At 66.3% G+C, this 108,147-nt stretch carries 125 protein-coding genes, 2 tRNA genes and 2 pseudogenes (2 of these 129 only partly in view); 52 read left to right on the plus strand and 77 right to left on the minus strand.

Annotated features, from left to right (window positions below; genetic code table 11):
* On the minus strand, nt 1-247 hold the 5' portion of the coding sequence (locus CLD20_RS07985; protein ID WP_224406089.1) for a bifunctional diguanylate cyclase/phosphodiesterase. The gene continues 2,276 nt to the left of window position 1, outside the view; only the first 247 of its 2,523 coding nucleotides appear in the window; it begins with the start codon at nt 245-247; its stop codon lies beyond the left edge, outside the window.
* A gap of 258 nt (nt 248-505) precedes the next feature.
* Between CLD20_RS07985 and CLD20_RS07990 the strand changes: the two genes are divergently transcribed.
* From CLD20_RS07990 to arsC, 4 genes are read left to right on the plus strand one after another with little or no spacing between them, the layout of a single operon-like run.
* Entirely contained in the window at nt 506-865 is a 360-nt protein-coding gene (locus tag CLD20_RS07990) for a helix-turn-helix transcriptional regulator (RefSeq protein ID WP_224406090.1), read from the plus strand.
* Between the two features lie 33 nt (nt 866-898).
* A complete protein-coding gene (locus tag CLD20_RS07995; RefSeq protein WP_224406091.1) occupies nt 899-1,411 on the plus strand; it encodes an arsenate reductase ArsC in 513 nt (170 codons plus the stop codon).
* A gap of 5 nt (nt 1,412-1,416) precedes the next feature.
* A complete protein-coding gene (gene arsB, locus CLD20_RS08000; protein ID WP_224406092.1) occupies nt 1,417-2,523 on the plus strand; it encodes an ACR3 family arsenite efflux transporter in 1,107 nt (368 codons plus the stop codon).
* Nucleotides 2,523-2,945 (plus strand): arsenate reductase (glutaredoxin), encoded by a 423-nt coding sequence (gene arsC / locus CLD20_RS08005; RefSeq protein WP_224406093.1) that lies wholly within the window; start codon nt 2,523-2,525, stop codon nt 2,943-2,945. The genes arsB and arsC overlap by 1 nt, the downstream gene beginning before the upstream one ends.
* A 236-nt stretch (nt 2,946-3,181) precedes the next feature.
* Here arsC and CLD20_RS08010 read toward each other — a convergent pair.
* Nucleotides 3,182-3,255: transfer RNA gene (locus CLD20_RS08010), tRNA-Gln, on the minus strand.
* Nucleotides 3,256-3,436: 181 nt separating this feature from the next.
* Here CLD20_RS08010 and CLD20_RS08015 point away from each other — a divergent pair.
* Together CLD20_RS08015 and CLD20_RS08020 are read left to right on the plus strand one after the other, a co-directional pair.
* Nucleotides 3,437-3,513, plus strand: a tRNA-Pro gene (locus CLD20_RS08015).
* 331 nt (nt 3,514-3,844) lie between these two features.
* On the plus strand, nt 3,845-5,167 hold the full coding sequence (locus tag CLD20_RS08020; RefSeq protein WP_224406094.1) for a diguanylate cyclase: 1,323 nt from the start codon (nt 3,845-3,847) through the stop codon (nt 5,165-5,167).
* Nucleotides 5,168-5,226: 59 nt separating this feature from the next.
* Here CLD20_RS08020 and CLD20_RS08025 read toward each other — a convergent pair whose 3' ends face one another.
* Nucleotides 5,227-5,478 carry a hypothetical protein gene (locus tag CLD20_RS08025; RefSeq protein WP_224406095.1) on the minus strand — a complete coding sequence of 84 codons (252 nt, stop codon included), beginning with the start codon at nt 5,476-5,478 and terminating at the stop codon, nt 5,227-5,229.
* 178 nt (nt 5,479-5,656) lie between these two features.
* Here CLD20_RS08025 and CLD20_RS08030 point away from each other — a divergent pair, with 178 nt between their 5' ends.
* Nucleotides 5,657-5,887, plus strand: a complete 231-nt coding sequence (locus CLD20_RS08030; protein WP_224406096.1) for a hypothetical protein — start codon at nt 5,657-5,659, stop codon at nt 5,885-5,887.
* 294 nt (nt 5,888-6,181) lie between these two features.
* Nucleotides 6,182-6,688, plus strand: coding sequence for a thermonuclease family protein (locus CLD20_RS08035; RefSeq protein ID WP_224406097.1), 507 nt, complete (start codon nt 6,182-6,184; stop codon nt 6,686-6,688).
* 9 nt (nt 6,689-6,697) lie between these two features.
* Here CLD20_RS08035 and CLD20_RS08040 read toward each other — a convergent pair whose 3' ends face one another.
* The 23 genes from CLD20_RS08040 to CLD20_RS08150 form a co-directional block, all read right to left on the minus strand.
* Complete coding sequence (locus CLD20_RS08040) at nt 6,698-7,060, minus strand: hypothetical protein (protein WP_224406098.1); 363 nt, start codon at nt 7,058-7,060, stop codon at nt 6,698-6,700.
* A gap of 46 nt (nt 7,061-7,106) precedes the next feature.
* A complete protein-coding gene (locus CLD20_RS08045; protein WP_224406099.1) occupies nt 7,107-7,343 on the minus strand; it encodes a hypothetical protein in 237 nt (78 codons plus the stop codon).
* 11 nt (nt 7,344-7,354) lie between these two features.
* A complete protein-coding gene (locus CLD20_RS08050; protein ID WP_224406100.1) occupies nt 7,355-7,978 on the minus strand; it encodes a hypothetical protein in 624 nt (207 codons plus the stop codon).
* 38 nt (nt 7,979-8,016) lie between these two features.
* Nucleotides 8,017-9,945: a hypothetical protein gene (locus CLD20_RS08055; RefSeq protein WP_224406101.1), complete on the minus strand. Its 1,929-nt coding sequence runs from the start codon at nt 9,943-9,945 to the stop codon at nt 8,017-8,019.
* An 86-nt stretch (nt 9,946-10,031) separates the two neighbouring features.
* Nucleotides 10,032-10,409 (minus strand): hypothetical protein, encoded by a 378-nt coding sequence (locus CLD20_RS08060; protein WP_224406102.1) that lies wholly within the window; start codon nt 10,407-10,409, stop codon nt 10,032-10,034.
* Nucleotides 10,409-10,750 (minus strand): hypothetical protein, encoded by a 342-nt coding sequence (locus tag CLD20_RS08065; RefSeq protein ID WP_224406103.1) that lies wholly within the window; start codon nt 10,748-10,750, stop codon nt 10,409-10,411. The genes CLD20_RS08060 and CLD20_RS08065 overlap by 1 nt, the downstream gene beginning before the upstream one ends.
* The gene (locus CLD20_RS08070; protein WP_224406104.1) at nt 10,747-11,028 is read right to left on the minus strand and encodes a hypothetical protein; all 282 of its coding nucleotides are present in this window, start codon (nt 11,026-11,028) and stop codon (nt 10,747-10,749) included. Before CLD20_RS08070 ends, CLD20_RS08065 begins: the two co-directional genes overlap by 4 nt.
* Nucleotides 11,006-11,395: a hypothetical protein gene (locus tag CLD20_RS08075; RefSeq protein WP_224406105.1), complete on the minus strand. Its 390-nt coding sequence runs from the start codon at nt 11,393-11,395 to the stop codon at nt 11,006-11,008. The genes CLD20_RS08070 and CLD20_RS08075 overlap by 23 nt, the downstream gene beginning before the upstream one ends.
* Nucleotides 11,392-11,877: a lysozyme gene (locus CLD20_RS08080; protein ID WP_224406106.1), complete on the minus strand. Its 486-nt coding sequence runs from the start codon at nt 11,875-11,877 to the stop codon at nt 11,392-11,394. Before CLD20_RS08080 ends, CLD20_RS08075 begins: the two co-directional genes overlap by 4 nt.
* Before the next feature lies 1 nt (nt 11,878).
* Nucleotides 11,879-12,094 carry a hypothetical protein gene (locus CLD20_RS08085; protein ID WP_224406107.1) on the minus strand — a complete coding sequence of 72 codons (216 nt, stop codon included), beginning with the start codon at nt 12,092-12,094 and terminating at the stop codon, nt 11,879-11,881.
* 112 nt (nt 12,095-12,206) lie between these two features.
* A complete protein-coding gene (locus CLD20_RS08090) occupies nt 12,207-12,812 on the minus strand; it encodes a hypothetical protein (protein WP_224406108.1) in 606 nt (201 codons plus the stop codon).
* A 44-nt stretch (nt 12,813-12,856) separates the two neighbouring features.
* Nucleotides 12,857-13,804 carry a hypothetical protein gene (locus CLD20_RS08095; protein ID WP_224406109.1) on the minus strand — a complete coding sequence of 316 codons (948 nt, stop codon included), beginning with the start codon at nt 13,802-13,804 and terminating at the stop codon, nt 12,857-12,859.
* 31 nt (nt 13,805-13,835) lie between these two features.
* The gene (locus CLD20_RS08100; RefSeq protein ID WP_224406110.1) at nt 13,836-14,357 is read right to left on the minus strand and encodes a hypothetical protein; all 522 of its coding nucleotides are present in this window, start codon (nt 14,355-14,357) and stop codon (nt 13,836-13,838) included.
* Nucleotides 14,354-15,109, minus strand: a complete 756-nt coding sequence (locus CLD20_RS08105; protein ID WP_224406111.1) for a hypothetical protein — start codon at nt 15,107-15,109, stop codon at nt 14,354-14,356. The genes CLD20_RS08100 and CLD20_RS08105 overlap by 4 nt, the downstream gene beginning before the upstream one ends.
* Before the next feature lie 10 nt (nt 15,110-15,119).
* Nucleotides 15,120-16,091 carry a hypothetical protein gene (locus CLD20_RS08110; protein ID WP_224406112.1) on the minus strand — a complete coding sequence of 324 codons (972 nt, stop codon included), beginning with the start codon at nt 16,089-16,091 and terminating at the stop codon, nt 15,120-15,122.
* 21 nt (nt 16,092-16,112) lie between these two features.
* Nucleotides 16,113-16,961 (minus strand): putative phage tail protein, encoded by an 849-nt coding sequence (locus CLD20_RS08115; protein WP_224406113.1) that lies wholly within the window; start codon nt 16,959-16,961, stop codon nt 16,113-16,115.
* Nucleotide 16,962: 1 nt separating this feature from the next.
* Nucleotides 16,963-18,054, minus strand: coding sequence for a baseplate J/gp47 family protein (locus CLD20_RS08120; protein WP_224406114.1), 1,092 nt, complete (start codon nt 18,052-18,054; stop codon nt 16,963-16,965).
* Entirely contained in the window at nt 18,051-18,572 is a 522-nt protein-coding gene (locus CLD20_RS08125) for a phage GP46 family protein (protein ID WP_224406115.1), read from the minus strand. The genes CLD20_RS08120 and CLD20_RS08125 overlap by 4 nt, the downstream gene beginning before the upstream one ends.
* Nucleotides 18,569-19,057, minus strand: a complete 489-nt coding sequence (locus CLD20_RS08130; protein WP_224406116.1) for a phage baseplate assembly protein — start codon at nt 19,055-19,057, stop codon at nt 18,569-18,571. The genes CLD20_RS08125 and CLD20_RS08130 overlap by 4 nt, the downstream gene beginning before the upstream one ends.
* Before the next feature lie 19 nt (nt 19,058-19,076).
* Nucleotides 19,077-20,132 carry a hypothetical protein gene (locus CLD20_RS08135; RefSeq protein ID WP_224406117.1) on the minus strand — a complete coding sequence of 352 codons (1,056 nt, stop codon included), beginning with the start codon at nt 20,130-20,132 and terminating at the stop codon, nt 19,077-19,079.
* Nucleotides 20,133-20,136: 4 nt separating this feature from the next.
* Complete coding sequence (locus tag CLD20_RS08140; RefSeq protein ID WP_224406118.1) at nt 20,137-20,718, minus strand: hypothetical protein; 582 nt, start codon at nt 20,716-20,718, stop codon at nt 20,137-20,139.
* 1 nt (nt 20,719) lies between these two features.
* On the minus strand, nt 20,720-21,181 hold the full coding sequence (locus tag CLD20_RS08145) for a DNA circularization N-terminal domain-containing protein (protein WP_224406119.1): 462 nt from the start codon (nt 21,179-21,181) through the stop codon (nt 20,720-20,722).
* A complete protein-coding gene (locus tag CLD20_RS08150; RefSeq protein ID WP_224406120.1) occupies nt 21,182-23,275 on the minus strand; it encodes a phage tail tape measure protein in 2,094 nt (697 codons plus the stop codon).
* A 42-nt stretch (nt 23,276-23,317) separates the two neighbouring features.
* On the opposite strand from CLD20_RS08150, the gene CLD20_RS08155 reads away from it, so the two are divergent.
* Nucleotides 23,318-23,758: a hypothetical protein gene (locus tag CLD20_RS08155; protein ID WP_224406121.1), complete on the plus strand. Its 441-nt coding sequence runs from the start codon at nt 23,318-23,320 to the stop codon at nt 23,756-23,758.
* A gap of 76 nt (nt 23,759-23,834) precedes the next feature.
* On the opposite strand, the gene CLD20_RS08160 is transcribed toward CLD20_RS08155, so the two are convergent.
* The 20 genes from CLD20_RS08160 to CLD20_RS08255 form a co-directional block, all read right to left on the minus strand.
* Nucleotides 23,835-24,191 carry a hypothetical protein gene (locus tag CLD20_RS08160; RefSeq protein ID WP_224406122.1) on the minus strand — a complete coding sequence of 119 codons (357 nt, stop codon included), beginning with the start codon at nt 24,189-24,191 and terminating at the stop codon, nt 23,835-23,837.
* A gap of 3 nt (nt 24,192-24,194) precedes the next feature.
* A complete protein-coding gene (locus tag CLD20_RS08165) occupies nt 24,195-24,554 on the minus strand; it encodes a phage tail tube protein (protein WP_224406123.1) in 360 nt (119 codons plus the stop codon).
* A gap of 61 nt (nt 24,555-24,615) precedes the next feature.
* Nucleotides 24,616-26,136 carry a phage tail sheath subtilisin-like domain-containing protein gene (locus CLD20_RS08170; protein ID WP_224406124.1) on the minus strand — a complete coding sequence of 507 codons (1,521 nt, stop codon included), beginning with the start codon at nt 26,134-26,136 and terminating at the stop codon, nt 24,616-24,618.
* Between the two features lies 1 nt (nt 26,137).
* Nucleotides 26,138-26,443 carry a hypothetical protein gene (locus CLD20_RS08175; RefSeq protein ID WP_224406125.1) on the minus strand — a complete coding sequence of 102 codons (306 nt, stop codon included), beginning with the start codon at nt 26,441-26,443 and terminating at the stop codon, nt 26,138-26,140.
* A gap of 11 nt (nt 26,444-26,454) precedes the next feature.
* The gene (locus CLD20_RS08180) at nt 26,455-27,198 is read right to left on the minus strand and encodes a hypothetical protein (protein WP_224406126.1); all 744 of its coding nucleotides are present in this window, start codon (nt 27,196-27,198) and stop codon (nt 26,455-26,457) included.
* 12 nt (nt 27,199-27,210) lie between these two features.
* Complete coding sequence (locus CLD20_RS08185; RefSeq protein ID WP_224406127.1) at nt 27,211-27,591, minus strand: hypothetical protein; 381 nt, start codon at nt 27,589-27,591, stop codon at nt 27,211-27,213.
* Nucleotides 27,588-27,908, minus strand: a complete 321-nt coding sequence (locus CLD20_RS08190; protein ID WP_224406128.1) for a hypothetical protein — start codon at nt 27,906-27,908, stop codon at nt 27,588-27,590. The genes CLD20_RS08185 and CLD20_RS08190 overlap by 4 nt, the downstream gene beginning before the upstream one ends.
* A gap of 56 nt (nt 27,909-27,964) precedes the next feature.
* A complete protein-coding gene (locus CLD20_RS08195) occupies nt 27,965-28,975 on the minus strand; it encodes a major capsid protein (protein WP_224406129.1) in 1,011 nt (336 codons plus the stop codon).
* 65 nt (nt 28,976-29,040) lie between these two features.
* The gene (locus CLD20_RS08200) at nt 29,041-29,421 is read right to left on the minus strand and encodes a head decoration protein (protein ID WP_224406130.1); all 381 of its coding nucleotides are present in this window, start codon (nt 29,419-29,421) and stop codon (nt 29,041-29,043) included.
* A 16-nt stretch (nt 29,422-29,437) separates the two neighbouring features.
* Complete coding sequence (locus CLD20_RS08205) at nt 29,438-30,469, minus strand: head maturation protease, ClpP-related (RefSeq protein WP_224406131.1); 1,032 nt, start codon at nt 30,467-30,469, stop codon at nt 29,438-29,440.
* Nucleotides 30,470-30,482: 13 nt separating this feature from the next.
* Entirely contained in the window at nt 30,483-30,734 is a 252-nt protein-coding gene (locus CLD20_RS08210; RefSeq protein WP_224406132.1) for a hypothetical protein, read from the minus strand.
* 10 nt (nt 30,735-30,744) lie between these two features.
* Nucleotides 30,745-31,554, minus strand: a complete 810-nt coding sequence (locus CLD20_RS08215) for a hypothetical protein (protein ID WP_224406133.1) — start codon at nt 31,552-31,554, stop codon at nt 30,745-30,747.
* A complete protein-coding gene (locus CLD20_RS08220; protein WP_224406134.1) occupies nt 31,551-31,952 on the minus strand; it encodes a hypothetical protein in 402 nt (133 codons plus the stop codon). Before CLD20_RS08220 ends, CLD20_RS08215 begins: the two co-directional genes overlap by 4 nt.
* Nucleotides 31,953-32,082: 130 nt before the next feature.
* Complete coding sequence (locus tag CLD20_RS08225; RefSeq protein ID WP_224406135.1) at nt 32,083-33,720, minus strand: phage portal protein; 1,638 nt, start codon at nt 33,718-33,720, stop codon at nt 32,083-32,085.
* Nucleotides 33,699-35,657: a terminase gpA endonuclease subunit gene (locus CLD20_RS08230; protein WP_224406136.1), complete on the minus strand. Its 1,959-nt coding sequence runs from the start codon at nt 35,655-35,657 to the stop codon at nt 33,699-33,701. Before CLD20_RS08230 ends, CLD20_RS08225 begins: the two co-directional genes overlap by 22 nt.
* Nucleotides 35,654-36,244, minus strand: a complete 591-nt coding sequence (locus CLD20_RS08235; RefSeq protein WP_224406137.1) for a hypothetical protein — start codon at nt 36,242-36,244, stop codon at nt 35,654-35,656. Before CLD20_RS08235 ends, CLD20_RS08230 begins: the two co-directional genes overlap by 4 nt.
* Nucleotides 36,245-36,443: 199 nt before the next feature.
* Complete coding sequence (locus CLD20_RS08240) at nt 36,444-37,001, minus strand: phage tail protein (protein WP_224406138.1); 558 nt, start codon at nt 36,999-37,001, stop codon at nt 36,444-36,446.
* Between the two features lie 138 nt (nt 37,002-37,139).
* Nucleotides 37,140-38,057 carry a hypothetical protein gene (locus tag CLD20_RS08245; protein WP_224406139.1) on the minus strand — a complete coding sequence of 306 codons (918 nt, stop codon included), beginning with the start codon at nt 38,055-38,057 and terminating at the stop codon, nt 37,140-37,142.
* Entirely contained in the window at nt 38,054-38,332 is a 279-nt protein-coding gene (locus tag CLD20_RS08250) for a hypothetical protein (protein WP_224406140.1), read from the minus strand. Before CLD20_RS08250 ends, CLD20_RS08245 begins: the two co-directional genes overlap by 4 nt.
* Nucleotides 38,333-38,382: 50 nt before the next feature.
* Nucleotides 38,383-39,543: a helix-turn-helix domain-containing protein gene (locus tag CLD20_RS08255; protein WP_224406141.1), complete on the minus strand. Its 1,161-nt coding sequence runs from the start codon at nt 39,541-39,543 to the stop codon at nt 38,383-38,385.
* A 53-nt stretch (nt 39,544-39,596) separates the two neighbouring features.
* Between CLD20_RS08255 and CLD20_RS08260 the strand changes: the two genes are divergently transcribed.
* A complete protein-coding gene (locus CLD20_RS08260; protein WP_224406142.1) occupies nt 39,597-40,310 on the plus strand; it encodes a hypothetical protein in 714 nt (237 codons plus the stop codon).
* 5 nt (nt 40,311-40,315) lie between these two features.
* Here the strand turns inward: CLD20_RS08260 and CLD20_RS08265 are convergent, their stop codons facing one another.
* From CLD20_RS08265 to CLD20_RS08350, 18 genes and pseudogenes are all read right to left on the minus strand, one after another.
* Entirely contained in the window at nt 40,316-40,660 is a 345-nt protein-coding gene (locus CLD20_RS08265; protein ID WP_224406143.1) for a hypothetical protein, read from the minus strand.
* Nucleotides 40,657-42,225, minus strand: coding sequence for a DNA cytosine methyltransferase (locus tag CLD20_RS08270; RefSeq protein ID WP_224406144.1), 1,569 nt, complete (start codon nt 42,223-42,225; stop codon nt 40,657-40,659). The genes CLD20_RS08265 and CLD20_RS08270 overlap by 4 nt, the downstream gene beginning before the upstream one ends.
* Nucleotides 42,213-42,446, minus strand: coding sequence for a hypothetical protein (locus tag CLD20_RS08275; RefSeq protein ID WP_224406145.1), 234 nt, complete (start codon nt 42,444-42,446; stop codon nt 42,213-42,215). Before CLD20_RS08275 ends, CLD20_RS08270 begins: the two co-directional genes overlap by 13 nt.
* A complete protein-coding gene (locus CLD20_RS08280) occupies nt 42,437-43,189 on the minus strand; it encodes a phage N-6-adenine-methyltransferase (RefSeq protein WP_224406146.1) in 753 nt (250 codons plus the stop codon). Before CLD20_RS08280 ends, CLD20_RS08275 begins: the two co-directional genes overlap by 10 nt.
* Complete coding sequence (locus CLD20_RS08285) at nt 43,186-44,742, minus strand: MT-A70 family methyltransferase (protein WP_224406147.1); 1,557 nt, start codon at nt 44,740-44,742, stop codon at nt 43,186-43,188. Before CLD20_RS08285 ends, CLD20_RS08280 begins: the two co-directional genes overlap by 4 nt.
* Nucleotides 44,739-45,443 (minus strand): hypothetical protein, encoded by a 705-nt coding sequence (locus CLD20_RS08290; RefSeq protein WP_224406148.1) that lies wholly within the window; start codon nt 45,441-45,443, stop codon nt 44,739-44,741. Before CLD20_RS08290 ends, CLD20_RS08285 begins: the two co-directional genes overlap by 4 nt.
* A 125-nt stretch (nt 45,444-45,568) precedes the next feature.
* Nucleotides 45,569-45,835 (minus strand): annotated as a pseudogene (locus CLD20_RS08295) (DUF2312 domain-containing protein); the annotation flags it as partial.
* Nucleotides 45,832-46,080, minus strand: a complete 249-nt coding sequence (locus CLD20_RS08300) for a hydrogenase maturation nickel metallochaperone HypA (RefSeq protein ID WP_224406149.1) — start codon at nt 46,078-46,080, stop codon at nt 45,832-45,834. The pseudogene CLD20_RS08295 and the gene CLD20_RS08300, both read right to left, overlap by 4 nt.
* On the minus strand, nt 46,077-46,631 hold the full coding sequence (locus CLD20_RS08305) for a hypothetical protein (RefSeq protein WP_224406150.1): 555 nt from the start codon (nt 46,629-46,631) through the stop codon (nt 46,077-46,079). The genes CLD20_RS08300 and CLD20_RS08305 overlap by 4 nt, the downstream gene beginning before the upstream one ends.
* Nucleotides 46,632-46,634: 3 nt before the next feature.
* Complete coding sequence (locus tag CLD20_RS08310) at nt 46,635-47,288, minus strand: hypothetical protein (RefSeq protein WP_224406151.1); 654 nt, start codon at nt 47,286-47,288, stop codon at nt 46,635-46,637.
* A complete protein-coding gene (locus CLD20_RS08315; protein ID WP_224406152.1) occupies nt 47,288-47,695 on the minus strand; it encodes a DUF4326 domain-containing protein in 408 nt (135 codons plus the stop codon). Before CLD20_RS08315 ends, CLD20_RS08310 begins: the two co-directional genes overlap by 1 nt.
* Nucleotides 47,692-48,054, minus strand: a complete 363-nt coding sequence (locus CLD20_RS08320) for a hypothetical protein (RefSeq protein ID WP_224406153.1) — start codon at nt 48,052-48,054, stop codon at nt 47,692-47,694. The genes CLD20_RS08315 and CLD20_RS08320 overlap by 4 nt, the downstream gene beginning before the upstream one ends.
* On the minus strand, nt 48,051-48,359 hold the full coding sequence (locus tag CLD20_RS08325; RefSeq protein WP_224406154.1) for a hypothetical protein: 309 nt from the start codon (nt 48,357-48,359) through the stop codon (nt 48,051-48,053). Before CLD20_RS08325 ends, CLD20_RS08320 begins: the two co-directional genes overlap by 4 nt.
* Nucleotides 48,356-48,763, minus strand: coding sequence for a hypothetical protein (locus CLD20_RS08330; protein ID WP_224406155.1), 408 nt, complete (start codon nt 48,761-48,763; stop codon nt 48,356-48,358). Before CLD20_RS08330 ends, CLD20_RS08325 begins: the two co-directional genes overlap by 4 nt.
* A gap of 106 nt (nt 48,764-48,869) precedes the next feature.
* The gene (locus CLD20_RS08335; RefSeq protein WP_224406156.1) at nt 48,870-49,217 is read right to left on the minus strand and encodes a hypothetical protein; all 348 of its coding nucleotides are present in this window, start codon (nt 49,215-49,217) and stop codon (nt 48,870-48,872) included.
* Nucleotides 49,218-49,227: 10 nt separating this feature from the next.
* Nucleotides 49,228-49,641, minus strand: coding sequence for a hypothetical protein (locus CLD20_RS08340; RefSeq protein ID WP_224406157.1), 414 nt, complete (start codon nt 49,639-49,641; stop codon nt 49,228-49,230).
* A 448-nt stretch (nt 49,642-50,089) separates the two neighbouring features.
* Nucleotides 50,090-50,578, minus strand: a complete 489-nt coding sequence (locus CLD20_RS08345) for a phage regulatory CII family protein (protein ID WP_224406158.1) — start codon at nt 50,576-50,578, stop codon at nt 50,090-50,092.
* Nucleotides 50,575-51,018 (minus strand): hypothetical protein, encoded by a 444-nt coding sequence (locus tag CLD20_RS08350; RefSeq protein ID WP_224406159.1) that lies wholly within the window; start codon nt 51,016-51,018, stop codon nt 50,575-50,577. The genes CLD20_RS08345 and CLD20_RS08350 overlap by 4 nt, the downstream gene beginning before the upstream one ends.
* A gap of 141 nt (nt 51,019-51,159) precedes the next feature.
* Here CLD20_RS08350 and CLD20_RS08355 point away from each other — a divergent pair, with 141 nt between their 5' ends.
* Entirely contained in the window at nt 51,160-51,834 is a 675-nt protein-coding gene (locus CLD20_RS08355) for a S24 family peptidase (RefSeq protein ID WP_224406160.1), read from the plus strand.
* Between the two features lie 7 nt (nt 51,835-51,841).
* On the opposite strand, the gene CLD20_RS08360 is transcribed toward CLD20_RS08355, so the two are convergent.
* A complete protein-coding gene (locus CLD20_RS08360; RefSeq protein WP_224406161.1) occupies nt 51,842-52,453 on the minus strand; it encodes a hypothetical protein in 612 nt (203 codons plus the stop codon).
* Between the two features lie 364 nt (nt 52,454-52,817).
* Here CLD20_RS08360 and CLD20_RS08365 point away from each other — a divergent pair, with 364 nt between their 5' ends.
* The 4 genes from CLD20_RS08365 to CLD20_RS08375 all read left to right on the plus strand — a co-directional run bounded on the left by CLD20_RS08365 (nt 52,818) and on the right by CLD20_RS08375 (nt 55,130).
* Nucleotides 52,818-53,165 (plus strand): hypothetical protein, encoded by a 348-nt coding sequence (locus CLD20_RS08365; protein ID WP_224406162.1) that lies wholly within the window; start codon nt 52,818-52,820, stop codon nt 53,163-53,165.
* Nucleotides 53,162-53,287 (plus strand): hypothetical protein, encoded by a 126-nt coding sequence (locus CLD20_RS20175; RefSeq protein ID WP_255599534.1) that lies wholly within the window; start codon nt 53,162-53,164, stop codon nt 53,285-53,287. Before CLD20_RS08365 ends, CLD20_RS20175 begins: the two co-directional genes overlap by 4 nt.
* Nucleotides 53,288-53,558: 271 nt before the next feature.
* Nucleotides 53,559-53,714, plus strand: a complete 156-nt coding sequence (locus tag CLD20_RS08370; protein WP_224406163.1) for a hypothetical protein — start codon at nt 53,559-53,561, stop codon at nt 53,712-53,714.
* 198 nt (nt 53,715-53,912) lie between these two features.
* Nucleotides 53,913-55,130: a site-specific integrase gene (locus tag CLD20_RS08375; protein WP_224406164.1), complete on the plus strand. Its 1,218-nt coding sequence runs from the start codon at nt 53,913-53,915 to the stop codon at nt 55,128-55,130.
* Nucleotides 55,131-55,435: 305 nt separating this feature from the next.
* Here CLD20_RS08375 and CLD20_RS08380 read toward each other — a convergent pair whose 3' ends face one another.
* Nucleotides 55,436-56,764, minus strand: a complete 1,329-nt coding sequence (locus CLD20_RS08380) for a UDP-glucose/GDP-mannose dehydrogenase family protein (protein WP_224406165.1) — start codon at nt 56,762-56,764, stop codon at nt 55,436-55,438.
* Nucleotides 56,765-57,383: 619 nt separating this feature from the next.
* Between CLD20_RS08380 and CLD20_RS08385 the strand changes: the two genes are divergently transcribed.
* Nucleotides 57,384-58,829: an exopolysaccharide biosynthesis polyprenyl glycosylphosphotransferase gene (locus tag CLD20_RS08385; RefSeq protein WP_224406166.1), complete on the plus strand. Its 1,446-nt coding sequence runs from the start codon at nt 57,384-57,386 to the stop codon at nt 58,827-58,829.
* A 137-nt stretch (nt 58,830-58,966) separates the two neighbouring features.
* Nucleotides 58,967-59,644, plus strand: coding sequence for a metallophosphoesterase (locus tag CLD20_RS08390; protein WP_224406167.1), 678 nt, complete (start codon nt 58,967-58,969; stop codon nt 59,642-59,644).
* On the opposite strand, the gene CLD20_RS08395 is transcribed toward CLD20_RS08390, so the two are convergent.
* Nucleotides 59,638-61,128 (minus strand): O-antigen ligase, encoded by a 1,491-nt coding sequence (locus tag CLD20_RS08395; RefSeq protein WP_224406168.1) that lies wholly within the window; start codon nt 61,126-61,128, stop codon nt 59,638-59,640. The two genes, CLD20_RS08390 and CLD20_RS08395, sit on opposite strands and share 7 nt — an antisense overlap.
* Before the next feature lie 515 nt (nt 61,129-61,643).
* Between CLD20_RS08395 and CLD20_RS08400 the strand changes: the two genes are divergently transcribed.
* The 8 genes from CLD20_RS08400 to CLD20_RS08440 all read left to right on the plus strand — a co-directional run bounded on the left by CLD20_RS08400 (nt 61,644) and on the right by CLD20_RS08440 (nt 69,780).
* Nucleotides 61,644-63,929 (plus strand): GNVR domain-containing protein, encoded by a 2,286-nt coding sequence (locus tag CLD20_RS08400; RefSeq protein WP_224406169.1) that lies wholly within the window; start codon nt 61,644-61,646, stop codon nt 63,927-63,929.
* 4 nt (nt 63,930-63,933) lie between these two features.
* Nucleotides 63,934-64,170, plus strand: a complete 237-nt coding sequence (locus CLD20_RS08405; protein ID WP_224406170.1) for a hypothetical protein — start codon at nt 63,934-63,936, stop codon at nt 64,168-64,170.
* Nucleotides 64,171-64,174: 4 nt separating this feature from the next.
* Complete coding sequence (locus tag CLD20_RS08410; protein WP_224406171.1) at nt 64,175-64,498, plus strand: hypothetical protein; 324 nt, start codon at nt 64,175-64,177, stop codon at nt 64,496-64,498.
* Between the two features lie 11 nt (nt 64,499-64,509).
* Nucleotides 64,510-65,769 (plus strand): hypothetical protein, encoded by a 1,260-nt coding sequence (locus CLD20_RS08415; protein WP_224406172.1) that lies wholly within the window; start codon nt 64,510-64,512, stop codon nt 65,767-65,769.
* 47 nt (nt 65,770-65,816) lie between these two features.
* Nucleotides 65,817-66,968 (plus strand): glycosyltransferase, encoded by a 1,152-nt coding sequence (locus CLD20_RS20325; RefSeq protein WP_304504356.1) that lies wholly within the window; start codon nt 65,817-65,819, stop codon nt 66,966-66,968.
* Nucleotides 66,943-67,839: a sulfotransferase gene (locus CLD20_RS08430; RefSeq protein ID WP_224406173.1), complete on the plus strand. Its 897-nt coding sequence runs from the start codon at nt 66,943-66,945 to the stop codon at nt 67,837-67,839. Before CLD20_RS20325 ends, CLD20_RS08430 begins: the two co-directional genes overlap by 26 nt.
* A 214-nt stretch (nt 67,840-68,053) precedes the next feature.
* On the plus strand, nt 68,054-68,275 hold the full coding sequence (locus tag CLD20_RS08435) for a hypothetical protein (protein ID WP_224406174.1): 222 nt from the start codon (nt 68,054-68,056) through the stop codon (nt 68,273-68,275).
* A gap of 179 nt (nt 68,276-68,454) precedes the next feature.
* Nucleotides 68,455-69,780 carry an O-antigen ligase gene (locus CLD20_RS08440; protein ID WP_224406175.1) on the plus strand — a complete coding sequence of 442 codons (1,326 nt, stop codon included), beginning with the start codon at nt 68,455-68,457 and terminating at the stop codon, nt 69,778-69,780.
* A 91-nt stretch (nt 69,781-69,871) separates the two neighbouring features.
* Here CLD20_RS08440 and CLD20_RS08445 read toward each other — a convergent pair whose 3' ends face one another.
* Complete coding sequence (locus CLD20_RS08445) at nt 69,872-71,041, minus strand: glycosyltransferase (protein WP_224406176.1); 1,170 nt, start codon at nt 71,039-71,041, stop codon at nt 69,872-69,874.
* A gap of 326 nt (nt 71,042-71,367) precedes the next feature.
* On the opposite strand from CLD20_RS08445, the gene CLD20_RS08450 reads away from it, so the two are divergent.
* From CLD20_RS08450 to CLD20_RS08485, 8 genes are all read left to right on the plus strand, one after another.
* On the plus strand, nt 71,368-72,468 hold the full coding sequence (locus CLD20_RS08450) for a glycosyltransferase family 4 protein (RefSeq protein ID WP_224406177.1): 1,101 nt from the start codon (nt 71,368-71,370) through the stop codon (nt 72,466-72,468).
* A gap of 206 nt (nt 72,469-72,674) precedes the next feature.
* Nucleotides 72,675-73,778 carry a glycosyltransferase family 4 protein gene (locus tag CLD20_RS08455; RefSeq protein WP_224406178.1) on the plus strand — a complete coding sequence of 368 codons (1,104 nt, stop codon included), beginning with the start codon at nt 72,675-72,677 and terminating at the stop codon, nt 73,776-73,778.
* Between the two features lie 309 nt (nt 73,779-74,087).
* Nucleotides 74,088-75,677 (plus strand): FAD-dependent oxidoreductase, encoded by a 1,590-nt coding sequence (locus CLD20_RS08460; RefSeq protein WP_224406179.1) that lies wholly within the window; start codon nt 74,088-74,090, stop codon nt 75,675-75,677.
* A 200-nt stretch (nt 75,678-75,877) separates the two neighbouring features.
* Nucleotides 75,878-76,783, plus strand: a complete 906-nt coding sequence (cysD, locus tag CLD20_RS08465) for a sulfate adenylyltransferase subunit CysD (RefSeq protein WP_224406180.1) — start codon at nt 75,878-75,880, stop codon at nt 76,781-76,783.
* Entirely contained in the window at nt 76,783-78,699 is a 1,917-nt protein-coding gene (gene cysN, locus CLD20_RS08470; protein ID WP_224406181.1) for a sulfate adenylyltransferase subunit CysN, read from the plus strand. The genes cysD and cysN overlap by 1 nt, the downstream gene beginning before the upstream one ends.
* Nucleotides 78,700-78,939: 240 nt before the next feature.
* Complete coding sequence (locus CLD20_RS08475; RefSeq protein WP_224406182.1) at nt 78,940-79,755, plus strand: hypothetical protein; 816 nt, start codon at nt 78,940-78,942, stop codon at nt 79,753-79,755.
* A gap of 135 nt (nt 79,756-79,890) precedes the next feature.
* On the plus strand, nt 79,891-80,619 hold the full coding sequence (locus CLD20_RS08480; protein ID WP_224406183.1) for a hypothetical protein: 729 nt from the start codon (nt 79,891-79,893) through the stop codon (nt 80,617-80,619).
* Nucleotides 80,620-80,788: 169 nt separating this feature from the next.
* Nucleotides 80,789-82,261 carry a lipopolysaccharide biosynthesis protein gene (locus CLD20_RS08485; protein WP_224406184.1) on the plus strand — a complete coding sequence of 491 codons (1,473 nt, stop codon included), beginning with the start codon at nt 80,789-80,791 and terminating at the stop codon, nt 82,259-82,261.
* A 243-nt stretch (nt 82,262-82,504) separates the two neighbouring features.
* On the opposite strand, the gene CLD20_RS08490 is transcribed toward CLD20_RS08485, so the two are convergent.
* Both CLD20_RS08490 and CLD20_RS08495 read right to left on the minus strand, forming a co-directional pair.
* Complete coding sequence (locus CLD20_RS08490; protein WP_224406185.1) at nt 82,505-82,792, minus strand: hypothetical protein; 288 nt, start codon at nt 82,790-82,792, stop codon at nt 82,505-82,507.
* Between the two features lie 162 nt (nt 82,793-82,954).
* Nucleotides 82,955-83,620, minus strand: coding sequence for a transglutaminase-like cysteine peptidase (locus tag CLD20_RS08495; protein WP_224406186.1), 666 nt, complete (start codon nt 83,618-83,620; stop codon nt 82,955-82,957).
* 179 nt (nt 83,621-83,799) lie between these two features.
* On the opposite strand from CLD20_RS08495, the gene CLD20_RS08500 reads away from it, so the two are divergent.
* The 4 genes from CLD20_RS08500 (at nt 83,800) to CLD20_RS08515 (ending at nt 88,780) form a co-directional block, all read left to right on the plus strand.
* On the plus strand, nt 83,800-84,750 hold the full coding sequence (locus CLD20_RS08500; protein WP_224406187.1) for a sulfotransferase domain-containing protein: 951 nt from the start codon (nt 83,800-83,802) through the stop codon (nt 84,748-84,750).
* A 341-nt stretch (nt 84,751-85,091) separates the two neighbouring features.
* Entirely contained in the window at nt 85,092-86,306 is a 1,215-nt protein-coding gene (locus tag CLD20_RS08505; RefSeq protein ID WP_224406188.1) for a polysaccharide biosynthesis/export family protein, read from the plus strand.
* 286 nt (nt 86,307-86,592) lie between these two features.
* Nucleotides 86,593-87,660: a polysaccharide deacetylase family protein gene (locus CLD20_RS08510; RefSeq protein WP_224406189.1), complete on the plus strand. Its 1,068-nt coding sequence runs from the start codon at nt 86,593-86,595 to the stop codon at nt 87,658-87,660.
* Nucleotides 87,661-88,180: 520 nt separating this feature from the next.
* A complete protein-coding gene (locus CLD20_RS08515; RefSeq protein WP_224406190.1) occupies nt 88,181-88,780 on the plus strand; it encodes an exopolysaccharide biosynthesis protein in 600 nt (199 codons plus the stop codon).
* Here CLD20_RS08515 and CLD20_RS08520 read toward each other — a convergent pair.
* On the minus strand, nt 88,753-89,523 hold the full coding sequence (locus tag CLD20_RS08520; protein ID WP_224406191.1) for a phosphatase PAP2 family protein: 771 nt from the start codon (nt 89,521-89,523) through the stop codon (nt 88,753-88,755). The genes CLD20_RS08515 and CLD20_RS08520 overlap by 28 nt on opposite strands.
* Before the next feature lie 204 nt (nt 89,524-89,727).
* Here CLD20_RS08520 and CLD20_RS08525 point away from each other — a divergent pair, with 204 nt between their 5' ends.
* From CLD20_RS08525 to CLD20_RS08545, 5 genes and pseudogenes are all read left to right on the plus strand, one after another.
* Nucleotides 89,728-91,332, plus strand: coding sequence for an ABC transporter substrate-binding protein (locus tag CLD20_RS08525; protein WP_224406192.1), 1,605 nt, complete (start codon nt 89,728-89,730; stop codon nt 91,330-91,332).
* Between the two features lie 178 nt (nt 91,333-91,510).
* A complete protein-coding gene (locus CLD20_RS08530; protein ID WP_224406193.1) occupies nt 91,511-92,518 on the plus strand; it encodes an ABC transporter permease subunit in 1,008 nt (335 codons plus the stop codon).
* Nucleotides 92,519-92,615: 97 nt separating this feature from the next.
* A complete protein-coding gene (locus tag CLD20_RS08535) occupies nt 92,616-93,470 on the plus strand; it encodes an ABC transporter permease subunit (protein ID WP_224406415.1) in 855 nt (284 codons plus the stop codon).
* A 113-nt stretch (nt 93,471-93,583) separates the two neighbouring features.
* Nucleotides 93,584-94,558, plus strand: a complete 975-nt coding sequence (locus CLD20_RS08540; protein WP_224406194.1) for an ABC transporter ATP-binding protein — start codon at nt 93,584-93,586, stop codon at nt 94,556-94,558.
* A pseudogene (locus tag CLD20_RS08545) lies at nt 94,555-95,502 on the plus strand (dipeptide ABC transporter ATP-binding protein); the annotation flags it as partial. The gene CLD20_RS08540 and the pseudogene CLD20_RS08545, both read left to right, overlap by 4 nt.
* Nucleotides 95,503-95,646: 144 nt before the next feature.
* Here CLD20_RS08545 and CLD20_RS08550 read toward each other — a convergent pair.
* Together CLD20_RS08550 and CLD20_RS08555 are read right to left on the minus strand one after the other, a co-directional pair.
* Nucleotides 95,647-96,471, minus strand: coding sequence for a DUF1499 domain-containing protein (locus CLD20_RS08550; RefSeq protein ID WP_224406195.1), 825 nt, complete (start codon nt 96,469-96,471; stop codon nt 95,647-95,649).
* A gap of 7 nt (nt 96,472-96,478) precedes the next feature.
* Nucleotides 96,479-98,107: a long-chain-fatty-acid--CoA ligase gene (locus CLD20_RS08555; RefSeq protein ID WP_224406196.1), complete on the minus strand. Its 1,629-nt coding sequence runs from the start codon at nt 98,105-98,107 to the stop codon at nt 96,479-96,481.
* A gap of 155 nt (nt 98,108-98,262) precedes the next feature.
* Between CLD20_RS08555 and CLD20_RS08560 the strand changes: the two genes are divergently transcribed.
* Nucleotides 98,263-98,703 (plus strand): hypothetical protein, encoded by a 441-nt coding sequence (locus CLD20_RS08560; protein WP_224406197.1) that lies wholly within the window; start codon nt 98,263-98,265, stop codon nt 98,701-98,703.
* Nucleotides 98,704-98,796: 93 nt separating this feature from the next.
* Nucleotides 98,797-98,949 (plus strand): hypothetical protein, encoded by a 153-nt coding sequence (locus CLD20_RS08565; RefSeq protein ID WP_224406198.1) that lies wholly within the window; start codon nt 98,797-98,799, stop codon nt 98,947-98,949.
* A 9-nt stretch (nt 98,950-98,958) separates the two neighbouring features.
* Here CLD20_RS08565 and CLD20_RS08570 read toward each other — a convergent pair whose 3' ends face one another.
* A complete protein-coding gene (locus CLD20_RS08570; RefSeq protein WP_224406416.1) occupies nt 98,959-100,065 on the minus strand; it encodes a pyridoxal phosphate-dependent aminotransferase in 1,107 nt (368 codons plus the stop codon).
* A gap of 177 nt (nt 100,066-100,242) precedes the next feature.
* Between CLD20_RS08570 and CLD20_RS08575 the strand changes: the two genes are divergently transcribed.
* The 8 genes from CLD20_RS08575 (at nt 100,243) to CLD20_RS08610 (ending at nt 105,986) form a co-directional block, all read left to right on the plus strand.
* Nucleotides 100,243-101,673, plus strand: a complete 1,431-nt coding sequence (locus CLD20_RS08575) for a M48 family metalloprotease (RefSeq protein WP_224406199.1) — start codon at nt 100,243-100,245, stop codon at nt 101,671-101,673.
* 35 nt (nt 101,674-101,708) lie between these two features.
* The gene (locus CLD20_RS08580; protein ID WP_224406200.1) at nt 101,709-102,524 is read left to right on the plus strand and encodes a DsbA family protein; all 816 of its coding nucleotides are present in this window, start codon (nt 101,709-101,711) and stop codon (nt 102,522-102,524) included.
* A 61-nt stretch (nt 102,525-102,585) separates the two neighbouring features.
* Nucleotides 102,586-102,963, plus strand: coding sequence for an NADH:ubiquinone oxidoreductase subunit NDUFA12 (locus CLD20_RS08585; RefSeq protein ID WP_224406201.1), 378 nt, complete (start codon nt 102,586-102,588; stop codon nt 102,961-102,963).
* Between the two features lie 126 nt (nt 102,964-103,089).
* A complete protein-coding gene (locus tag CLD20_RS08590) occupies nt 103,090-103,548 on the plus strand; it encodes a DUF2155 domain-containing protein (protein WP_224406202.1) in 459 nt (152 codons plus the stop codon).
* A 139-nt stretch (nt 103,549-103,687) separates the two neighbouring features.
* Entirely contained in the window at nt 103,688-104,212 is a 525-nt protein-coding gene (locus CLD20_RS08595; RefSeq protein WP_224406203.1) for a GbsR/MarR family transcriptional regulator, read from the plus strand.
* Nucleotides 104,213-104,244: 32 nt separating this feature from the next.
* Nucleotides 104,245-104,634, plus strand: coding sequence for a hypothetical protein (locus tag CLD20_RS08600; protein WP_224406204.1), 390 nt, complete (start codon nt 104,245-104,247; stop codon nt 104,632-104,634).
* Nucleotides 104,635-104,640: 6 nt separating this feature from the next.
* Complete coding sequence (locus tag CLD20_RS08605) at nt 104,641-105,516, plus strand: NAD(P)H-binding protein (RefSeq protein WP_224406205.1); 876 nt, start codon at nt 104,641-104,643, stop codon at nt 105,514-105,516.
* A complete protein-coding gene (locus CLD20_RS08610; protein ID WP_224406206.1) occupies nt 105,516-105,986 on the plus strand; it encodes a DUF2269 domain-containing protein in 471 nt (156 codons plus the stop codon). The genes CLD20_RS08605 and CLD20_RS08610 overlap by 1 nt, the downstream gene beginning before the upstream one ends.
* 4 nt (nt 105,987-105,990) lie before the next feature.
* On the opposite strand, the gene aat is transcribed toward CLD20_RS08610, so the two are convergent.
* The 3 genes in view from aat to accB are tightly spaced (at most 17 nt apart) and all read right to left on the minus strand, a layout consistent with a single transcriptional unit that may run on beyond the window.
* Nucleotides 105,991-106,620: a leucyl/phenylalanyl-tRNA--protein transferase gene (gene aat / locus CLD20_RS08615; RefSeq protein WP_224406207.1), complete on the minus strand. Its 630-nt coding sequence runs from the start codon at nt 106,618-106,620 to the stop codon at nt 105,991-105,993.
* A gap of 6 nt (nt 106,621-106,626) precedes the next feature.
* A complete protein-coding gene (gene accC, locus CLD20_RS08620) occupies nt 106,627-107,988 on the minus strand; it encodes an acetyl-CoA carboxylase biotin carboxylase subunit (RefSeq protein ID WP_224406208.1) in 1,362 nt (453 codons plus the stop codon).
* Between the two features lie 17 nt (nt 107,989-108,005).
* A protein-coding gene (gene accB / locus CLD20_RS08625) for an acetyl-CoA carboxylase biotin carboxyl carrier protein (protein WP_224406209.1) crosses the window boundary here: on the minus strand, nt 108,006-108,147 show its 3' end. 332 nt of this gene lie beyond the right edge of the window; 142 of the gene's 474 nt are visible here — the last part of the coding sequence; the start codon falls outside the window, past its right edge — the gene reads right to left on this strand; its stop codon occupies nt 108,006-108,008.

A 108,147-nucleotide genomic window follows, 5' to 3' on the forward strand; every position in this document is an offset into this window, starting at 1 on the left:
CGATATCGGCCCATTCGGCGAAGACCCGGCCGATGCGCAGCAGCGCGAGGCGGTCCTCTTCATCGCGAAAGGCGAGGGCCTTGGTTTCGATCAGATGGCCGAGATGGCCCAGCGCCACATTCTCGTAGGAAGGCAGCGTTCCATCCGGCCGGATCTCGGAACGCCAGCGCCTGAGAAACTGGTGAACCGGGTTATCGAGCCGCAGACCGGCGCCCGCAACGGAAGGCTCTACAAGGGATCCGGACATTTCTTGCCTAGAATTTTTCCAATATACTGATAATTTGCTTGATCAAAACATCTCAAGCCCCTTCGATAGTTGATCTAGCAGGAATTTATCAACAAAACGTATGTAATCGTTGCAATAAAACTGTCACAATACGATCTCAGGTTGATTTCTACCGGAGCGCTATTCCTGCCTGCAGGAGCAGGCCGGACAGGCCGCCTCTTCCCCCTCTCTAGAGCAGCGGGCCTTGCATCGTTTCCATAATTCCAGTATTCCCGAAATATGGAAACGAACAATGCCCTCGAAGCCCTATCCGCGCTCGCCCACGATACCCGGCTGACGGTCTTCCGCTCGCTTGTCACGGCGGGATCCGAGGGGCTCCCGGCCGGAGAGATCGCCGCGCGGCTCGGCGTCCTGCCCAACACGCTCTCGGCCCATCTCGCACAGCTCTCACGCGGCGGGCTGGTGAAGGCGACGCGCGAAGGGCGCTCGATCCGCTACCGGGCCGATTATGGGGGTATCGAGGCCCTCATCGGCTTTCTCATCCGCGATTGCTGCGGCGAACGCCCCGAGGTCTGCGCTCCGCTCGCGGCGCTGGCGCAGGAATGCGCCGCCTGCGCGGCGGACAACGCGCCCGCCTGAGGCCCCTAAAAATTCCTGGAACAGGAGGAAAAGATGGAAGCGCCCTACAACGTTCTCTTTCTCTGCACCGGCAATTCGGCCCGCTCGCTCCTCGCCGAGGCGATCCTGAACAGGGAAGGCGCAGGAAAATTCCGCGCCTATTCGGCCGGCTCGCATCCCAAGGGCGCGCCGCATCCCTACACCATCGATCTCCTCAAATCGCTCGGCTACGACACCGCCTTCGCCCGCTCCAAGGACTGGGCGGAATTCGCCACGCCGGGCGCGCCGCATCTCGATTTCGTCTTCACCGTCTGCGACGCCGCCGCGGCCGAGCCCTGCCCGGTCTGGCCGGGCCAACCGGTGACGGCGCATTGGGGCGTTCCCGACCCCGCCGCCGCGGACGGCAAGGAGAGCGAAAGGCGGCTCGCCTTCGCCGAGGCCTACCGCATGCTCTTCAACCGCATCTCGGTCTTCACCAGCCTGCCGATCGCCTCGCTCGGCCGCCTCGCCCTGCAAGAACGCGTCGCCGAGATCGGCACGCTTACCCCCAAACCCGAAACCGCCTGAGCCCCATGTCAATCTTCGAACGCTATCTCACCCTCTGGGTGGCGCTGTGCATCGTGGCCGGGATCGCCCTCGGCCACTTCTTTCCCTCTCTCTTCCACGCCGTCGGCGCGATGGAGATCGCCAAGGTCAACCTGCCCGTCGCGATCCTCATCTGGGCGATGATCATTCCGATGCTCGTGAAGATCGACTTCCAGGCATTGAAGGAGGTGACGCAGCACTGGCGCGGCATCGGCGTCACGCTCCTCGTCAACTGGGCGGTCAAGCCGTTCTCCATGGCTCTCCTGGCCTGGCTCTTCATCGGCTGGCTGTTTCGCCCCTACCTGCCGGCGGAGCAGATCGACAGCTACATCGCCGGCCTCATCCTGCTCGCCGCCGCGCCCTGCACGGCGATGGTCTTCGTCTGGAGCAACCTGACGAAGGGAGAGCCGCATTTCACGCTGAGCCAGGTGGCACTCAACGACGTCATCATGATCGTCGCCTTCGCCCCGATCGTCGGGCTCCTGCTCGGGCTCTCGGCAATCATCGTGCCGTGGGAGACGCTCATCCTTTCGGTCGTCCTCTACATCGTCGTGCCGGTGGTGCTGGCGCAGATGCTCCGGCGTCAGGTGCTCGCTTCCGGCGGGCAGGCGGCGCTCGCCGGGCTTCTCGCCCGGCTGCAGCCGCTCTCGCTCGTGGCTCTTCTCGCCACGCTCGTCCTCCTCTTCGCCTTCCAGGGCGAGCAGATCCTGGCGCAGCCGGCGATCATCGCCTTCCTCGCCGTGCCGATCCTCATCCAGGTCTATTTCAATTCCGGCCTCGCCTATCTCCTCAACCGGGCGAGCGGCGAAGCGCATTGCGTCGCCGGGCCCTCGGCGCTGATCGGGGCAAGCAACTTCTTCGAGCTCGCCGTCGCGGCCGCCATCAGCCTCTTCGGCTTCACATCCGGCGCGGCGCTTGCCACCGTCGTCGGCGTCCTCATTGAAGTGCCGGTGATGCTGTCGGTGGTGAAAATCGTCAATTCGAGCAAGCGCTGGTACGAGGCCGGGCCGGCGGTACGGCGACGGGCCGTGCGCGAAGCCGCAGGCGCGACGGCCGGAAGCGAGGGCGCCATGCGCGAGGGAGCGGCGAGCTGATGGACGTTGTCATCCACCACAACCCGGAGTGCGGGACCTCGCGCAACGTTCTTTCCATCATCGAGGCGGCGGGCTACCGGCCGACCGTGATCGAATACCTGAAGGAAGGCTGGACGCGGCCGCAGCTCCTCGCCCTCTTCGCCGCCGCCGGCATTTCTCCGCGCGAGGCTCTGCGGACGACGAAATCGCCCGCCGAGGAGCTCGGACTTCTCGATCCGGCGGTGTCGGACGAGGCGCTTCTTGAAGCGATGCTGGAGCATCCGGTGCTGGTGAACCGGCCGATCGTCTGCACCAGCAAAGGCGTCAGGCTGTGCCGCCCGAGCGAGGTCGTTCTCGATCTTCTGGAGAAGATGCCGCCGGGCCCGCTCGCCAAGGAAGACGGCACGCTCGTCCTTGACGCAGAGGGGCGGCGCGTCGGCTGAGGCGCCTTGCGCCCTCCCCTACCCCCGGCCCCCCGGTCCATCAGATAGGCGGCCCGCAGATGCTCCTGGTTGGTCGCCAGAAAGACACGCACGCCACGGCCAGGTAACTCGTCCGATTCGGCAGGGAGCGCTTCGTCCAGGACGAATCGTTCTTGAGCCAGTCAGCGGTGAGGTCGGTTGGGCTGATCGAGGCAGGCCCACGCGGCTGCCGGCGAGACCGGCCGAAGGCCGGAGGATGGCTGGGGCGCCAGGATTCGAACCTGGGATCGCGAGACCAAAACCCGCTGCCTTACCGCTTGGCTACGCCCCATCCGCCCCGGCTAGCGGGGCGCCCAGCGCTATACGGGCTTTGGCCCCGCCGGGCAACATGGAGAGCGCCCTGCCCTGCCGCGAAGCAGCCGGCGCACCGCGGCGTTTCGACCTTCTTTTCAACAGGTCGGATGATGCCTTGATGCGGCGAGGCGGCAAGGCTATAACCCGCCCCGCTTTGGCGGAGTGTAGCGCAGCCTGGTAGCGCACCTCGTTCGGGACGAGGGGGTCGCAGGTTCGAATCCTGCCACTCCGACCAAGCTTTTCAATACCTTGGCGTATCCGCCCCTCCCGAGGCGGAACGCTATGCGGAACGTTTCCGCATTCCGAAAGCGGTTCGGCGAGGTTGCGGCATGCCCACCCACACGCAGCGTGAAGGCGCAGAGGAGATCGCCGGCCGGCTCGGCGGGGCCGACCTGGCGGCCGAGCATGCCGCATGCCGTTCCTCCCCGTTACTGCTCACCGTTGCTGCTCGCCGATGCGCGCGAGATGGCCGAGGGAAGGCCGACCCGAAGGCCACTTAAGGCTTTGTCCACCGCGGCGTATGTATCTTCTGTGATCGGGGCGACTCGCAGAGAGGCGCGGAACAGTTGATCGATCTTCTCAAAACAAAATCGCTGCGTGCCTGGATCACGCTCGGCATGATCGCTGCCTTCGTACCGCTGCTCGTCTCGGCGGGCGCCGGTTACTACCTTTTGCATCGTGGCGTGATCGCGCCCTTTCATCACGTCGCCGCGCAGCAGCGCGGCAAGATTGCGCCGGCGCAACAGCTGCGTCTGCTCATCTGGGAAACCATCCCTTCGGTCGACGAATGGGTGGAGGCCGCCAATCCGGTCAGTCCGCCAACCTACCGGGCCCTCAAGACCCGGATCGAAGAAGGCTTTGCGGCACTCGGCGAGGCGCTGACGGACCAGCCATCCGAACAGGCGCTGCTGGAACGGGCGCTGGACGACTGGGGCGCGGCCGATCGCTACGCAACCGAACTGATCTCACTCGCACGCCCCACCGAGCGCGTTGCCGTCGCGGAGACGCTGCAGCGCTTTCACGGAGCTGCCATTTCGGCCAACGACAGGATGACGGCGGTCTACGAACGCCTTGCAGGCTCGATCGACGACGATCACGATACGGCCCTCCGCTTCTATGAGAGGTCGCTTTGGGTTGCCGGCATCGCCGCCGCTGTCTCGTTGCTGATGATGGCTTTCGGCGTTGTCGTGATCGGCCGCATCCTCTCCAACAGTGTCGACCGCCTCGTAGACGGAGCGATCCGCTTTTCCGAAGGCGAGCGCAATCATCGTATCGAGATCCAGGTGCCGCCGGAGCTTCATCGCGTCGCCGAGGAGTTCAATCACATGATCGGCCGCATCCATGAGTCCGAGGCGGCCCTGTCGGAGATGGCCCGCCGCGATAGCCTGACAGGGCTGTCCAATCGCCGCGCGATGGATGAGGCATTCCGAAGGGCATGGACCGGCATGCGGCGACACGCCGAACCTGCCTGCCTGCTGGCGCTGGACATCGACCATTTCAAGCGCACCAACGACACCTATGGTCACGCGGCCGGCGACGAGGTCCTGCGAAACATCGCCAGGATCATCACGCAGAGCGTGCGCCCTTCCGACAAAGTGTTTCGGGTCGGAGGCGAGGAGTTCCTCGTGCTATTGCCCGGGATCGAGGCTCGACATGCGCGGACGACTGCGGAACGCATTCGAAGCGCGGTCGAGGCGACACCCACCTATTTTGAAGGCAACAGAATTGAGGCGAGGGTGAGCATCGGCCTCACCGAGGCATCGGAGAATTCAGAGCAGAAAGATGTGATGAGAGTAGCAGATGCCGCCCTCTACCGGGCCAAGCGAGAAGGCAGAAATCGCGTCGTCGTCAGTTGCCGCGACGAAACGGCTCAACCGGATGCAGCCTGAGCATCGTGCCGGCGCGGCAGGCGACCCTCGTCGTCGCGGCCGAATCCGGCAACCGGGCTCTATTTCGCCCCCTGACGCGGAAAATCTTCACGAAGGTAGATGCCCCCGATCTCGTCACCGAATATGATGTAACCGTCGACGCAGACGATCCGGCTCGTTGGTCGCCTCTCCTCCGGGAGTTTCTCGCAGACTGTCCGGACGGCATCCGCCAGGGTCATATGCACCGGAGAAGGAGCCTCTGCGGGCTTCGCAGCAGGGGATCGTCCCGGCAGGAGCTGGACCTGATCTTCGTATTTGTCGGACTCGCGCATCTGCTGGCTCTCCTTTCCACCGGCAAGATAGTACCACACGAACCTTTCGGCGAACCACCGTTCGCAGGCCGGAACTGCACCGGCGAAGACGGCAAAGTGACCAGCTGGCCGCCGCTCGGCCCGTGCTTGTCCCAAAATGCGCGAATGACAAGGTGAGGCTTGCGGGAGAGAATGAGGCATGAGGCTCGAATGGCGGCGCACCTGGCCCGACGAGCCGAATCGGCGCGAGGATTTCGTGGCGAGATGCCGGGCCGGCTACTGCCGCGTCTATAGGACGGCGAACGGTCCGCCCGGGCGGCAATGGTACTGGTGCGCCGCAGATACCCGCAATCGCGGATCCGGCCTGGAAGCAAGCGCTGGCGAAGCGGCGGCCAGGGCGGAGGCCGCCCTCCTCGACCAGACGGGCTAGTCCCCCTCCTCGCGGATCTCGATCGAGATCGCCTCGTGAAGCGCCATCCCGATGAGATAGGAGAGAAATGGATAGCCGGCATCAAGTGCCATTTCTCGCAACCGGAAGAGTTCTTCCGCAATCTCTCCAAGACTTTTTGACGGCTCTGGATGAGGATCGTCGGAGCCGTGACACATGAAAAATCCCGATCGGTTCGATCGATCCAGTCTATTGCTAGCCCCGACCCACAACCCCTGATCCATGCGGCCGATCGCCTGCCGCGACTATTCATTCCGCCCCTGGGAGCCTCCGCAGATGATCGACAAAGCTTCGTCCGGCTTTCGATGCACGACGGGGATCGCCGCTTTCGCAGCGCTTTTCCTCGCCCTTTCGGCGATGCCGGGTTGTGGCGCCGAGATGATCCATGGCGCCCCCTCTGCCGCGGCAACCGGGAACGCCGGCAAGATCCTGCCGGTCTGCTCCGGCGCAAACCGCGCCGCCCGCATGGTCACCTGCATCGTCGACGGGGATACGGGATGGGAACGGGGCGTGAAGTGGCGCGCCCTCGGCGTCGACACGCCGGAGATCGGCCATGCCGCATGCGGGAAGGAGCGCCGGCTCGGCGAGAAGGCGCGCGATCGTTTGCGCGCGTTGATGGCCGGCGGCTACGCCATCGAATGGGCCGGGCGACGGGGCCGCCACCTCAGGGAGCTCGCCACGGTGCGGCTGGCCGATGGACGCGACGCCGGCAAGGTGCTTGTCGAGGAGGGCCTGTCGCAGCCCTGGCCGAACCAGGGCAACCCCTGGTGCCCGGCCAGGTGAAGGCCCGCCTTACGCCGACGCCAGCAAAGAAGGCCTGACGATCAGCCTGCCGGCACTCGGTTTCAGCACCTTGCCGGAGGCGAGGACGAGATCGACGTCGAAACGTGAGGTTCCGGCATGGCCGACCGTATCGGCCGGATCGATATCGATCGCGTAGCTGGCATCCTCCGGATCGCCGAGGAGGCGCACGCCAGCGCCCAGAAGCTTGTCGATGAAGACGTCTTCCGCCGGCGAGCTCACCGAGGGCGCGGCGCGGAAGCGGATCGCCGCGCCAGTGAGGTCGACGAGCAAGCCCGAGCTGTCCTTCAGGCCGATCGTTTCCAGCGTCAGGCTGTTGCCCTCGTAGATCGTGATGTCGCTGATCGCGGTCATGCTATGCCCTCATGCCCCGGCCGGGCCGGCCGGGGCGTGTGCGCCCTCAGGCCTTCGCCGCGAACTTGTCCGCGACGAGCCGTTTCCCCTGATCGTCGGCGACGTCGTAGGTCGCTCCGCCTTTCAGCTTGTACTGGCAGGTGACGACCTCGAAACCTCCGAAATCACGGGCGTGCATGCTGAACGGGGCGACCTCGGAGCCGTCTTCGCTTTTCGGGTGCCGCATATCCGCCTTGGCCGAAGCGCGCGCGTCCTCGACAGTCTCTTTCATCCTGATCTTCATGGTCGTTCTCCTTAGCCGGCGTCGGCGGCGGTCAGCGTCACGGTGACGTTGAGCGTGTCGTCGGCCACTACGTCGCGGGCCGATGCGAAGTTGGCGGCGCCGTAGAGGACGGCCGAGGTGCCGGTCGCGGCACCGGCGACAAAAGCGCCCGCTACGGTGGCGGTCCCATTGATTGCGAACACCGCCGCCGATGCGGAGTTATCGACTGACTGACTCGCCACGGTCCCGAGCGTCAGCGCCTTGCGGTCGCCGGCATAGGCAGTGATTTCCGACCAGCCGGCATGGCTCGCCAGCGTGTCGCTGGCGGCGATGGTGCCAGTGCCTTTCAGGCCCACATACCAGGCGGCAGTGTAGCCCGACCCCTTGAAGTACTTGTCGAGAAGGTCGTTCAGGCCTTCGTTGACGACGAGGTTCGGGACGAGCTCGGTCCACTTCACCCGGCCGTCGGGCCCGACGCATTCAAACCGGTAATAGGTCTTCATGCCGAGGCCGAGCCGGACGAAAACGTTGAGGATCGCGGTGACGCCGAAGCGCATCGCGGCGCCCGCCGCGCTCTTCGCCCTGCGGCGGATTGCATTGGCGGCAATGCGCGCGGCAACGAGCGCCCGCGCCACGGCCCGGGTGATCTGGGTCATGTCTTTTTCCCTTTCTGTCTGAAATGCCGATCCCGGTGCTAGTCGGGGCGTCCCTTGAGGCGGACGCGGACCGTCACGGAGCCGGCGAGCGGCACGACGTCGTCGGCCTCGCCGGCTAGTTCGATGACGCGGGTGACACTGCCCGGCAGCGTGATGCGCACGCCGGCGGGCGTGCCGACGACGCCGAGCATGCCGATCGCCGCCTCGACGGCGACCAGAAGGCTTTCTTCGGCCGTCAGGCTCGCCGCCGCCGCCGCGTCGAAAATCGCCTCGATCGCGATCCCTTCCGAAAGGATCGCGGCCGAGCCGGCTTCCAGTCCCACGTTCTGGCCGAGGCCGATCGCGGCGGCGATAACGCGCCGGCCTTCCGTCTCGATGGTCGGCGCAACGTCGAGCGAGATCGCAGCGCCGAGGACAAGGCTTGCCGAGGCCGAGGCGGTAAGCCCCGCCGCCAGCCCCGCCGCCGCGTCGCTCGTCAGCGCCGCTTCCGCCCCGGCCGTGGCCGCAACGCCAATGCCGGCGGCCGCCATGCTGTCGCGGCGCGCGGCGGAGGCGGCGAGCGCGGCGACGCCCATCGCCGCCGTCTCCTCGAAGGTCTGTGCGCCGATCGCTCCGGCGGCGGCCTGCGAAAGGGCGAGCGCGAAGACGGCCGCCTCCTCCGCCGTGACGGCGCTGCCGGCCGAGAAGCCACCGGCCGCGGCGAGCCCCAGCGCATCCCCGAGCGTCAGCCGGCCGGCGGCGGAAAGACCCGCCGTGACGGCGAGCGTTGCCGCCCCCGCAACCTCGGTCTGCGCCGTGGCGGACAGGCCGGAGGCGCCGGCGAGAGACAGCGCCGCGGAAAAGATCGAGCCGCCGGAGGCGAGCATCGCCGCGACGGCGGCGAGCGAGACCTCGCCCGTCATGACGGCCTGCGACACGGCGGAAGAGGCGAGCGAGGCGCCAAAGCGGGCCGTCCCCGCCGCGTCGAGCCGGGTCGCCCCGGCAATGCCGCTCGCCGCGCCGATCCCGGCCGCCAGCGCCAGCACGGAGGCGCCGGAGACGACGAGTCCCGTCGCCGCGCCGAAATCAACAGCCGAAGCGAGATCGAGAGTTCCGTCCCCGATCAAAGCACCCTCGAGGCCGAAGGTGGCCGCCGCGGCCGTGATGCGTTCCGCCGAAATGGTCATGGCCGTATTCGCGCCAAGCGTGGCGACGGCGGGAATCGTCGCGGCTTCGCCCGCCGCAACGCCGAAACCGGAGCCGAAACCGGCCGCCTCGTCATAGGTCGTCCCGCCGGCACTGATCGCGATGCCGGAAAGGGCAAATCCGATGCCGATGAACGGCTTGTTGTAGATGTGATACGAGGCCGCCCAGGTCGCTGCCGTGTCGGCCTGGTTGCCGGTGTCGACGCCGAGCGTGGCGTCGTCGCCCGTCGGAGACGCCGAGCGCACTTTCTGTTCCCAGTTCGCGCCTTCGCCGGGATCCTGGATCCCGCCCATGCCGGCATTGTCGCGGGCCGCGTAGAACGCCACCAGCAGCCGTTCGGCCCCGGTGATGGGGATGGCCGGGACGGTGGTGTTGCTGCCGGTGTCGTCCTCGAGGATGCCGAAGCCCTCGATATAGTCGGAGATCGGCCCGGCCGGCACGTCCTGGAACGCCACGACATAGGCGTAGAGGCCGCGGTCGCCGCCATCGGATGATACGACGCTCGGCATCGACATCGTGGCACCGCGCCGCGCCTCGAAAAGGGTCGCCTTGAAACCGTTGACCCCGGCCTCGACCACGAAGCCTTCGGCGCGAATGCTGAAATCGGCCGCGTCGCCGCCGCTCAGGGAAAGCGTCGGCTCCGGATCCCCGGCCGGGATGTTGTGCGCGGCGAAGATGTAGACGACATCGCCCGACGCCGCGCCGGCCGGATCCGTGGTCGCAAGGCTCGCCGCGGTCGTGGAAAGAAGCCCGGACGCGGAGCGGAAGGACGGCTTGGTCATGGGGCCGTCGACCTATTGCGCCAGCCGCGCCGAAAGGCGGGCGATGATCCGCCGGCGGCACGGCGACACGGGACGATCATCTCGGGCTACTGCTGGCCGCCGTCGCGTTGGCCGACCCGTCCTTCCACCACCCGGTCGACACGCACATGCAGGGCCTTCAGCCCGTCGTCGATCTTCTGGCCAAGATGCCCGAGGGCATCCATCACCTGGCTGGAATGAACCGCGAAGCCGTCCTTGGAGACATACTTCTCCGCCATGTAGAGGCGCAGGTCGGCGAGCTTCTCCTTGTCCATGTCGAGGAGGTCCTTGAGCGCCGAGATGCGGGTGTGACAGGCGGCCGTTTCGGCGCGCAGCTCCCTCTCCGTCTCGCGGAAGCGGCTTGTCAGCCATTTGTAGAAGCCGCCCACCGCGCCGATGATGGCGAGCAGAAAAACCATCAGTTCGACATATCCGATCTCTATCATCAGACCCCCTTTTCGGCGGGATTTATGAGCCGGAAGCGGTCTCCCGATCCGATCATGCAGGCGAGATCCGGCGGCGCGATGGAAAGCATTGTCCAGGAGCCGGTTTTCTCGTTGCGCGTCATCAGCATGGCGCGCCCGTTGCCGAGCGAGCCGGACGCGACGGGCACCTCGCCGAAGCCGGTGAGAAGACCTTCGGTCATTGCCCGGATGGGGCCGCAGGGCGTTACCGTCACCGCCGGATCGACGCTTGCCGCCGGCGCCTTGCCGAGGAGCGCCAGCACGATGAAGATGCCGAGCGCGCCGAGCGTCGTCGCAATGGCGGCTTTCCAGACTTCGCTCATTCGGCTTTTCCTTCCCGGCTCCGTTTGAGTTCGTCGAACCATGCGTCGCAACGCACGATGCGGGCATTGGCGCGCCCCAGCGCCCGGTCGGTCTTCAGAAGGGCGATATCGAGCCGGTCGCCGACGACGACGCCGGAGCGCTCGCGCCGCCCGCAATCGGCGGGATTGTCCGGCAGCGCGGAACCGGCGCGGTAGGCCTCGCCGGCAATCCCCGCCTTTGCCGTGGCGATTGCGGCGCGATCCAGCCGCTTCTGGCTATCGGTTGGGCATCCGCCCAAGAAGATCGTCGTCGACAGTGCAATCGGCGCTGACAGGGCGCGCCAGAAGCTCCTGGATTTCATCGGAAAGGTTCTCCTGCTCGCGCGCCGCTTCGGCGAGCCGTTCCTGAAAGCGGGCGTTGGCGGCGCTCACCTCGGCCGCCCGCGCCTCGGCGGCGACGCGCAGCTTTTCCTGCGCCGCGGCTTCGGCGCGTGCCGCCGCGAGCTCCGCCCCGGCGACGAGCTCCGTCACGGCCCGATCGACCGCCTGGCGCACCGCGCTGGACTTGTCGAAGTGGAGCCACAGCCCGGCGGCGAGGAAGACCCAGACCGGCACGGTGATGCCGAAAGCGAGGATCCGGCCGACGACGGCGAGGGCGCCCGTCACTGCGCCCTCGACCCTTCAAGACAAAGCTCGCGCTCCGCTTTTCGGCGATTGACCAGCCCGCGGATAACGCGCCCGCCGGCCTTGTTCCACAGCAGCAGCGCGTCGCAGGCGCCTTCCAGGTTGCCGGCATTCCAGCGCCGCGCCATGGAGGAGCCGCAGAACGCCCTCTGGCCGATGTTGTAGGCGGCAGAGAGGAACGCCACGTAGCTCTTGTCCGGGATTTGATCCGGGTTCTTCAGGCACCGACGAATGCCGGCCTCGAACTCCACGAGGCCGTCGCCCAGCATGGCGGCGCATTCCTCGTCGGTCGCCGTGTCGCCCATCTCCACGCCGCGCGTCTCGCCGAAGCAGATCGTCGGCACGCCGACGATGTCGCGATAAGCCGTGTTGTGCTTGCCTTCCCAGCCGCCGACGAAGCCGACGGCGAGAATGCCGGCGGCCGTGAGCGTGCCGAGGACGCCTTTTGTCAACCTGCTGGCCATGTCAGACGCTCCTTTGCGCGACGAGGCGGGCGACGAAGGCGCCGGCCGTGACGATGAGGGAGAGGAGGGCGAAGACGCCGGTCGGGAGCGGGAGCCAGCCGTCGACGTAAGGCAGCGCCACTTCAAGGCCGGAAAGCACGCCGGCAAGCACGATGAGCCGCACGCTCCAGGCGTGCTTCAGCACCGTTCGCCAGTTCCAGACGAGGCGAAAACGCATGCAATTCTCCATGAAAAAGCCCGCCGTCCCGGTGGCGGGAGGCAGGCTGCGGGATCGCCCCGGCCAGGGCGATAAGGGCCTTTTCGGGTGCTAGCTGAATCCTAGACCGGGGCTACTCGATCGGCATTTCGCGCCACTGGAAGTCCACGATCCACCACACGGTCGGCCACTGCTGCGTGCTGGGATCCGCGGTCACCGCCAGGAGCCCGTAGCCCGGCGGAAGAATGACAGGCGCGGCGAACTCGAATACCCGGCTCGGCTCGGCCGTCCACATCTCCATGAATGGCGGCGACCGGCCCGGGATCTCCGACCATGGGACAGAGCCCGTTCGAACCTCGCCATGACCCGGCGGAAGATCGACGCGCTTGTTGTGCGCGCCGGCGATCTTTTCTCCGACCCCCGAGGTTGTGATGCGCAGATCCGCGCCCAGCTTCTCGCCGAGCGAGGCATGAATGCACGGTGGCTCCGTCTCCACGTTGCAATGCTGGTTCCAGGCGACGGTCAACCGGTCGACGTAGAGATAGACCTTCGAGCCGGCGGGATTCCACAAATGGACGATCCCGCGTTCTCCCGGTACGGTTCCGCCGACCCCGGAACCGCTGAATGCCCGGCCCTTGATGGCGCTGCCGTCAAGGTGGAGGGTTTGCGCGCCCGCCGAGGCGGCAAGACCGAAAAACATAAAAAGGGCGAGTGCGATCTGCCGCATGGCCGCGATCATGCCAGTTCCGCACTTCAACGTCAGCGCGCGATATCGGCGCACATTCACCCGTCAGGCGCAAAGAATGTCGCCGCACCGATGCGCCATCCCGAGACGTCGGAAGCTGCCATCTCGATGCGCGCGGCGCGTGCGGTCACTGACGGAACTGAAAAGGCGATTTCCGTCTGGCAGCAGCCCATGCTGTCCTGAAACACTTCGCTCGCAACCGTGGTCCAGGTCGCCGCGTCGGGCGAAACCTGCAGCTGCGCCGTCACGATGCGCGGCGGATGGGACCCGGCGAAGGATCGCGCCGGCGGGCTCGTGACGACCGCCCCGCAGATCGCCCGTTCGTTGCCGCCGCCGTAATCGATGCCGATGACCAGATTTGTCGCGTCGGGACCGCTCGCATATGTCGCCGCCAGGCCGTCGAAGGCGTTCGCCGCCGTCGCCTGCGCGATGCCGCCTCCCCCGATGGGCAAGCCCCCGGCGATGATCGATCCGGTCGGGATGGCCGGATTCGCGGCGGGCTCCACCTCTTCCTCGATCCAGTCCAGCGAGGCGATCATTCGGCTGGCCGGCACATCGCCGGACGAGTAGGAGCAGTAGGCGATCCCGTAGCCCTGCGGAATGAGAAACGGCGCCTCCTCCACGCGGCGTCCCTCGACGCCCGCCGTCGGCTGCCAGATCTCCTGCCTCGGCCGGTTCTCCGGGTAGACCGACGGCACATAGTCCGCCCATCGGAGCTCTCCGACGGGATCGGGGCCGTCGAGCTTCTTGTTGGCGGCGTGGTCGGCGAAGATCGGCCCGATCGGACGCCGCGTCACGCGAACGTCGGCTGCGGGCGTTTTCATTCCGGTGATCAGCGCACGGGTCAAAAGAAGGTTGCGCCCGGACCCCCAGGGATTCCACAGCTGACAGCTGCCCGGGGCCGTGACCGCCATGCCGTCCTGGGTGAGGATCTGCCCCCACATCGCCTTTCCGGCCCTGACGGCCTCGACCTGCCACTGGCACATGTCTCGTTCCTTTCGTGTCTGGCCGGGCGCGTCACCCGGGCCAGTATTCGTCCCGCGCGATATCGGCGCGCGAGCCGTCGAAGGTGCCGGCCTTGACCTGATCTTTCAGGGCCCAGGCGGCGGCCAGGATGGCGCCCCGCCATTCGGCCATGGAAAGCAGCGCGGCCGAGATCGTCGCGGCCGAGGACTGGAAGGTCTCGTCGTTCGCGTCGCGCACCGAAAGCAGCGTCTCCCCCTGGCCGTCCGCGATCAGGCGGTCGGCGATATTCTTCAGCCCGAGCCAGTTGATCGCATCGCTGTCGTCCCGGCTGTCGAGCGTGCGGATGCCCGCCGAGCCGCCGAAATTGTGCCTGTATCCGAGGCCGGTGCGCCGCGCGCGTTCGGCGCCCACGTCCTTTGAAGTGGCGGGCGGCGCCGACCATTCCTCGCCGTTCCATTTCTGGCGCCCGTCTGCGGGCGGCGCACCGACCTCCACCGCGCCTTGCGGCGGCGCGGCGCCGTCAAAGCCGCCGAGATAGGCGCCCTCAGCATCGACATAGAAGCGCGTCGTCATGCGAAGGCCCGCACGACCAGCGTCCAGCTGCCGTTGGTCAGGTTCTTGACAAGCCCGAAAGTCTTGTGCGGCAGCTGGAAGACGCTGGTGCCGGAGCCGAAATAGACGCTGACATTGGTGGCGCCCTTGACGAAGACGGCATTGCTGGTCGGATTGTCCGTCGTGCCGGTCGCGGTGCCGCCCGGCGAGAAGATCGGCACGATGTCGCCGACCGAATAGCCGTGCTCGGCGGTGCCGCAGACCAGTTCGGCGACGACGAGTTTGGGCACCGCGCCGAGGCCGTGCGCCAAAGTCAGGGAGCCGCTTGTGGTGATGATCTGCGGCGCGCTGGCATATTCGCTTTTGAACACCCGCGTCGCCCAGGAACCCGCGCCGGTCAGCACCTTCGCCGCATCGCCGCCCCCCGGCGCCGGCACCAGGCCGGGCGCCCCGCCCGAGCCCTCGTCGCCCTCGAAGGCGCCGATTGTTGTCAGCAGCTCGCCGAGATCGGCGAGCGCTATCAGCACCCGCCCGAAATCGGTCGGCGAGCCCACCGCCTCGGCGAGCTCCTGCAGCGCCGTCTGCACGGTCTCCGCGGTGAGCGGCCCTTCGTCCGGATCGAAGGCGATTTCGGCGGCGAGCGCCAGGCCGAGGATCTGCGCGATCGAAAGCGCCTGGCTCGTCCCGCCTTTCATCGCCGGCAAAAGGAAGTCGCGATCGGGGCTCGCGGCCGGGTCGAGGTCGTCGATCCGCACGCCGTAGGCTTCGGGCATGGCAGTTTCCTCAGGCGAGCGCGAGAAGGTCGAGATGGGCCGGCGCGGTCAGCGACTGCGAGACGAGGTCCGTGTCCTCCACCCCGACCGGCACGATGCCGTAGCGGTCGATCCGCGCCGTCACCGTGCCGCTGCCGTCCGTGACGCTGCCGCTCTTTACCAGCACCGGGCCCGACGTGCCGCTGCCGGTGAAGCTGCCGCGCCCGCCGCCGACGGCGCCGACGACGTCCGGCGTGCGCGCCCAGTTCAGCGGCACGCCCGAGAAGACATGCGCGAACGTGCCCTCGCCGGATGTCGTGCGGGTGGAGGTGATCGTCTCCTGGGCGGTCTGGCGAAGTTTCACGAGGTTGGCGACCGGCGTGATGGTCGCCACGTTCGACGCGTCGGTGACGATGCGCGCCAGGAGCGCGCGGTCGTAGGTGCTGTCGAAGGAGGAATCGGTCTCGGCGAGCGCGGACGGGTTGTAGCCGGCGCCCGTCGTATCGTCGAGCGACAGCGCTTCGACGCCGACGCCGAGAGCCAGGTTGAGATGATAGGTCTTGTTCGCCGCCGTGGCGAAGGTGCGCTCGGTCGTCTCGTCGAAAGCCGAGGTCGAGATGTCATAGACACCGCGATGCCGGATCGTGACCGAGGGCGGCACCAGGATCGTCCCGGCCGAGGGCGAGGTGACGTTGATCTTCCCGTCGCTCGAAAGCGTCTGCGGATAGACCAGCATGCGCTGGCGCATCGTGTTGATGAAGGTGTCGAGCTGGCTTTCCCCGCCGTTCGCTGCGGCGATCAAGGCCTCGATCGCCTTGCGCACCTGCTGCAGGTCGCTGTCGGCAGGGGTAAGGCCCGCATGGGTGATCAGATGCACCAGCTCGCGCTGGTGGTGCTCGATCGCCGCGGCGGGGACTTCCGAGCCCTTGATGCCCGCGCTCCGGCTGCCATTGGAATAGGACGCGTCCGGATCGGCCGCCCCGAAGGGCTGCTGGTATTTCATCTTGATCGTCTCCTTGTGGCGTCAGTCGCCTGCAGCGACCGGCGCGAGCAGCGGCTCGCCGTTCTCCGTGACGAAGGGCACGCCGTCTTCCGTCACCAGCGTCATGGCGACTGGCCAGGGCGCATAGGAAAAGACCGGAAAGGTCCATGCCGGCGCGGCCCGCCTGAGCACGCATTCGATCTCGTCCGCGACCCAGTCGAGCAGGCGGTCGACGCCGCATTCGGAGACGCCGCATTCGAACCGCGTCACCGGTACGTCGAAGACGTGCACCACCCATTCCTGCTCCAGCGGGCCGTTCGTCAGCTCCCGGCGGCCCGCCAGGCTGACGCCGACGGAGGATTCGCCGCAGCGGAACGCCTCGGGTTCCTCGATCGCCACGAGGTAACCGAGGCTGTCGGCAAGACAGACGAACTCTTCGGCGGTGATCGGCCCGTCGGAGGCGACCTTGGCCCTCAGATGTCGCCGCCTGTCCGCTTCGCTCTGCTCGTCGGTGATGCACGACTCCGGCAGGCCGAAATCGCGCTCCCATTCGGCGAGGCTTTCGACAAGGCTCGCCGAGCGGGATTCGCGCGTCAGCCCCCAGAGGCGGGCAAAAAGGTCTCGGAACGGCGAGAGCAGCGCCCGCGTCAAGTCTGAATAGACGTCGTCCAGCGGCGGTGCCGCCCCGTCCGGCGTTCCCCAAGCGCCCCCGCGCGGCCAGAGCGCGCGCCCGGCCGGCAGAAGCGCCTCGACCTCGGGATCGGAGAGCGCATCCGCCGGATCGAGGTCGAGATCGGGCGGCCCGCCGTCGCATGTCACCATCACCACCCTGTCGCCCCAGGGCAGCGCGAAGGGCTGCGCGACCTTGTCATTGACGTACCAGATCGACATTTCAGGCCCAGTCGATCGTGCCGAGTACCGGCAGCTCGCCGGACTGGAAGCCGGTCGGCCCGTCCGGGACGACAAGCGTGTGGTTCTCTTCGCCGACGGTCGTCGAGATCGCCTCCGAAAGCCAGGCGCGGGTCAGGAGGAACGGCTCCTCCGGCAGGCCCGGCCGGATCCGCGAATCCGGGCGGGTCGGGTCGAAGAAGTCTTTGAGGGCCGCCGTCACCGCCGCCCGTGCCGCGACGCTGTCGGGCGTCAGCGCGATCGTCAGATCGAGAGGCGTCGCCACCGGCGCGATCGCCACGGCCTTTGCCCGGATCAGGCGTTTTGCGTCGATCGCGCCCTGGACCGCGGCGAGGTCGGCCTCCGTCGGAATGCCGTTCGCCCGGCCCGCAAACAGCACCCAGACGCCGACCCCGCCAATGCCGTTGGTCATCTGGCGCGCCCAGGCCGCCGACACGCCCGACACGGCGAGCGCGGCCTGCTCGTAATCGGAAAGCGCCCCGCCCTTCGGCGGCCGGCGCTTGCGGTCGAGCGCCCGTTTGCGAAGGCTTTCGATGTCCTCGCTGTCGGCACCGCCGCCGAGCCCGCCGGAAGCGACGACGACCTCCGCCGGGAGCGTGGGCCAGAGCGCCGGGTCGGCGAGGGCGAGCACCGCGCCCGCCTCGCGGTTCGTCGTCGCCCCCGTCGCCTCGGCCTTCACGCCTGCCACAAACGCGCCGAGCGCGTCGGCCTGGAACGAGGCCGTCGTCACGTAGCCGATCCCGGCGGAAAGGAACCGAACCCCGGCCGGATAGACCTCGGAGGGCGTCCCGGTGCCGGTGACCGCGCCGCTCGCCGCCGAAGCCGGCTTCAGCGTGACGCCGATCTCGGCCGCGTGCAGCCGCACGATGGCAAGGCTCGTCGCCGTGGAAAGAAAGAGCTGCCTGAAGATCCAGGCGATGCGCTGCTCGTATTCGAAAGCGAGCAGCGCCAGCACCTTTGCCGTCACGTAAAGAACGTTCTGCTTCAGCGTCGCGTCGGTACCCGGCAGGTACTGCCGGAAGGCGCCGCGCACGCTTTGCGAAATCGCCGCCAGCGAGCGGACCGTATAGCTCATCGTCGATCCACCTGGTCCCAGAGCACCGCGAAACGCTGCTGAAAAATGCTTGCCCCTTGCCGCCCGTAGAGCGCGACCTCGAGCGCCAGATAATTGCGCGCCGGATCGGCGCTGGCCGTCACGTCGGTGCGCACGCAGACCCCCTGGTCGATCAAGGTCGCGAGCGCTTCGCGGGCATAGGCCTCGGCCTCCCGTTCGATGCCGTCGTCGAGCGCGCGACGGCGCAGCTGCCACAGCCGCGAGCCGAGAGCCGTCTCGCCGGGCTCCAGATCGAAGCTGTCTCCCGGCCAGCCCTTGTTGACCTCGCCGTCGCGCAGCTCTTCCGGTTCGACCCGGCGGTCGGTCATCAGGCAGATGATCACCGCCGTCTGAATGGCGTTCTCCGCCGTGAGCCCGCCCGGATTGACCGGGTCGGAAAGCGGCGAAACGGCAAGGTCGCCGACGCCCCTTTCGGCATCCCAGACGATGTCCGGGGAAAGCAGCGGCTCCCGCCCGCTTTCGAGCGGCACGATTCTCATTTCACGAAGACCTTTGTGGCAAGGTTGCTGACCTCGACATCGCCTGCCGTGTCGACGGTTCCCTTCGCCGATGCCTCGCGGTTTGCGTCCTCGCCGCCGAGATAGACCTCGCCATCGAGCACGATCTTCGGCGCGACGATCCGCACCTCGGCGGAATGGACGATGCGCAGGCTCTTCGCCACCACCGAGACGATGTTGCCGGCGGCGTCGTAAATCGCCGTGCCGCCTTCGGTCAGATATTCGCCGGACGGACGCAGCTGCGGATTTTCCCCGCCGATGACATAGGCGCTGTCGCGGCTTGCCCTCGATTGCAGCGCCGCGCCGATCCCGCCCTTCACGGGCCAGGAGGCAAAGCCGTGCGGCTCGATCCGGTGCACCCGCTCGAAGAGGTCGCCGGCGAGCCCCTTGCCGTCGACGAACTGCTGGCCGCCGCGATGCGTCACCGTCCCGTCGAGCAGGAAGCGCGTCAGCGAGGCATCCGACATCACTTCGCCCTGCCCGGCATTAATTTACACGGAAAACCGGCTCGGAAGCCGCCGGAGCGCTCCAGGCCGCATTGCTGTCGCCGCGCGGATTTTCCCCGCCGAGCGCGCGCGGATCCTTGCAGGAGATGACCGCCTGCGTGCCCTCCGCCGTCCCGTCCTGCGCAAAGGTCACCGAAGCGATCACCATGTCCCCCGAAATCCCGAGCCAGTCGTCGTCGACCTCCACAAGGAAGTTGCGCTTCCACAGCCGCCCGCCTGCATCCCTCCAGCCGGGCACCGTGATGGTGCAGGAAACGCCGTTGCCGACGCCGCGCTGCGCTTCCCATGCCGCCCGCTTCTTCGCCCGCTCGGAGGTGATCTCGCCTTCATGCACGATGATCAGCGGGCGCGGCCGCGGCAGGCCCGGCGCCTCGGCCTCGCCTTCCGGCGAAAGCACCGGCCCGCTCGTTCCTTCGGCGGCCTGGCCGCGCACCGTTACTTTCGAATGCCGCTTCTCGCCGGAGAGCGTCGCGCTCGCCTGCTTGATGTTGTCGCCGAGGCGCAGCGCCCCGACATGCCTTCCTTCCGGCCGGTCGGCGAGCTTCAGCTTGCCGCGCTCCGTGTCGTGGATCAGCACGCCACGGGCCCTCGCCTCCGTCTCGAGCGTATCGAAAAGCGTCTCGCCGGGCCGCAGCTTGTGGCGGGGCTTCTTCGGCGTCGTAACGGCGCTTTCGACGCCGATGCCGAGCGTGTCGAAGCCTTCGGCGATGCCGGTGATGTCGACGTCTTTCAGAAGGCCCGTCGGGTGCTCGACCGAGCATTCCGTGGCGTCGCAGGTGCGCGAGACGAAGGTCACGGTGTAGATCCGGTCTTCCTCGCCGTGGCTGGCGTTGACGTCGCGCACATAGCCGGTCCCCCAGAGATCGCCCGAGACGGTGATCACCGCTTCCTCGTCCGGCGCGCAGGGAATGCCCGCCCCCGCCCAGGGCACGACGAAAGACGCCTCGCGCACCGCCTCTTCGGCCGATTCCCTGAGCGTGCAGCTTTCATGCGGCAGGATCCGACCCGCCACCTGGAAGGCCACCGTTTCGAGCATGGTGCTATTCGGCGAGTGCTTCGAAGACGACCGGCATGACGAGCGCCGTGCCGATCCGGTTGCGCGCCACGATCTCCTCCGCCCGCGCCGCATCGCCGTAGAGGTCGAAGGCGGCAAGCGTGGAAGGCAGCGAGATGCCGGTCTCCACCCTGACCACCGGCGCGCGCGTCGCCGCGATCGCCGAAATCTGCGTCACCGCCTCGCCGGCGAGCCGCACGAGAAAGGCATGTACCTCCGCCCCGAAGGCAAGGCCGGCGGGCTCGTAAACCCGATCTGCGGCCGAAGACAGCGCGGACCGCGCGGCCTGCGCGTCCTGCCGCGAGGCATAGTCCGCCCGGATCGCCGCAAAGCACCGGATGACAAGCCTCCCGGTCTCTTCGGCGACCGTGCCGGAGGCCAGAAGATCGAGCGCGTCGATCAGCTGAACCGGGTCGTCGGCGGCCTCGCCGAGAATGCGGCAGGCCTCCAGGAAGCCGCCGGCAGCCGTCTCGCTGCCCTCCTCGATCGCCAGCGCCTCGCGCCGGGCAAGCGTGGCGTCGTCGGCGTCGGTGACGAAGCGATCGATCAGGTCAATGAGCCAGTCCACTTCAGAACACCCCGGCGATCGCGCTTGTCACCGCCGAAAGCCCCGCCCGGAAGACGGAGCGCATCGCCGGTACGCCGCCGGCACGAACGGCGCCGGCCGCGCCGGCCACGACGAATTCCAGCCGGTAGCCGATACGCCCGTTCTTATCGAGGCGCCGGTCCCGCTGGCACGAAAGGCAATGCACGCTCGCCGGCCCGTCCATCGGCAGGACGAGCACGGAAGGCCCCTTGGCCTGGCACGCCGCTTCGAGGGCGAGGCCTTCGGCATCCGCGAGATCGTCGGCGACATAGGCCTCGACGCGGAAGGAGGGCTGCAGCAGCCCCAGATCCTCCGTGACGGCCGCCTCGCCGCCGGAGATCTGGTGCACCGCCACGCGGCGGCCGCGATAGGGTCCGTCGCGCTCGACCCAGAACGGCACGCCCCGAAACGAGGCGGGCCACCAGCCCTTCGACCAGTCGCGCATTTATCGCGCCCCTTCGGCGCCGGAGGCTGGCGTGCCGGCATGCGGCATCGTCCGGCCGCGATTGCCGCTCGCCAGCTGGCCGCGCCCCGCCGACAGGCTTCCGAGCCGGCCGGTGACGTATCGCGCCGTCTCGTCGGCGTCGGAGCGCATGCGCGCCAGCGTCGCCTGGAAGGCGGATGCGTCGATGTCGGCCCGCGTCGAGATGGGTTCCTTCAGCCCCTCCAGGAGATCGCTCGCGCGACGGGCCTCGATCTCGAACCGGTCGAGCTCCATCACCGGGCGCACGCTGAATTCGCCGGCGCCGGGCGAAGGCATCGATAGCGCGGCAGGCACCTCCCGCGCGAACATCGTCCGACGCGCGGTATCTTCCATGGCGCGCTGGCGCGAGAGCCGTGTCGCCACCGTCTCCGGCGCGACGGAGGCCGGCAGCGGCGTGGCGACGACGTCGGCCGGTGAGATGGCCGATGTGCTGCGATAGGTCGGCATGTTCGCCGGATTGGCGAATGGCGAAGACGGTACCAGGGCGTTTGGAAGGATGGAACGAAGCATCTCGCGCTTGCGCGCATCCGCGGCTTCCATCTCTTTCGGCGACATGCCGAGATTGATGGTCTTCTCGCCGTATTCCGTGATGCGCGTGCCGCCGGGATCGGCCACCCTCTTGCGCCACTCTTCCAGCTTGCGGATCGCCTCGGCCGTATCGTTGATCGCCTTGGCCAGGTCCTCGGCGAAGCGCACGATCGCGCTGCCGTCGAAGTCGACGTTGAAATCCTGCTCGGCGACGCGCTGAAGAACGCGCAGCACCTCCTCGGCGGCGTATTTCGCCTCGCCGATCTCACCCCAGTCGAGTGAGACGCGGAACGCTTCGCCGGCCGCCTTGAGCTCGCCGACCAGCTCGCCCGCCGCGCCCGTTCCATCGGAAAGCTCCATCATGAGCTCGCCGGCTTTCTCCACCACCGAGGTCAGCGCGGGCAGCACTGCCGTGCCTGCGGCGATTTTGAGTTCTCGCCAGCGATTGGCGAAGACCTGCAGCTGCGAATTGTAATCGTCGAGCTTCATCGCATAGGAGCGGCCGAGCGAACCGGCCCACCGGCTTTCGTCGGCGGCGATGGCCAGATTGCGCTTCACCTCCTCCGATCCGGCGACCAGCCGCATCACCTCGTCGTCGAAGCCCTGACCCAGAAGGCCTTGCAACGCCGCGACACGGCTTCTCTTGTCCATCCTGTCAAGGTTTTCCAGGAACGTCAGCAGCGCCGCATTGGCATCCTCGTCCATCAGCCTGGCGAATTTCTCCGTGTCGCCGACCACCGTCTTGAAGGCGTGCCAGGCCTTGGGGCCGGCGCCTTTCGGGTTGAGCAGCTTGCCCGTCAGCGTGTCCATCGCCCGCGCGGCGACTTCGGCGGGCATCTTGAGATTGAGGAGCGAGGCGCCGAGCGCGGCCGACTGTTCCTTGCTGAGACCGAAAAGCTTCAGCGACGCGCCGGCCCGATCGAGGAAACTGATGATGTCCTTCTCGTCGGCGATGCCGCTGTCGGCGAGCGTGTTGATCAGGTCGAAATACTTTTCCATCTCGTCGCGCGCGACGCCGAGGCCGACGGTAAAGCCCGCCGCCGCATTGCCGACCTCCTCGGCCGACATGTCGAAGGCGTCCGCCGCCTTCGCCGAGAGCGCCGCGAATGCGCGCAGCTCGTCGAGCGGGATGCCGGCGGCGGCGCCGCGCTCGAAGGCGGCGGCGATTTCCTCGATCGACACGGCGAGTTCGCCGGAGGTCGCAAGGTCGAGAACCTCCTTGCGGATATTCGCCATCTCTTCGGCCGTCGCCCCGGCCTTTTTCTGCACGCCGGTCATGGCGCTTTCGAAATTGGCTGCCTCATCGGCCGAGCGCTTCAGCCCGTAGCCGATCGCCGCCGGACCGAGAACGCGCGTCAGCATGCGTCCCGCCCCGACAAGTCCGCTCATCAGGGCGCCGTTGCTCCGGTTGAACCGCGCCGCCCGGCGATCCATCTCCTGCATCTTGCCCCCGACGGAAGCGAGCATCCGGCCCGCACCGGCATCCTTGCCGACGAGCCGGAGTGTCGCTTCGAGAATGCGGTTCATGTTAGAGTAGCTTTCAGATGAAGGTGAAAGGGAAACGGACCGATGCGAATTGCTTTGGCACTGGTTGCATTACTTGGACTTTCGGCGATTTCCGCCAGCGCGGGCATGCGTGAAAACTTCGACGACGCGACCAGAGGCATTGAAACGGCTCTTGGCATCGACGCGGCGCCCGGCATCGCCGGCAACTTCTGCACTGCCGATCTTTGCCAGGCATGGGCCGGCAACATCCAGTACCGCTCTCTCGGCGGCACGCTGGAACTCTTTCCCTCGAATCGCGACCCGGCGGAGGTCTATATGGCCGCCTGCGCCGGCGCCCTCGCCGGGCTCGCACGGATCGATGCAAATCTGGCGGACGGCGCCGTCATACAGTCCTTTGCCAGGGCGTCCGTTGAGCGCCTGGCGAAGATGGAAGTCTCCGGCGTCGAGATGAAAGTGGCGCCGAAGGTCGACGATCGCCTGAGCTGCGAGTTTTGGCGGCGCTAGCGCCGCTTGCGGCGACGCTTCTCGCGTTCGTGCCAGTCGGCCGCCCGGCCGAACCAGCGGTCGATCTCTTCGAAGGTCAGTCGTCCGACGTCTTCCGGTCGCCATCCGAGCCGGAAGACGAGCTCTCCGACCTGCGCATCTGCTCGCGCGCTTGCGTAAAAAAACCGAGCACCGCTTCTTCCAGCGCCATGACGTCGGCGAGCTCATCGATCACGGCAAGCGCGCCGCGGGCGACGGGCGCTTCCACGAGAATGTCGAGATACTTTCGCACCACCACGCGATCGGTCTGCAGCATCTTCGCGGACGCGCCGTAGACCACTTCCTGCGGGCTTCCGATCTCGAAATATTCCTCGAATTTCGGCGCGCGCAGCACGACCCTGGAAAACACCTCGCCATGCGCCGTGTAGGATTTCGACAGCGGAACTTGCTTCACCTCCTAGACCCTCCGATAGGCGTCGGTGACGATCGAAAGCCCGGACACCTCGCCCGTCTTGCGGTTGATCGTCGGTTCGCCCTCGAAGAACGCGTCGGTGAAGAAGTGCGACACGGCGGTGAAGTCCTCGCGGAACGTCGCGTTGAAGCGCAACCGCATGAGGGCTTCCCAGTCCTGCCCGCCATCCTCGAAGGTGCATTCGGCCTTTCTCGGCGTCAACGTGGCCGAGCGCGACACGGACCCGTTCTGGTTGGTGATCGGCTCGTTCGAGGTGCCGGTCGGCATCACCGAGAGCTCGCCGCGCATCGTGATCGCGGTGCCGCCAGAAAGCGTCAGCACCATTTCGCCGCCGAAATCGGCCATGTTCGTTCCTCCTGGAAGAAAAAAGGCCGGCGCCGCCGGCCTTCAGGTTGATTGAAAGCCGTCAGGCGGCCTGGCGGTACTGCACGTAGAGCACGGCGTTCAGCGCGAGAATGTCGAACGGGTTCACCCGGTCGATCGGGGCGAGCACATTGACCCGGTTCGGATTGTCGCCGTCCCGCTGGACGATCAGCCGCCGCGCGAATTCGGGGGCATTTTCCAGCACGCCCTGCCGCGCCATCGCCTCGGCGGAATGGATCATCGTCGCCTTGATGTCGGCGGGCGTAGAAATGGCGCCGAGATTGCCCGGATTGGTGTCGGCGATCGCCTTCTGGCCGTGCTCGTAGGAAAGGTCGGCACGGAAGCGCTTCAGCATGTACATGGCCTGCGCCATCGCCTGGATGTCCCTGAAGACGGTATCGGTCTGCCCGAGCGGGTTGGTCCGGTAGGTCGTGATCAGCTTGTCGATCGTCACCTCGCCCACCGAGTTGACCGACCAGCTGGAGATGCCGGACTTCAGGAAGGTGTTGCGCTGCGCATAGGCCGGCCAGGTCGAGCGGGTGCGCGGCGCCTTGACGCCCTGGACGACGAGGCCGGTATGGTTGCGCGAAACGTTCCCAGTCGAACCGTCGCCGAGCCAGGGCACGGTGCGTGCGAGAAGCGCGGTCGCCCAGGCCCAGACCGGAGAGGGGTTGCCCGCGCTTTCGATCACCGGGACGATCGTCAGGTGCCGGTCATTGAGGGAAAGGCCGAGCGTCGTGAGGTCGCCCGTCGAATCGACCAGCGCCGTCACGATGTGCCCGAAGATCTGCTTCAGATACGACCAGCGCCCGGAAACATCCGACATCAGCGCCGTGTAGCGGCCGATATTCGTCGCGTCGGCGAAGGGCGTGGCGATGAAGTCGAATGGCTCGTCGCCGAGCGCGGCGAGCCCGGTCGAAAGGTCCGGCGAGCCGGTTGCCGTCGTCGTCTGCGTGATCGCCGTCGCCGAGCCGGCGAAGGCGTTGCCGGCGACGTCCGTCGGCACGAATACGTCGATGGAGTTCATCACGAGGCCGGCGTGCCGCGCCGTCAGCGTCACCACTTCGTCGGTCGCCGAAGCCGTGACGGCGAGCGAGGCGCCCGTGAGTTCGTTGTAATAGGCGTTAACCGCCGCCGCGAGGGCCGAGGCGACATCCGTATCGGCGTCGCCGGCGGCGATGACGATCTGGATCGTCTCGCCCTGGATCTCGATCGTGCCGACACCGCCGGCAGCGGGCACGCTGTCGATCGACACCGTCCATGCCGCCGTCGTGCCGGTCGCAGCGACGTTGATCCCCCAGATTTCCTGTGCCGGAGCGTTGGCGCGGGCGATGCGGTACATGTCCGCGAGCATGGAGCCGGCGCCGCAAAGCGCATCGGCCTCGTACTGCGAGTTAATCGGCGTCGGCGTGTTCGCGGCAAGGCTCGCCCCGGAATTCGCATGCCCGATCAGCAGAAGCCGGGAATTGGATTCGAACTGCCCGCCGGACGTAAGCTCGAAGAAAAACCCCGGTGCGACGAGGCCGGCGCCCGGAATGTTCTGGAAAAGGATGCCTTCGGCCATGTCAGCTCTCCTTGCGCCGCGCGCGCGGCTTTCGTGCCTTGGCGCCGGTCGCGCCGGCCGCCTGGTTGGTGCCGCGATCCGTCAGCGCGGGCGGCGTCTGCGTTTCCATGATTTCGCCGGCAAGATCCGGCGCCTCGGCTTCGAAGGCCGGTGCCGTCTCGATATCGCCCTCCCGCGCAAGTCCGGCCCAGAATCCGTCCTCCATGTCGACGGTCTCGCCATCTGCCGAGAACAGCCTTCCGCCGCGATCGGGCATCGGGATTTGCAGACCCGGCCGCGCCAGGCGCATCCGCTCCAGTCTTGGCATCCTTGTCCTCGCTAGTCTGTCTCGACCCGCCCTTGCAGCGCCGCCGCCGGGACGCTCTCCGGCGTCTCGGCCCCGAGCCCGATGTCGATGCCCTCCAGCGGCCCGGCCGCGTCCTGCCCGGCCCATGCCTCGGCAAGCCGGACGCAGATCGGCCGGCCGTAGCTTCCTTCCGGCAGCGTCGCGGCCAGGCTTTTGAGCGGCTCCGGCAGTTCGCCGGGCGTATCGCTCCATCTGTCGTCGGCGATCTGGCAGCTCATCACCATCGTCCGGCGCGCCAGGCGCACGCCGATCTCCGGCATGCGGAACTGGTCGGAGCGCGTCTCCGTGATTTCGCGCAGCAATCCCCGAAAAAGTGCCGGGTCCCGCCGCTTCAAGAGCGCGAAGCGGATCTGCGAGGCGAGAAATTCCAGCCGCGCCGCCGCCGCCTCGTCGGTCGCCGGGTTCGCCACGGCGTCCTCGTCGTCGAAGCGGTCGATGACAGCGACCTCCATCTCGAAGACGAGGTCCGCCGTGATCCATGCCGGATGCGCCGGGGCCGAGGCGCCGCGGCTTTCCCCGCCCATCCGGTCGCAATAGACGCCGACGCAGATCGCGCCGTCGCTCTGCGGATCGAGCTCGCCGAGCGAGACCGACCGGCTGTCGAAATAGTTGTTTCCGGCGATTGTCGGAAACGGGATCTTCCCCTCCACCGCGGCGGTCGGCGCGAGCGTTTCGATCGCCGCAAGCCGCAGCGCCGTCATGGAAAGCGTTGCCATTCTTGAGTGCCCCTAGGCAGCCGCGGCAAGAAGACAGGCGAAACGGTCGGAGCCGTCCTCGTCCGTGTCGACGATGGTGAACCGCTCGCCGCCGAAGCTGACGCGGTCGCCGATCCGGGGCCGCCAGGGCCAGCCCGCGGCAAGTGCCGTCACCACGATCTGTCCGCTGCTATGCGTCAGCCGCGATTCCGGGTCGATCGCCGTATCGGCCGAGAACTGCCAGTCCTTCGGCGCCCGCTCCACGGAGATGTTCGCCGTGAACCTTTCCCGCTCGGTATCCTCGAAGGCCTCGCCGCGGCGGGGCTTCGACACGCCGATGAAGGTCGCCTCGGTTTCGTCAAAGATGTCCGCGACGGCGGCATCGAGCGCCGCCGCCGCTTGTGACCAGGTCACGCCCCCGCCGCGGCCTGCAGGGCCGTCAGGATCTCCGCCTTTGTCATGTCGGAGGTAATTTCGACGCCGCGCTTCTCAGCCTCCGCGACGAGTTCGTCCTTGCGCATCTTGTCGACGGCACCGTTGGCGTGGCTCTTGTCTTCATTCGGCTTTTTCGAGCTGTCGGACGCCTCGACCGCAAGCCGTTCTTCGACGAGATGCTGCCCATACTCCTCGGGCAAAGACACCGTTTCGCCCGTCGCCACCATCTGACCGCTCCGGATCTTCACGACCGATTCCGGCACGATCACGGTGGAGCGCATCTTGTACTTCTTCATCTTTCCCTCCTCGGAGGTCTGCGCCGCCCTCAAACGGCAAGTTGGAAAGGCGGCGATCAGGTGAGCGTCAGGCGACGCAGGACCTCAGGACGGGTGCAGAGGGAGATCGCGTTCATCTGCACCTCCAGATCTCGCCCTTTCCGGTTCGGCTTCGGAGTCTGCTGCACGTAGAACGGCAGGCCGACGGTGTTGACCGTTTCCTCGTAGTCGGCCGGGGCGAAGCGCGTGAGGAAGAGCTCGGGCACGCCGACAGGAACGACGCGAGCTTCATTCGCCGCGATGTACGGCGAGCCAAGATCGGCGGTCGCCGCTGCACCCGTCCGGTAACGCTCCCAGGTCGCCCCTCCGAACTCGAAGATGTCGGGAACCGCCATGCGCAGCTCCACGGCGCCCGCGTGGCTGAGAAGCGTCTCCTTCACGCTCTTGTGCCGCCAGAGCGCCGTGTGGAGGTCGCGACCGGTGAAGACGTGCAACCCGTCATAAGGCTCGTCGAGGGAGTCCTCGATCGAAAACCGGACAGCGTCGAAAACAGTGCCGACATCGGTCGTGTCGACGTCGAGCTCCAGCGAAACGGCTGCGGGCGTGGAAATGCCGAAGCGCGTGTAAAGGTTCTCGACGACCGTGCCGTTCTTCGTGAGAACGATGCCCTTGATGGCGCCGCAACGCTGATGCTCGAGCGTCATTGTGAGGTCCTGCGCATGGCGCGCGGCCTTCTCGACGACCCGGTCCTCTACCGTCTCAAGCACGTCCTCTTCGCCGAAAGCGCGCACGTTCTGCACCTCGTCGGCATAGATGGCGTCATCGCGCTGGTAGTGCGGGACCTTGAAGGGGATGGCCTCACGGTCTTCCCCGCCGACCGTTTCGCCCGGCCCGCCACGCGGGGTCGGCTCGACCAGGGAAAGCTTCCCGTCCTTCATCTCGACGTAGACGGTCGTAGTGGTCACGCCGGATTCGTCGAAAAGTCCGGCGGCGGAGATCTGGCCGGGGCGGTACTTGCGCTTGTTGACCGAGGCGGTCAGGGAGACGAGCGAGAAGGCATCGCCCTCGAAAACGTCCAAGCTGGGCATGTCTCATTTCCTCATGAAAAAGCCCGCCGAAGCGGGCTTGTCTGAATTCTCTGGGTGAACCCGCCTTAGCGGACCTTGATGAGAGCGCCCCGCAGCTGCGTTGCCTTGGCCGCTTTCTTCGTGTTGTCGTCGACGCTCGACTGGTAGAGAAGTTCGTCACCCTTCACTTCGCATGAAGTGTCGACGACAACCGCCTCGGCATCCGCCGACGTCGCGTCGACGCGATAAAGAAGGACGGCGGCTGCGGTCTCGGCGCCCTCCTTCCCGGTGACCTCCGCGTTCGGTGACCAAGCGAACTTGCCGGACGCAGTCACCTCGCCGAGCACCGAGCCGGCTTCGAGGATGCCTTCTCCGCTGAGAACCGTGACGACCTCGCGCGACAGCGAACCGGGCGCTTCCGACAGCAGGAAGCTGATGTTTCGCTTTCCCATCACCTTGTTTTCCATTTCGCCCTCCTAGGCTTCAGTGGGTGCGCCTGGCGGCATAGATCTCGCCAGCATTGATTGTCGCTTTCGGCCGCCCCTGTGAGGAAGCCTCCGGCCGGGCGAGGCCGGCGGCGAGCGAGCGCTGCTCCTCGTAGCTCGCCGCGGGCCGCTTCTCTTCGGCGGCCTTTGGCGCCGCTGCGAGCGTCGCCTTGATCGCGTCGACATCCATCTCCGTTCCCAGGAGATGCTCGGCCAGCGCCTCGCGGCCCTTCGTCTCGTCAAGCGCCAGAACGGCCTTGCGCCGCTCGCGGTCGGCCGCGACGGCCTTCTTCGCCGCTTCGGAAATCGCGGCTTCGGTATCGGCGGCGTTGTCCTCCGCCTTCTGCTTTTCCGACATCGTCGTCTCCTTCTGCTGCCGGGTGGATGCGGACGCGGAGGCGGCCGCCTTGTGCTCGGTCTCGAAAGACCAGTTGCGCTTGCGGGCGAGCGTCTTCAGCCGGTCCGGAGCGTTCGCGTAGGCGCGGTAGTCGAAGGCCGCGACGGCCTTCGCCTTGGCTTTTTCCGCTTCGTCGGCGTAGCCCCGCTCGACAGCCTGGTCGGCCGTCAGCCAGATTTCCGCTTCCATGTCGGCGCGGACGGCGTCCGTCTCGTTCCCCGACCGCTCGGCGTAGATCGAGGCCATCTGCCCGGAATAGGCGGTCAGCATCTCGATCGACTTTTCGTGGTCTGCGATCGTGCCGATCGTGATCGACGCCGGATCGTGGATCATCATCACCGATCCGGCCTTCATGACGATCCGGTCGCCGGCCATCGCGATGATCGAGGCCGAGGAGGCCGCGATGGCGTCGATTTCCATCCTGACCTCGCCCCTGTGCGCGGCGAGCGCGTTGTAGATCGCCAGCCCCTCGTCGACGATGCCGCCGCCGGAGTTGAGGCGCACGGTGATATCGTTTTCACGGCCATGTTCGGCGAGCGCCGCAAGCACCTGGGCGGCGGTAAAGCCGTCGCCCCAGAAGTCGTCGCCGACGAACCCGTAAAGCACGAGTTCGCCGTCCTGCAGGATCGGCATGTCAAAGTCCTTTTCAGATGAAGCTGAAGCGCTTTGCGTAACGGCGGCGCAGGCCGCTCTTGCCCTCGCAGGCACGCCGCGCGATCTCCAGCTCGGCCGTGACGTCGGCGAGGCTCTGGCCGCGGTATTCGATCTCGCGCTCGCCATTGGCGGTGCGATAGCGGATGCGGCCGATCTTCTCGCCGGTCATGATCGCGTCGCGCAGCGCCGACAGCGCCGCCGCCCGGCCGCATGGATCGTCTTCGAGCGTGGGGAGCGCCGCCATCAGGACGCTCTCACGAAAAAGCCGCCTCGGAGGGCGGCCTGGCGGGCTTGGCAATGTAGCGAGATCGTTTCATCCCGAGGGCCGGATCGCCCCGCCAATGCGCTTTGACCCGTTCCAGCTCGCCCCGTCGCCAGCGCAGGAAAGAGCGCACGAAGTGTAGGCACTTGCGCCCGGAGAACCTTGCCTCGATTGCCTCATCGGAGGCCGCCTCGCGCCTGTCGTCCTCGTCGCACCAGAGCGTGATTTCGGTGTAGGCGTGCAGCGGGTACTTGCCGACCATCCCCATCGCCCTGGCGATCTTTCGCTGCAGCCCGGCATGCGGCGTGTGCGTCTTCTGGCCCACGATATGCGGTGTGTTGATGAGGAACAGTTTTCCGATAATATTGGATGAAACCGCTTCGAGAGAAGGCAAGCGATCGCCGGGCTCACTCTGAAAGCGCATCACAAACTCCGAACTATCCCCGCCTACGTCGATGTATTCCGGAATTGAAATACATTCCCGAGAAGCTACCGCAAAGAAGAAACTCGTTCCGTCCCCGGCGTTTTTCGATTCCACCCATTCTTGATCGACACACAAAACTCCCAGATCTCGGCTCAGCTCCAGCCACGTGACCGGCGCCGGCAGAAATACGCGTCCGGAAGCGAGCAGGTCGCCAACCGTCGCTCGAATGTCGTTTGCAGTGAAAAAGCCATCGAGAGCAGAAATATCGAAGCACTTCGCTTCGAGAAGAAAGGAGCTGGAGGCGGCGAGATCGGCGACAACCCGTTTTGCCTTCGGCCGGCACCAGTCGTTCAGCAGGGCTTGGGCGAGCGGGGTCATGCCATGCCTCCAGCACGCTTGCGGCAGAGGCAGCTGTCTCGCACGGCCCTCAACGTGTTGATCGCGTCGATATACCGGGCCAGATCGCGGGCGGCCGAATACGTCATGTCACCGGCGAGCGCTCGACTGAAATGCTCTTGGACCCTCTGGAAGCAATCATTGAAGTCGCCACCGAAGATCGGTGCTTCGGCCCGCGGATAAGGAAAATCCGACAGACTGCAACATTTGCCGTCTTCGTTGCCGCACGGACCTTCGGCAGCTTTTGTGCCTCCGGTCATGCCCTTGGCGGGATCGCCCCGCCAATGCGCTTTGACCCGTTCCAGCTCGCCCCGTCGCCAGCGCAGGAAGGATTGGACGAAATGCATGCCTCTGCTTTTCGCGTGCTTCTCTTCTCTCATCTCTGTCTCCATCGGCGCCCGGCCCGCAAAGCCCGGAGCGCGCAGGGGGTTGTGTTCACAACCGCCGGGGCCGATGGAGCCGTGGCGATTGCGCTCTATCCGCGTTTGCGACCGCGGAATTCTCTTTCGATCAATTGACCTGGCTGGCCGGCGTCCCGCCATCGGGATCGGTCCGCGTGCTGGTCGTCCGCGCCTCGTAAGGCGAGCGCATCCCCTCTTCCTGATATCGGCGGTGCGTGCGCACCCGCATCTCGAAAAGCTCTTCCGGATCGACTCCGCCGGCAGCGCATTCGATCTCGATCGCCGAAGTGCCGTTCTCCAGGCGCTCGCTGGAGGCGCGGGCGCTTTTGTAGTCATCCGCCGAGGGTGCGGGCGGCCCCTGCCACTCGGCCCAGGTGACCGCGCCACGGTTCGCGACGAATGCCTCGTAGCCGCCCTTCAACGGGATGCGGCCGGATCCGATCTCCTCGTCGAGCCAGTTCTCAAAGATCATCTGGTTCAAAGGCGCGGCGATGCGCTCGCGCCGCCGCAGCACCACCGGCCAGATCGATGCCATCTCCATCCGCACGGACGAATAGGTCGCGTCCGAATGGTCCATCGTCAGGCCGCCATAGGTGATGCCGATCGCACGCGCCATGTCGCGCGACAGGCTCGCCGAGAACGGCAGATAGGTGTCGTTCGGGCTGCCGACCTTTTTGAGGTCCAGTTCCTCGCCCGGCGCCAGATGCGAGACCTGCGGCTCGCCGTTGACATGCACCTTCGCTTCGCTCGCCCGCTCCAGCGCCGCGGCGAAATAGGAAGTGAAGCCGTCGATGATCTCCGAGGCGCCCTCCATCTGGCTGTCCTTCAGAACTTCGAGCGCTTCGAATGCGTCCTTGCTCGGCTCCTTGCTGGTCAGGACGATCGCGAAGATGTTCTGCAGGATCGCCTGCTGCAGCGTCGCGTCCTCCAGCACCTCGTGCTGCAGATGTTTGCGAAAGGCCGGGGCCAGCTTCGAGATTCCCCGCACGTCAGTCGCGTCGACCGGATCGAAAAGATGGATCACCACGTGCCGGCCGTCCCGGTCCTTCGCCGGGAAATCGACCTTCCGGGAAATCAGCCCGTTTTTCTCGCTGAAGCGATAGCGCACTGGCCGCCCGTTTGCGTCGTGGAAGACGCCCTGGTAGAGGCCCTCCGTCTCGATCGTGTCCTGCACCAGTTTCGTCGGCGGCACGAGGCAGATCTTGGTGCCGGTCGTGATGCCGTAGCGCTCGCGGGCCGCCTGCGGCAGGTAGTCGAGGACGCCCGTCGTCTCGCCATAGGCCATGTCCCACCGAAGCGAGATGTCGACGAGCTGCGGTACCGTGAACTTGCCGCGAAGGTCGCATTCCCTGGCCTCGTAGGCCCAGTGCTTCCACGCCTGCTTCACGAGCGAGATGAAATCCCGCGTCTCCTTTTCGTCGTAGCCCAAACGCGAAAGACTCGGACGCGGCGACAGGGTCAGACCATCGCCGACGGTATCCCCAATTACCTGCGTGACGGCACCGCTCAAGCGTCCCGAATTGTGCAGGATGTCGAGCGCGATCGCCGCCGAGCGCGGCCAGGCGCGCCGGATCTCGTCGCGGCTTTCACGAAGGACCGCTGGCCGCGAAGCGATGATGCCCGAGCGCGTGTCCTTCAGATAGCTCGCCTGCGGCGCGGTGCGGCCGGTATTGCCCGGCAGGCCCCGCCCTCGCCCGCCGAGCAAGCGGCCGATGATCCCGGGCTTCACTGCGACCGCTTCCGCCATTTGTTCCGCCTTTCCTCGAACGACGACGAGTCACCCGCCGTTTTCGGCGCCTGAGGCTTGGCGGCCAGCTTGACCGCTTCGGGCGCGAAGAGATCCGGATCGGCAAGTTCCGCCGGCACGCCGCGGCTGGCGGCGAGCTGCGCCCACCGCTCCGGCGTCATCCTGGAAAGGCCGAGATACTCGGCCATCGCCATCGCCATGATCCGGCAGTCGAGGAGGTGGTTGTCTTCCCGCAGTGGACGCCATTCCCGCCGTGTGCGGCCGCGGAACTTCACATCGGCCAGATATTCGGCCGTGATCTGCTTGAAGTAGTTCTCGCCGAGGAAGCCGCCGAAGTGGCAGTAGCCGGCCGGATCGACCTCCTGCCCGGCCGCGATTCCCGGCTTGCGAAGGTTCGAGTAAAATTCCGCTTTCAGCGGCCAGGTGCCGATCGGCCAGAGCGAGGCCCCCCGGCGAATGCGTTTGCCCCTGAGATTGATGTCGACACGGCTCGGTGATCCGATCGCCGGATGCGTCCAGCCTGCCATGCCTTTTGTCGCGTAGGCCCGCGCGCGGCTCCGCACGAAGGCGAGCGCCTGGTTCATCCGCTGCCCGTCGCCGGCATCGACCGCGAGGGCGTCGATCTGCCGATCCTGCCCGAACGCATCAAGAAAGCGCTCGTCATAGAGTGCCGCGAGTTGCTGCCACGCTGCCCCGTTCGGATCGGCGGTGTCGCCCTCCAGCCAGCGCGCCGCGACGCACCAGCTCTGCCTGTCGGGTGCGAATGCCACCACCTCCGCCCAGATACCCGAATGCTGCACGTCTGCCCCGCAGACGAGCAGCAGTCCGCGCGGCGGCACGACATTCTCCACCAGATCCCGGTCGCGGCGCTCCATGAGCCGCTCGTGATCCGGCGCGTCGCCACGCATCCGGTAGGCCAGGCCGAGAACCGTGTTGAAGAAGGCTTTGACCTTCCTCTCGTCTCCATGCGCGGTCCACCACCCCTCGGCGATCATGTCCCAGGTCGTGACAAGCGACGTCAGCGCATCGACATGGAAAGACGGGTATAGCCCTTCCGAATTGGCGGCGACGAACCGGCCCTCGCGCACGAGCGCCGCCTTTTCGTGGTGCTCAATGACACCGCCGCAACACTGGGCGACGTAGTGCGCCTGGTAGGGCGGGCGCCGGTTGAACTTCAGGTGCTCGAACTGAAGCCGGATCGACGTGCCGCATTGCGGGCAGTCAACGTGCCAGAATCGCTGGTCGCCTTCCTCGAAAAGCTCGTCGATCTTCGACTCGCCATCTTCGGTCGGCGTCGACAACGCCAGGAGGCGCCATTCCCCGGTCGCGTGATGCGAGGTGAAACGCCCCTTGAGCAGCTCGAACGGGTCGCCCTGCCCGTTGAGGTCGTCCTCCCATTCGTCGATCTCGTCGGCAACGCCGATCTTCAGCGTCTTCTGGCGCAGGTCCGCCGCCGAGTTGGCGTTCAGCAGAAGCAGCGATCCGCCCGGGAACCGCTTGTAGGTGCCGGTCGAGCCCTGCGCCGAGCGCGAGGTCTGCGGCCGTATTTTCTTTTTCAGGACTGGCGTCGCCTCGATCGCCGGGCCCAGCTTTTCCCGGCTGAATTCGTTGATCGCGTCTTGGCCGGGAAGCACGAAGCCGATGCGGCACGGCGCACGATCCGCGTAGGAGAGGCAGAGCGCCATTGCTGCGACGGAGACGCCCGTCTGCGCGCTTTTGCGCACGGCGGCGATGTTGTGCGGGCTGTCGGGGCCCATCGCGTCGATGATCTCCGGCACATAGGGCGTGAGCGACGGGTCCCATTTCGTGCCGGCGCGCGGCCCGTCCGGGACAACGAGCTGTTGCGCCCAGACGGACGGCACCAGGGGTGGGGGCGGCGCAATGATCGCGGCAAGCGTGCCGGCGATGATCGGCAGGGCTTTGGCAAGTCCCTTCACGCCTTCTCCTCTTCATCGTCCGCGCCGTCGCTCTCGGCGGTTGCCATGAGCCGCATCGAACTCGCCACGCTCTCGCGCAGCGAGCGCGCCTTGTCCTTCAGGAGCTTGCGGACCCCGGAGACGCCATTTCGCGAGACGGCCGTCGCCAGGTCGTCCGCGAGAACCGGAAGCTGATCGATCTCGCGCACCATGACCTCTGCGCACTTGGCCATGGATGCTTCGACGTCCTCGATCGCCACCAGGCGCCCAACCCGCTGCTGGTAGTCCAGCTCGGCCGACTTCGCCCGGTACTCCTCGGTAACCGTACGGGCCTTCGTAAGCGCCGCTGAATTGCTTTCCGCGCCAGCGGCTGCCGCCTCGTCCGTCGCCGGTCGCAGCGCACCCTTCGCAACATTGAGCGGCCGCGGCTCGTCGAGGCGAAGCTTGGTCTCGCCCAGCGCGTGATCGGCGACGGCCGGGTCGATGCGCTTCTTGCCGGTGCGTGGGCAGAGCGTCGTCGGGATTCGGCCCGCCTTCACCAGCTTGGAGATCGCCGGCTGGCTGCAGCCGCGATGCGCCGCGTACTGCGTGAAGGTCATCAGATCCATGGGCACCCCGGCCATAACCGGGCATGCCGCGTTTTCATAACCGGCATAACCGCTATAACCTTGATTTTGCGATCGAAAAACTGGCGATATTTCGGGGTCGCCCCGGCCCGCAGTTGGTGAGGGCGGCGGTACGGTCCCTTTTTTCGAGGCCGAGGTCCGACGTGATTTCGGGTTAAGCCTGGCTTGGCATCCAGCGGCGTTAGTGCCCGGCGCGCGCCAGCAGGCGGTCGACCTCGTGCAGGAAGCGCGGCGCGAAGACGTCGCGCATCACATCCTCCAGCACGTCCAGGAATTCATCCGGCGAGGTGAGGATGTCGTTCGCCGGGTTCGGCCCGAACAGCTCGCGGATCGGCAACCGTGCCGAGCCGACGCGCTTGAAGACCCCCCGATGCCCGCTGCCCATCGAGGCGCGGAACGCCCCGCGGATCTGCCCACGTCCGCGGATGGAAACGCCGCGCTTTCCCTGCCGCGCTCCCAGCTCCTCGAGCGGAATCCAGCCGGAGCGCACGAGAATCACCTGCGTCGCGCCACCCGCATTGAAGGCGGCGAAGGAACGCGTCTTTCCCCGCACATGCTTCTGCGGGATGTCGATCCGCTCCGCCGAGCGCCGCACGACCCGGGTCGTCGCCATCGACCTGACGCGCGACATCGCCCGCGAGGCCGCCTTCACCCGCATCTCCGCGGGAAGGCGCGAGATGTGCCGTCCCATCCGGGCAACATCGGAAGTGTCGATCCACGTCGATGCCAGATCGGCCATGCCTCGATCCCCTCCACGAAAAAGCCCGCCCCGTTCCTCTCATGGACCCGGGCGGGCTCTCGCAATTCCACGGTTGGAACCTCTGTCAAGAATAGTCGCAGTGTCAAGGGCCTTGGCGCCCCCGCCGCCCGGCCGCCCTCAGGAGACGCCCGCCCTCCGGCGGCGCGGCGCTGGCTCCCTCGGGCGAAACACCACGGAAGGCGCGGTTTCCGCCGTCCCGCCGGGGGCGAGCGACAGGTCTGGCAGCACCCGGCCGGCGCGGTGGATATCGGCCTCGCCATCCTCCCCGGAAAGCTCCCAGGGCCGTTCCGGCGGCATCTCCCCGCTCACCTCATGGGCGCCGAGCCGACCGGCAACCGATTCGCGCACCGCCTCCAGCATCGCCCGCCAGACGAGCCATTCGGCCCGGTCGCGGATGATGTGTTCCAGCTTCGGCTCCCAGGTGTACTTGCGATAGGCATCCTTCGGCAGCCGCCGCGAGCGCGGGTCCATCTTTGCGATCTCCTCGCGCCACCAGCCCGAGCCCATCGGCCCCTTCACCCAGCGACGGACATAGGCGGGCGGCGCCGAGCCCTTCCAGTTCGAAGGTCGCACCGGCTTGCATTTCGGCGTCTCCACCTGCCAGCCCGGCCGCCGCCCCAGCGAGGCATGGACGCAGACGAGCTCGCCGAGCCGCCACCGGCAGCCGGGAAGCGTCGTATCCTCGCCGGAAGCCGCCTCCCCCACCAGCGCCTCCACCGCCTCGCCCACCTCCGGCGCCATGTCGGAGACGAGCACGGAAGGCGCCTCGTGCAGAACGGGCGTGCCGCCCGAAAGCGCCACCAGCGCCTCTTCGATGAGGAGCGCGTCGGCATGCGGCGCCTCGGCGAGATGAACGGCATAGGCCTGCGGCCGGCCATCCGAAATCATGTGTGCCCCGGTCTCCCCGGCGCGCAGAACCGCGTCCCAGCCGCCTCCAGACCATACCAGCGGCACGCCCGGCCCGAGAAACTCCCGCTTCGGAAGTTCCTCCTGGAAGGTCCATTGCAGCAGCTTTTCGATCGAAAGGCGCTTCATGCGGAGACCTCGGCGGCGCGGGCATCTTTGGCGGCCTCTGCCTCAAGCCATTCCTCCATCTCGCGAGACCACTTGGCATGTGTCTGCTCCGGACGAACGCGATAGCTGTAGAGCGCCCCCGAAGAGTAACTGCCGTAGCACCCCTCTGTCAGGACGCCGCGCTCGACATCGCTCGCCAGCACGTGCAGCGCTCCGGCCAGGTCTTCGCGCGTATCCGCCCCGAGCTTGAGTATCAGCACATGCGCCCGTTCCGGTGCCTTCCTCGTCTCCGCCATCTCTCGTCTCCGCCGCTTTCCGCCTCTCTCCGATCCCCGCGCCCCGGCCCTCACGGCGGCGCCCTCTGCCCGCCCGCCTCAGTGCGCGCCCCGGCATCCCGCCCCTGCGGCGGCCATTCCGCCGGCGCCCAGAACCACGCCCCGCCCGTATCGGGCTTCAGCGGCCTCAGCCCCCTTTCGCCGGCAAGGTGGCGATACCAGGCGCGCCCGGCCTCGCTGTCGCGCTCGATTTTTCGGAAGCGCGCCGCCTCCGCCTCGCCGGGCAGGTCGTCGGCCCGGCGCGTCGTTCCCGAGCCGGTGCGCACGGCCATCTCCACGATGAAGCGCCGCGCCTCGCCGCGCTCCAGGTCGCGGAAGAGCAGGATCCACCAGTCCCGGCTCCAGGCCGGCACGGCGACGAGCGGCGCCTTGCCGTCCTCCTCGCCCTTCAGCCGCTCCCAGCGCTTTTCGGCAAGGTAGGTGCCGATGGCGCAGGTGCGCTGGCGCGCCATGTTGCGGGCAAAGCCGAGATAGGCCGGAACGCCGGCAAAGGCCGCCTTGCGTTCCTCGGCCGAAAGCGCCTGCCAGGCGGCAAAGGCCCGCTTGTGGTCGTCGACGGGCGAAGTCGGCCATCTGGCGAGAAGCGCCTGGAAGGCGGAATCGGATTCCGGCGCGCCCCCGCCCCCGCCCCCGTCTGCAGGCGCAGGTGCATGCGCGCTCGCGCGCTCTCTCTCAATGGAGGGGTCAAGGGAGGGGTCAGGAGGGGTTGGGTGACATATGGAGTCACCCTTATCCGTCGCCGGTGTCACCCTTTGCGTGTCGCCGGTGTCACCCTTTTCGATGTCGCCCTTTTCCAAGGGTGACATGGTGTCACCCTTATTTCCCGCCGCCTCGGGCGCCGTTTGCCCGGCCTCGCCGGCCCCGGACAGGCCCTCCCAGCCCTCGCGCGCCAGGCGGTGCAGCACGTCGAGATCCATCGCGTATTCCGCCGAATCCCCCGGTCCACGCCCTCCGGCGCGCACCTGTCGGATAAGGCCGATTTCCACGAAGGCCTGCAGCACGCGCTGCACCTGCCGCGTCGAGGCCTCGGCCGCAGTCGCGATCGTCGCCACGGCCGGATAGATGCGGCTGCCGTCGTCCTCGGCCGCGTCCACGAGCTTCAGAAGAACGAGCTTGCGGCAATGCGTGCCCATGCGCGCGCGGAACGCGGCCCCGAGCAGATAGGCGCTCATGGCGCGCCTCCCGGCCGTTGCCAAGTATTGGGGTGCCGGGCAAGAGTAGCGGGATGAAAAGCCTGCCTCTCTGGGTGCGATGGCTGCCGGCCACCATTATCTGTGCCGCAATTGTGGTGGGCGTCGCGCGCCTGTTTACCATGCCCCCTCCCGATCTGCCGCCGGCGAGTGGCGAAAGCCCGGCGAGTGCGCTCGACTATTGGGCCGCGCGCTATCAGGGTCTGGCGGGAGGTGTGATGACACTTTGTGCGGCACTGATTGCCGGCAGTTATGTCATCCGGCAGATGCGCCAATCCAACCGGCATCACCGTGAAATGCTGGACACCGCGTGGAAGGGCCGGGAAGACGAGTGGCGTAAGACAGATGGATCTCTCAGATCCTTCGCGCGCGGTTTCGAGCGACTCGCCGGCGAAAGAATTGCCGTGATCGAAAGCAACGGAGAGCTCCCTGACGCTCGCGCACTTCAGGCGATCACATTTCCCTTCCAAGACATCAGCACTACGATCGATCTCCGCGTAGTAGGTTGCTCGGGTTCCGCGGCGGCTGCGGCCAAAGATCTTGCAGACAGTATCAGCGCCTTCAACAAACAGTGCCGGCGTCTTGAAGGGTTCAGGCACAGCGGAGTGCAACCAGACAGCAATAAATTCCGCGAAGAACTTCGAACACTCCAAAACTTTGCCCGGAACATCGGATATGACGCCAAGCGCGTGATCGAAATGGCGGACTACGCACGCCCGACGCCCCCTCCCGGCACCGAACCCGGATGAATCTCTCATTGCCCGCCCCTCCCCGCTTCCATAGCGCAGAGGATTTCCACCAGCGCGCCGAGCGGGCCTTCCGGCGTGCCGGAAGCGTCGCGCGCGAATGTCTCGCGCATCTCGTCGAGCCGCGCGCCGTGCTGCAGGGCGAAGGAAAGCGCGATGGCGCTGTCGTGCAGCACGATGTCCATGTCGGAGCCGGCCTTGCCGCCGGCGGCCGCCACGAACACCTCGCCGACACGCCCGTCCGGATAGAAGCCGATCGTCGCCTCGAAGCGGCGCGGCGGCACGCCGGCGCGCGAAACGGTAAAGGGCAGCCGCTCCGAGGCCCGGCGATCGGGAAGCGCCTCGCGCGTCATGCCGCCACCTCTTCTTCCGCCGCGCCCTCTTTCTTCACGGCCATGTCGGCGCAGTTGGCCGCGACGAGCGCGCCCGCGGGCGGCGGGGGCACGGCGTTGCCGCACATGCGGATCGCCGCGGTTGCGGTCAGCGGACGCTCCTCCGCCCCGCCGCCAGCATCCCGGAAAAGCCCGCGGTCGATGACGTAGGAATCCGGAAAGCCCTGCGCCCGGAAGAGCTCGCGCGGCGTCAGCATGCGCATGCCGATGTCGACGATCTCGTGTTCGGCCCCCTCGATCGTCACGAGGCCGAAGCGCGGCTTGGCGGTCGCGGTGTGGAGCGGCTCCGAAAGCTCCTGGCCGACGGCCGTCCCGAAATATTTAATCAGGAAGGCACGCACCTGGTCTCTGTGCGTCCCGGTCGGGCTTATCGACCTCCTCGCCTCTTGCATGGCGCCGCGAAGCCCGGCGGAGACCATCTCGGCCGTCACCAGCGCCTGGTTCGCGCCGCGCTGGGTGATGGTGGAGACGGGCTCGCCCGCCCCATGGCCGGTCATGCCGCCGTTGTGCTGGGCGAGAAACACCGCGACGACCTGGTTGGCGTCCTTCGCCGACGCGGTCACGGTGTGCAGCGGCGCATCGGCCGCCCGCGAAGCGCCGCCCTGCTGGGCGTAGGAAACGAACGGCGTCACCAGCATGTGGTGGTTGCCGGTGAGGACGGTCGAGACGGGCGCATCGACGCGCCGCGCCGTGTTGTTCGTCATGTTCTTCACGACGAACGGCTCGGCCGCCTCGATCACGTAGCGCTGCACGCCCCGGGCGATGCGCGCCATGGTGTTCTCGGCGAGCGGCCGGTTCACCCGGATCCCCGTCGCCGCATGAAAAGCCTTCGCCTCCTCGCGGCTCATGAAGATCGAGGGGCAAGGCAGCGAGAAGTCGATGATCTCGGCGGCCGTCCGCCAAGGCTTTTTCCGGCCCGCCAGCACCGCCGGGTCGTCCGGCGCGCCGTGCGTCGGCTTCGACCAGCAGATCTTCCGCCCGTCCCGCCGTGCGATCAGGAAGAACCGCTTGCGGATCGTCGGCGCGCCGTGGTCGCAGGCGCGCAGCTCGCGCCACTCGGCCTTGTATCCCGCTGTGCGCAGCCGCTTCAGCCAGTGCTCGAAGGTATGGCCGGCAAGCTCGCGGATCGGCGTGCCGTCCTCGTAGAGCGGCCCCCATGTCCGGAATTCTTCGACGTTCTCCAGGATGATGACCCGCGGGCGCACTTCTTCGGCCCAGCGCACCACCACCCAGGCGAGGTCGCGGATGTTGCGCTCGCGCGGCTTGCCGCCCTTCGCCTTGGAAAAATGCTTGCAGTCGGGCGAGGCCCAGAGGAGGCCGACAGGGCGCCGCCCGACGACATCGAACGGGCAGACCTGCCAGATGTCCTTGGACAGATGCACGCAATCCGGATGGTTGATCGCGTGCATCGCCAGCGCCTCGGCGTCGTGGTTGATGGCGTAGTCGGGCGAGCGCCCCAGCGCCATCTCGATGCCGGTCGAGGCGCCGCCGCCGCCCGCGAAGCTGTCGACGATCAACTCGCGCATGCCGCCCTCCCGGGCATGCCGAACAGAAAGTCCCGCCCGCCACGCCGCGTTTCCTCGGCATGGGCGCAGGCCGGGCAGAGGCCCGGCCATCCGCCGGTCGCGGCCTTCGAAGGCGAAAGAGCCGCCCGCCAGCCGAAAAGGCGGGCAATGCCCGCCATCTCCGCCTCGCTGGCGGCCGCCGCGCCGATCTTCCTGTCGCAGCCGCTGCAGGTCAGGAGCATGGCGTGCCCTCTAGCCGCCAGAGGCCGCGCCCGAGGCGCTCGAAAGGGCCTCTCTGCAATGTCTGGCGGATCTTCGCCCGTGCGTGGCGGTTGCGGCGCGCCGTCGCCGTTCCGGCGAGCGCCCGGTAGAGCGCCTCGATGGTCGCCGGCCCGTCCTGCAGCGCCATCCATTCCGAGACCGCCTCGCGCCACGTCCGACGCCTCAGCAGAGCCGGAACGAACCGCGGCAGCGTGATGGGCGCAAAGCGTCCGGCAAGGCCGCAGCAGGCGAGTAGGTCGGCGTCGTTGCGTCCGTAGGCCGCGAGCACGCTCGCCGCGCCGGCATTAGCCCTGGCGCGCCGTCCATCCGGATGATGAAAATAAAGCCTCCCCTCGAGAAAAAGCGCCGCGTCGGCCCCGCCAAAGACATCGCGCTGGAACCAGGCCGTGTCGGTGCGCGCGAAAACGAGCGCGATTCCCCTGCCCCCGCCCCGGCCATGCGCGGCCATCTTCGCCATCCAGTTACCGATGACGCTGCGCGCATAGGGCGGGTTGAGGAAGACGCGGCCGAACCATTCGCGGGCAAGCCCGTCCCCATCTTCCCCTGGCGCCTCCACGAAGTGATGCGTGGCGGTCGGCCATGGGCGCGGCTCTGGCGCGGCGCAGGGGTCTAGGTCGAACGGACCGAGAGCGGCCAGCACATGCGGCGGTGTCAGCCAGACCTGCGAACCCGGCGGCGTGTTGTGCGGGTGCGCGCAGCTCACTTCGCCACCTCCAGCCGATAGCCGCCGCCGGGCCCCTTCACCGTCACGAGGCCGGCGAGCTCGCCCCGGCCCCGCGCCCGGTAGACCAGCGAGCCGAGCCGTTCGCGCGCCGCCCTGTCCCCGGCGCCGAAAAGCGCCGCCGCAAGCTCCTCCCGCGGCACCGTCTCGCCCGCCCGGGCGGAAAGCAGCGCCACGAGGCGGCCGAGCGGATCGTTCCTTGAAGCGTCAGGGGGCGGCGCCGCAGCCTCCCCACCTTCTCCCCCGGAGGGAGAAGGTGCCGAGCAGAGCGAGGCGGATGAGGGGGAAGCCTCGGCAGGCTGGGTGCTCGCCCTATTCCCTACGCCCTCTTCCGCTTCATTCCCCCAGGCATCCCACCCCTCCCGCGCCGGCCCGCGGCGGTTGAGCTCGATCTTCGCGAGGCTCGGCCAGAGCCGCTCGATCATCTCGGCGACGGCCTCCGGCTTTTCGGAGTGCTCGCCCTTCCTGGAGCGGAAGACGGAGCGCTCCTGCGTGCCCTGTGCCGGCGCCGGCGGGCTGCCGCGCGTGCCGACGAGCAGGATCTCGTGGTCGACGCGGAACCAGTAGCCCATGCCGAGGCCGGACTCCTTCACCCAGACGGCGGAGCTCTTGTAGGCAAAGCCCCATGCGGCCATCACGCCGAGCGCGTCGGCGAGGTGCGGCACCGTCGCCCAGAGGAAGAGGATCGCATCGGCGGCGGCGATGTCGCCCACTGGCCGCGCCGCGATCTCCTCGGTGGGCGAGACCGGATAGTGGTTGCAGGCCGCCTTCTCGAGCCCGAGATCGGACCAGGCCTTCTGCTCCCATTCCGGATCGGCATAGATCACGCCGTAGCGCCTTTCGGGCAGCGCCTCCTGGCGCGCCCCGAGCTCGGCCTCGCGCACCGTGCGCCGCGCCTTCTTCTCGGCCTGCCGCTCGGCCCGCAGATCCTTCGCGACCCGCGCCAGCGCCTTCTTGCCGTCCGGCGCCCTCGCCACCTCGGCGAAAATTTTCGTCTGCTCGGCGAGCGGCAGCCGCGCGATCTGCGCCGCGGCCGAAACGGCGACAGAACCCCGGTCGACCGCGGCGACCAGCTCCGGCGCGCCATTCTGTGCCACCTGCCGGGCGCTCTTCACGCTTCGCTCGGAGACCGAAAGCATCTCCCCCGCTTCGGCGGCGGAAACCTCGTGCAACTCTGCACGAGGTTCGCGGTCCGTCCTCGCTCCCTGCCGCATATTGGCGACCCGCGCCGCCACCATGGCCCGCTGGCTATCGCTCAGATGCCGCCGGTGCAGGTTGTGCGACAACACGAAGGCGAGCGGATCGGCCGGCGCCTTGCCGGCGGCGACGAGGTCGGCATAAAGGACCGTCTCGAACGGCACGCCGGTCTCTTCCGCCAGTTCGTAGCGGTTGCGCCCGTCGAGGATCATTTCCTCGTAAAGAACGATTGCCTTTTGCACGCCGTGCCTGCGGATGTCCTCCTTCAGCTCGGCGCGCGCCCGGCCCTCGATCATCGGAAAGAGGTTCGCCAGCGGGTGGAAGGGGATGGTCGTCATGGCCGCGCCCCTTGTGAAAACAGCTCGACGCCCCGCGCCGGCCCGACCGGCCGCGCCGCGTCCTCGACAATCGCCGCATCCGCCTCGGGAAAGGCGCGCCGGCGAAGCTGGCGGCACACCGCCTGCGCGATCTCGCGCCCGGTCATCTCCCAGACCATTTGCGTGATGAGGACATGCCGCGTCGGGCGCTTGCCGAACGGCACCTGGTGGGCGCTGGCCTCGGCGATCAGTTCGTCGCGCCAGAGCAGGTCGAGGAGGTAGTAGGCTTGCGGCTGCTTCTGCGACCAGCGCGGCAGGTGCCATCGGTATAGCCCGCGAAAGCCCGTGCCATCGTCGGCATCCGGCGGCGCGCACCACAGCTCGTCGTAGCGGTGTCCGCCGGGACTGTGCAGCTCGTCGGGCGCTGCAAAGCGCGGCTGCCCGTTCTTGTAAGGCGTTCGGTCGAAGTGCTTCTCGTGCGCCACGACGACGACGGCATGCGCGGCGCGCGTAAACTGGCGCACCTGCTCGGCGAGCCGGACGAGCGTGTCGCGCTCCGACTTGATCTCGAAGAGCGTCAGCCGGTCACGCTCCACCGCCGCGAGGTCGGCCCGGCAGCCGCCGCAGACCAGCTCGTGCACCACGCGCGCCTTCGGCATCGCGTCGTGCAGGTGGGCCACGACAGCGTCGCGCAGCTCGCGTTCGGCTTCCGAGCCCGCCATCACGCCGTCTCGCTCGCCCGCCGAGCGGGCTTCGCGGTGCCGCGGCGCCATTCGGCAACCGTCTCGCCATGTTCGTTCTTGGCGGAAACTGCGGCCACGCAACCGGGAACGCCTTCGCCCCCCTCCGCCGCATCGCTCTGAAACAGCGGCAGCGTGCCGAGCGCGCCCATGTAGAGGTCGAGCAGCGCCTCCTGCTCCTGCCGCTCGGCCGGGTCGAGCTTGCGCAGCTTCACCACCTGGCGCATGACTTTCGTATCGTAGCCGTGCGCCTTCGCCTCGCCGTAGACATGGCGAATGTCGTCAAAAAGCTCCTTTTTCTCCTCCTCCAGCCGCTCGATCCGTTCGATGAAGGCGCGCAGCTGCCCCGCCGCAACGCCGCCGGCGCCGGTCATGACGTTTCTCCATTTTCGCTGACGGTTTGCGCGATTGCCTCGTCGGCGACGTTGATCTTGTCGCCGCCGCAGTTCGGGCAGCGCGCGCTTTTGGCGGTCCGCACGAAGACAGGGATCGGCATGGGCAGGTAGGCGACGGTCCAGACATGCCCACAGGCCGTGCAAACGCCCCGGAAAGGCTGCCGCTCCTTCGCTTCCGCACGCTCGGCCGCGCCCCCGCCGGTATGGGTTCCAGCCTTGCTCATTGGCGGGTCTCCTCTGCCTCGTCGCCGTCGGTGATGGGCGTTTTCGGCCAGTGGATGCCGTCGGGATGAACGATGGGGAGAACCGGGGCGCCATCGTCTTCGGGATCCTCGCTTAACCTGATCAGCCCGCGGCGGTCCATTTCGGCAAGGAGGTGGTCGGCCCACCACTGAAACATGGAAAAGGCGAGCGCCAGATCGCCATTGCCAAGCGCCTGGTGGCTCTGCCCGAAACGCGCCACGAAAAAACCGGCCCAGGCATCGGCGCTCTCGAAATCGAAAAGGGGCGCGGGTCCGGCCGCTTCTTCGACCAGTTCGTAGGCGATGCACTTTTCAGGCCCGCAATGGCGCGTCTTCGCCAGCGCCTCGCCGAACGCATAGACGCCCGCCTCCTCAACCTTGCCGGTGTAGCCCGCGCTTCCGGCCCTCCAGTAAAGCTTCCACTCGCCCGACCAGATGCGCACGTTCCGCCCGTGAAAGGCGGCAAGCGCCTTCATCTCGCGGCCTGCGCTTTCGGCTCGCTCGATCCCGGTGAGCGTGATGCGTTTCGGCATGGCTCAAGCCCCTCCATTTTCGCTGGAGGGTTGCTCGCCCGTCTCGCTGGAGTCGTCATCGGCGATCAGCGCCGAAAAACGCTTTTCATCGAGAACGATCACGCGGCGTCTATCTTCGAAGTAGCTCACGACAGTCTGGCGAGCATTCCACTCGCGGATGAACGCAACGAGATCGTCGGCGCCGACGATCTGGTCCTCCGCGCCTTCGTGCATCTCATCGGTTGCGGCCTCCAGGATGTAGTCGACATCAAGATGAAGCCGCCGCGCGGTACAGGGGTGGCAGAACGCCGGAACCGGGTCGTCATAGTCGTGACAGGCCTGCAGCATCGCCGCGATATTGGAGGAATAACCCTCTCCCCACTCGCCATGCCCAGCCGCGTTGACCGGCCCGGTGTAGTCTTCGGCGGAGATGACTTTTGCCTTGCGCAGTTGCTTGCGCAGACGACACCGCGGGCAGGCCGTCCACCCGGCGTCCAGTTCCACCCCGCACTCGCACTGCCTGGGCCTGCAGCACTCTTCGGCGTTTCGCCTCTCGTGAGCGTGAGAGGGATCGCCGGCCACCGAGTTGAATTTCGGCACATACAGGCGGCCGCACTTGCCGCACATGTAGAGAACGATCCTGCCGCTGCCTTTTTCGATGATTTCCCGGACGTCCATCACTCCCCTCCATTGGCGATTTCGAGAAGCACGTCGCCATGGCAGGGCTGCCCCTCTGGGCACCAGCAGGCGAGGTCTCTGCCGGCAAGCTCGGCCCGCGCCGCGGCGCGCAGCCAGGCCTGTTCCGGCCTCGCAATCCATGCGCGGAAACCGGCCGCAAGCTGCGCCCGGCGCACCGTGTCGTCGCGTTCGAGACGGCGCGGTCCGCAAAATGTCTCGATCGAGCGAAAGGCGCCTTTGTCGGTTTCGATGCAGGCGACGAGCGGCGCGCCCTCCGGCGAGACGGGCACGCCGCCGTCATCGAGCCGGCAGGGATTGCCCCATCTCGTCGGCCGGCCGACATAGACGGCATCGCCCAGCCGGAATCCCTTCTCGCGCCGCCGCTGGATGCGCCTGGGGGCTGTCATGACCTGCTTTCCCCCTCCGCCGCATCGTCGAGAACCGCGCCGATCAGTCCCTCGGCCGCGATAGTCGCGATCACCCGCTTTGCCAGCCGCGCCGCGCTCACGCCGCGCCTCGCGGCCTCGCTTTCCAGCGCCCCGATCGAGGCGGCATCGGTGATCGTCAGCGTCACCGGCGCACCCTCCCGGCCGGCAAGACGCGGACGGAAGGCGGCGCGCGCATCGCCGAGGCGCCGCGCATAGGCGACGATGCCGCCCACCTGGTCGTGATTGAGAAGCCCGGTCCGCCGGGCGATCTCGCGCCGCGACAGATCGGCGGCGTAAAGGTCGAGCACGCGCTCGCGAACGGCGGTCGGAAAGGTCAAGACAGCCCCTCCCGAAACAGACCCTCTGCGGCATCCTTCGCGGCAAGGCCTTTTTCGCGCGCCAAATCATCCGGCAGCGCGACGGTGATCGTCGCCCGGCTCCATTGCGCTGCAAAGCGCCCTTCCCTCGAACGATGCGCGTTGTCGGCCCGCCAGGCCGTGAGGCGCGCAAGGTTTTCCGTGTCGAACCGGCAGAGCTTTGCCGGCACATGCTCGGCAAAGCCGAGCTTGCCGTTTGCCGAGACCAGAAACGCCCCGCCTTCGGTCTCGTGATGGAAGACGAGCGTGAGATCGACGCGCTTCATCGCTCACGCTCCGAAACCTCTCCCGTCTTTCTGCTTTCGGGGGAGGGAGAGGTCCGCTGCCGCGAAGCGGCGAGGGGTGAGGGGGAAAACGCGGCTCGCACAGAGATGCCGGCGGCCCCCCGCGCATGCTCCATCAAAAGCGCCCGCACGCTTCCGTAGGCATGCCCGACGAGATGGGAGAATTCCTGCTCGAAGGCGGCGGCCTCGGCGAGCGCCAGGAAGGCGCGCCCGAGCGGCCATCCGGGCCGCTCCGATCCGGGCACGCCGGCGACGCGCTGCTTCAGCGCCAGCCTTTCGGCGACCGACCAGCCCTCAGCCTCCATCTCCGCCTGTGTGGCGGTAAAGTATCCGGGCGGCCGGTCGAGGAGTTCCGCCGCCAGCGCGGCCTTTTCGGCGCCGGTCATCGCCCGAACCGCACAAGATGGTAGATCCGCGCGATCACCAGCGCGCATAGCGCCAGCACCGGCAGGCCGAGGACAATGCCGCAGGCCAGAGCGACGAGGAGCGGGCTCACAGCACCCTCCCCTTTGCCCGCAGCATGCGCCGGCGCGCCACGTCCTGCCGCCGCCTCGCCTTGACCAGCCGGCGCGGATCGTCTTCGGCGCTGTCGGCGCCGTCGCTTGCTCGTCCCGGCAAGGAAAGACCGGCCGTCGAAGCGCGCCGGTTGAGGGGGCGCCCATCGCCGAGCCCGAAAATTCGCCCCGCGATCAGGCTGACGGCCAGGGACCGCAACGGATCGAAAAAATACACATGGGGCTCGAGGTCCGCCGCGTGACGGCGCTTCATCGCCCGCTCGGCCTTCGGCACCTTCGGCAAAAGGCTGAAGGACTTGTCCGCGCCTCTGCACATCTCGCCCATCGTCCCCTCCTCACGCATCCCCGGGCAGCGCGACGCGCGCCCGGCCGAAAGAATCCTTCGAAGAATCGCGGTTCGCCGCCTCGGCCATCTCGGCGTGGCGGATGAGGTCGTCGTGGATCCGGTAGAGCGTCTTTGCCCGCTCCGGCGCGCCGCCCTTGGGCAGAAGCCTTCGCGCCGCGTCCCGCGCCTCACGGGAAGTCAGGGCGAACATCCGCCGCGTGCCGGCGAGATAGGCGAGCACGTGCCAGCCGCCCGCCCCGCCCGTTTCGGCCGGAGCGATTGCGCGCGACCAGCCCCGTCCCGTCACCGCATGGCCGGGCGCCTCCAGCGCCGCGGCGACGAAAGCCTTCGCCGCCTCGGCGCCGACGAGAATTTCCCGCGAGCCATGGCTGTCGAAAAAAGTGCCGGAAGGCCGCCGGGCCATCACCCCCGCCCTCCCGAAAAAGGAGCGGGCGCCGGGTCCGCCAGAGAACCGGATGGTTCCGGCTCCCGCTCCAGTTTTGGGGAGGAAACGCCAATGAGAGCCTCACTCGCACCGCACATCCGCGGATGGGCGACCCGCGGAAGGGCCTCGTCTCGCCTTGCGGCGAAATTCTCACGCGCCGGCGGGGCCGGGTTTGTTGCAGGGAAAGCCCCGCCGGCGCGCTCAGGCGTGGCACGGCCCGCACAGGCGCGCGCCACCCCGTCCCGAAGTTCGTCGTCGATCTGCCGGCCCACCGCCTCCGGCAGAAGGGCTTTAAAGGGCACCCGCTTGAACGGCCCGAAGGGAATGTCGGAGACATGATACGAGGTCCGGCGGCCGCCCGAAGGCGCTTCCTCCGGCACCCGCACCCGCCTGCCGTTCCGCCGCATAAAGGCAAGAATCTCCGCGCTCATCCGCCCGCCCCTCCCCTCAGGGCAGCGGCGGCAAGGTTGAGCGCATGCGCCGCGTCGTCGATTTCCTTCAGGCAGCGCCGGCGCTCGCTCTCGGTGATCTCCCCGTCGCGCAGCGCCTCCAGCAGCGCGCCCGTTGCCTCGCTGGTCTCGCGGTTGATGGTGATGAGATGGCCGGTGAGGTCGCTTCCGCCGGCCGAGACGCCGCGCGGGCGAAGCTCGTAGCCGAGGAGCCCGGCGAGCGTTGTCGCCACGATCGGCTTGCCGCAGGCGCGGTCGACGTCGAGCGCCACGTCGAGCGCCAGAAAGCGATCGATGTCGTCGGCAAGCATGGAGCCGGCGCGCGACAGGCCGGACTGGCCGATGCGCGTCGCATACTGCATCTTTTCCGGCCCGCCCGCCTCGTGGACGGCGCGCTGCGAGGCCGCTTTCAGCAGCGCCCGGTCGGCCGTGCTGGAGGGCCGCGCCGGATGGTCGACCCGGCTCATGCCGCACCCCCTTCCGGCCCGGACCCGTTGGAAAACGTGCCGCCCGCCCCCGGCGCGGCCGGTCCGGCCTCCGGTGAAATCGTTTCACGGCATGAAACGCCCGCCGCCATGCCGTGACCCGCCGCTGCCGCTGCGGCAGTCTCGGAGCTGCCAACACATCCGCTGCCGGCGGCGGCGTCAGCTTCGCCTGCTCCGCCTGCCGTCGAACAGCCGGGGGAAAACGCCGAAAGACTGCCGGGCCAGTCGGCACCCTTCGGCCAGTTTTCGCGAAACCATGCGACGGCCCGCTCCCATGTTCGGGTGTGGACGTCGCTGCCCTCCGAAATGCGCGAAAGCGCCTTGCCGTCGTTGAAGAGGATCGTCGACAAACGCGACACCGACAGCCCGGTCACCGCCCGGTAGCCGTCCGAAAGGACAAGAAGTTGCTCTCTGAGTGTCATCTCGCCTGCTCTGCGCCTCCGGCTTCGCGGCCATCGGATTCGGAGCGGGAGAATGCGGGTCATGACCCGCTTTGTCAACGGGTCATAACCCGCATGCGGACTTTATCCGGTGCGGGTAATGTCCCGCACATGGAAGAGACGATGCTTCAGCGGATCGATGAGCGCCTCAGAATTCTCGGCCTGTCGCGGGAGGCGGCCTGCGGCAAAGCGGGGATCCACCGCGACGCGATCCGGGACCTGGAACGCGGCAAGCGCAAGCAGTTCACCGGGAACACCCTGTCAAGGCTCGCCCGCGTGCTGGAGATATCCGAGACCTGGCTTTTGACCGGACAGGATGCGGGCGACAGCGTTCCTGCCTTTTCGCGAGAGGTCCGGCCCTCCGGGATCGGCCTGCCACCCCGTTCGTCCATGCCCGACGACGTGCCGGTCTTCGGCACCGCCGCAGGCGCGCTCGCCGGAGCGTTCACGCTGGAGAAGGTGATTGTCGACTACGTGCGCCGCCCGCCCGCCCTTTTCGGCGCGAGCGACGTCTACGCGGTCTATATCGAAGGCTCCTCCATGGAGCCGGAGCACCGGGCCGGCGATCTGCGTTTCGTGCATCCCCACAGGAAGCCGGCCATCGGCGACACGGTGATCATCCAGACGCAGTATCACGAGAACGGCGGCATCGAGGCCTACATCAAGCACCTGGTGCGGCGCACGGCGGAGCGCATCGACACGGCCCAGCTCAATCCGCCGGCCGGCCTTTCCTTCGAGACGAAATTCGTGAAGGCCGTCCACAAGGTGCTGACGATGAACGACCTTTTCGGCGTCTGAAGGCGCCTCAGGACAAAAGCCGCACCAGGCGCTCGCGGCGCTTGCGCTCGGCCCCTTCCGGCCCGCCCGGCGCGCCGGCTTCCGCCAGCCCGCAGAGCCTTTCGGAGAACTCCAGGAAAAGGCGTCGCTCGCCCGGCGAGCGCGCCATTCGCGCCACGGCGCCCGAAGCGCTGTCGAGCGTCGGCCTTTCACGGGCGATCCAGATGCGCGCCAGGTCCTCGTCGAAGTCCTGCGCCCCCTTGCCGAGAGCGGCCCGCGCCGCAACGTATTCCACCAGAAGACTTTCCTCGCTCGCGGAAAGATCGCGGTCGGCGCGGGCGATCCATAGGAGAGCCCTGAGGCCGGGGCGGGCGCGCATCATCACCGAAGCGTGGTCCGCCCGCTCGTCCAGCTCGCCTTCCACAAAGCGCGAGAAGAAGCGCACCGGATTGCCGATCTCGGCGCCGGAGCGATGCTCCACCATTCTGAGGATTCTGTCGGCGCGGAAGGTTCGCTCCCCGCCGGCCCGGCTGCAATCGGCGACGATGTAGATCTGCCCTTCCTGCCGATAGACGTCTTTCAGGCGGATCGTGCGGGCGCTGCGCTCTCCGGACGAGTTTTCGTAGGAAATGCCGAACACGAGTCCTTCGCTGGCGTGATCCGCCTCCGGCCGCGGTGGCTCGGGTATAGGACCGCGCCCCGGGGACCGGCCGCTTCGCCGTCGGGGTGTCCATTCCCCGTCCTGCCGGGGCACAGCCACCCGCGGTGGCCTTTCGGCCCCGTCCTCACGACGCGCCCACCAAATGACCGCGACGAGAATCCCCACGACGATCAGCCACTCCATTGCCGCCACCAAAGCGAAGTCCCGAGCCCGAACCCAGCCTAGAATGTTGCGGGCCGCCGCGGCAACCTGCGCGCGCACGGCCCGAGCGGGAGGCGACCCGCTTGACGCGGGTTATAACCCGCATTATCGTCCCGCATCCTTTGTTTTGCGGGAGTGAGAAATGTCCGAGCTTTCAGCCGCCCCTCTGGTTGTTCGCATGGCCGATGCCATGCGCGAACGCTTCGCCGCCACCGGCGGCGTCACGCCTGAAGATCTCGCCGGCGCGTTCTCGGCCGAAGAGATCGCCGCCCACGGCGAGGCAGCCGCCGCTCTTGCCAGAAAGGGCTTCGTGCGCCAGGCGGGCGCGCCGGGCCCCTCCCCGGCCCTTGCCGGCCTCATCGCCGAGGTCGATGCGATCGGCCGCTTCACCGGCCACGTCGCCCGCAAGGTCAAGACCCTCGACGCCGGCCTCCGCCGTCTTTCGCAGGAGAGCGCCGCGCTCGCGCCGCATGCGGGGGGCCTGTCATGAGCCGCGCGGTTTTCCTGCGCGTTCTCTGGACGCTTGAGGACCTGCGCGACCTCGTCGCCCTCGCCGGGCTGCTCGGCCTGCTCTTCGCCGTGACCCTCGGCCTTTTCGGCGGGGGCGTGTGATGAGCCTCCGCCGGCTTCGCCTTCAGGGCGACCTCGCCAATCTCCGTTGCCGTGCCGATGGCCCTCCGGGCGCTCTCGAGGCGGTTTTGAGGTTCTGTTCCGCGGCGCTTGCCATCTACGCGCTTGCGACGCTGGTCTACGCCATCGCCTTCCCGGCCGAGTTTTCCGAAATGCTCGGGAGGTGGTGGTGAGGGAGCCGATATTCTCCAGCGAAGCATTCATCCGCCGTGCCCTACATCGACTTTCAGTTCGATGCTCAGGAGCTCGCCGAATGACCGGCGATCAGAGGCCGGAAGAAACGCTTCTTCCGGAATGGGCGCGCTGGAACGGCGAAGGCCCGGCTCCGGCGAAATGGAGAGCCACCAATCCCACGACCGGCGCGGAGACGATCGTCTACCGCTCCTACGCCGACTATTGCATGGACTGACGCCATGACCCGGCCCGAGCCCGACGAGATCGGACCGAACGATCCGATCACGCTTCAGGAGGCCTGCGACCTCGCCTTTCGCGGGCGCGTCAAGGTCTCCACCTTGCGGGCCGAGATCGAGCGCGGCAATCTCGCCGTGGAGCGCATCGGCCGCAAGCTCTTCACCACGCTCGCCGATATCGAGGAGATGCGCGTCAAATGCCGCGACAGGCCAAAGGCATCAGGCTCTGGTACCAGCGCGAGCGCATCGCCCCGGACGGGAGCCTGCGCGAGCGCGGGGTCTGGTGCATCCGCGACGGAAGACGCAAGCACCGCACTGGCTTCGCTCTTGGCGAACGCGCAGAAGCTGAAAAGGCCCTCGCGGACTACATCGTCTCGCGGCGGGAAGTCCCCCGCCACGGCCAGCGTCCTGCCGCTGAAACGCTGATCGTCGACGTCCTCAACCTCTATCTTCTCGACGTCGTTCCGGCCCAGGCACGTCCCGACGAGGCGGCCGGCCGCATCGCCCGTCTCGGCACCTTCTTCGACGGCATGCATCTTTCCGACCTCAACGGCGCGCTCTGCCGCGCCTATGCCGCCGGGCGCGGCGCCCCGGTCGCCGCCCGCCGCGAGCTGGAGGATCTGAGGGCGGCGATCAACCATCACCGCGCCGAAGGGCTGTGCGCGGAGATCGTCTCCGTCGTCCTGCCGCCCCGGCCCGCCTCGCGCGAGCGCTGGCTGACGCGCAGCGAGGCGGCGCGGCTGATCTGGGCCGCATGGAGCTACCGGGAGGTGCAGAAAGGAGCGGAGACCGACAGGCGACCGCTGCGCCATGTGGCGCGCTTCGTGCTCGCCGGCCTCTATACCGGCACGCGCGCCGGGCCGATCCTTGCCGCGAGCTTCACGCCCGTTCCGGCCCGCCCGCTCGTCGACCTCGATCGCGGTGTCTTCTATCGCCGGCCGGCCGCAAGGCGCGAGACGAAGAAGCGCGCCCCGCCCGTCGTCCTGCCGCGCCGTCTTCTCGCCCATCTGAGGCGATGGCGGCGTCTCGGCCAGGCCGGCCCGGTGGAATGGCGCGGCGCACCGACGGCGCGCATCCACAGGGCCTTCGCCCATGCCGCCAGCCTCGCCGGCCTCGGCGAGGACGTCACGCCGCACACGCTGCGGCACACCTGCGCCACCTGGCTCATGCAGGAAGGCGTCGACATGTGGCAGGCCTCGCGCTTCCTCGGCATGTCGATGGAGACGCTGGAGCGCGTCTATGGCCACCACCACCCCGACCACCTGAGGGCCGCGCGCGAGGCGCTCGACCGGCCGGCCAGCCGCCGCGCCGCGAGCCACGCCGCAAATCCACGCGGAACGCATGCGGACAGTTTCAGCGGAACGAAGGCGCAACACGGCGCCTCGGCCGTTCCGAAGATCGTTGATTTTCCCTGACCTTCGGCGACACCGGTTTTCTGTCGTCTCGTTCGGGACGAGGGGGTCGCAGGTTCGAATCCTGCCACTCCGACCAATCCCTCCACGGACCCGCGTGGATCGGTCGGCCGCTGAGCCGAAGCTGGCTGGAGATGGCCGCGCGCTTGATCCTTGCCCCACCGGCGCCCGACGGGCCGCACGGATGGCGGCCAGCCAGAAGACGGCCGCCGGGGCGCGACAGCCGCCATGGGCGGCCCGCAGGCCGCACCACCCATTCATCCTTCGCCGGATTTGCTGAAAGCGCGCCCGTGGCGGGCGCGCTGCGCCTATGCAGCTGCGCCGACCGTCTCGCGCCCGATGGAGAGGTAGGTGAAGCCGGCCTCGCGCATTTCCTTGGCCGTATAGACGTTGCGCATGTCGACCACGATCGGGCTCTTCAGCAGCCCCTTGACGCGGTCGAGATCGAGCGCGCGGAACTCGTTCCATTCGGTGACGATGGCAATCGCATCGGCATCCTGCATAGCCTCGTAGGAGGAAGCCGCCCATTTGACGCCGTCGAAGGCGCTAATCTTGCGGGCCTCGTCCATGCCGGCCGGATCGTAGGCGACGACGGTGGCGCCCGCCTCCTTCAGCCTCCCGACGATGTCGATGGAAGGCGAATCGCGCATGTCGTCGGTCTCGGGCTTGAAGGTGACGCCGAGCAGGGCAATCGCCTTGCCTGAAACCGACCCGCCGCAGGCCTCAATGATGCGGTCCGCCATACGCAGCTTGCGCTGGTCGTTGACCTCCATCACCGCGGTCACGATGCGCGTCGGCGCACCGAACTGCTCGGCCGTACGAACCAGGGCGAGCGTGTCCTTGGGAAAGCAGGAACCCCCGAAGCCGGGGCCGGGATGCAGGAACTTCGATCCGATGCGTCGGTCGAGGCCGATGCCGCGGGCGACATCCTGCACGTCGGCGCCCGTCTTCTCGCAAAGATCGGCCATCTCGTTGATGAAGGAGATCTTCGTGGCGAGGAAGGCGTTCGCCGCATATTTGATGAGCTCCGCCGTACGCCGGCGGGTGAAGAGGATCGGCGTCTCGTTGATGAAGAGCGGACGATAGAGAAGACGCATCACCTCGCGCGCGCGTTCGCTCTGTACGCCGATGACGACGCGGTCGGGCCGCTTGAAGTCCTCGATGGCGGAACCTTCACGCAGGAATTCCGGGTTGGAGGTGACGTCGATTTCCAGCTCGGGCCTTGCCTCGCGCACGATCCGCTCGACTTCGTCGCCGGTGCCAACGGGCACGGTCGATTTCGTCACGACTACCGTATAGGCCCCGACGGAACGGGCGACCTCTTCCGCCGCGGCATAGACATAGGAAAGGTCGGCATGGCCGTCGCCGCGCCGCGAAGGCGTGCCGACGGCGATGAAAACGGCGTCGGCGTCGGCGCAGGCCTCCGTCAGATCGGTCGTGAAGGAAAGGCGCCCCACGGCGACGTTGCCGGCGACAAGAACGTCGAGGCCCGGCTCGTAAATCGGCATCTCGCCCCGCAACAGCCGGTCGATCTTCGAGGCGTCCTTGTCGACGCATACGACTTCATGTCCGAAATCGGCAAAACAGGCCCCGGAAACCAGGCCGACATAGCCCGTCCCGATCATGGCGATCTTCATAATCCATCCCTTTGCTGAGCAGGACGCTTGGGCGCGCGCGGCTGGAAAGGCCCTCTCAATACTTCAGACGAGGACGAAACCGCAAGCTTGGCCCGCTCCACACCAGCCCACCGAGGCGACTGTGGGAGATGCGCAACAGCTGCGGAAAAGATCGCCTGCGAGGAGAGCGGCGAGACGGGGCAGGCAGAAACGAGTTGCCACACTTTCTGATTGCTTTTGACCGGGCTCGGCGACTTTGTCGCACCGCACCATCTACCAGAAAGCGTTTGCTGCGCTGCGATCAAAACGCCCACATCACTCGCGCCAGAATTGAAGTCGACGAATCGCCTTCGCCTCTATTTCTAGTATAATTCAACGGCAAAAGGCGCAACTTTTAAAGGCGATGTAAATAGTGCGGCTATTGGCTCACATTCGACTAAAGACCAAGAACGTCCGTGGCGGAAACCATAGCCAATGCCGTTAACCTTACGGGTTTACGCAGTTCCCCGGGACCCAGCGCCGCCGCTAACCATTCTGCCAATTCCGTTTCTGAAATCGTTCGAATTTGCTTTGCATCGACCGGTAAATTTTGTATTAAGTTCGCCGTGCGGCGTGCAGTAGAACTCTTTAAGGTGTCCCTATGGTTGAATCCAGTCCGAGGGGGCAGGCCGGCGCGCTTCTGGGAACCGGCATCGCTGCGCCGTTCAGCATCCCGTCCGACCTGCTGGCATATGCGCTCTCTCTAGTTGATCTCGTGGTTCTGACCGTCGTCATGGCGGTCGTGCACGTGACCTATCTCAGCGTGGCATTCGACGACGTGCCGTCCTTTATGGACGGCCTTCGGCTCGGCTTTGTCATCGCAGCTGTTTTCGTTGGCACGCAGTACATCCGCGGTGCCTACGACCCCTCCGTGTATATTCGTACAAAATCTCAAGTAAAAGGTGTATTGCTCGCCTGGGCACTCGCATTTCTGGTGCTTGCCTGGTTCGCCTTCCTGATGAAGATCACGGACGACTTCTCGAGAGCCTCGCTGTCGATGAACTTCGTGATCGGGCTGGCGGCCATCGTGAGCGTACGCCTCTCGCTGTCGCAGCTCATTCGCGGCCTGATCGCACGCGGTACGCTCGTCCTGCGCCGCGCCTTCGCTGTCTTTTCCGGCGAGGATGCAAGCCCTGCAACGCTGAAGCGCCTCTCCGACGATGGCATCTGGCTTGCCGGCAGCACGCGCCTCGACCATTCCCCGGAAGGCTCCAACGTCGACCATGTCGTCGCGCGCATCCGGGAGCAGCTTCATCTGGCTCCGTTCGAGGAGGTCTACGTCTTCGCGCAGTGGAACAATCCGGAGATGCTGCGTTCGCTCAGCCTCGCGCTCAGCGCCCTGCCCCTTTCGGTGTTCCTCATCGCGGACAATCACACGCAGCAGATCGTGCGTTCTCGCTCGCTGCGCACAGGTTCGCTCTGCGGCTTCGAGGTCCAGCGCGCACCCCTGACCTCGAGCGAGGTGCTGCAAAAGCGCGTGCTGGACATTGTTCTCGCCTCGGTCGCCCTGATCATGCTTGCGCCGCTTTTGACCATCGTCAGCCTTGCCATCGCGGCAGAGGGCGGAGGGCCCGTGATCTTCCGCCAGCGTCGGCGCGGTCTCGGCGGACGGCTCTTCACCATCCTGAAGTTCCGCAGCATGAGAGTGTGCGAGGATGGCGGCCATATCGAGCAGGCCAAGCGCGGCGATCCGCGAATCACCAAGCTTGGGCGAATACTCCGGCGCACCAGCATCGATGAGCTGCCGCAGCTCATCAATGTGCTCAAGGGCGAGATGTCCATCGTCGGCCCGCGGCCGCACGCGCTGGCACACGATACGCATTACGACGAGTTGATCGAGATCTACCAGTACCGCCACCACCTGCCGCCGGGCCTGACGGGCTGGGCACAGATTCACGGGTTCCGTGGCGAGACTGCAGAGCTGCGACTGATGGAAAAGCGTGTCGAGCATGACCTGTGGTACATTAACCACTGGTCGATCTTCCTCGACATCTGGATCATCATTCGTACCGCGTTCTCCCTGGTTTCGACTAAGAACGCCTATTAAGCAGAGACACCCCGGTGGCGCCGCCGTCATGGCGCCACCATCCTTTGGCATGAGCTGATCAGGTGTTGACCTTGCTTTCTTGGCCTTCAAGGTCCCCTCGGGATGTTCCGATCTATCCACGCCTTCCGGCAGAGCGAATGCTGCTGGCGATCGGCGATATACATGGCAGGGCGGACCTCCTCTCCGATCTGCACGCATGGCTGGACGACTATGTCCATGCGGACGGCGCCTACGACATCACCGAGATCTATCTCGGCGATTACATCGACCGGGGGCTTTATTCGCGCCATGTGATCGACATGCTCATCGAGCGGTCGCGGCAGCGCTCGACGATCTTCCTTCGCGGCAACCACGAAGCGTGCCTGCAGAACTTTCTCGACGGAAAGCTCGCGGTGCGGGATTGGGCGCGCCTCGGAGGGATGGAGACGCTTCACTCCTACGGCCTCAATCCGACCCCCCATCCCTCGCTGAACGACGACTTCGCGCGCACCATGCCCCCCGAGCACCACGCGTTCTTCGCTTCGCTGCGGACGCACTTCGCCGAGGGCGGGTACTTCTTCGTCCATGCCGGCGTCGATCCGAAAAAGCCGCTGGATGAGCAGTCGGAACGCACGATGCTGTGGATCCGCGACGAGTTCCTCAACTATCCCGGCCGGTTCGGAAACGTCGTCGTGCACGGCCACAGCCCGGTGCGCGAGCCTGACTTCCGCCCGAACCGGATCAACGTCGACACCGGGGCCTACGCGACCAACCGGCTCTCCTGCCTGAAGATCGATGAAAACGGTCCTGAGGCTCTCGAATGGGAGGTCTACTGACCCTCCGGATCCGGCCGCAACGGCGCGGCCGACGCTGGAGAGCGGGCGAGTTCGCGGGTCGGAAAGCGCGGTCGATTGCCCCTCTTTCCCTTTGCGCCTGCGGAGGGCGGGCGGACAGGCGGGCGCGCGGTCTCCTGCCTGCGTTCCGCCCCGGAACTCGCGCGTCCTAGTGCGACTGCGGTGCAGGCACCCAGCGCGGCGGAAAAATACGCGGCGAACCCCGGCACCTGCAGCGGAAAATCGATCAGGGAATGGAGCGCGACCAGCGTGGAGACCGCCGCGCCGGCGATCGGCACGTTCCGCATCCGCCGGCGCGAGCGGATCCCGGTGATCAGGATGTGCGTCACGACGACGAAGACGAGGACGAGCGCGAACAGAAAAGGCAGACCGAGCGCCATGTAGCCTTCGAGGTAGGTGCTGTGGGCCGTCTCCCACCTCGCGGCCGGCGCGCAATCCGCAGCCCGGTAGGCGGGAAAGACCACCGGGAAAGTGCCGAGACCCGTGCCGAACCAGACATGGTCGCCGATCGCCCTCACAGTCGAGCGATAGGCACACCAGCGCGCGCTATCGAGGCCGGCAAGCTGGAACCTCAGAAGGGCCCTCCCGGCGACGACGATGCCGGCAATCGCAAGGAGAACCGACAGGCCCAGCATCGCCGCCAGGCGCTTGGCGACCGGCACCTCCTTGCGGCGCAGATACGTCCAGAGCCTGATGGCGGAGAAGACGAAGACGCCGGAGAGGAAAACGGCGATGCCCGCGCGTGACTGGGTCAGCAGGAGTGCCGTCAGGCAGGCACCAGCACCCACAAGCCAGATGCCGGCATAGGCCTGCGCGGAAAGACGAAGGGGCATCCGGACGGGCTCGCCGGGAGGCGGCGGCGGGCGCCACCTTTCGTTCGCCTGGCGAGGGGTGGCAGCCACGGCCGCGCACAGAAGCGCGGCGCAGCCGAAGAACGCAGCGGCCGTATTACGATTGATGAAGGAGCCAGTCAGGCTCTCCGGGTAGGCCACCTTGGGGATCAGGAGAATGTGGCCGGGATCGAACAGGAACTGCGGAATGCCGATCACCGCGAGCACGACGCCCAGGCCGGCGAGAAACTGGACCAGGAAAAAGGCGCTCTCTTCGCGGCGAAAGAGAATGAAGGTCGTCACGAAGACGAGAAGCGGGAGCACGGCGGCAGGTATGGCGTAGAGCGTGCGGCCCGGATCGACGGAGATCGCTCCCGGACCCGGGGGAACGATTCGCGCGGCGGCATCCTCAAGCCCAAGCGCATCCCCCAGACCGAGCGGCAATGTCTGCAACAGCGACCAGCCGATCAGAGCCGCGGCAAGAGCAACGGTGAGCAGAGCAAGGTTGCGCAGCCGGCGGTTCGGAAGCGGCTGCCACACGGCGGACAGTGCGCTGACGAGGAAAAGGCCGGCCATGAGCGAAAAGGTAAGAGGGCGCGTTGCGCCATAAGCCAGCACGCCAGCCACGACGGCCATACAGAATGCAGGCCGCCCCTCATACGGGAAGCCACCGCGCAATCTCGCTTTCATTAGCTCCCTTCGCCCGCCCGCATCCCACCAGACAGCCCGTTATTCCTAAGTGATTCTGCGACAATGCTCGAACCCGAAAGAGCAATCGCCCCGACCCCGCCGAGCGCGCCGCAGCAAGCGAGGCCCGAAACGATCCCCCTTTTCACCTTCTCCGGCAGCTTCCGCCGCGTTCGCAGATAACAGCACGCGACCGGCCCAAGCCCCGCCTCGATCGCGTGCTATCACGCCGCTTCAATCCTTCACGCCAAGCACCTGTGGGGAGTTAACCAAGGGTAAAAATGTCGCTGATGGGAAGTGCATTTTGTTCTTGTTTCAAGTAAGACACAAAGCTGAGCCAGCGCCTTCCAAAGCTGCGGGCCGATCTGCTGAATTCTATTTCCAGGAGGCCTCTGGCCCATGCTTGGTCGTTCACCAAACCCCATCGCGGCCGCTATGGCAGGCACCGTAAGGGAAGGCGTCTGATGCTGAGGCCCATCGGTCCGGACAGGGAAGCGCAGCTTGCCGCGAATGCGGCGGCGACAGCCTCGAACGCAGCGGCAAACGAGAAACTGATCGATGTCGACTGGCTGCTTTCCGCAGCGCGGCGGCAGATGTGGATCGTGGCCGCCTTCACCGTGCTCGGCGCCATCGGGGGACTCGTCTACGCCCTCACGGCCGTGCCGCTCTATTCGGCCCGGATGGAACTCCTGATCGACCCGCGCAAGGTCACCAATCGGGAAGAGGTTCTGCGTCTCGACCAGGTCGGCATGGATACGGCCGCGGTCGAAAACGAAATTCAGATCCTGACCTCCGACAAGATCGTCTCGACGGTCGCCGACGACCTCGACCTTGTCCACGACCCCCGTTTCTCCAACAGCGTCTCCGACCCCCTCACCGGCTTCGTCAAGGGCGCCAAGGACTGGGTGAGGGAGAGATTCGTCGACTGGGGCTGGCTCCCGCACGAGAATTTCAGTCCCGAGGAATCGGACTTCCGCCGCCGCCGGGAGATGATCGAGACCCTGCAGGAGACTTTGGAGGTCCGGCGGGCCGGCCTCAGCTACATGCTCAATGTGAGCTACGAATCCGCCTTTCCGGAAATGTCGGCCGAGATCGTCAACGCCTTCGGCAAGGCCTACCTCTCCGACAAGCTGGAATCCCAGTTCGAGTTCACGCAGCGCGCCAATGACTGGCTCGCTTCGCGCGTCGAAGAGCTGCGCCAGAAGGCGAGCGAGGCCAACGCCAACGTTCAGGACTTCCGCACCAAGAACGGCTTCATCGAGGCCGAGGGGCGGCTGGTCAGCGAGCAGGAGCTGAGCGAGCTCAACAGCCAGCTCGTTCTGGCGAAGGCCGCGACCGCCAGCGCGCGGGCCAAGCACGAGCGCATCCAGAGCATCGTCAATGCAGGAAGCGTCGACGCGGTGGTCTCCGAGGCCCTCGACAACAGGGTCGTCAACGATCTTCGCCTGGCCTACATGGACGCCGCCAAGCGCGAAGGCGAAATTTCCTCGCAGCTCGGAGCCTCGCACCAGCAGGCGATCCGCCTTCGCCGCGAGATGCAGGACTACAAGCGCCTGATCTTCTCCGAGCTCGGCCGCATCGCGGAAAGCTACGAGAGCGACTACCAGGTGGCCAAGTCTCGCGAGAGCGCCCTGGAGGAGAACCTCCAGAAGCTCAAGGGCGTCGCCAGCGGAACGAATTCCCAGCGCGTGCGGCTCGACGAGCTGGAGCGAGAGGCGACGACCTATCAGAACCTCTACAGCACCTTCCTGCAGCGCTATCAGGAAGCGCTGCAGCGCCAGTCCTTCCCGATCGTGGAGGCGCGCATCGTCACGCCGGCCGAGAAGCCGATCTATCCGAGCTATCCGAGCAAGCCCCTCATCCTGGCGATCGGTTTTGCGCTCGGCGGCATGATCGGCGTCGGCGTCGGCGGCATCCGTGAAATGCGCGAGCGCACTTTCCGCACCGGCAACCAGATCGTGGATGACCTCAATCTGGAATATATCGGCAGCGTGCCGATCGTCGATCTGCCGGCCACGACCTCGTCGGGCGGCAAGGCTCCCGCGATCATGCGGTACGTGCTCGATCAACCGCTATCGCCCTTCGCCCAGACCGTGCGAAGCGCAAAGGTGGCCGTCGATCTCACCGTGGAATCGCAGTCCAAGGTCATCGGCATCATCTCGGTGCTGCCGAACGAGGGCAAATCGACGGTGGCGAAGAATTTCGCCTCCTCCCTCGCCTATCTCGGCAACAAGGCCCTTCTGATCGACGGCGACCTGCGCAATCCGGCGCTGTCGCGTCAGATCGCGCCCGACAGCGAGGTCGGCCTGGTGGAAACCCTGCAAGAGGGACGGCTGAGGCGCGACGCGCTCATCTTCGAAGAAGAATCGCGGCTCGCCATCCTGCCGACCGTGCTGCGCCGGCGCACCCCGCACACCGGCATGCTTCTCTCCTCGCCGCCGATGCGCGGTATCCTGGAGGAAGCCCGGTCGCTCTTCGACTATGTGGTCCTGGATCTCCCGCCGCTCGGTCCCGTGGTCGATGCGCGCGCCGCCACGCCGCAGATCGATGCCTTCATCTTCGTCGTGGAATGGGGCCGCACGCCGCGCCAGCTTGTGCGATCGGTGCTCAACAGCAACCCCTTCATCCGTGAGAAATGCCGCGGCGTCATCCTGAACAAGGTCGATATCGGCAAGCGCAAGCTCTACGAGAGCTACGGCTCCGCCGACTATTATCACGGCGAGTATGGGGCCTATTATCAGACTGGATGACGAGATGAGCGCCGGGGTCCCGTCCCGGCGCGTCGCCGCGGCGGGCTCGCCGGCACCGGCGACCTCGATGTCCCACCCGACGAGACGGGAGTTCGGCCTGCTCTGCCTGGCGGCCGGGCTGTTCGCCCTGCCGACCTCCCGCGCAAATGCCCTTGTCGCTCTGGTCGCTTCGCCGCGTGTGACGGCGGACAGCAGCCGGCGCGTCGCCGATATCCTCTCCACCCCGGTGAACGACGAGTGACCCGATGACCGTTCTGCGCAGCGTCGATCTCGGCAGCAAGCCCGACGACGGACAGGGAGACACGTTGCGCATCGCCTTCGAGAAGGTGAATGGCAATTTCGATGCGGTCGTGGAGCTCCTGCTTGAGCGGATGATGGAACATCCGGCGTTCGCTCCCATCCTTCACGACCATGCCGGCTACGTGCCCCGCTTCGTCATGGACCGGGCGCCGGACGTGCCCTCGCCCGTTTTCGGGGCCATCTGGGTCGATGTGCCCCGCAACGAGATCTACCTCGCCACCGGCACGGAAACGGCCGATCAGTGGCGACGAATCGCCTTCGCCGAGTGACGGCCCCGGAAATGCAGCTCATTCGCTACACGCAGGACGGCGCCGGAAAGCAGGACGGCTCCAGCTGGGCGGACGCCAAGCCGCTCCAAAGCGCGCGCGAAGATCTCGCTGCCGAGAACCGCGACGTGACGCTCCTGGTCGGCTTCGATCGCGACCGCGAGCAGCCTGTCTTCTGGTCGAACACGCTTCTGCCGCTGACGCCGCAATCGCAAGGCGCGCGCGCCCTTTCGCTCAAATGCGGCTACATCGGCCCGGCCGACGACGTGCATGCCGTCATCGCTCCGGCGCCGATGCGCTTCTTCACCTATTCCGGCTCCGACTGGCTCAAGCGCGCCTCGCCGGATCTCGGTGGCGGAGAGCCGTTGATCGCTCTCACCCACGCATCGTCCTTCATCCGGCTGGAGGGAATCGTCGCCCAGGGCGCCGGCGCGAGCGGTCTCGTCAATTTCGGCGGAAAGGGCCAGACCTACGAGGACGTCACCATCTGCGGCTTCTCCGTGGAACGGGCCGGCCGCGTCATCGAATGCGACCATGACGTCCGTCTCAAGGGCCTGCTGGTGGAGGATTGCAGCCTCAGGGGCACGACCCGCGGCTTTGCGCGCTTCCGCTGGCTGGAGGATTCCACCCTGCGCTTCCTGTCGATCGACGGAGGCGGGGTCGACGGCGGTGGCGGCAATGTCATCCAGATGATCGCCGTCGAGGCCGGAACCAAACTTCGCTTCGAGGACATCCGGCTGCGCGACGGCATGAGCGGCATCGACGCGATGGAGCGTGGCTCGGCCTACATCCAGGGCGACGGTATCGTCTGCGAGGAAGAGACTTCGGACTGCACGTTCGAGCGCTGCCACGCGGTGGGAATGGGCGACGGCGGCTTCGACATCAAGACAAAGGGCTTCCGGATGGAGGATTGCAGCACCTATCGCTGCCGCTACGGGCTGCGCGTGTGGGCGGACACCGACAACCGCGTGCATCGCTGCAGCTTCCGCAATCCGCGCACCGTTGGCGATCTCGACGGGACCGCGCTTTGGGTCGCCGGCAGCGTCGAGGTGACGGAAAGCTATCTGCAGGCCGGTCCCGGGACTTCCGCGATCCGCCTGCGGGCCAAGAACGGCACTCCGCGCGTGCGCATGAGCGGAGGTGCGATCCAGGTCGACGGGAACGGCTGGTTCATCCAGGGCGAGCCGGGAATTGTCGAATTGAAGGATGTCACCGTCAACGGCTCGTTGCGCAACGAGGTCATACATTTCGACGGTCAGGACCTGCGCCCGTAGGCCAAGGATCAGCCGGCGCAACGATCCCGCGCCCGCCAGGAGAGGCAATGAACAAACAGTCCCGCTCGCAGGCCATCCATTTTTACCTGCCCTGCTTTGCAGGCGGTGGCGCAGAACGGGTTTTCATCCGCCTTGCCAACCATTTCGCCGATCTGGGCCTGCCGGTAGTGTTCGTCGTCAACTTTGCGGGCGGTCCCCTCGCCGGCCTGCTCTCCAACAAGGTCGACCTGATCGACCTCGGCGCTCCACGCGAACGCTACGCCATCCCCAAGCTGGTCAGTTACCTGCGCCGCACGCGACCGCCCGTCCTTCTCAGCGGTATCCTGCACAACAACATCGTCGCCGGACTGTCGACGATGCTCTCACGCGCGCCGACCCGGCTGGTGCTCAGCGAGCGCAACGATGTCTCAAGCGCGTTCGCGGGAAAGTCGGGGCCGGGGCGAGCCGCGCTGAAGGCGGCAACCATCATGGCATATCGCCGGGCCGACGCCCTGACGGCCGTCTCGGCCGGCGTCGCCAGCGACCTTGCGCAGGTAATCGGCAGACCGGCCAACGCGATCCACGTGATCGAGAATCCTTCGCCGGAAGAGCGGGAGATCGGGGCAGCGCGCGAGGCTCCGGTCCCGCACCCCTGGTTCGAGCAGGACGTGCCGGTGATCATCGCCATCGGCCGCCTCCATCCGCAGAAGAACTATCCTCTGCTGCTGGGAGCCCTCCAGCAAGCAAGGCAGACGAGCGGCCGGGACATTCGCCTCATCGTCCTCGGAGATGGCGATGAGGCGCAGGAGCTTTCCGCGCTCGCCGCGCGCCTCGGCCTGTCGGGCTCCGTCGCCTTCACGGGTTTCGTTCTCAACCGGCTCGATTTCCTGGTACGCGCATCGCTCTTCGTGCTGAGCTCGGACTGGGAAGGCTTTCCCAACGTCCTCATCGAGGCGATGGCATGCGGCGTGCCGGTGATCAGCACCGACGCCGACGGCGGGGGGCCGCGCCAGGTTCTGGCCGAGGCGCTGCCCGAAGCCCTGGTGCCGAGGGGCGACCAGGATGCGCTCGCCACCGCCATCATGCGCACGCTCGAGGCTCCGCCGCAGGCGGAGCGCCTGACGGAAGTCGCAAGGCGGTTCTCCATGCCGGAGATCGCGCGAAGATACCTCAAGGTCTTGGAGCAGGAGCCCCATGGACAACCAGACCATACCGGATAGCCAGGCATCCGCTGGCGGAAACGCCGCGGAGACTACGCAGCGCACCCTGCCGAAGTTCATCTTCGTCGGGCCGACGAAGACGGGCACGACCTGGATCGACGCCTATCTGCGCACGCGCTCGGACATCGTCCTGCCGGCGGCGATCAAGGAGACGTTCTACTTCGACAAGCGCTACGACCGCGGTGCCGACTGGTATCGCTCGCTCTTCGAGAAGTCGCCAAACAGGGGCCTTTGCGTCGAGGTGGCCCCTTCCTACTTTGCCAAAAGCGAGGCCTGCGCGCGCATCGCGCGGGACATTCCCGACGTGCAGGTGGTGTGCACGCTCCGCCACCCGCTCGACCGGGCTGTATCGCACTATTTCCACTATCTGCAGCGTGGCGCCCCCGATGTCGGCCTGCCGCAGATGTGCGGGGAATATGCCGACATCCTCGAGGCCGGACATTATCACCGCCACGTCTCCATGTGGCGCGAGGCGCTCGGAACGGAAAACGTCCACGTCCTCTTCTACGACCAGATGGCCTCCGACCCACAGGGCTTCTCGCAAGCCGTATGCGATATCCTCGGCGTGCCGGCCGACCTTCAAGGCGCGGAGATTCCCACCGGGAAGCTGAATTCGGCCGCCGTTCCCCGCTATCCCGCCCTGGCAAAGGCGCGCCATGCGGTGGCGCGCTCGGTGCGCGGCAAGAAGGCCACCGCCCTCCTGAAGCGCCTGTGGGTGGGGCCCCTCAAGACGCTCGTGGAAGGCAAGGCGCCGGATCCGGAGCGGCGCGCGCAGATCCGCCGGGAGGCACTCCAATACCGTCCTCTCTTCCTTGCCGACATCGAAGGCCTGGAGGAGGATCTGGGGGTCGACCTGTCGGCCTGGAAATGAACCGGTCCGGTCCCCGGCCGGCCTTCATCCTTCTTCGGCAACACTTTTTTCACCTTGCCGGCAGGCCGAGGAGAGACAAAGAGGCAGCCGGTGCCATCCTTGACATCCGGTTTTTGGGAAGCCTAGCGTCGATGATGATTCTCATATTCGGTCTTGAACTGAAGTCGGGCGAAGGGTCTCCAGCAGTACCCCACAATGGTGCTTCATGAATCCGATGACGCAGGCTGAGATGGCGATGCCGCTGATGGGCGTCGTGACCTTGGCGATCGCCGTGATCGCCCTCCTTGCGGCCCTTTATGCGGTCTGGCGGGCTGGCCGGGCGACCAGGACGGTGGCGGAGCTCAACCAGGAGGTCCAGTCGCTGCGCAGCGCCAATGAGGCCCAGTTCCATGCCGATCTGGCGGAGCGGGGCCTGAAGGCCGCCAGCGAGAAGTAACGGCGCCTCCGCAAGCCGCCCGGCCCCGCCGGCGAGATGGCGCTGCCGGTGATCGCGACGCACAGAGTTAAGTTCGGGGACGGGACGTTGCCCGGGACCCGCCGGCGACCGCGCCGCAATATGGACAGCGGCAGACGTGCACTGCACAATGAAGGGCGCCTGGTCGCCACGGGAACGCGATGAAGAGTCTGGCCGAGAAGTTATTCGCGATATTTTCGCTCTACTTCTTCATGGGCGGCCTGCACGCCATGCTGACGCCTCGCTCGCTCGACGGCACGGGGCTGGTCGATTCCTCGCCGGCGATCCAGGCGATCGGGCTAGTGGTGGGGGCGCTGCCTTTCGCTCTCCTCGTTCTTCAGCGCGGCGCGGTCGACCGGATCCTGCGGCTCTACTGGCCCATTCTTCTGCCGGTCGGATTTGCGGTGCTGTCGACGATATGGTCCGTCGATCCGGGACTGACGGTCAGGCGCGCCGGCTCGCTGGTGCTGACGACCGCCTTCGCCATGTGGCTCGCCGAGCGCTTTTCGGTGCGCGAGATCGTCAACCTGCTCCTCACCGCCTTCACCGTGCTGTGCGTGCTGAGCTATATCGCCATCATCGTTTTCCCGCATTTCGGCATCCACCAGCCGGGCGACACGGCCAGCGATCACGCCGGGGCCTGGCGCGGCGTCATCGGCTTCAAGAACGATTTCGGGCGGGTGATCGCACTCGGCATCGTCTGTTTCTTCGCGGCGCTGGTCGTGCGGGAGCGGTTTCGCGCCTTCTACTGGGTGATGATCCTGCTCTCCTTCATCCTGGTGCTCGGATCGTCCTCCGCCCAGGCGATCGTGCTTTCCGCGGCACCGGCGCTCGTGCTCATCTTCGCGCGCCTGCTGAGCGGGGTCAGCCCCAAGACGAGGGCCTTTGCACTCGCCGTCGCCGTGCCCTCCGCGATCTGCATCTATTTCTTCGCCGGCCTCGTGGTGAGCGAGGTTCTGCAGATGCTCGGCCGCGACATGACGCTGACCGGGCGGACCGGCATCTGGTATGCGGTGCTGCGCGCCATCGGCGGCCATTTCCTGCTCGGCGGCGGTTTCGGCGCCGGCTGGGCGCTGGTGGCTGACGAGATCCTCCTCGAAAGCACGCGAACATCGGCCGATGCCGTGCCCGGCCACGCGCATAACGGCTATCTCGACAGCCTGGTCGATGTCGGCATTGTCGGCGTTCTCCTGACGCTGGTCGTCATCGTGCCGATCCTGCTGCGTTCGTTCCGCTATCTCGTCCTGCGGCAGCGAGCGGAGATCGGGGCGCTCGGCCTCGGATATGCGGTGTTCTATCTGCTCGGGAACGTGGCTGCTTCGTTCCTGCTCTTGCACAACAGCATCTACTGGGTGTTCGTCGTCTTCCTCTACTGCAAGCTGGCGGTCTCGCCGCAAAGGGTGGCCGCGATGCAAGGCCCGACTACGCCGATCGTCGATCCGACCAGGGTGCGGACGGCCGGCGAGCCCTACAGCTCCGGCCCCTGAGGCTGATTATCGGGAAGAGCGGAATCGGGAAACGGACGGCGCGCCTCAAACGGGCTGGTCGGCCCTCCGGCGAAACGACATGCGCCGCGATCTAGGCCGCCTGGGGCAGCTCCGCCTTGCGGTCGAGCGCCTGCAGGATGATCGAGAGGTAGGAGCCCACAGAGGCCGCCACGCCGAATTCGCCGGCGCGCTGCCTGGACAGCGCGGCGTAGCGCTCGCGGGTCGCCTCGTCGGCCATGTTGCGGATACCCTCCGCAAGCGCTGGCGCATCGTTGACGGGGACGAGGATGCCGTAGCGCTCCATCTCCATATGGGTGACGCGGGGCCGCTCGTAGCCGGCGAGGATGTCGAGGGGGCCCGAATTGCAGTCGGTGGAGACCACCGGACAGCCGAGCGACATGCATTCCACCAGCGAATTCGGAAATCCCTCCGCATTGGAGGAGGAAACGAAGAAGCGCGCAGCCTTCATCGTCGGATAGGGATTGCCCACCCAGCCCGGCATGAGGACGCGCTCGCCGAGGCCGAGCCGTGCGACCTGAGCGGTCAGCGCCTGTCGCTCCGGCCCCTCGCCGAGAATCACCAGCGGCAGATCGATGTCGGCGGCGGCATAGGCTTCGAGCAGCAGCCCGAAATTCTTGTTCGGGACGAGGCGGCCCGCCGCCAGGACATAGTCCTCGGGCAGGGAGACTTCCGCCGCGGCCTCGGCCCTTGCCTCGATATCTGACAGATCGACCGGATTGTGCACGACGGTGATGAGGTCGGCCGGCACGCCGAAGTTCGCCGCCAGATCGTCCTTGATCCCCTGGGCTACAGCAATGACAGCATTGGCCCGGGGATAGGTGACGCGAATGAGCCAGCGCGAAAGCTGTCCGGAAAGGTTCGTCGGCAGATGGCTGCTGGTGTGCACGCGCTCGCTGAGGATGCAGGGAAAGCCGAGCAGCCGGGAAGCGGCGACGTTGGCGCAGTTGGCCCGGTTCAGGAAGCTGACGGCAAGATCCGGGGAGAGCCGGCGCAACAGCCGGATCAACTGGATACCCGATTGCAGCATGCTTCCCCGGCAATCGAGCACATGCTTCTTCACCCAGCCGGGCGTGCGCTGCCTCTCCTCTTCGATATCGAGCAGAACGAGGTGCACGTCGCAGCCGGCAAGCGGCTCGGCGAGATGTTCCAACAGGTTCACCAGCACGCGCTCGGCTCCGCCCCCCGTCAACGAATTGATGACGAACACGATCGTCGGGCGTTCCTTGAAGGAGTAGTTCATGTTCACGTGCCTTGACCACCTCGCCGGCGAACGAACGGACTGGCCGAACGTCGAACCTGGGCGATAGTTACAATTTTCGGAGAATCCTCGCCACCTATCGCGCCCGTCTGCAATCGACTTGCTGGACACATGGTTAAGGCCCAGCGAGCAGAGAAGAGGGAGATACATTCCGCAATGGATGACCGAATAATATAAGCCCTTCTTTTGTTTGGATATTTCAAGCATTCGCAAAGAAAATGCATTGGACACAAAATGAACCGGCCGGTATGTTAAGTTGCCGCGCCCGGTGGTGGCGCGGGCACCATACGGCGCGACCGGAGTAAGGAATGAAGATCTGCGTTATCGGGTTGCGTGGCATTCCGGGCGTCGGGGGCGGCGTAGAGACACATTGCGAGCAATTGCTCCCCCGCCTTCGGCACCGCCGCTCGGAGGACGAATTCGTCGTCGTCGCCCGCCGGCAATACGTCCCCAGCCAGCCCTATCAGTTCGAAGGTCTGCAGGTCGTCCCCCTGCGGCACCTCCATGGCAAATACCTGGAAGCGATCAGCAGCGCCTTCGTCGGTGTCGTCTACGCCGCCTTCGTCGCGCGCGCCAACATGCTGCATATCCATGCGATCGGGCCCGCGCTGTTCGCGCCGGCAGCAAGGCTGCTGGGGCTGAAGGTGATCGTCACCCATCACAGCGAGAACTACGATCATTCGAAGTGGAACCGGCCCGCCCGCTTCGTCCTCAGGATGGGCGAAAGGGCCGCGATGTACTTCGCCGATCGCGTGATCGTCGTCTCGCCCTCGCTCACGCAGAAGCTGATCCAGAACTTCCCGAGCAAGCGCAGCAAGATCACCTTCATCCCGAACGGTGCGAACCATCTGGCTTTTGAGAACTCCGATTCCACCGACGTGCTGGAACGTTTCGACCTCATAGACCGGCCTTTCATCGTGTCCGTCGGGCGCATCGTCCCGGAGAAAGGCTTCCACGACCTCGTCGCCGCCTTCGACCGATCCGGCTGGAACGGCAAACTGGTCATCGTCGGCGGCGCCGACGATGACGATCCCTACTGGCAGAACCTGAAAAGCGCCGCATCCTCGAAGGTCGTCTTCACCGGTTACATGCAGCACGCCGATGTCGCCGTCCTCTTGCGACACGCCTCGCTCTTCGTGTTGCCGTCGCATAACGAGGGACTTTCCATCGCGGCGCTCGAGGCGGTCACGGCCGGCGCATCGGTGCTCCTGAGCGACATCCAGCCGAATGTCGATCTCGGCCTGCCGCCCGAAAACTATTACCCTGTCGGGGACGTGGAAGCACTCGCCCACAAGCTGACCAGCGATCACGAGCAGTATCGCGCGCCGGCCGAGGAGATTCTGGCGCGCTACGACTGGGAGGCAGTTGCCGATGCCACGAGCAAGGTGTACTCGGATGCTCAGGCCTGACGCGCGATGTTGCCGGGTCCCCAGATCATCCGGCCATCGCATCGAGGCTCTCAGCCGCCGCGCTTCGTGGAGAACGACCGTGCCGACAGCCGAGCGCGCCCGCGGTTCAGGCAACGATTTGGCCATATCCCCCCGCTAAAGGAGTTGGAATGCCAACAGCGAACAGGTTGCCGGCAAGCCATCCTTCGGTGGAATCGGAGTAGCTCATGAGAGTATGCGTCTTGGGCTTGCGCGGGCTTCCCGGGGTGTCAGGCGGCGTCGAAACCCATTGCGAGCAACTGTTTCCGCGCCTGAGAAGGCGTCGGCGCGACGATCGCTTCGTCGTTGTGGCACGACAGCAATATGTCGACCCGCATCAACCTTACGAGTTCGAGGGCCTGACAATCGTGCCGCTCCAGCATCTGCGCGGCAAGTACTTCGAGGCGTTCAGCAGCTCGATCGTCGGTCTGTTCTACGCGGCATTCGTCGCCAAAGCGGACGTGGTCCACATCCATGCCATCGGGCCCGCGCTCGTTGCCCCACTCGCCCGCCTGCTCGGGCTCAAGGTCATCGTGACCCACCACGGCACGGATTACAGCCGGGCGAAGTGGAACCGCTTTGCCAAGGCCGTGCTGCGCCTCGGCGAGCGCTGCGCGGTCCATTTCGCCAACCGCGTGATCGTGGTCTCCCCGTCCCTGGCGAAACGGCTGGCGGAAAGCTTTCCCGGGCGAAAAGAGAACATCGTCTTCATTCCGAACGGGGCCAACCATCTCGACCCGGAGTACGCAGACAGCGACGCCATCGTCGACCGCTTCGACCTCGTCGACCGCCCCTTCGTGATTTCGGTCGGCCGCATCGTGCCGGAGAAGGGCTTTCACGATCTCGTCGAGGCCTTCAAGAAGTCTGGCTGGAACGGCCGTCTGGTGATCGTGGGCGGGGCGGAGGAGGACGACCCGTACTGGCAGTCGCTCCGCATGAAGGCCAGCGAAAACGTGATCTTCACCGGCACGCTTGCCCGCAGCGAACTCGCCGTGCTGCTGCGGCGAGCCTCGTTGTTCATCCTGCCTTCCTATCACGAGGGCCTGCCGATCGCCGCGCTCGAGGCGATGGCGGCAGGGGCGCCCGTCCTCCTCAGCGCCATTCAGCCGAACCTCGACCTCGAACTGCCGGCGAGCCACTACTTTCCCGTCGGAAACACCGAGGCGCTTGCCGCGAAGATCACCTCCGACCACCGCGGCTTCTTCCTCGAGGCGGACAAGGTTCTCGCCAACTTCGACTGGAACCGTATCGCCGACGCCACGAGCCAGCTCTACGCCTCCCTCGCCTGCTAGTGACGACGCGCTCCGCGTCCGTCCAATCCGAAGCGATCTGATTGAGCTTGAGAAAGCGGGTTAAGCCTGCCTCAGGGCGGGTATGCCCGCGCGACGAGCATCGCTGGCGAACTCTCCAGTCGAGTTTTACACAGCTTCGTTAGACTACTAATTATGTGCTCGACCTCACCCGCGGTTTTGTGCACGCTCCTGGCGCGGATTTGCCTGCATCCGCGCCCCGTTCCGGGGTTTTGAGAAGCTTCCGGGCTCGCCGCCTCCATGCGAGCGCAGCACCCGGTATTTGCATCTGCAACAACTCCGGGCACCATCATGACGCTGCTTCAGCTGAGTGATATCTCCGATCGCACTGAGGTGAGAGCCTCGGTATGCGTCATCGGGGCCGGACCTGCAGGCGCACTCGCCGCCTACCGGCTCGCCCGCCAGGGCGTATCGGTCCTCCTCCTGGAAAGCGGCAGTCTGAAAGCGGCGGACAGCGACGAGACGCTCAACGAGGTGGAAAGCAGCTCGGGCGAGTACCAAGGCGCCCGACTTGGCCGTCGTCGCGGGCTCGGTGGCACCTCGGCAGAATGGGGCGGACGGCTGATCCCGCTCACGCCGCACGACATGTCGGAGCGGGCCTATATCGACGGGCCGGCCTGGCCGGTCTCATGGGCGCGGCTGCAGCAGTTTTCCGAGGAGATCTGCCAACTCCTCGACGTCGCCGCGCCGAAGGACGTCGCCCACGACAAGACGCTAAAAAAGCACGCCTTCTACGATCAGGACATCGTCCTGCGCCAGCCGGCGATCGTGCCGATGCGGGCGCGCAACATTTTTTCCGCGCTCCACCGGCGCGTGCGGCGCAAGGAGAACCTTCGCACGGTGCTCGATGCGACCGTCACGGGTTTCGTGCTCGACAGAGAGCGTGGCGTGGTCAACGGCGTGCGGGCCAGAAGCCGCACCGGCAGGGAGATGGTCGTCAAGGCCGACCAGTTCGTCCTTGCCGCCGGCGCCCTTGAATCGACGCGTCTTCTCCTCCTTCTGGACCGCCTGGCCGATGGCAGGCCATTCGCCTCGTGCCAGGCGCTCGGACGTTATTTCCAGGACCATCTCGTGGTCGATCTCGGCCAGGTGATCGGCGGCAGGCCGCAACTGGTGCAGCGCCTCGCCGGCCGGCCGGGGATGGGTGGGCTCAGCCGGGCACTGCATCTGGAACTGTCCCCGGAGGTCCAGCAGGCCGAAAAGATCACCAGCGCCTATGTTTCGCTTCACCTCGACGCCAGCGGGCAAGCCGCCGTCTACGATCTGCGCAACCTTCTGCGCGACCTGCAGCAGCCGGGCGGACGCATGCGCCGCTCCGACGCCTTCCTGCTGTCGCGGAGTGCCAGCCTCGTCGCCAGAATGGGGCTGTGGTCGCTCTATCCGCATCGCGCCTTCCTGCCGGAGGGCGTGAAGCTGAAGGCGCAGCTGCGGATCGAGCAGCGCCCGTCGGCCGCCCGGCGGATCTCGCTCTCATCGGCGCATGACCGACTCGGCGTGCCGCGCATCCGGCTTGCGTGGGGGGCGGATGCGCACGATGCGCGCGCCCTCGAAAAGGCCCGAACCCGTTTCCTCTCCGCCTGGGACAGGAGCGGACTTGGCAAATCGTGCCTGATCGCCTGGGAAAGCTACGGCACCGACGCGCCGAACGCGCTCGGCAATCTTGCCAGGGACGTCTACCATCCGTCGGGCACGACCCGCATGGGCGTCAACGGGCACAATTCCGTCGTCGATTCCGACCTGTTCTGTCACCACGTGCCGAATTTGAGCGTGTTGAGCGCTTCCGTCTTTCCGACCGCGGGCAGCGCCAACCCGACGCTGACCTTGCTGCAACTGTGCGCACACGCCTCAGATGCGATCGGCCGACGCGCCACCTCCGCCTAGGCGCGGCCCGGGACGGGCGCGGCGGGGCGATGAGGCTTTCGTCGAATACGGTTAACAGACGATTGCGGCGCCGACAGTAACTTTATTAGGAGAAAGGGGCTGTCTTTTCGAACTTGTCCAAGCTAGCCGGGATTGCCGCCGGCCACGATCGGATCGACATCCGGTCAGGGAGCGGGGCAAATTTACAGGAGTGCAGGTTCTTGTCTGAGCGAGTTTCGCATCTGAAGCGACTGGAGGCGGAATCCATCCGCATCATGCGCGAGGTCGCGTCCGAATTCCGCAATCCGGTCATGCTCTATTCGATCGGCAAGGATTCCTCGGTGATGCTGCACCTGGCGATGAAGGCGTTCTATCCTTCCAAGCCCCCCTTCCCTCTCCTGCATGTCGACACGACCTGGAAGTTTCGCGAGATGATCCAGTTTCGCGACGAGACGGCAAAGAGGCTCGGTCTCGACCTTCTGGTGCATACGAACCAGGACGGGCTGCAGCAGAACATCAACCCGTTCGACCACGGTTCTTCGCACTACACCCATGTGATGAAGACCGAGGCGCTGAAGCAGGCGCTGACCGCCCATGGCTTCGACGCGGCCTTCGGCGGCGCGCGGCGCGACGAAGAGAAATCGCGCGCCAAGGAGCGCATCTTCTCGTTCCGCACCGCCACGCATGCCTGGGACCCGAAGAACCAGCGCCCCGAGCTGTGGAACGTCTACAATACGCGCGTGAAGAAGGGCGAGAGCATTCGCGTCTTCCCGCTGTCGAACTGGACCGAGCTCGATATCTGGCAGTACATCCTCGCCGAGGACATCCCGATCGTGCCCCTCTACTACGCCAAGGAACGGCCGATCGTGGAGCGCGACGGCACGCTGGTGATGGTCGACGACGAGCGCCTGCCGATCCATCCGGGAGAGACGCCGCAGATGCGGCTGGTGCGCTTCCGCACGCTCGGCTGCTACCCGCTGACCGGGGCCATCGAGAGCCCGGCCACGAGCCTTGAAGAGATCGTCGGCGAGATGCTCATCGCCCGGACATCGGAACGCTCCGGCCGCCTGATCGATTCCGACGAGTCGGCCTCCATGGAGAAGAAGAAGCGTGAGGGGTATTTCTGATGGCTGAAGCCGTTCCCGACGTGGCTCTCGTCACGGACTACCTCGCCGAGCAGGAAAACAAGGGGCTGCTCCGCTTCATCACCTGCGGCTCGGTGGACGACGGCAAATCGACCCTGATCGGGCGGCTGCTGTACGATTCCAAGCTGATCTTCGAGGACCAGCTGGCGACGCTGAGCCGCGACAGCCGCAAGCACGGCACCGTCGGCGGCGACGAGATCGACTTCGCGCTTCTCGTCGACGGGCTCGAGGCCGAGCGCGAGCAGGGCATCACCATCGACGTCGCCTACCGCTTCTTCACGACGGAGGCGCGCAAGTTCATCGTCGCCGACACGCCCGGCCACGAACAGTATACGCGCAACATGGCGACGGGCGCCTCCAACGCCGAGCTCGCCATCATCCTCGTCGATGCGCGCCAGGGGGTGCTGCCACAGACGCGGCGCCATTCCTTCATCGTGTCGCTCGTCGGCATCAAGCATGTGATCCTGGCGGTCAACAAGATCGACCTCGTCGACCATTCGCAGGAGGTCTTCGAGCGGATCGTCGCCGATTACCGGTCCTTCGCCGCCTCTTTCGGCTTCGAGACGCTGCAGGCGATCCCGATCTCGGCGCGCTACGGCGACAATGTCATGTCCCGCTCGGAGAAGACCGCCTGGTACAGCGGTCCGACGCTGAAGGAGCAGCTGGAGACCGTCGAGGTCGCTGACGACCTGGAGCAGAAGCCCTTCCGCATGGTCGTGCAGTGGGTCAACCGGCCGAACCTCGACTTCCGCGGCTTCTCAGGCACCCTCGCCTCCGGCTCGGTAAAGCCGGGCGACGACCTCGTCGTGGCGAAATCGGGCCGGACCTCCAAGGTGAAGTCGATCGTGACCTATGACGGCAAGCTGGCGGAAGCCTTCGCGCGCGACGCCGTGACGATCCAGCTCGAGGACGAGATCGACATCTCGCGCGGCGACGTGCTCGCCAAGGCGACGGAGCGTCCCGAAGTCGCCGACCAGTTCCAGGCGCGGCTCATCTGGATGCAGGACGATCACGACCTGCTGCCCGGCCGGCCATATCTGCTCAAATGCGGCGCCAAGACCGTGACGGCCACGGTGACCGAACTCAAGCACAAGATCGACATCAACAATTTCGATCACCTGGCGGCAAAGACCGTGCAGCTGAACGAGGTTGCCGTGATCAATCTCGGCCTGTCGGAGCCGATCGCCTTCGATGCCTACGAGGCGAACCACGAGACCGGCTCCTTCATCCTGATCGACCGGCTGTCGAACCACACGGTCGCGGCCGGGATGATCGACTTCGCCCTGCGCCGCGCCTCGAACGTGCATCTGCAGGCACTCGATGTGCACAAGGCGAGCCGGGCCGCACAGAAGGACCAGAAACCCGCGGTGCTGTGGTTCACGGGCCTTTCGGGCGCCGGCAAGTCGACGATCGCCAACCTCGTGGAGAAGAAGCTCCAGGCGGGAGGCCAGCACACCTATCTGCTGGACGGCGACAATGTCCGGCACGGCCTCAACCGCGACCTCGGCTTCACCGAGGCCGACCGGGTGGAGAACATCCGCCGCGTCGCGGAGACGGCCAAGCTGTTCGTCGATGCCGGCCTAATCGTGCTCGTCTCCTTCATTTCACCGTTCCGGGCCGAGCGACGCCTCGCCCGCGAGCTGGTGGAAGAGGACGAATTCATCGAGATCTACGTCTCGACGCCGCTGGAACTTGCGGAGAAGCGAGATCCGAAGGGGCTATACAAGAAGGCCCGCGAAGGGAAGATCAAGAACTTCACCGGCATCGACAGCCCGTACGAGCCGCCGGAGAATGCCGAGATCGTCGTCTCGACGGCCGAAAAGAGCCCGGACGAACTGGCAGACCAGATCGTCGCGCATCTTTCCGACAGGGGATATCTGAGCGCCCCCAAGGACTGACATTCGAGAGGAGCCGGCTTGCGTTTCACGGAACGAAGCCGGCTCACCTAGACATGTGTGTTCGATTCGAGGCGGATTTCCTCAACGCCGATTCGACGTTGCCATTTCCACTTTGAAGCTATATTGAATCTCATGTTAAGCTTGAGTGCGGATTATGCGTGACTTTCTGGCGCACCGTGCAAGACTTCAAAGTTCAGGGTCGGCAGTGCCCACCCGTCAACGAGTTGGGAGTTCAGAGTGATGTTCAGCGGTAGCGACCGTCTTCGAGTTGCGCTGGTGGCGCTCACCTTCAGCCTGGCCGGTCCGGCCATGGCCCAGGACCAGCCTGCTGCGCCCGACACGTCCGCGGCGCCGGCCCCCAGCCTCGACAATGTGCCTTCGTTCGCGCCTTCCAGCGAAGACGGCGTGGCGCCTGTGGCGAACAACGACCGTCCGGTGGGCGAAGCTCCGACCGGCAGCTGCTTCCAGGAGCCGCTGCGTCTTTCCGACGAAGAGGTCGCCAATTTCCTCGACGATCCGTCGAGCGTGAGCGAGGGCAAGACGGGCTTCGAGCTCACCTCCACCTACCGCAATCTGGCGGGATCTGACGTGCGCGCCATCGACAAGCTCGTCGAGCTCGCCCAGTCGCCGAATGCGGACACCAACCAGATCGCCAGCATCGGCTCGGCCCTCGGACAGGTGGCGCAGATGTGCGTCGTGGATCGCCCGGACATCTCCGAATATGCGCAGTTCGCCGTGGCTTCCGCCGGCGTCGAGCCGCTGACGACAGCCTTCGTCGCCTCCACCGGCGACTTCGCAACGGCCGGCCTCACCGGCGCATTCGGCACCGCCTCTCCGGGCGGCGGCGGCGGCGGCGGCTCGCCCATCGGCGGTTTGGGCGCTTCGGGCTTCGCCAGCAACGGCAACACGAGCGCCCAGGGCGGCGGCGGCGGCTTCTCACCGTCGAGAAACAGCCCGTCCTTCATCGACGACAACAATTCCCGCTCGAGGCAGCAGAGCTCGCTCGTCAGCTCCTTCGTGCCGCCCACGCCTCCGGTCAGCGCGTTCGTTCAGTAAGATCGGGCGTTCTTGGTGAGGTCGGGCACTCGCCCGGCGACGACGCGCACGCGCGCACGCCGCAAGACATCAGGCTTCAGGCCTCGCGCATCGCGATCATTGATCGCGATGCGTTTTTTGCTGGCTGGATGCGTGGTGACCCTTTCGGCCATTCTCGCCTATGGCGCCGAACTTTCCATATCCCAACGCACGCTCGTGCGGGCCGCCGACCAGCTGCAGCGCGGCAAGGTACCCCCCGAGCCGATCCTCGGCGAACTCGATCGTGACGTGGACGCGCCGGCCCTCGTTGCAGAGTGTCGCCCGGAACTCGTCCGCGCGGCACTGGCCTTCAAGCTTCAGCGGGCCGACGCGGCGCTGCGTGAGGTGAGCTCGGGCAGAAGAGACGCGGCGCTCGCCGAGGCCGACGAGGCGCTTCAGGCGGCGCTTACCTGCACACGCTACGACGGTCAGGCATGGCTCAGGCTGGCGGTGGTGGAAAACAGCCGCCACGGGCCCACCGCGCGGGCGATCGAGGCACTCGCCCTCTCGCACCGGACCTCGCCCTACGAGGCATGGATGGCAGAGGCCCGCATTCCCTTTGCCGCGCTCCTGCAATCGGCGGGTATCGAGGCCGTCGAGCCGGTGCTGGCGGAGGACGTGCGTACCCTCATCGAGACTGGCAAAACGGATCCCATCATCGCCACCCTGCGCAAGAGCCCCTCCACCGTGGAGCCCTTCTTCCGCGAGGCGATCGCCGCGACAGAACCGTCACGGCGAGATCGTATCATCCGGGAGATGCGCCAGGCTTCGCTGATCATGGGAACCGCCCCGAGCGAGGAAGACGCGGCGACGCAGCCCGGCGAGGCGAGCGAAAAAACCAAGTGAGACGAAGGTGCTTCGCCGATCGTGCCGTCGGCGATACCTTTTCCCAGCTATGCAGTTCCCATGTTTCCCGGGGTAGCTTTCCGACATGAGCGAAGAAGAATCTGGCGCTGGATCCGGGCAGAAGCCCAAACGCAGCCTGACCGGACAGGCCGTAGGTGGATTTGCCTGGATGTTCTCCGGCGCAGGGGCGGAGTCCGTCCTGAAAATCCTTGTTATCGCGGTCCTCGCCCGCATCCTCACGCCGGCAGAGTTCGGCATCGTCAGCGCCGCCATGGCGATCGTCGCTCTGGCGGAGATCTTCGGCCAGATCGGCGTACCCCCGGCGATCGTCCAGATCCGCGAGCTCACCGAAAGGCACATTCGCGTCGGCTTTACGGTGGCGATCCTGTCGGGTCTTCTGGTGGGCGGCGCGGTCTACTACCTCGCACCCGTCGCGGCGACGATGTTCCAGATTCCGGAGGTCGAACCGGTCGTCGCCGTGCTCGCGCTCGCCTTTCCCATCAAGGCGGTTGCGGTCGTCTCGGAGGCGCTGCTGCGCCGCGAGATGCGCTTTCGCGTCCTGGCGACGCTCACCCTGCTCAGCTACCTCGTCGGCTACTCGCTCGTTTCGGTGGTCCTCGCCCTCCTCGGCTTCGGCGTCTGGTCCCTCGTTGCCGGCGTGCTCGCCCAGTTCGCGCTCATGTCCGCCGGCACGCTCTACTATTCGCCGCACGCCATGCGTCCGCTCTACGACTGGCCGGCGCTGAAGACGTTCGGGCGGTTCGGGTTCGGCATCACCCTGTCGCGCCTGGGCAACTACATCGGCTCGAACATCGACTACGTGATCGTCGGCCGCTTTCTCGGCGTGGAGGCGCTCGGCCTTTATTCGCGCGCCTACCAGATGCTGCTGCAGCCAACCAACCTCATCGGCAAGGCGGGAGAGAACGTTCTCTTCCCCGCCCTCGCCTCGATCCAGACCGACATGGAACGGACGGTGCGCGCCTATTACCGTGCACTGGCGCTCATCGTCGCCATCGCGCTGCCCCTCAGCGCCTATCTGGTCGTGGTCGCACCGCAGGTCATCCACCTCATGCTGGGCTCGCAATGGGACGGCGTCATCCTGCCGTTCCGGATCCTCGTGCTCTTTCTGTGCTTTCGAATGGGCTACAAGGTGACCGTCGCCATCCTGCGGGCACAGGGCGCCGTCTACCGGCTCGCCTTCTGGCAGTGGCTTTACGCCATCAGCATCACCGCCGGCGCGATGATCGGCCAGCTCTTCGGCATCGCCGGCGTCGCAGCAGGCGTCTCTCTCGCCATCATGGCGAGCTTCATCATCGGCCTTCTGGCAACCAGGAAGATTGTGGCGCTGTCCCTCAGCCGCGTCGCCCTCATGCTCGCACGCCATGGCCTCGTCGCCATCGTGGTCGGGGCCGCAGCCTATGGCGGGCTCGCAGCGATCGCCGATTATTCGCTGCCCAGCATCATCGAGATCGGCGTTTCGGGCGTGGCGGCCGGCATCGCCCTTCTGGCGCTTTGGTTCATCGTTCCATCCCTGTTCGGGGACGAAGGAAAGTGGATCCGCAGCATCATCACGCCGGCGATCAGACGACGCCTGCCAACCTGGTTTCCTCTCATTCCGCGCCCGGCGGCAGACGAGAGCTGACCTCCGTCGCGGCTTGCGCCTGAAGCGGGCCGCTCCGGAGGCAGGCCAACGCTGCGCGGGTCAAGGCGAACGTCGGCACGGCGGCGGCAAGTTCCGCTCTCCGGCTCCCTCGCAGGAGACCATGGGCGGGCCTTAAGGACCGCGCCTGCGGATGCAGCTAGGGATTTCTGGAAGCGGGCGCCTTCCGGCCTCAAAGGGCCGTCAACGCCTTAGTCGGGAGGGAGCGTTAGTCGGGAGGGCGCTTCAGCTGGGACGGCGCCTCTGGACGGCCATCTGGGCGGCGGCCGAAGGCCCCTTGTCCTCCGCACAGAGCATGGCCTGTCCGATGAGCGAGAAGCCATAGCCGAACTGGAACGAAACCATCAGCAGAAAGGCCCTGCCGAGCGCCGGAAGCATCGGTTCCGCCAGAATGATCGCGAGTATCGCCGAAGCGACTGGCATGAAGCATGAGAGGAGGAAGACCACCCTCACGTTCACCCAGAACGCTATAACGGCTCCGACGACGAGGAAGAGGAGGCATGCCTGAATCATTGCGCCCACCGACTATCGCTCAGGAACGATCTCCTGACCGACTTAATATGAGTTTAAGATCAAAAAAAGGACGACGGGCAAGTTGATGCAGATTCTCTAGCAGAGCTTGTCCCAACGCTGGACCACACGGACCGGCAGAGCTGCACAAACGATCGGGCGAGCTCACGTGCCTGGTCTGGTCTCGTCGATCCCGGCCGTGGTAATTCGCTGTTTGGGCGTTGCTTTCGCCGTCGCCCAGGTGGCGAACCAGGTGCGCGGATTCTTGCCGGACTGGATCTTCGCCCAACGCAGATCGCTCTGCCACCAGGGCTCTACCCTGTCGCGACGATTATCGAGAACGAGATCACCGAGCGAGGTCCTGACGATCAGAACGGCATGGCCCTGACCGTCCGGCATGCGGGTGACGGCAATGCGCAACGCGGCCGCCGGCCAGCCCAGCTCTATGAGCTTCTCGCGCTTGGCGAGCGCGAAATCCTCGCAGTCGCCACTGGTGCGGGCGATCCGCCACTCATCGATACGATCGTTACGATCATGACGGGGCTCGACCGTGTGATTGATAAAGCGATTGACCGCCTGAAGCGCATAGAGCCTGTCGCCCGTCAGCCGCACAAGCTGCGTCGTGCTGCTCGACAGGCACTTGCTCGGATTGTGCACGCAGAACATGACGTAACCCATAGGGGCGAGCGCCGGGGAACGTTCTCCGATGTAAGGCGCAGGAGAACTGCGGTAGGCCGCAAGTACGGACTGAAGGCCGTTCTCCATTGCTGCTGCTGGTGTAGCCATGCCGACGACAAGCGCCAGGGCGGCGGTCCTCATGATGGGCAACATCTTCTGCTCCGGTATCAACATTCCGCCGGAGGATAGACAAACCGCCTTTTGCCTGGCTTAAGTCCCCGTACCCAGTTTGCCTCAAATCTGAATGGAATACGCTAGTCAATTTTTACTATTTCAAAATGCTCCGGTAGAGTGAGCCGTCAGTAGCTGCCGATCCGGCCTGCGGGCCAGAAGTGACCACAACGTTCTTGCCAAACGTAGGGGGGCTTCGAATGCTGCCGAACGTGCTGTTCATTGGACCGACGAAAAGCGGAACCACCTGGATCCACACCTACCTGCGTGCTCGGGAAGACATCGTTCTTCCTGCCGGGTGCAAGGAGACCTTCTTCTTCGACAAGCTCTATGCGCGCGGGCTGCCATGGTACGAGTCGAACTTCGTGCCGTCCCCGCAAGCAAAGGCATGTATCGAGGTCGCGCCTTCCCTCTTCTCCAAGCCGGAAACACCGCAACGTGTCGCCAAGGACTTGCCGGGCGTGCGCGCTATCGTGACGATGCGCGCTCCCGTCTCGCGCGCGGTCTCGCACTATTTCCATTATCTGAAGGCCGGCGAACCCGATCTCGGCTTCCCCGCGATGGTGGAGCGGCATCCAGCGCTCATTGAATGCGGGCTCTACTACAAGCACGTTCGACGCTGGCAGAAGGCGCTCGGCAACGAGAACGTCGCCTTCGTTTCCTACGACCAGCTCAGAGACGATCGGGCCGCGTTCTGCACGCAGCTCTGCGAAACGGTCGGCGTTCCCGACATGCCACCTCGGGGCGAGCTTGCATTGATGCGGGCGAATGTCGCAGCGGCCCCGCGCTTCCCGGCCGCAGCCTATGTCGCAAGGCGAGGGGCGGATGCGCTGCGCCGACGCGGGGCGCACCGCATCGTCAACGTGCTGCGCTCTCCTGCACTGCGCCGCCTCGCTTATGGCGGCCGGCCGCGGGAGGAGCACCAGGCAGCGATCGAACGCGACGCCTGGTCGATGTACGGCCACTTCCGCGACGACATCGAAAAGTTCGAGGCGATGCTCGGCCGTAAGCTCCCGGGCTGGCATCCGGAACCGCATCATGCTGGCACCGGGCCTTCCCAGGAAAAGGGCGAGGCGGCTCGCGCCGGGCGAGCAAAAGATAGGTACGTTTAAGTACCTCGAAGCAAGCGTTAAGTCTTCCTCTCTCTGCCCGGACATACCGCTACGGTATGTCGATGCATTTTGCCCCAATTTCGGGGTGGCGAGCCTGCTACAACGTACCGTCGAAAGTCGGGTTCTCGCTGCTAAGGCGCTCTAGAGTCACGAGAAGGCGCTTTCAGCCGCAAAAGCATGGCGCGGCTGCAACACTCTTGCATATTCGCCACTGTAGGTTGGCTTCGAGGTGTCCTGTGGCGTTTGAATCTGTTTCTGTGCCCGCTGTCGATCGATGCGCGGAAACGCGGCGTCGGACTCGGCTCATGTCTTTCGACAGAAGCTGACAAGGAACAGAACTAATGACGATTTCAGTCAGCGCATCGGTCGCTCGCATCGTCGCCGTGGCGCTCGTCGCGGCACTGGGGGGTTGCCAGGCTCTTCCTCGCTCCGGACCTGATGATGACACGATTCTGAAAAGCGCGACCACTACTTACGACGGAACCGACCCCGCCTATGTGCAGGGCTATGCCGTGATCGGCCTGTCTCCGAACGTTCTCGCCCACCTCAGTGCCGGCGGCACCGGATCCGTCTTCTCGACATTCGGCGGTGGCCAGGGTCCGGCACCGGACATCCGGGTTGGGATTGGCGACATCCTGCAGGTGACGATCTTCGAAGCCAGCACCGGCGGCCTTTTCATTCCCGACGACGCGGGCAGCCGGCCGGGCAACTACATCACCCTGCCGCAGCAGACGGTCGACCAGAGCGGCACGATTACCGTGCCGTATGCGGGCGCGATCGCTGCCAACGGCCGGACGATCGAGGACATCCAGTCCGAAATCGTGCGCCGGTTGGCAAACCGCGCCATCGACCCGCAGGTGGTCGTGAGCATGGTGTCGCAGCGGGCCACCACGGCATCGGTCGTGGGCGAGGTGCGCAGCCCGTCGGAACTCGCCATTTCCCAGGCGGGCGACACGGTGCTCGACCTCATCTCGCGCGCCGGCGGCATCTCCAATCCCGGCTACGAGACCTTCGTGACGCTTCAGCGGCGGCGCAAGAAGGCGACCGTGTTCTTCAACACGCTCGTCAACAACCCGCGCGAGAACGTCTACGTCGCTCCGGGCGACATCGTTTACGTCTATCGCGAGCAGCGCAGCTTCGTCGTCCTCGGCGCGAGCGGCCTCAACGGCCAGTTCAACTTCGAGGCCGAGAACCTGTCGCTGGCAGAAGCGGTCGGCAAAGCGGGCGGATTGCTCGACACCCGGGCCGATCCCGGACGGGTGTTCGTCTATCGTCTCGAGGATCCCAAGACCCTTGCGGAGATGGGCGTCGACCTCACCCGCTTCGAAGGGCCGCGCAAGCTGATCCCGACGATCTACCACGCCAACTTCCGCAAGCCGGCGGAGTTCTTCCTCGCGCAGGACTTCCCGATGCAGGACAAGGACATCATCTACGTGTCGAATTCGAACTCGGTCGAATTCTTCAAGTTCCTCGAACTCATCGACACCACCTCCGCCACCGTCGGCGGTGTGGCGACCGATGTCGGAACGACGCGGGATCTGATCCGCTCCTGGTAAGGCCGCTGACGCGCTCGAGCTTCACGGCCCTGCCTCCGGCACCCGGCTTCATCGCAACCGCGATCGCCGGGCGCCGCATCGGAAGCAGTATCGCCCGAGCCGCGTAGCGGACCTGGCCTCGCAAAGGCCGAATGTCCTGAACCCGGGCGCGGAGCCAGCCTCCGCGCCCGTTCCATAGGGGCCATGTGCCAGCCTTGCGCACGGCGATCCCCACCCGGGGTGTCTTCCGGGGCGACGGGATTTGCCCCAGAGCGGCCGGAGCGAGGTCTGGACCGGAGGAACGCCGTTGAGCCTTCGCCACCAAGGTATCCATCTCGCACTCAGAATGCTGGCGCTGATGCAGGCCGACCGGCTGCTGCCATCCGGATCGGACAGCGCAGGCGCCGTTCTCACCCTGCATCATGTGCGGCCCGACAGCGGGGCTGCGTTCCAGCCCAATGCAGGGCTCTGCGTCCAGCCCGAATTTCTGGATGCCCTGCTCGGCCGGCTGGCAGAAACGGGCCGCAGGTTCGTGCCACTTTCCAAGATCCTCGACGATTTCGAGGCCGGCCGCGCCGCGCCCGAACAGGTCGCGATCACCCTCGACGACGGGTATCGCGACAACCTCGAAGAAGCCCTGCCGGTCTTTCGCCGCCACGATGCCTTCTTCACCCTCTTTGCCTGCCCGGGCTTCTGCGACCGCACCGCGCCGCTCTGGTGGGAGGCGCTGGAACGGATCCTTGCGGACAACCAGGTGATCGCGGCGGAGGGGCACGGGCCGCCGGAAATGGCGGCCGCGACGCTGGAGGAGAAGAGCCAGGCCTTCACGGAATGGTCCGTCTGGCTGCTGCGCGTGAGCGAAGGGGAGGCGCGAGCAGCGGTTGAGGCCCTTGCCGCGCGCTACGGGCTCGACCTTGCTGCCCTTGCCCGCGAACTGGTCATGGACTGGGACGAGCTGCGTGTGCTCGCCGCCGAACCCCTTGCGACGATCGGCGCCCATACCGACACCCATCCGGCGCTTGCACGGCTTTCGCCGGAAAGGGCGCTGGAAGCCATGCGCTCAAGCGCCGACCGGCTGGAGGCGGAGCTCGGCGAACGGCCCGGCTGCCTCGCCTTTCCTTACGGCACGCCCGTCGCCGTCGGCGAACGGGAGGCGCGGATCGCGAAGGATGCAGGCTTCCGCGCCGCCTTCACGACGCGGCCCGGCATGATCCGCTTCGACGAGAACCCGCACTTTCTGCCACGCATTTCCGTGAACGGCCTCTATCAGGAGGTCCGCCTGCAGGAGGTGCTCTTGAGCCCGGGTCTGTGGCGGGCGGGCCGCGGCGCCCTCAGCGGCGTCCGGCGACTTTCAGGCGGACGCGTCCATCAGTAACAGCGCGGCCGGCAGGCCAGTCGCGGCGTCGCGCCGGTCCAAGCGGGCGTCCAGTCGAAGCGTCTGCCTCCGGGGAGAAGTAAGCCCCGGAAGCGTTCTCAAAATGCGCCGAGCCCCCACAGGATCAGCAGCCAAAGGGCAATGCTGAGGATCAGCACCAACCAGACACTGGGGCCCAAAGGCCAGCGGTGATCGTCGTCGTTTCGCATGGCCTCTATGAGCCACGGCGAGGCGCCATGGTTGAAGAACCGTTACGCCATTGTTCACCACATACAAATGTGATGGTTACGGGACCGTTTCGTCCAAAAGAACAAATTTCCCAAAGTTTTTACTTTCCGACGACGAAGAATTCCCCGGCCGGAGCTCTGCGCGTTCGTCTTCCAGACTTCTGGAGAGCCGTTTTTTGGCTGTCGCTTTGAAACCGTTCGCCGCTTCGGAGGCTTTTCTCAGCCGGAGGCGCCGCATTCCGCACCTACCCCAAGCCGATCCGATCCCACGCAAGACAAGCCCGCATGCAGCCATGAGAGACGAACCCCACAGCGTCGAAGATATTCTGGACCGCCTGGAAGGGCGCGCGGAAAGGCGCGGGCGCGTTTCGCTCGCCGACCTTGCCGACGCGGTCGGGCCTCGCAGCTACGGGCCGTTCCTCATCGTTCCGGCGCTTATCGAGCTTTCGCCCATCGGCGCCATTCCCGGCCTGCCGTCGATGATCGCTCTCGTCGTCGTGATTTTCGCGGCGCAGATGCTCTTCGGCCGCGAGCATCTCTGGCTGCCCGGTTTCGTCGCCCGTCGCCATGTTTCGGAGGCGCGGCTGAAGGATGCCGTGGAGAAGGTGAAGCGGCCCGCGCGGCGTTTCGACCGCTGGTTTCACGGGCGCTGGACCGCCCTCACCACCGTACCCTTCGTGCGCGTCGCGGCCATCGTTGTCATCCTGCTGGCCGCTTCCGTTCCGCCGCTGGAACTCATACCCTTCGCCTCCAGCGCACCGATGTCGGCCATCGCCGCCTTCGGCGTGGCGCTCCTCGTGCGCGACGGAATGGTGATGGCCGTCGCGCTGCTGGTCGCGGCGGCAGCCCTCGCCCTCAGCCTTGCCTACCTGCTCTCCGGCGGATTCTTCTGAGGGTCGCTGGCTTCCTCCACCGTTCCGCTCTCCTGCAGATAGAGCGCAATGACCCAGACGATCGCGGCCCAGGTGGCGCCGACAGCCCAGCCGGCGAGGACATCCGTCGGCCAGTGCACGCCGAGATAGACGCGGGAAAGGCCGACGAGGACCGTCAGCAGGACGGCAATGAACAGAGCGTATAGCTTCAGCGTCCGTCCCTCGCTGAAGCGCATGACGAGAGCGCCGAGCGTCAGGTAGACGGTCGCCGACATCGCCGCATGGGCGCTCGGAAAGCTGGTCGTAAAGACCTCCGCGGAATGCGCCACGAGATCGGGGCGCGGCCGCGAGAAGGCATATTTGAGCGCATTGACGACGGCAGTACCCCCGGCCAGCGAGGCGAAGACGAGGAAGCCGGCATGCGGGCGCTTCGTCAGCACGAGCCAGAAGACGACCGTCAGGGAGACGAAGACGAGCCCGAAGGTGGAGCCGAAGCTCGTCACGTCGCGCATCGTGTCCTCAAACCAGGCCGGCCCGATCGGGTCGGCATGGTCAGCCGGATTGCGCATCGACAGCATGATGAAGGTGTCGAAGGCGTGGGTGTCGCCCTCAACCACCTCGTCGGCAAGCGCGATGAAAGCCCAAAGGCCTCCAGCCGCCGCCGCGCCCACCACGAGAATGGCGAGCTCGCGCCCGGCCCAGCGTTCCCGAAGTTTTCGAAAGATTGAGAGTGCGCCCGACAGAAGGCGGTGAATGCTCGACATCGGGCCTACCTAGGGTGATTTGCAGCGCAACGGAAGCATTCTGCCGCAGCGGCAACCCGCCGCAGCACGTCAACACTTCGGGCGCCGTGACAAAGTTCCGCCACGTCGCAGTTGATTTCCCCTTTCATTCCGTCGTTACCTACGCTCTCGGCGGGCGAAGGCACGGTGCCCCCCGCGCAAAAGTTCCCCTCATAAGGAGCACATATGATCCTCAAATCCACGATCCGGACGCTGGCGCTCGGCGTAAGCCTGGCCGCCATGATGGCCGGCGCGGCCTCTGCCAAGACACTGGTCTATTGTTCGGAAGGCTCGCCTGAAGGCTTCGATCCGGCGCTCTACACCGCCGGCACCACGTTCGACGCCTCCTCCAAGCCGGTCTACAACCGGCTGGTGGAGTTCAAGCGCGGCACGACAGACGTCGTCCCGGGTCTTGCTGAGAGCTGGGACGTCTCGGACGACGGACTTGAATACACCTTCCATCTCAGGCCGGGCGTCAAGTTCCACACCACCGACTTCTTCACCCCGGGCCGCGAGTTCAACGCGGACGACGTGGTGTTCTCCTTCGAGCGCCAGCTGAAGGACGACAATCCGTACCATTCCTATGTGGAAGGGGCGAGCTGGGAGTACTTCAACGGCATGTCGATGCCGGACCTCGTGGAATCGATCGAGAAGGTCGACGACATGACGGTGAAGTTCAAGCTGACCCGCCCGGAGGCCCCGTTCATCGCCAACATGGCGATGGATTTCGCTTCCATCTTTTCCAAGGAATATGCCGACCAGCTGGCCGAGAACGGCCAAGAGGCGCAGCTCAACCAGCAGCCGATCGGCACTGGGCCCTTCCAGTTCGTCGCCTATCAGCCTGACGCGGTGATCCGCTACAAGGCCTTCGCCGATTACTGGAACGGCAAGCAGCCGATCGACGATCTCGTCTTCGCCATCACCACCGACAACGCCGTGCGCCAGCAGAAGCTGCTCGCCGGCGAATGCCATGTGATGCCGTATCCGAACCCGGCAGACGTGCAGGGCCTGAAGGACAATCCCGACATCAACGTGATGCAGCAGGAAGGCCTCAACGTCGGCTACCTCGCCTACAACACGAAGATGCCGCCCTTCGACAATCCGAAGGTCCGCAAGGCTCTGAACATGGCCATCAACAAGCAGGCCATCCTCGACGCCGTCTTCCAGGGCGCCGGCCAGGCGGCGAAGAACCCGATCCCGCCGACGATGTGGTCGTACAACGACGACGTGAAGGACGATCCGTACGATCCGGAAGCGGCCAAGAAGATGCTCGAGGAAGAAGGCGTCTCCGATCTCTCCATGAAGATCTGGGCGATGCCCGTGCAGCGGCCGTACAACCCGAATGCCCGCCGCATGGCCGAACTCCTGCAGTCCGACTTCGACAAGGTCGGCGTGAAGGCCGAGATCGTCTCCTACGAATGGGGCGAGTATCTGGAACGCTCCAAGGCCGAAGACCGTGACGGTGCCGTTCTCCTCGGCTGGACGGGCGACAACGGCGACCCGGACAACTTCCTCGCCGTGCTGCTCGGCTGCGACGGCGTCGGCGGCTCCAACCGCGCCCAGTGGTGCTACGAGCCGTTCGAGAAGCTGATCCAGGAAGCCAAGGTGAAGGGCAGCCAGGAGGAGCGCGTGCCGCTCTACAAGGAGGCGCAGGTCGTCTTCAAGGAGCAGGCTCCCTGGGCCACGATCGCCCATTCGGTCGTGTTCATGCCGATGGCCAAGAACGTGACGGGCTACGTCATGGACCCGCTCGGCGGCCACTGGTTCGACGGCGTCGACATCGAAGAGTAATCGCGCCTGGCGCGTGGAGGGCGGCCTGCGGCCGCCCTCCATCCTTTCCACGGGTCCAGTGCGAAGCGCCTCGTGCCGCCGGCCCGGCACCATCGCGACGACACATGATTGAAATCCCTGCTCATTCCTGTCCGCTTGCCTTGACGGCGAGCCGCCGCCCGTTCATGGGCGGCTGAACATGTTCCGTTTCATCCTCCAGCGCGTCGGGCTGTTGATCCCCACCTTCATCGGGGTCTCGATCGTCGCTTTCGCTTTCATCCGCCTGCTTCCCGGCGACCCGATCGTGCTGCTCGCCGGCGAGCGTGGCCTCACCCCGGAACGCTACGCCGAGCTGCGCCAAACCTTCGGCTACGACCAGCCGCTGGTCATGCAGTACCTCAATTATCTGTGGGGCATCCTGCATGGCGACCTCGGCGTTTCCACCGTCACCAAGCGCGGCGTCCTCAGCGAGTTCCTGACCCGGTTTCCGGCGACGCTGGAACTCTCCTTCTGCGCCATCGTGCTGGCGACCGCGATCGGCATCCCCGCCGGCGTCTTCGCGGCGGTCAAGCGCGGATCCTGGTTCGACCAGTCGATCATGGGAACGGCGCTCGTCGGCTATTCCATGCCGATCTTCTGGTGGGGCCTTTTGCTCATCATCCTGTTTTCCGGCACCTGGCATCTGACGCCGGTCTCCGGCCGCATCGACCTCATCTACTATTTCAAGCCGGTCACCGGCTTCATGCTGATCGATTCCCTGCTCTCGGGGCAGGAAGGCGCCTTCAGATCGGCCGTCAGCCACCTAATCCTGCCGACGGTGGTCCTCGCTACCATCCCCCTCGCCGTCATCGCCCGACAGACCCGTTCGGCGATGCTGGAAGTGCTGGGTGAGGATTATGTACGGACGGCGCGGGCAAAAGGGCTGGAGCCGCTGCGCGTCGTCGGCCTCCACGCCCTCCGGAACGCCCTCATTCCGGTCATCACCGTCATCGGCCTGCAGGTGGGCGTGCTCCTCGCCGGCGCGATCCTGACGGAGACGATCTTCTCCTGGCCGGGCATCGGCAAGTGGATGGTCGATAGCGTCTTCCGGCGCGACTACCCGGTCGTGCAGGGCGGACTTCTCCTGATCGCGGGTCTCGTCATGGTCGTCAATCTCATCGTCGACCTGCTCTACGGCCTCATCAATCCCCGCATCCGGCACAATTGAGACGACGATGGTCCACACCGAAGAGATGAACGCCATCGACGACGCGGAAGCCGCCAAAAGGCGGGCGCTGCGCTCCGGCTGGAGCGCGCGGCGGGCGATGGTCTCTGAGTTCTGGTTCTACTTCTCGGAAAACAAGGGGGCCGTGATCGGCCTCGTCGTCTTCCTCTTGCTCGTGGCGGTGGCGCTCCTAGCGCCGCTGCTTTCGCCCCACAGCCCGACCTTCCAGGACCGTAACGCGCTGCTCCTGCCGCCCTTCTGGCAGGAGGGCGGGCGCACAGCCTACCTCCTCGGCACCGACGCGGTCGGGCGCGACATCCTCTCGCGGCTCATCTACGGGGCGCGCTTTTCGCTGTTCATCGGCGTCGTCGTCGTCACCGTGGCGCTGACCGGCGGCATCCTCATCGGTCTCATCGCAGGCTTTTTCCGGGGGTGGATCGACATCGTCATCATGCGGGTGATGGACGTCATCCTCGCCTTTCCCTCGCTGCTTCTCGCGCTCGTCCTCGTCGCCATCCTCGGGCCCGGCCTCGTCAACGCGATGATCGCCATCGCGCTCGTGCTGCAGCCCCATTTCGTGCGCCTCACCCGCGCCTCGGTGATGACCGAGAAATCGAAGGACTACGTGGTGGCGGCGAGAGTGGCCGGGGCCGGGCCGATCCGGCTGATGACCAAGACCATCCTGCCGAACTGCCTGGCGCCGCTGATCGTGCAGGGCACGCTCTCCTTCTCCAACGCCATCCTGGACGCGGCGGCGTTGGGCTTCCTCGGCATGGGCGCACAGCCGCCGACGCCGGAATGGGGTACGATGCTCGCCGAAGCGCGGGAGTTCATCCAGAGCGCCTGGTGGGTGGTGACGTTCCCGGGCCTTGCGATCCTCGTCACGGTGCTCGCGATCAATCTCGTCGGTGACGGGCTGCGCGACGCGCTCGATCCGAAACTGAAGCGGAGCTGAGGAAGGAGCCGGTATGCCAAGCATGCGTGTCCGCCCCGGCGCCGTCGCACCCAGCGGCGCCTCCTGCCCTGCCGCCGGGCCGGCGGTCCTCACCCAATCGCGCGATTGCTGAAATGTCCCTTCTCCAGATCGAAAACCTCTCCGTCTCCTTCGCAACCGCTTCGGGTCCGTTCCTGGCGGTCGACCAGGTGGACTTCGCCGTCGATGCCGGCGAGCGCCTCGCCATCGTCGGCGAATCGGGCTCCGGCAAGTCGGTCGCCATGCTCGCCGTGATGGGGCTTCTGCCGCCGACGGCGACGGTGACGGCCGACCGGATGGAATTCGGCGGCCACGATCTGCGCTCCATCTCCCCGCGCGCCCGGCGCCGGGTGATCGGCGGCGACGTCGCCATGATCTTCCAGGAGCCGATGTCGAGCCTCAATCCGTGCTTCACGGTCGGCTTCCAGATCAACGAGGCGCTCGCCGCCCATACCGACCTTGACCGCAAGCAGCGGCGCCAGCGCGCGATCGAGCTGATGCAATCGGTCGGCATTCCGGAGCCGGAGCGTCGGCTCACCGCCTTCCCGCACCAGCTTTCTGGCGGCATGAGCCAGCGCGTCATGATCGCCATGGCGACCGCCTGCCGGCCGAAGCTCCTGATCGCCGACGAGCCCACGACGGCGCTCGACGTGACCATCCAGGCGCAGATCCTCGACCTCCTGGTCGACCTTCAGAAGCAGTACGACATGGCGCTCATCCTGATCACCCACGATATGGGCGTGGTGGCGGAGACGGCGCAGCGCGTCGTCGTGCAATATGCCGGCCAGCAGGTGGAACGGCAGGACGTCTTCGGCCTCTTCGAGGCGCCGCACCATCCCTATACCGCCGCGCTCCTCGACGCCCTGCCCGACCGGGCGACCGGGAACCGGCTGCCGGCGATCCAGGGCGTCGTGCCGGGCCAGGGCGACCGGCCCCGGGGCTGCCTCTTCAATCCGCGCTGCCGCTTCTCCGACGAGACATGCCGGCAGGTGGTGCCGCCGCGCCAGCCGCCGGAACTCGGGGAGGCGCTCTGCCACTATCCCCTCCACCGCGAGGAGCAGGCCGCATGAGCACGATCATCGAGGCACAGGACCTTTCGCGCTTCTACGAGGTAAGCCGGGGCCTCTTCGCCGAACCGGCGACGGTGCGCGCGCTCTCGGAGGCGAGCTTTTCGGTGACGGAAGGCACGACGCTCGCGGTCGTCGGAGAATCCGGCTGCGGCAAGTCCACCCTCGCCCGGCTTCTGACGATGATCGAGCCGCCCTCCGCCGGCGAACTCGTCATCGACGGCCACAAGCTCGGCGCGGCCAGCCGCTCCGAGCTCGCCGAGCTGCGCAAGACGGTGCAGATCGTCTTCCAGGACCCTTACGGCTCGCTCAATCCGCGCCAGAAGATCGGCTCCATCCTGGAGGAGCCGCTGAAGATCAACACGCGGATGCCCGCTAAGGAGCGGCGCGAAAAAGCCTTCGACATGCTGATCCGGGTCGGCCTGCGGCCGGAGCATTATGCGCGCTATCCGCACATGTTCTCCGGCGGCCAGCGCCAGCGCATCGCGATCGCCCGGGCGCTCATGCTCGATCCGAAGATCCTCATCCTCGACGAGCCCGTCTCCGCGCTCGACGTCTCCATCCAGGCGCAGGTGCTCAACATCCTCGCCGACCTGCAGGAAGAGTTCGGCCTCACCTACATCTTCATCTCGCACGACCTTTCGGTGGTGCGCTTCGTCGCGGACGAGGTGATGGTGATGTATCTCGGCCGGCCGGTGGAATTCGCGGCGGTGACGGAGGTCTTCGACAAGCCCCTGCATCCCTACACGGTGGCGCTCCTGTCGGCGACGCCGGTGGCCGATCCGCGCCGCACGCGCCAGAACATCAAGCTGGAGGGCGAACTGCCCTCCCCGATCAGCCCGCCGAGTGGCTGCCCCTTCCATCCGCGCTGCCGCTACGCGCGCGAGAAATGCAGCGACGTCCTGCCGCCGATGACGCTTCACGGTGAAACCTGGGTCGCCTGCCATGGCATCACCGACGGCTGGATCGACTATTCGGCCGAGCCGCCGCCCGCCTCCACCGTTGCGGTGGACGAGCTTCCGGGCGATGCGCCGGAAGAGCCCGGCGGCGCGGTGAAGGCGCCAGAGCCCGGCAGTCCGGTCTGATACGCGCTAGCTGCTCGGCGGCTCGGGCCGCGGGGTCGGGCCGAAGGTATCCGGCTCCTCTTCCTCGACCGCCGGCTCCTGCAATTCGATCGTCCCCTGCAGGACGCCGTCGAGGTTGGTCAGGAATTCCTTGATGCGCCGGGCGTTCTGGCCGAAATCGTGCTCGCCGATGCGCGAGGCGGAGCGCATGTCGACGATGGAACCGTCGGTGGTCGGCACGACACGGATGACGACGTCGTCGAGGAAGGCGAAGAGAAGCGTGCGCGCCACCGCCTCGATGGAGCCGATGCCTTCGCCCGCAACCGGCGTATAGCTTTCCTCGATCCGCCAGCCGCGATCCTTCACCAGCGCCTCGGCGACCGCGAAGACCCGGTCGGTCGACAGCGGATAGAAGCGGGCCGTCAGTCCCGGATAGGCCTCCACCTGCCGCTCGGCGTCTTCCGGCGGCGGCAGGGGATGATCGAAGGCGAAGAAGCGGGGCGGATCCTCCACATCCGTGCTGATGTCGTTCAGCTGCGGATAGAGGACGAGAGCGGTCATCGCCGCCGCGAAGAGAATGAGGGCCGGCAGGGAAAAGAAAAAGCCGGCGAAGGCCTGGCCGGCACCCTCGTCGCCGCTCGACCAGATGCCCACCAGCGCAAAGACCGCGAAGGCGAGCGCCACGAGCGCCAGCGCATAGCCGAGAGCGATCGCGGGGGGCACCGTCGCGATCGGCAAGAGGCCGAAGCGGTTACCGAGCGCAGCGATCACCAGAACGGGCAGCGAGAGCACGCCGAAACGGCGTGCCCAACTGGCCGAGACCGAGCGGTGTCTTGGGAGCCGGGCAGCCATCTAGAGCCTAGGCATCCGCGGCCGCCTCTGGAGAGCGGAAGCGTTCGCGCAGAGCCATCTTCTGGATCTTGCCGGTGGCGGTGTGGGGAATTTCTTCAACGAAGGCAACGTCGTCGGGTACGGCCCACTTGGCCACCTTCGCGGCGATGAAGTCAAGCAGCTCCTGCTTGGCCGGGCTCTCGCCCCGCTTGGCGACCACGACGAGGAGCGGCCGCTCGCCCCATTTCTCGTGGGCGACACCGATCACGGCGGCCTCGGCGACGGCCGGATGGCCGACGGCGATGTTCTCCAGTTCGATGGAGGAGATCCACTCACCGCCCGACTTGATGACATCCTTGGAACGGTCGGTGATCTGCATGTAGCCGTGGCGGTCGACATGGGCGACGTCGCCGGTGTCGAAAAAGCCCTCCTCGTCGAGAAGCGTGCCGCCCTCGCCCTTGAAGTAGGCCCGCGCTACGGCCGGCCCGCGCACCTTCAGCCGACCGAAGGTCTTGCCGTCCCAGGCGAGGCGCTTGTCCATGTCGTCGGTGATCTTCATTTCCACCGTGAAGGGCGGATGTCCCTGCTTTTCCAGAATGTCGAGGCGCTCCTCGCCGGCGAGCGAGGCATATTCCGGCTTCAGCGTGCACAAGGTGCCGAGGGGGCTCGTCTCCGTCATGCCCCAGGCGTGGATGACCTCCACGTCGTAGACCTTCTGGAACTTCTCGATCATGGCGCGCGGGCAGGCCGAGCCGCCGATGACGACACGCTGCAGATGCGGCAGCTTCAAATCGTGTTCCTCCAGATGGGCAAGCAGCATCATCCAGACCGTCGGCACGGCCGCCGTGATCGTCACCTTCTCCGTGTCGAGAAGCTCGTAGATGGACGCGCCGTCCATCTTCGGGCCGGGCATGACGAGGGCGGCGCCCACCATCGGCGCGGCGTAGCAGATCGACCAGCAATTGGCGTGGAACATCGGCACGACCGGCATCATCCGGTCGCGGCTCGACAGGCCGAGCATGTCGACCTGGTTGGCGGTCATCGCGTGCAGGACGTTGGAGCGGTGCGAATAGACGACGCCCTTCGGCACGCCCGTCGTGCCGGAGGTGTAGCACATGCCCGCGGCGCAGTTCTCGTCGAAGCTCTGCCAGGCGAAGTCGCCATCCGCCTCGGCGAGCCATTCCTCGTAGGGCACGAGGTCGATCTCAGAATCCGGCAAATGGGCCGCATCGGTCAGCACGATCACCTTTTCCAGCTTCGGCAGCTGAGGCATCAGCTTCTCCACGATCGGCACGAAGCTGATGTCGGTGAAGAGAATGCGGTCCTCGGCGTGGTTGATGATGTAGACGATCTGCTCGGCAAAGAGGCGCGGATTGACGGTATGGCAGACGGCGCCGATGCCGATGATGCCGTACCAGCATTCCAGGTGGCGCATGGTGTTCCAGCCGAGCGTGGCGATGCGATCGCCGAGCCGAACGCCCTCGGCCGTAAGGCGCTGCGACAGCTTCAGCGAGCGCTCGCGGACCGTGCGATAGTCGGTGCGATGAATTTCGCCTTCCACCAGCCGCGAGACGATCTCGCGCTCGCTGTGATAGGTCGCGGCGTGATCGAGAATGCGGTGGCAGTTAAGTGGCCAGTCCTGCATGAGACCGTGCATTCGTTCCTCCCCTTTTGCCGGTCGATCCGCCATTTCGCAGCGCCCGCCGGTATGCGTAGCGCAGGATGAGACCGGTCATTCTTCATTGTCCATGCGGACGGAAAAAGCCGCAATCCGGTCGAACTCTTTCCCAACATCGACGTTAGCGGTCCGATATGGCTGAACAAGAGACCACCGGCAACGAGACCGGCCGCAGCGGCGACAAGCGCGACGAGCATTTCTCGCTGCCGCAACTGGAGTTCGAGATGGCGCTCGACATGGCCGAAGGCCATGAAGAGGGCTGGATCCACCTTGTGCGCCAGGCCGCCGAGATGGCCGGCGGGGATCTCCTCTTCGTACTGCCAAGTTTTTCGCCCGACGGCGAGGCCCGCGAAAAGGCCATGGTGCGCATCATGGACGACGGCCGGGAGATGCTCCTGTTCGTCAGCCGCGGCGAGCAGGGCTTCGTCTATGAAGGCGAGGAAGCCATTCCCGACGAGATCAAGGATTTTGCCCGGGCGTCGATCGACGTGCTGGAGCTGATGCAGGCCGACGAGGACATCACCGCCCAGCGTGGCGAAGATGACACTTCCGCGCCTGAAGAGACGCCTGCGTAGGAAAGACGCGGCGTGTGTCTTGCCCCGAATCGTTAAGCGGTCATTAAGTCAAACTGTCCACAGTGGCATAGCCGCTACCTGCGGGGTGGAACCATGGCGCACGTACAGAAAGAATCTCCCTATCAGTCGCAGCATCACGACCGCGAGGTCGCCGAGCGTCTTCGGGAGCGATACAATCAGATCGGCATCCCCGCAGTGAAGGCTGCGGCGGGCGTCAAGAGCGCAGGCACGACGAAGAAGTCCTGAGGCTCCGCTTCAGGCGAGCCAGCGCTCCAGCCTGTCGAGCCCTTCCGCGATCGCCTCCTCCGCCCCTGCGAAGGAAAGGCGCATCGTCAGGTGGCCGCGGTCGCCGTCGAAGTCCGCGCCGGGCGTTGCGGCAACACCCGCCTCTTCCAGCATCCGCCGCGCAAAGGTGGCCGAATCGTTGGTGAAGCGCGCCACCGAGGCGTAGACGTAAAAGGCCCCGTCGGCGGGCGGCATTTCCTCGAAACCGATTTGCGGAAGCCTTTCCAGAAGGCGCGCGCGGTTGCGCCGGTAGCCCTCCTTGATCGCTTCCAGCTCCTCGCGGCAATCGAAGGCGGCGACCGCGGCGCGCTGCGACAGCTCCGGCACGGAAATGTAGAGCGACTGGGCGATGCGCTCCATCGGCCGCACCAGCTTCTCCGGCACCACCATCCAGCCCACCCGCCAGCCGGTCATGCAGTAGTATTTGGAGAAGGAGTTGATGACGATCGGCTCCTGCGAGAAGGCGAGCGCGGTCTCCGCCCGCCCCTCGAAGACGAGGCCGTGATAGATCTCGTCGGAGATGAAGCGGATGCCGAGCTCGGCCGCCGTGTCGATCAGCTCCCGGAGCTCTTCGGGCCGCGTCATCGTTCCGGTCGGATTGGCGGGGCTCGCCACCAGCACGCCCGAGAGCGGCGTCTTTTCGTGCGCGGTGCGCAGCGCCTCGGCCGTCAGCACCCAGCGCGTCTGCGGCCCCACCGGAATTTCCACCGCTTCCAGTCCGAGAACGGCGAGGATGTTGCGATAGGCGGGATAGCCCGGCGCGGCCATGGCGATGCGCGCGCGCGGATCGAAGGCGCCAAGGAAGGCGAGGCTGAAAGCGGCGGAAGAGCCGGTGGTCACGATGACCCGGTCGGGCGAGACGTCGACGCCGTATTCGGCGCCGTAATGGCGGGCGATACGCTCGCGCAGGGCGCGGATGCCGAGTGCCTCGGTGTAGCCGAGACGGCCGATATCGAGCACCCGGCGTGCCGCCTCCAGCACCCGCGAGGGCGCGGCCGCACCGGGCTGGCCGACCTCCATGTGGACGATCGAACGGCCGGCGGCTTCCAGTTTCGCCGCTTCAGCCAGCACGTCCATGGCGAGAAAGGGCGCGACGCCGCTGCGCTCGGAAGCGCCCTTCAGAACGGCCTCGACCAGGTCGTCCGGCGCATTCGCGTCATGTGCACGCCACATTGTTTTCCCTTTGTTGCGCGGTGACGCGCCGCCGGCTTGACCGGGCGCGCGCGTTGAAGTTCCTAACGCGAAGCTCCGTCCGTGAACAGCAGCCGCATCGAAATGCCGCTCGCCGCAAGAAAGATACGCCCCGACCCCATCGCCCGTGCCTTCAAGGGCGCGCTGGCGAGCCTTTTGACGCTCGTCCTCGCCTTGGCCCCCGTGGCGGCCGACGCGCAGCAGCGGCCGAAAACGATCATCCGCGACGCGGAGATCGAAAGCCTCCTGCTCGACTATGCCAAACCGATTTTCGGCGCCGCCGGCATCGGCTCCTCGGGCGCGGAGATCGTGATCATCCAGGACAACGCCTTCAATGCGTTCGTGGCGAGCGGCCGGCGCATGTTCATCAATACCGGGACGCTGCTGGAAGCGAAGACGCCGAACGAAGTGATCGGCGTCATCGCCCACGAGACCGGCCATCTCGCCGGGGGACACCTGCAGAACCTTCGCAACGAGATGGCGCGGGCGCAGGCGATCGGCGCCATCGCCTCCATCCTCAGCGTCGGCGCGGCAGTGGCGGGGGCGAGCGCCGGCTCGAGCGAACTGGCCCGCGGCGGCGCGGCGGCGATGACGCTCGGCCCGTCCATGGCCATGCGCTCCCTCCTCTCCTATCGGCGCGCCCAGGAGATCGCGGCCGACCGGGCGGCGCTCACCTATCTCAACGCCACCCGCCAGTCGGCGAAGGGAATGATCGACATCTTCCGCAAATTCGCCGACCAGTCGCTCTTCTCCGCCCAGTATGTCGATCCCTATGTGCAGTCGCATCCGATGCCGCGCGAGCGCATCGCACAGCTGGAGAGCGTGGCGGCCAAGAGCGCCTACTGGAACGCCAAGGACCCGCCCGCCCTGCAGTTCCGCCACGACATGATGCGGGCAAAACTTTCCGGCTACACCGAATCGCCCGGCCGGATCGCCCGGCGCTTCCCGTCTTCCGACAAATCCCTGCCTGCCACCTATGCCCGCGCCATCCTCGCCTACCGCACCGGGGGGCTGCGCTCGGCGCTCGGCCAGATCGACGCCCTCATCCGCACCGAGCCGAACAATCCCTATTTTCACGAACTGAAGGGACAGGCGCTGCTGGAATCCGGCAAGGCGGCCGAGTCGATCGGTCCCCTTCGCCAGGCGCAGTCGCTGGCGCCGAAGGCCGGGCTGATCCGCATCCTCCTCGGCCATGCGCTCCTGGAGACGGGCAAGAAGGGGCTGCTGGACGAGGCGATCGGCAACCTCAGGACCGGCCTGCGGAGCGAACCGCTCTCCTCCAACGGCTACCGCTTCCTCGCCACGGCCTATGCCGAGCAGGGGCGCATTCCGGAGGCCGAGCTCGCCACCGCGCAGGGCCTCCTCATCGAGGGGCAGGTGGATGCCGCCAAGGGTTATGCGCGACGGGTTCAAGCCAAAGTGAAGCATGGCACGCCGGAGTGGCTGCAAGCCGACGACATTCTCACCTATAAACCGATCAACACCGACAGCTGAGAAAAGCCGTCACCCACGAAATGAGACAGTCCGCCATGAACTCATCGCGCATCATGATCGCCATCATCGTCGCCCTCGCCCTGGTTCTCGGCGTGTCGGCGTTTTACGTCGCCGGCTCCAGCCATGCCGGCATGGCCGAGGCGGCCGCGGCCGCGCAGACGCCCGAGCCGATCGCGGACGACGCGACGGGCGATGCGGTCCGCAACTACCTCCTGGAGAACCCGGAGATCATCGAGACGGCGCTGATGGCGCTGCAGGCCAAGCGCGCCCAGGCCGCCAAGGCCGAGCAGAGCCAGACCATCACGCAGATGCAGGACATGCTGTTCAATTCGGAGAACCAGGTCGTGCTCGGCAATCCGGACGGCAAGGTCACGCTGGTGGAGTTCTTCGACTACAATTGCGGCTACTGCAAACGCGCCTACCCCGACATGATGGCACTGATCGAGAGCAATCCGGACCTGAAGATGGTCCTGAAGGAGTTTCCGATCCTCTCGGAAGGCTCGATGGAAGCCGCGCGCGTAGCCATCGCGATCAACGAGGTCGCTCCCGACCGCTATGCGGCGTTTCATCGAGAGATGATGACCCGGGGCGGCCAGGCGGACCGGGCGAAGGCGATGCAGATCGTCAACGACCTTGATCTCGATGCTGCGGCCGTGGAAAGAGAGGCTGCTGCGACCTCGGTCGACGAGAACATCTCGGAAGTGCGCGCACTCGCCGACGCTCTCGACGTTTCCGGCACGCCGTCCTATGTCATCGCCGACCAGGCGGTGCCGGGGGCTGTCGGCTTCGACCAGCTGCAGCAGATGGTCATCGCCGCGCGCAAATGCGGCGGCAACAGCCTGACGTGCTGACCCCGCTTCCCGGCCCGGCCGCGGCAGCGGCGAAAAGCCGGGGCAAAGGGATGAGTGCTTGATGAAGCGGCTACTGCAACTCTTCACCTGGTGGCACGAAGCGACGCTGAACACCCTCTTCTACACCTGGCGCAAGGGCATCCTCGTCGGCGAGGATGACGAGGGCAACCGCTACTACAGGCACCGCAAGGGCAACCGGCGCTGGGTCATCTACAACGGCGCCGCCGAGGCCTCGCGCATTCCGCCGGGCTGGTACGGGTGGATCCACTACCGCACCGACATCCCGCCGACGGATGAGAGCTACCAGATGCGGGCCTGGGAAAAGCCGCATCACCCGAACATGACCGGCACGCCCGGCGCCTACCGCCCGGCCGGCTCCATCGCCACGCCGCAGCATCGCCCCGAGGTGACGGGCGATTACGAGCCGTGGACGCCCTGAGCGGGGACGGAGCGGCAGATATGCGGCGAATGGCCGGACCGCAGCGCTAGCGCTCGTGCCTTCCTCGGGCCATCATTCCTGCCCATAGGCCCGACAGCCAACCCCGACCGGATTCCTCCCAGATCGATGCGGATTTTCCTCGCCAGCCTCGCCCTCGCCTTCTCGGCCCAGATCGCGCTCGCCGAGCCGATCCATAATCCGGTCGCCGTCTTCCGCGGGCTCGACAAGATCACCGGCCGGATCATCACCTTCGACGTGAAGATCGACGAGACGGTGCAGTTCGGCGCCCTGCAGGTGACGCCGCGGGTGTGCAATACGCGCCCGCCGACGGAGCCGGAGCAGACGACCGCCTTCGTGGAGGTCGACGAGATCACGCTCGCCAACAAGGTGCAGCGGCTCTTCACCGGCTGGATGTTCGCCTCCAGCCCCGGCCTGCACGCCATCGAGCACCCCGTCTATGACGTGTGGCTGATCAACTGCAAGGCACGGCTGGAAGACATGAACACCGAGCCGCAGGGACCCGAGCCGCTGCCCGAACTCGCGCCCGACGAGCCCTTGGAAGATCAGCTCCCGCCCGAGGATTGATCGTCACGTCCGGTCGTGCCGCTCGCCCGGCCGGAAATCCCCTTCCCCGTCGCACCTGAAGCGCAGCCTCCTTCTGGCGTGAGGATTGATCTTTTTCTGAATTCTGTTATTTCTGTTGTTACAGAATTTGGAGAAATAAATGCGCGTCACACCCGTCATGGAGAAGTTCATTCTCCACTGGGGCGAGATGGGATCGCGCTGGGGGGTGAACCGGTCGGTCGCCCAGATCCACGCCCTCCTCTATCTCGCGGCCCGGCCGATGCCTGCCGAAGAGATCTCCGAGGCTCTCGCCGTCGCCCGGTCCAACGTCTCCAACAGTCTGAAGGAGCTGCAGGCCTACCGCCTCATCAGCGTCACGCATGTGAAGGGCGACCGGCGCGACCATTTCTCGGCCGAGGCCGATCCCTGGGAGATCATGCTGCGCATCGCCGAGGAGCGGAAGCGGCGGGAGATCGACCCTGCCCTTTCCATGCTGCGCGATTGCGTCATGGAGGCGGAAGAGGCCGAGGACACGGACCCCGCCGTGCGCGAGCGACTGACCGCCATGCTCTCGTTCCTGGACGAACTGACGGGCTGGTACGAGCAGGTCCGCCGCCTGCCGCGGGCAACGCTCGTCGCCATCGTCCGGCTCGGGGGAAAGGTGGGCAGCCTCGTGCGCCGCTGATCCCCGGGGCCAATTCACCGAAGGAGAAACAGATGTCCAATCTTTCGTTCTTCCTCGCCCTCGGCCTTGCCGCCGCGACCGGCGGCAGCGTCGTCGCCGTCCTCTACCGGCCGCTCCTGAAGATCACGACCGACCTCTGCGAGGCCGAGTATCGCGGCCGCTTCTGGACCGCCTATGCCTGCGTGATGCTCGTGATCGCGCCCGTGCTGGCGCTCAGCTTCGCGACGGCCTTCGGCCATGTCGATTGGAACGAGCCGCTCTTCCTCCAGCGTCTCGTCTTCGCGGCGCTCCTCGGCCTCACCATCGCGATGGCGATCTTCGGCTACGGCGTCTGGGAGCCGACACGGCGCATCATGGAAGAGCGCCGGGCGGAGGCCGCGCGCGAGAGCCGTCAGGTTCCGCCCGAGCTCCCCGCAAGCTGAGCCGCAATGCGCGTTGGCGTGATAGGCGCGACCGGCCTCATCGGTCGCCATGTCGCCCGCGAGCTGACGGAGCGCGGCCATGGCGTGCGGGCCTTCGGCCGCTCCTCTCAAAAGCTCCCGGCGATCGTGGCGGACGAGCGAATCGCGCTCGCCGCAGGAAACGACTGGCGCCGTCTGCTCGAAGGTCTGGACGGGGTCGTTCTTGCGATCGGCGCCGTTTCCGGCCCCGACATGATGGAGGCCCATCGCACCCTGCCGGACCTCGTCGCCGACGCCGCGTCGGGCCTCGGAATCACCCGCCTTGTCTTCGTCTCCGCCATCGGTGCGGCACCCGACGCGCCGACCCTCTTCCTGCGGTCGAAGTCGGAGGGGGAAACCGCCATCACCTCTCGCCGGCTGCCGGGCTGGACGATCCTGCGACCCTCCCTCGTTTACGGACCCGGCGGCAGGAGCATGGAATTCCTCGCCCGGCTCGCGGCGCTGCCGGCAAGACCGCGCATCGCAAGCGGGCCGATCCGGCCGATCGCCGTCGACGATCTCGCCCGCGCCGTGGCAGCGCTTCTGGAAGGTGGTCAGGACCTTCCGGCGGCGATCGACGCGGTCGGGCCCGAACGCATGTCGATCGACGACTACATCGATGCCCTCGGAAAGCGCATCGGCAGCCGGCCGATCGTCACGGCACGGCTACCGGGGCCCTTGCTCTCGCTGGCCGGTCGGGCCGCCGACATCGTCGGGCCGACGCTTCTCTCCAGCGATTTTCTTCTCATGCTGAGAGAGGGTGCGGACGGCGATCCCGAGGCCCTGCCGCGATATTGCGGCGTCCGGCCATCCGGCCTCGCCGAGGGACTTGCGCGCCTCTCCGTTCCTCGCCGGAGGCGGTGATGGAGACCTATCTCCTCGTCAAATACCTGCACGTCATCAGCGCGACGGTGATCTTCGGCACGGGCCTCGGCACGGCATTCCAGATGTGGATGGCGCATCGCAGCCGGGACAGCCGGAGCATCGCCACCGTCGCCCGGAACGTCGTCGTGGCGGACTGGGTCTTCACCACACCCGCCGTCATCGCCCAGCCGCTGACCGGCACGCTCCTCGCGGTCATGGCCGGCTACGGACTATCGGATCGCTGGCTCCTCGCTTCCGTGCTTCTCTACGCGCTGGCTGGCGTCTGCTGGCTGCCCGTGGTGTGGATCCAGCTGCGCCTGCGCGCCCTCGCCGAGAAGGCGGTGTCGGACGGAGCGCCGCTTCCGGCGGCCTATCACCGTCTCTTCAGGTTGTGGTTCATCCTCGGCTGGCCGGCCTTCCTCGCGATCCTCGTCATCTTCCACCTGATGATCGCCAAGCCCTCGTTCTAGGGCCTCAGGCGGCGGGCCGATCGAGGGCGAAGAAGTCGCCCCTCACCGTCAGCGCCGCCTCCAAAAGCTCCTGATAGCGCTCGCGCGTCACCGCCGTGGCGCCGAAAGTCGCGAGGTGATCGGTCACGAACTGGGTGTCGAGCAGCGTGAAGCCGCCGGCCCGCAGGCGTTCCACCAGGGCGACGAGCGCGACCTTGGATGCGTCGCGCGCATCGGAAAACATCGATTCGCCGAAGAAGGCGCCCCCGAGGGCAAGGCCGTAGAGGCCGCCGACCAGTTCGCCGTCCTGCCAGGTCTCCACCGTGTGGACGAAGCCGCGCGCGAAGAGCGTGCCGAAGAGACGGCGAATCTCGCCGTTGATCCAGGTCGAGCGCCGGCCCGGGCGACGGCGGGCGCAGCCGGAGATCACCGCGTCGAAATCGGTGTCGATGCGGGTTTCGAAGACGCCGGAGCGGATGGTGCGCATGAGGCGCCTGGGCGCGTGGAAGGCGCCCAGCGGGATGACCCCGCGCTCATGCGGCTCGACCCAGTAAAGGCCCGGATCGTCGGCCGAATCGGCCATCGGGAAAATGCCGCAGGCATACGCCTTCAGAAGGATTTCCGGCGTGATGGCGAATTCGCCCTCGCCCTTCATCGATGGCTACGCGATCTTCTCGCTCGAGCGGGAGGCGGCGAGGAAATCCTCCAGCCAGCGGATGTCGTACATGCCGTTGGCGATATCCGGATTGGAGACGAGATCGCGGAAGAGCGGCAGCGTCGTCTCGATGCCATCGACGACGAATTCGTCGAGCGCGCGGCGAAGGCGCATCATGCATTCCACCCGGGTCCTGCCGTGGACGATCAGCTTGCCAATGAGGCTGTCGTAATGCGGCGGCACCCTGTAGCCCTGATAGACGGCCGAATCGACCCTGAGGCCGAGCCCGCCCGGCGGGTGGTAATAGGTGATGCGGCCCGGCGAGGGCGCGAAGGTTTCCGGATTTTCCGCATTGATGCGGCATTCGATGGCGTGGCCGGTGAAGGTCACATCCTCCTGGCGGATCGACAGAGGCGAGCCGGCGGCGACGCGCAGCTGCTCGGCGACGAGATCGATCCCGGTAATGGCCTCCGTCACCGGATGCTCCACCTGCAGGCGGGTGTTCATCTCGATGAAGTAGAACTCGCCATCCTCGTAGAGGAATTCCACCGTGCCGGCGCCGCGATAGCCGAGCTTCGACATGGCGTCGGCGACGGTCTTGCCGATGCGCTGGCGCTCGGCCGCGTTGAGGGCCGGAGACGGCGCCTCTTCCCAGACCTTCTGATGGCGCCGCTGCAGCGAGCAGTCGCGCTCACCGAGATGGACCGCCCTGCCCTCGCCATCGCCCATCACCTGCACCTCGATATGGCGCGGATTGGCGAGGTACTTCTCGACATACATGGCATCGTCGCCGAAAGCGGCCCGCGCCTCGGAGCGCGCGGTGTCGAAGGCGCGCTCCACATCCTCGGCGCTGTTGGCCACCTTCATGCCGCGACCGCCGCCGCCGGCGGCGGCCTTGATGAGGACGGGATAACCGATCTCGGCGGCAATGCGGGCGGCCTCGGCCGAATCGGCCACGGCGCCCTTGGAGCCGGGAACCACCGGAATGCCGAGGGAAACCGCGGTCTCCTTGGCCTGCACCTTGTCGCCCATCAGGCGGATGTGCTCGGCCGTGGGGCCGATGAAGGTGATGCCGTGGGCGGCGAGAATGTCGGCGAAGCGGGCATTCTCCGACAGGAAGCCGTAGCCCGGATGGACCGCGTCCGCGCCGGTGATCTCGCAGGCGGAGACGATCGAGGGAATGTTCAGATAGCTCGCAGTGGCGGAAGGCGGGCCGATGCACACGCTCTCGTCGGCGAGCCGCACATGCATGGCATCCGCGTCTGCCGTGGAATGCACCGCGACCGTCTGCACGCCCAGTTCCTTGCAGGCGCGCAGGATGCGAAGGGCGATCTCGCCGCGATTGGCGATGAGGACTTTGGAGAACATCGGCGGCTCCAGCGGGCTCACTCGATGATCAAGAGGGGTTCGCCATACTCAACCGGCTGGCCGTCCTCCACCAGGACGGAGGTCACCTTGCCAGAGCGCGGCGCCGCCACCTCGTTCATGTGTTTCATGGCTTCCACGATCAGCACCGTCTGGCCCTCG

It is taken from the genome of Afifella sp. IM 167, from assembly GCF_020144925.1.
Lineage (GTDB): Bacteria > Pseudomonadota > Alphaproteobacteria > Rhizobiales > Afifellaceae > Afifella.

Coding starts and splice junctions, on each gene's coding strand:
- CLD20_RS08410 (WP_224406171.1), top strand. CDS start 64,175: ATGACCGTTCTGCGCAGCGTCGATCTCGGCAGCAAGCCCGACGACGGA.
- CLD20_RS08445 (WP_224406176.1), bottom strand. CDS start 71,041: ATGAACTACTCCTTCAAGGAACGCCCGACGATCGTGTTCGTCATCAAT.
- CLD20_RS08415 (WP_224406172.1), top strand. CDS start 64,510: ATGCAGCTCATTCGCTACACGCAGGACGGCGCCGGAAAGCAGGACGGC.
- CLD20_RS08530 (WP_224406193.1), top strand. CDS start 91,511: ATGTTCCGTTTCATCCTCCAGCGCGTCGGGCTGTTGATCCCCACCTTC.
- accC (WP_224406208.1), bottom strand. CDS start 107,988: ATGTTCTCCAAAGTCCTCATCGCCAATCGCGGCGAGATCGCCCTTCGC.
- CLD20_RS08600 (WP_224406204.1), top strand. CDS start 104,245: ATGTCCAATCTTTCGTTCTTCCTCGCCCTCGGCCTTGCCGCCGCGACC.
- CLD20_RS08085 (WP_224406107.1), bottom strand. CDS start 12,094: ATGCGTTTTCGCCTCGTCTGGAACTGGCGAACGGTGCTGAAGCACGCC.
- CLD20_RS08475 (WP_224406182.1), top strand. CDS start 78,940: ATGTTCAGCGGTAGCGACCGTCTTCGAGTTGCGCTGGTGGCGCTCACC.
- CLD20_RS08595 (WP_224406203.1), top strand. CDS start 103,688: ATGCGCGTCACACCCGTCATGGAGAAGTTCATTCTCCACTGGGGCGAG.
- CLD20_RS08125 (WP_224406115.1), bottom strand. CDS start 18,572: ATGAGAATCGTGCCGCTCGAAAGCGGGCGGGAGCCGCTGCTTTCCCCG.
- CLD20_RS08540 (WP_224406194.1), top strand. CDS start 93,584: ATGTCCCTTCTCCAGATCGAAAACCTCTCCGTCTCCTTCGCAACCGCT.
- CLD20_RS08495 (WP_224406186.1), bottom strand. CDS start 83,620: ATGTTGCCCATCATGAGGACCGCCGCCCTGGCGCTTGTCGTCGGCATG.
- CLD20_RS08430 (WP_224406173.1), top strand. CDS start 66,943: ATGGACAACCAGACCATACCGGATAGCCAGGCATCCGCTGGCGGAAAC.
- CLD20_RS08115 (WP_224406113.1), bottom strand. CDS start 16,961: ATGTCGATCTGGTACGTCAATGACAAGGTCGCGCAGCCCTTCGCGCTG.
- CLD20_RS08565 (WP_224406198.1), top strand. CDS start 98,797: ATGGCGCACGTACAGAAAGAATCTCCCTATCAGTCGCAGCATCACGAC.
- CLD20_RS08220 (WP_224406134.1), bottom strand. CDS start 31,952: ATGAGAGAAGAGAAGCACGCGAAAAGCAGAGGCATGCATTTCGTCCAA.
- CLD20_RS20325 (WP_304504356.1), top strand. CDS start 65,817: ATGAACAAACAGTCCCGCTCGCAGGCCATCCATTTTTACCTGCCCTGC.
- CLD20_RS08040 (WP_224406098.1), bottom strand. CDS start 7,060: ATGACCGCGATCAGCGACATCACGATCTACGAGGGCAACAGCCTGACG.
- CLD20_RS08235 (WP_224406137.1), bottom strand. CDS start 36,244: ATGGATCTGATGACCTTCACGCAGTACGCGGCGCATCGCGGCTGCAGC.
- CLD20_RS08305 (WP_224406150.1), bottom strand. CDS start 46,631: ATGCCGAAACGCATCACGCTCACCGGGATCGAGCGAGCCGAAAGCGCA.
- CLD20_RS08120 (WP_224406114.1), bottom strand. CDS start 18,054: ATGAGCTATACGGTCCGCTCGCTGGCGGCGATTTCGCAAAGCGTGCGC.
- CLD20_RS08505 (WP_224406188.1), top strand. CDS start 85,092: ATGACGATTTCAGTCAGCGCATCGGTCGCTCGCATCGTCGCCGTGGCG.
- CLD20_RS08490 (WP_224406185.1), bottom strand. CDS start 82,792: ATGATTCAGGCATGCCTCCTCTTCCTCGTCGTCGGAGCCGTTATAGCG.
- CLD20_RS08520 (WP_224406191.1), bottom strand. CDS start 89,523: ATGTCGAGCATTCACCGCCTTCTGTCGGGCGCACTCTCAATCTTTCGA.
- CLD20_RS08535 (WP_224406415.1), top strand. CDS start 92,616: ATGGTCTCTGAGTTCTGGTTCTACTTCTCGGAAAACAAGGGGGCCGTG.
- CLD20_RS08205 (WP_224406131.1), bottom strand. CDS start 30,469: ATGCCGATCCTGCAGGACGGCGAACTCGTGCTTTACGGGTTCGTCGGC.
- CLD20_RS08345 (WP_224406158.1), bottom strand. CDS start 50,578: ATGAGCCGGGTCGACCATCCGGCGCGGCCCTCCAGCACGGCCGACCGG.
- CLD20_RS08130 (WP_224406116.1), bottom strand. CDS start 19,057: ATGTCGGATGCCTCGCTGACGCGCTTCCTGCTCGACGGGACGGTGACG.
- arsC (WP_224406093.1), top strand. CDS start 2,523: ATGGACGTTGTCATCCACCACAACCCGGAGTGCGGGACCTCGCGCAAC.
- CLD20_RS08610 (WP_224406206.1), top strand. CDS start 105,516: ATGGAGACCTATCTCCTCGTCAAATACCTGCACGTCATCAGCGCGACG.
- CLD20_RS08590 (WP_224406202.1), top strand. CDS start 103,090: ATGCGGATTTTCCTCGCCAGCCTCGCCCTCGCCTTCTCGGCCCAGATC.
- CLD20_RS08135 (WP_224406117.1), bottom strand. CDS start 20,132: ATGCTCGAAACGGTGGCCTTCCAGGTGGCGGGTCGGATCCTGCCGCAT.
- CLD20_RS08170 (WP_224406124.1), bottom strand. CDS start 26,136: ATGGCCGAAGGCATCCTTTTCCAGAACATTCCGGGCGCCGGCCTCGTC.
- CLD20_RS08250 (WP_224406140.1), bottom strand. CDS start 38,332: ATGGCGGAGACGAGGAAGGCACCGGAACGGGCGCATGTGCTGATACTC.
- CLD20_RS08195 (WP_224406129.1), bottom strand. CDS start 28,975: ATGCCCAGCTTGGACGTTTTCGAGGGCGATGCCTTCTCGCTCGTCTCC.
- CLD20_RS08150 (WP_224406120.1), bottom strand. CDS start 23,275: ATGAACCGCATTCTCGAAGCGACACTCCGGCTCGTCGGCAAGGATGCC.
- CLD20_RS08030 (WP_224406096.1), top strand. CDS start 5,657: ATGAGGCTCGAATGGCGGCGCACCTGGCCCGACGAGCCGAATCGGCGC.
- CLD20_RS08145 (WP_224406119.1), bottom strand. CDS start 21,181: ATGCGCGACTGGTCGAAGGGCTGGTGGCCCGCCTCGTTTCGGGGCGTG.
- CLD20_RS08335 (WP_224406156.1), bottom strand. CDS start 49,217: ATGGGCGAGATGTGCAGAGGCGCGGACAAGTCCTTCAGCCTTTTGCCG.
- CLD20_RS08570 (WP_224406416.1), bottom strand. CDS start 100,065: ATGGACGTGCTGGCTGAAGCGGCGAAACTGGAAGCCGCCGGCCGTTCG.
- CLD20_RS08275 (WP_224406145.1), bottom strand. CDS start 42,446: ATGCTCCTGACCTGCAGCGGCTGCGACAGGAAGATCGGCGCGGCGGCC.
- CLD20_RS20175 (WP_255599534.1), top strand. CDS start 53,162: ATGAGCCGCGCGGTTTTCCTGCGCGTTCTCTGGACGCTTGAGGACCTG.
- CLD20_RS08455 (WP_224406178.1), top strand. CDS start 72,675: ATGAGAGTATGCGTCTTGGGCTTGCGCGGGCTTCCCGGGGTGTCAGGC.
- CLD20_RS08380 (WP_224406165.1), bottom strand. CDS start 56,764: ATGAAGATCGCCATGATCGGGACGGGCTATGTCGGCCTGGTTTCCGGG.
- CLD20_RS08315 (WP_224406152.1), bottom strand. CDS start 47,695: ATGACAGCCCCCAGGCGCATCCAGCGGCGGCGCGAGAAGGGATTCCGG.
- CLD20_RS08200 (WP_224406130.1), bottom strand. CDS start 29,421: ATGGAAAACAAGGTGATGGGAAAGCGAAACATCAGCTTCCTGCTGTCG.
- CLD20_RS08265 (WP_224406143.1), bottom strand. CDS start 40,660: ATGACGCGCGAGGCGCTTCCCGATCGCCGGGCCTCGGAGCGGCTGCCC.
- CLD20_RS08050 (WP_224406100.1), bottom strand. CDS start 7,978: ATGACCCAGATCACCCGGGCCGTGGCGCGGGCGCTCGTTGCCGCGCGC.
- CLD20_RS08190 (WP_224406128.1), bottom strand. CDS start 27,908: ATGAAGAAGTACAAGATGCGCTCCACCGTGATCGTGCCGGAATCGGTC.
- CLD20_RS08555 (WP_224406196.1), bottom strand. CDS start 98,107: ATGCACGGTCTCATGCAGGACTGGCCACTTAACTGCCACCGCATTCTC.
- CLD20_RS08110 (WP_224406112.1), bottom strand. CDS start 16,091: ATGAAATACCAGCAGCCCTTCGGGGCGGCCGATCCGGACGCGTCCTAT.
- CLD20_RS08270 (WP_224406144.1), bottom strand. CDS start 42,225: ATGCGCGAGTTGATCGTCGACAGCTTCGCGGGCGGCGGCGGCGCCTCG.
- CLD20_RS08365 (WP_224406162.1), top strand. CDS start 52,818: ATGTCCGAGCTTTCAGCCGCCCCTCTGGTTGTTCGCATGGCCGATGCC.
- CLD20_RS08435 (WP_224406174.1), top strand. CDS start 68,054: ATGACGCAGGCTGAGATGGCGATGCCGCTGATGGGCGTCGTGACCTTG.
- CLD20_RS08165 (WP_224406123.1), bottom strand. CDS start 24,554: ATGGCCGATTTCGGCGGCGAAATGGTGCTGACGCTTTCTGGCGGCACC.
- CLD20_RS08400 (WP_224406169.1), top strand. CDS start 61,644: ATGCTGAGGCCCATCGGTCCGGACAGGGAAGCGCAGCTTGCCGCGAAT.
- CLD20_RS07995 (WP_224406091.1), top strand. CDS start 899: ATGGAAGCGCCCTACAACGTTCTCTTTCTCTGCACCGGCAATTCGGCC.
- CLD20_RS08310 (WP_224406151.1), bottom strand. CDS start 47,288: ATGGACGTCCGGGAAATCATCGAAAAAGGCAGCGGCAGGATCGTTCTC.
- CLD20_RS08080 (WP_224406106.1), bottom strand. CDS start 11,877: ATGGCCAGCAGGTTGACAAAAGGCGTCCTCGGCACGCTCACGGCCGCC.
- CLD20_RS08325 (WP_224406154.1), bottom strand. CDS start 48,359: ATGAAGCGCGTCGATCTCACGCTCGTCTTCCATCACGAGACCGAAGGC.
- CLD20_RS08560 (WP_224406197.1), top strand. CDS start 98,263: ATGGCTGAACAAGAGACCACCGGCAACGAGACCGGCCGCAGCGGCGAC.
- CLD20_RS08460 (WP_224406179.1), top strand. CDS start 74,088: ATGACGCTGCTTCAGCTGAGTGATATCTCCGATCGCACTGAGGTGAGA.
- aat (WP_224406207.1), bottom strand. CDS start 106,620: ATGAAGGGCGAGGGCGAATTCGCCATCACGCCGGAAATCCTTCTGAAG.
- CLD20_RS08550 (WP_224406195.1), bottom strand. CDS start 96,471: ATGGCTGCCCGGCTCCCAAGACACCGCTCGGTCTCGGCCAGTTGGGCA.
- CLD20_RS08035 (WP_224406097.1), top strand. CDS start 6,182: ATGATCGACAAAGCTTCGTCCGGCTTTCGATGCACGACGGGGATCGCC.
- CLD20_RS08285 (WP_224406147.1), bottom strand. CDS start 44,742: ATGACGACCATCCCCTTCCACCCGCTGGCGAACCTCTTTCCGATGATC.
- CLD20_RS08025 (WP_224406095.1), bottom strand. CDS start 5,478: ATGCGCGAGTCCGACAAATACGAAGATCAGGTCCAGCTCCTGCCGGGA.
- CLD20_RS08090 (WP_224406108.1), bottom strand. CDS start 12,812: ATGATCGCGGCCATGCGGCAGATCGCACTCGCCCTTTTTATGTTTTTC.
- CLD20_RS08525 (WP_224406192.1), top strand. CDS start 89,728: ATGATCCTCAAATCCACGATCCGGACGCTGGCGCTCGGCGTAAGCCTG.
- CLD20_RS08045 (WP_224406099.1), bottom strand. CDS start 7,343: ATGAAGATCAGGATGAAAGAGACTGTCGAGGACGCGCGCGCTTCGGCC.
- CLD20_RS08055 (WP_224406101.1), bottom strand. CDS start 9,945: ATGACCAAGCCGTCCTTCCGCTCCGCGTCCGGGCTTCTTTCCACGACC.
- CLD20_RS08240 (WP_224406138.1), bottom strand. CDS start 37,001: ATGGCCGATCTGGCATCGACGTGGATCGACACTTCCGATGTTGCCCGG.
- CLD20_RS08370 (WP_224406163.1), top strand. CDS start 53,559: ATGACCGGCGATCAGAGGCCGGAAGAAACGCTTCTTCCGGAATGGGCG.
- CLD20_RS08210 (WP_224406132.1), bottom strand. CDS start 30,734: ATGGCGGCGCTCCCCACGCTCGAAGACGATCCATGCGGCCGGGCGGCG.
- CLD20_RS08225 (WP_224406135.1), bottom strand. CDS start 33,720: ATGGCGGAAGCGGTCGCAGTGAAGCCCGGGATCATCGGCCGCTTGCTC.
- CLD20_RS08300 (WP_224406149.1), bottom strand. CDS start 46,080: ATGAGCAAGGCTGGAACCCATACCGGCGGGGGCGCGGCCGAGCGTGCG.
- CLD20_RS08585 (WP_224406201.1), top strand. CDS start 102,586: ATGAAGCGGCTACTGCAACTCTTCACCTGGTGGCACGAAGCGACGCTG.
- CLD20_RS08385 (WP_224406166.1), top strand. CDS start 57,384: ATGGTTGAATCCAGTCCGAGGGGGCAGGCCGGCGCGCTTCTGGGAACC.
- CLD20_RS08350 (WP_224406159.1), bottom strand. CDS start 51,018: ATGACACTCAGAGAGCAACTTCTTGTCCTTTCGGACGGCTACCGGGCG.
- CLD20_RS08255 (WP_224406141.1), bottom strand. CDS start 39,543: ATGAGCGCCTATCTGCTCGGGGCCGCGTTCCGCGCGCGCATGGGCACG.
- CLD20_RS08450 (WP_224406177.1), top strand. CDS start 71,368: ATGAAGATCTGCGTTATCGGGTTGCGTGGCATTCCGGGCGTCGGGGGC.
- arsB (WP_224406092.1), top strand. CDS start 1,417: ATGTCAATCTTCGAACGCTATCTCACCCTCTGGGTGGCGCTGTGCATC.
- CLD20_RS08095 (WP_224406109.1), bottom strand. CDS start 13,804: ATGTGCCAGTGGCAGGTCGAGGCCGTCAGGGCCGGAAAGGCGATGTGG.
- CLD20_RS08060 (WP_224406102.1), bottom strand. CDS start 10,409: ATGATAGAGATCGGATATGTCGAACTGATGGTTTTTCTGCTCGCCATC.
- CLD20_RS08355 (WP_224406160.1), top strand. CDS start 51,160: ATGCTTCAGCGGATCGATGAGCGCCTCAGAATTCTCGGCCTGTCGCGG.
- CLD20_RS08105 (WP_224406111.1), bottom strand. CDS start 15,109: ATGCCCGAAGCCTACGGCGTGCGGATCGACGACCTCGACCCGGCCGCG.
- CLD20_RS08260 (WP_224406142.1), top strand. CDS start 39,597: ATGAAAAGCCTGCCTCTCTGGGTGCGATGGCTGCCGGCCACCATTATC.
- CLD20_RS08330 (WP_224406155.1), bottom strand. CDS start 48,763: ATGACCGGCGCCGAAAAGGCCGCGCTGGCGGCGGAACTCCTCGACCGG.
- CLD20_RS08405 (WP_224406170.1), top strand. CDS start 63,934: ATGAGCGCCGGGGTCCCGTCCCGGCGCGTCGCCGCGGCGGGCTCGCCG.
- CLD20_RS08100 (WP_224406110.1), bottom strand. CDS start 14,357: ATGACGACGCGCTTCTATGTCGATGCTGAGGGCGCCTATCTCGGCGGC.
- cysN (WP_224406181.1), top strand. CDS start 76,783: ATGGCTGAAGCCGTTCCCGACGTGGCTCTCGTCACGGACTACCTCGCC.
- CLD20_RS08180 (WP_224406126.1), bottom strand. CDS start 27,198: ATGGCAACGCTTTCCATGACGGCGCTGCGGCTTGCGGCGATCGAAACG.
- CLD20_RS08515 (WP_224406190.1), top strand. CDS start 88,181: ATGAGAGACGAACCCCACAGCGTCGAAGATATTCTGGACCGCCTGGAA.
- CLD20_RS08580 (WP_224406200.1), top strand. CDS start 101,709: ATGAACTCATCGCGCATCATGATCGCCATCATCGTCGCCCTCGCCCTG.
- CLD20_RS08215 (WP_224406133.1), bottom strand. CDS start 31,554: ATGACCCCGCTCGCCCAAGCCCTGCTGAACGACTGGTGCCGGCCGAAG.
- CLD20_RS08390 (WP_224406167.1), top strand. CDS start 58,967: ATGCTGCTGGCGATCGGCGATATACATGGCAGGGCGGACCTCCTCTCC.
- CLD20_RS08485 (WP_224406184.1), top strand. CDS start 80,789: ATGTTCTCCGGCGCAGGGGCGGAGTCCGTCCTGAAAATCCTTGTTATC.
- CLD20_RS08245 (WP_224406139.1), bottom strand. CDS start 38,057: ATGAAGCGCCTTTCGATCGAAAAGCTGCTGCAATGGACCTTCCAGGAG.
- CLD20_RS08175 (WP_224406125.1), bottom strand. CDS start 26,443: ATGCCAAGACTGGAGCGGATGCGCCTGGCGCGGCCGGGTCTGCAAATC.
- CLD20_RS08605 (WP_224406205.1), top strand. CDS start 104,641: ATGCGCGTTGGCGTGATAGGCGCGACCGGCCTCATCGGTCGCCATGTC.
- CLD20_RS08065 (WP_224406103.1), bottom strand. CDS start 10,750: ATGAGCGAAGTCTGGAAAGCCGCCATTGCGACGACGCTCGGCGCGCTC.
- CLD20_RS08440 (WP_224406175.1), top strand. CDS start 68,455: ATGAAGAGTCTGGCCGAGAAGTTATTCGCGATATTTTCGCTCTACTTC.
- CLD20_RS08375 (WP_224406164.1), top strand. CDS start 53,913: ATGCCGCGACAGGCCAAAGGCATCAGGCTCTGGTACCAGCGCGAGCGC.
- CLD20_RS08290 (WP_224406148.1), bottom strand. CDS start 45,443: ATGGCGGGCTCGGAAGCCGAACGCGAGCTGCGCGACGCTGTCGTGGCC.
- CLD20_RS08340 (WP_224406157.1), bottom strand. CDS start 49,641: ATGGCCCGGCGGCCTTCCGGCACTTTTTTCGACAGCCATGGCTCGCGG.
- CLD20_RS08395 (WP_224406168.1), bottom strand. CDS start 61,128: ATGGCCGTCGTGGCTGGCGTGCTGGCTTATGGCGCAACGCGCCCTCTT.
- CLD20_RS07990 (WP_224406090.1), top strand. CDS start 506: ATGGAAACGAACAATGCCCTCGAAGCCCTATCCGCGCTCGCCCACGAT.
- CLD20_RS08155 (WP_224406121.1), top strand. CDS start 23,318: ATGCGAATTGCTTTGGCACTGGTTGCATTACTTGGACTTTCGGCGATT.